This is a genomic window from Streptomyces sp. NPDC057565 (assembly GCF_042801455.1).
Classification (GTDB): Bacteria; Actinomycetota; Actinomycetes; order Streptomycetales; family Streptomycetaceae; genus Streptomyces; species Streptomyces yanii.
In genome coordinates, this window is record NZ_JBHVFU010000004.1 from 42501 (window position 1) to 139521 (window position 97021).

Consider the following 97021-nt stretch of genomic DNA (forward strand, 5'->3'; position numbering starts at 1 on the left):
GCGACAGCGAACTGACCGTCGAGGCGATCCGACGCGCCGCTCGCCACGCCAAGCTCCAGGTCCTCACCGGAGTGCTCGGCAGCCGTCTGGTCGTCATCGCGGGCGGCAGCGACAACCCGCTGCACGTCGCAAAGGCGCTGATCGGCCCGTACGCGGCCGGCCCTGTCGTCGCCGGACCCGTGGTGCCCGACCTGCTGGCGGCCACCCGGTCCGCCCAGGCAGCCGCCGCCGGGCTCAAGGCGTGCGGTGCCTGGCAGGACGCGCCGCGGCCGGTTCTGGCCGACGACCTGCTGCCGGAGCGCGCCATTGCGGGCGACCCCGCCGCGCGGGACCAGTTGGTGGAGGAGATCTACAGACCGCTGGAGGAAGCGGGCTCTGCGCTGCTGGAGACTCTGAGTGTGTACCTGGAGCAGGCAAGCAGTCTGGAGGGCGCGGCCCGGATGCTGTTCGTGCACCCCAACACCGTGCGCTACCGGCTTCGACGTGTGACAGACGTCACCGGGTGGTCGCCATCCGATGTCCGCTCGGCGTTCACGTTGCGAATCGCCCTGATTCTGGGGCGTCTGGCCGACAGGGATACCCAGTCCTAGACTTTTGTCGGACATCAACAATTCCCCCTACGGTTCTTCGTCCCTGTCCCCACGGGCGTTCAGGACCGTTCACAAGAGAGAGTGTGAGGGTGCTCGTACTCGTCGCTCCCGGCCAAGGCGCTCAGACGCCCGGCTTCCTGACTCCCTGGCTCGACCTCCCCGGTGCCTCCGACCGCGTCGCGGCCTGGTCCGACGCCATCGGGCTCGACCTCGCCCACTACGGCACGAAGGCCGACGCGGACGAGATCCGCGACACCGCGGTGGCTCAGCCGCTGCTGGTCGCCGCGGGCCTGCTGTCCGCCTCCGCACTGGCCGCATCGCCGGATGTCGTCGCAGGTCACAGCGTTGGTGAGATCACCGCGGCGGCGCTCGCCGGTGTCCTCGACGAGGAGACCGCGCTCCGTCTCGTACGCACCCGCGGGCTCGCCATGGCGGACGCCGCAGCGGTCACCGAGACCGGCATGGCGGCGCTGCTCGGCGGTGACCCGGAGGTGACGGTCCCGCACCTGGAGAAGCTCGGGCTGACCCCGGCGAACGTCAACGGGGGCGGCCAGATCGTCGCCGCCGGCACCGCCGCTCAGATCGCCGCGCTGACCAGGGACAAACCGGAGGGCGTGCGCCGGGTGGTGCCCCTCACGGTCGCCGGCGCCTTCCACACGCACCACATGGCTCCCGCCGTCGACCGGCTCCGCGAGGCCGCCGCGGCACTGACGGTCTCCGAGCCGACTGTGACGTATGTCTCGAACGCCGACGGAAAGCCGGTCGCCACCGGCGCCGAGGTCATCTCGCGGCTGGTCGGCCAGGTCGCCAACCCGGTCCGCTGGGACCTGTGCATGGAGACGTTCAAGGAGCTGGGCGTCACGACGCTCATCGAGGCCTGCCCGGGTGGGACCCTGACCGGTCTCGCCAAGCGGGCACTGCCCGGGGTGCAGACCCTCGCGCTCAAGACCCCCGACGACCTCGACGCGGCCCGCGCGCTCCTCGCTGAGCACGCAGGCGCCTAAGGAGCCCGAGAGCATGTCGAAGATCAAGCCCAGCCAGGGCGCCCCGTACGCACGGATCATGGGTGTGGGCGGCTACCGCCCGACCCGTGTGGTGCCCAACGAGGTGATCCTCGAAACGATCGACTCGTCGGACGAGTGGATCCGCTCCCGCTCCGGCATCGCGACCCGCCACTGGGCCTCCGAGGAGGAGACCGTGGCAGCGATGTCCATCGAGGCGTCCGGCAAGGCCATCGCCGATGCCGGGATCACGCCGGAGCAGATCGGCGCCGTCATCGTCTCCACCGTCTCGCACTTCAAGCAGACGCCAGCCATCGCGACCGAGATCGCCCACAAGATCGGTGCGGGCAAGCCCGCCGCCTTCGACATCTCCGCCGGCTGCGCCGGGTTCGGCTACGGCCTGACCCTCGCCAAGGGCTTGATCGTCGAGGGTTCGGCCGAGTACGTGCTTGTCATCGGCGTGGAACGGCTCAGCGACCTCACCGACCTGCACGACCGCGCGACGGCGTTCCTGTTCGGCGACGGTGCCGGCGCGGTCGTCGTCGGCCCCTCCACGGCGCCCGCCATAGGCCCGACGATCTGGGGCTCCGAGGGCGACAAGTCCGAGACGATCAAGCAGACCGTGGCGTGGGACGAGTTCCACGCCGACCGTCCGGAGAAGTTCCCGGCCATCACGCAGGAGGGTCAGGCGGTCTTCCGCTGGGCCGTCTTCGAGATGGCGAAGGTCGCCCAGCAGGCGCTGGACGCGGCCGGGATCGCCCCGGAAGACCTGGACGTCTTCATCCCGCACCAGGCCAACATGCGGATCATCGACTCGATGGTGAAGACCCTGAAGCTGCCGGAGCACGTCACGGTCGCCCGTGACGTGGAGACCACCGGCAACACCTCCGCCGCCTCGATTCCGCTCGCTATGGAGCGGCTCCTGGCGACCGGTCAGGCGAAGAGCGGCGACACCGCGCTCGTCATCGGCTTCGGGGCGGGTCTCGTCTACGCCGCGACGGTCGTTACTCTCCCCTAGGCACACCGGACCTTCCGGTCCGGACGTCCGAACCCTGCAGAAATACATCGAAGGAGCGCCAACATGGCCGCCACCCAGGAAGAGATCGTCAACGGTCTCGCCGAGATCGTCAACGAGATCGCCGGTATCCCGGTCGAGGACGTCCAGCTGGACAAGTCCTTCACCGACGACCTGGACGTCGACTCGCTGTCCATGGTCGAGGTCGTCGTCGCCGCCGAAGAGCGCTTCGACGTCAAGATCCCGGACGAGGACGTCAAGAACCTCAAGACGGTCGGCGACGCTGCCGACTACATCCTGAAGCACCAGGCCTGATCCAGCCGGCTCGTGTGTCGCCACCCGGCGGTGGCGCCGCTGATTCACGACCCTCTACACGTGGAGAAGATTTTCCAGTGAACTCGACCAATCGCACCGTGGTCGTCACCGGTATCGGCGCAACCACTCCGCTGGGTGGCGACTCCGCGTCGACCTGGGAAGGTCTGATGGCCGGTCGTTCCGGCGTCAAGCCTCTCGAGGGCGAGCGTTTCGCCGAACTGCCCGTCCGGATCGCCGCCCTTGCGGCCGTCGACCCGGGCGACGTACTGCCCCGCCCGCTCGCCCGCAAGCTGGACCGCTCGGCGCAGTTCGCGCTGATCGCGGCCCGCGAGGCATGGGCGGACGCCGGCTTCACCGGCAAGGCCGGTGAGGACGAGAAGATCCAGCCCGACCGGCTCGGCTCGGTCATCGCCTCCGGTATCGGTGGCGTGATCACGCTCCTCGACCAGTACGACGTGCTGAAGGAGAAGGGCGTACGCCGCGTCTCCCCGCACACCGTGCCCATGCTCATGCCGAACGGCCCGGCGGCCAACGTCGGCCTCGAGGTCAACGCGCAGGCCGGTGTCCACACCCCGGTCTCCGCCTGTGCGTCGGGCGCCGAGGCCATCGGTTACGCCGTCGAGATGATCCGCACCGGCCGCGCCGATGTCGTGCTCGCCGGTGGCACCGAGGCGGCCATCCACCCGCTGCCGATCGCGGCGTTCGCCAACATGATGGCCATGTCCAAGAACAACGACGAGCCCGAGAAGGCGTCTCGTCCGTACGACACGGGCCGTGACGGCTTCGTGCTCGGCGAGGGCGCGGGCGTCGTGGTCCTGGAGTCCGCGGAGCACGCTGCCGCGCGGGGCGCCAAGGTCTACTGCGAGGTGCTGGGACAGGGGCTGTCCGCGGACGCCCACCACATCGCCCAGCCCGAGCCGACCGGACGCGGGATCGCTGCCGCCATGCAGAACCTGCTGGACCAGACGGACCTCAAGCCGTCGGAGGTCGTGCACCTCAACGCGCACGCCACGTCGACGCCGCAGGGCGACGTCGCGGAGCTGAAGGCTCTGCGCAAGGTCCTGGGCGACGACCTCGACCATGTCGCGATCTCCGCGACGAAGTCGATGACCGGTCACCTGCTCGGTGGCGCGGGCGGCATCGAGACCGTTGCCACGGTCCTGGCGCTGCACCACCGGATGGCTCCGCCGACGATCAACGTGGAGAACCTCGACGAGGCCGTGGAGGCGGACATCGTGCGCGATGAGCCCCGTCCGTTGCCCGAGGGGTCGATCGCCGCGATCAACAACTCGTTCGGGTTCGGGGGCCACAACGTGGTGCTGGCGTTCCGCAGCGTCTGACCCCCAGCGCGCCGAAGCCCGCCGTCCCCTCGGGGAGGCGGGCTTCACTGCTGCCCGGGCTGAACGATGCCCTCCATCGCCCGGGCGGAAGATCATGCGCCTCCGGCGATCGAGGAGCGGGGTCCGGGGCGGAGCCTCCGGTGTCGGGAAGGGACGGGCAGGGAAGCAGGCCCGCGCAGGCGCGACCCGCACCCGCGGACGGGTCAGACCACCTGGTGGAGCCACCGCACCGGCGCCCCCTCCCCCGCATGCCGGAACGACTCCAACTCGTCGTCCCACGGCTTGCCGAGAAGTTTGGCGATCTCCGCCTCCAGCTCCGTCTCCCCCCGCACCGACCGCGCCAGTGCGGCCCGCAGCCGGTCCTCCGGCACCAGGATGTCGCCGTGCATGCCGGTGACCGCGTGGAAGATGCCCAGCTCCGGCGTGGAGCTGTACCGCTCGCCCTCCGCCGTCGCACACGGTTCCGCCGTCACCTCGAAGCGCAGCAGATCCCACCCCCGCAGTGCGGAGGCAAGCTTCGACGCGGTCCCCGCGGCGCCCTTCCAGGAGAACTCGGAACGCCAGGTGCCGGGCGAGGCCGGCTGTCTGATCCAGTCGAGCTGAACCCGCACACCGAGGACACCTGCCACCGCCCATTCGACATGTGGGCAGAGCGCGCGCGGTGCGGAGTGAACGTACAGGACTCCACGTGTCGTCACCGGGACCTCCAGTGTGGGACGAGGTTCGCCTTCCCCAGCGGCCTCGCGCCCGTACCGCCTTTTCTCGGCCGGTCCCCGAGGTTGTCGTCAGTAAACAGCATCGGGAGTGAATCTCCAGAAAAAGGACAGTATGTGACGTGATGTGATAATACGAAACCACCCAAGTGGAGTCGGGTGGCGGAACGTGGCACTGGTTCGACGGGGAAAAGCTATCGTGCGGCGGCGCCCGAGGTGTGACGTACCGTCGGTCCTGGGCCCATCATTCGCACACCTTTCACCCGGCAGGGCGCGCGGGCGTGTCGCCCGGGGCCATGGGCGGTTGCCGGGGGCATAAACGGGAGGGCATGAGGGATGCAGAAACGTTCCGTGAGCCATCGCTCGCGCACCGGTGCCGCCGTTCTGGCGGCGCTTCCGGTGATCGCCGCGGCCGCGCTGGCCGGCTGTGACACGGGGTCGGACGGGACGACCAGGAGTTCCGCCGCCGGGCAGCACCGCCCGTCTGCCGCGCCCTCCCCCGCCTGGAACCGCAGTCCCGGGTCGGTCGCCGCAGTCGGGGACTCCATCACCCGTGGTTTCGACGCCTGCTCCGTGCTGGCCGACTGTCCTGAGGTCTCCTGGGCGACCGGCACGGACAGCGAGGTCCGGAGCCTGGCGGTGCGGCTGCTCGGCTCCTCGGGCGCGGCCTCGCACAGCTGGAACCACGCCGAGACCGGGGCCCGGATCGCCCAGTTGCCGGAGCAGATGGCTCTCGCGGCGGAGCGGAAGCCGGACCTGGTGACCGTGATGATCGGCGCCAACGACGCCTGCCGCGACTCGGCGAGACTGATGACGCCGGTGGCGGACTTCCGGGCCTCGTTCGAGGCCTCGATGCGTCAGCTCCGCAGCAAGGCTCCGAAGGCGCAGGTGTACGTGTCGAGCGTGCCGGATCTCAAACGCCTCTGGTCGACGGGGCGCGACAACCCCCTGGGCAAGCAGATCTGGAAGCTGGGCATCTGCAAGTCGATGCTGGGCCATGCGGATGACATGAGCGCCGGGGCCGAGGCGCGCCGCGTCTCGGTGCAGGAGCGTGTCGTGGCGTACAACGAGGTGCTGCGGAACGTGTGCGCGAAGGATCCGCGCTGCCGGTACGACGGCGGTGCGGTCTTCGACTACCGGTTCACCGGGCGGCAGCTCAGCCAGTGGGACTGGTTCCATCCGGGGCTGAGCGGCCAGGCCCGGCTCGCCGAGATCGCGTACCGCAATATCACGGCTCGGAAGCCCCCGGCGTAGCCATCGGCACGTGGTCTAAGGTCCGTGATCATGGACACGGGTTTGAGCAGCACGGCGATACGTACGGACCTCTTCGGCACCCTCGCGGACGGCACCGCCGTCCACCGCTGGACGCTGGAACGGGCCGGTACGCGGGCGCGCGTCCTGACGTACGGCGGCGCCGTGCAGTCGGTGGAGGTGCCCGGACGGGACGGCGTACGGGCCGGGGTGGCGCTCGGGCTGCCGGATCTCGCGGCGTACGAGACGTGCTCGGGCCCCTACTTCGGGGTGCTGGTCGGACGGTACGCGAACCGGATCGCGGGCGCTTCCTTCGTACTCGACGGGCAGACCCACCACGTGACCCGGAACGAGGGGCGCAACCATGTGCACGGCGGAGCCCTCGGCTTCGACAAGCGCGTGTGGGAGGCACGGGAGATCCCGGGCGGTGTGGAGCTGTCGCTGGTCGCGGAGGACGGCGAGGAGGGCTTCCCCGGGCGGCTGGCGGTCTCGGCGGCGTACACCCTGGACGAGGACGGGGCGCTGCGCATCGCGTACCGGGCGACGACGGACGCACCGACCGTGGTGAACCTGACCAATCACACGTACTGGAACCTGGCCGGCGCCGACAGCGGCAGTGCGGCCGGGCACACCCTGCGGATCGCGGCCGGGCGGATCACCCCGGTGGACGGCGAGTCGATTCCCACGGGCGAGCTGCTGCCGGTGGACGGTACCCGGTTCGACTTCCGTGAGGCGCGGACGGTCGGCACGGGATACGACCACAACTTCGTGCTGGACGAGGCGGTGGACGGTCCGGCGGCCGAGCTGTGCGACCCCGGCTCGGGGCGCGTCCTGACCGTCACCACGACCGAGCCCGGAATTCAGCTGTACACCGCCGACCACCTCGACGGCCGGCCGTACCGGCCCTGCGACGGGATCGCGCTGGAGACGCAGCACTTCCCGGACTCTCCGAACCGGCCGGAGTTCCCGAGCACGGTGCTGCGGCCGGGCGAGGAGTACGCGTCGACGACCGTGTACGGGTTCTCGGTGCGCTGACCGGATGAGGAGAGCCCCGGAGCGGGGTCAGGTGCCGCTCCGGGGCTCTCCGGTCCGAGGGGCTGCCGCTACTCCTTGACCTCCGTGGCCGCCGTCAGGCGTACGTCGCCGAGCGAGCGCGCCGCCTGCACCTCGTACGTTCCGGGCACGAGGGTCCAGTCGTACGCCGTCTCGTCCCAGATCTCGTACGCGCGCCGGTCCAGTTCGATCACGGCCTCGGCGCTCTCGCCCGGGGCCGCTTCGACGCGGGCGAAGCCGGCCAGCCGACGGGCCGGGCGCTCGGCGGTGTCGTCCGTCGGCGCCAGGTAGATCTGGACCGTCTCGGCTCCGGGGCGGGTGCCCGTGTTGCGGAGGCGGACGGTGGCGGAGTCGGGGGCGGCCGTCAGGGACTCGTACTCCCAGGTGGTGTAGCCCAGTCCGTGGCCGAAGGGGTAGGCGGGTCGGGTACCCGCCTTCTCCCAGGCCCGGTAGCCGACGAAGACGCCCTCCTCGTAGTGGAGTTCACCGTCGGTGGGGGTCGTGACGGAGACCGGGACGTCGGCGAGTGCGACCGGCCAGGTGGTGGGCAGGCGGCCGCCCGGTTCGGCGGCGCCGAGCAGGACGTCGGCCAGCGCCGCGCCGCCCTCCTGACCGGGGAACCAGCTGAGCAGCACCGCGGCGACCTCGTCGCGCCACGGAAGTTCCACCGGGGAACCGGAGTTGACGACCACCACGGTGTTCGGGTTGGCGGCGGCGACGGCCCGGACGAGATCGTCCTGGCGGCCGGGGAGCATCAGGTCGGTTCGGTCGAAGCCCTCGGACTCGACGCGTTCGGTGGTGCCGACGACGACGATCGCGGTGTCGGCGGCGCGGGCCGCCTCGACGGCCTCAGCGATCAGCTCGTCGGGGTCGCGGCGCGGGCCGAGGTGACAGAAGGAGAACGAGACGCCGGGAATGGGCGAGTCGGCGCCGAGCGTCTCGGGGACCTGCCGCAGCGACACCTCGACGGGGGTCCCCGCCGTGAGGGTCGTCCGGCCCCGCTCCAGTGGGTTGCCGAAGAACGCCTCGCCGGGGTCGGAGGAGCCGGTGACCCGGTGGATGTCGTCGTAGAGGGTCTCGCCGGCGACGGTGAGCGTGAGCGCTCCGGTGCCGCGGGTGCCGAAGAGGTGCTCGCCGGTGTCGCGCGGGACGAACGTGCCGGTGATCTCGACGCTGTGGAGCGTCTCGTGGGTCACGCCGTCGGGGAGGTCGTCGCCGATCCACTGGACGGTGCCGCTGTGCAGCGGCGCCGAGCCGAGGACCGCACCGGACGCGTCGTAGCAGACGGCCCGGAGCTCGAAGCCCTTCTCGGCGGGGGCGAGTTCGTTGTTCGGGTCGGCGCCGACGCGGTAGTCGAGGACGTCCTCGGGCAGGGCGGCGATCAGGCCGTCGAGCGGCGAGACGATGTGGTGCGGGAAGACCTGGGCGGAGCCGCCGCCGAGGACGCGGGCGTCGCGGGCGAGCGCGCCACTGAGGGCGACCTTGCGCACGACGGCCGGGTCGATGGGGAGCGCGGCGCGTTCGTTGCGTACGAGGACGAAGGAGCGGCGGGCGATCTCGCGGGCGAGCGCGTCGCCGTCGATGCCGGTGGGGTGGTCCGCCGGGTCGACGACGGGCGGGGCGCCGTCCAGGATGCCGACGCGGGCGGCGAGGCGCAGCACGTTGCACACGGCCCCGTCGACGACGGACTCCTCGACCTCACCGGCCCGGACGGCCGCGGCCAGCGCCTTTCCGTACACCGTCTTCGGCCCCGGCATGGCGATGTCGAGGCCGCCGTTGATCGCGGCGCCGGTGGAGCGGGCGGCCAGCCAGTCGGAGACGATGGAGCCGTCGAAGCCCCACTCGCCGCGCAGCACCGCGTTCTGCAGGTAGCGGTGCTCGGTCATGGTGGAGCCGTTGACCTGGTTGTAGGCGGCCATGATGCCCCATGGGTGGGCGTTCTTGACGATCCGTTCGAACGGGGCCAGGTAGATCTCGCGGAGCGTGCGCGGGGCGACGATGTTGTCGACGGTGAAGCGGTCGGTCTCGGCGTCGTTGGCGACGAAGTGCTTCACGGTCGTGCCGACGCCGCCGTCCTGGACGCCGAGCACATAGCCGGCGCCGATCTCGCCGGTGAGGTACGGGTCCTCGCTGTACGTCTCGAAGTGGCGCCCGCCGAGCGGCGACCGGTGGAGATTGACGGTCGGGGCGAGAAGGACGTGCACGCCCTTGCGGCGGGCTTCCTGGGCCAGCAGCCGGCCCGCGCGGCGGGCGAGCGCCGGGTCCCAGGTCGCGGCGAGCGCGGTGGGCGAGGGCAGGGCGACGGAGGGGTCCTCGGCGGTCCAGCGGACACCGCGGACACCGATCGGGCCGTCGGACATGACGAGCGAGCCCAGGCCGACGGCGGGGAGCGCAGGCAGCGACCACATGTCCTGGCCGGCCAGCAGCCGGGCCTTGTCGTCGAGTCCGAGTGCGGCCAGCGCCGCTTCGACCGCGGCCTCGCGGGCCTCGTCGGGCTGGGTGGGTGTGGACGCGCCTGCCACGGCCGTACCTCCTCGTGGTGAATCCTCTGCGGAATTGTCTCCATGGTGACTCGGTTACCAGTAGAGCAGTAGGCTTTGTTATCTGTTTGTTATGCGGCATGTCCGGGATGGCGTACGGTCCTGCTTGAGGAACCGACAGCACCGAAAGGGGCCGGACGCGATGGTGCGGGCCAGAACCGCGGAGCGACGGGCGGAGATCCTCCGCGCCACGCTGGAAGTGATCGCCGAACGCGGCTACCGCGGCGCCACGCTGAGCGCGGTAGCCGAGCGGGTCGGGCTGAGCCAGCAGGGACTGCTGCACTACTTCCCGACGAAGGAAGCGCTGCTCGTCGCCGTACTGGAGGAGCGCGACCAGTGGGACACGGGCGGCGGGGCCCGCAGTGACGGCACCTGGCGGGTGGATCTTCTGGACTCGCTCGTCGAGTACAACGCGATGCGCCCCGGCGTCGTCCAGACGTTCTCGGCGCTGCTCGGCGAGAGCGTGACGGAGGGGCATCCGGCCGGGGAGTTCTTCACTCGCCGCTACACACAGGTGCGCGCGAGCATGGCGGCCATGCTGCGCACGGAGTACGGCGGGACACTGCCGGGCGGCCTCACTCCGGAGCGGGCCGCGCCGCTGCTCGTGGCGGTGCTGGACGGGCTCCAGTACCAGTGGTTGCTCGACCCCGGATCGGTGGACATGCCGGCCGCGTTCCGGGACTTCCTGCGGCTGTTGCAGCCGGGGTCCCCGGACGCAGCCGACGAGCACGACGACCCCACCCGCGAGTCGGATGACCAGCGATAACACCGATACGACAAGATCGATGAGCGGCACCTGCGAGTGATTCCGAGCGGTCTACGCGCGTCTGGGCAACGCGCTCCGTTCCGCGCCCCCCAGGGTGTCCGCATGACTGACAAGCCGGCCGAAGAGACCTCTGCCCGGCCCTCGCGGCGGAGCATGATCGCGGGTGCCGCCGTCGGCGCCGCCCAGGGCGGTGTCCTCCTGGCCTCGTACAACTGGGCCGACGACGCACTGAAATGGGACTCCCTGGACGACGACGAGCGCTACCCGCACGCCCTGGGCGGCGTGCAGGGCGTGTACGGGCAGCGCATCGAGGTCTTCTGCACCGGGGTCGGTGCCACCCAGTCGTGGATGCGCGACCCGTACGCGTACGGCGAGGCGTCGGTGCTGCTGCCCGGCCGGCACACCGAGTTGTTCGCCGATGTGCGCTCGGTCGAGGGGCCGCTGCACTTCGCGGGCTGCCACACCTCGGTCAAGCCCGCCTGGATCGAAGGGGCGTTGGAGTCGGCGGTCCGCACGGCGCTGGAAGTGCACACGAGCTGACGTCCGTCGCGGACCTCAGCGGGCGAGGCCCAGCGTGACGCCCAGTCCGACGAGCACCGATCCGATGCCGCGGTTGAGGACCTTCTGCCACCGCAGCATCGCGGTGCGCAGATGGGCGTGCGAGAAGAACAGCGCGACCAGTCCGAACCAGCCGAGATGGGCGAGGGACATGAAGAGCCCGTAGCCGGCCTGCCGCCACAGGCCTGTGTCGGGTCCGACGACCTGGGTGAACGTCGACACGACGAAGAGCGTGGTCTTGGGGTTCAGCGCATTGGTGAGGAAGCCGGTGCGCAGGGCCCCGAGCCGGCTCAGTCCCGGCTTCGACTCCAGGTCGACGGCGAGGTCGTTGCGGGCGAAGAAGGTCCGTACCCCGATGTAGACGAGATACGCCGCACCCGCCAGCTTGATCACGGTGAACAGGACGGTCGAGGACGCGATCAGCAGCCCGACGCCGAGCATGGTGTACGTGACATGGACCAGGACACCCGCGGCGACACCCGCGGCGGCGAGGAGCCCGGTCGTCCGGCCGTAGAGATAGCTGTTGCGCACGACCATCGCGAAGTCGGCGCCCGGGCTGATGACGGCGAGGACGGTGATGACGGCGACGGCGATGATCTCGGTCATGGGCTCAGGTCTCCTCAGTCCGTGTTGACGCTGTACGGGGACGGGGACGGGGACGGGGACGCGTCCTCGTCGTCGGCGGGCGGCGCCACCAGGTCCCGGGCAAGCAGGGTGGCCCCGGCGACGGCGCCCGGCATCAGGAACACGGCGACGAACGGAACCAGGAAGGCGAGCCCCAGCGGTACACCGAAGCCGAGGATCAGCATGCGGCGGCCGCGCAGCAGGACGAGCCGGTCGGCCAGGACCATGCCACGGCGCTGGAGCGCGACGGCGGTGAGTTCCTCGGTGAGGAAGTAGCCGGTGACGCAGAAGCCGACGACCGGGACCACGGTCTGGCCGACGACCGGGATGAATCCGAGGGCGAAGAGCAGGACGGCGTAGAGCGTGACACGCACCAGGATGCGGATGCTGTCACGGGCGGAGATCCACAGCTCGCGCCAGAGCGGCAGCCCGGACTCGGGGACCTCGCCGCCCTCCGTGCGGTCGACCTCCTCGGAGAGCGACTCGTAGAACGGCTGGCCGACCAGCAGGGTCACGGCGGTGAACGTGACCACGGCGAGGAAGAGGCCGAGCGCGAAGACCAGCACGGTGAGCGTGGTGCGGAGAAGACCGAGCCAGGGGCTGGACCAGTCGTCGGCGAACGGGGTCGCCCAGGCGACGAGGTCGTCGGCGCCGTAGCCGAGACCGATGAGCGCTCCCGCGTACACGACGAGTGTGATGAGGCCAGGGATCAGACCGAAGCCGAACCATCGTCCGTGCCGGGCCACCCAGCGCTGCCCCTTGATCAAATAGCTGAAACCCGCCCCTAGATCACGCATGGCGTCAGCGTACTGGCGGCGGCGGACGCCGGTGACCGGAGAGTCGGGGCCGGGCCCGTCCGACGGGACGATTTGTCCTCGAACGCCGGACGGGCTCGGCCTCTGCCGCGCTCAGGTCAGGCGGATCACGTTCCAGGACATCGGTTCCAGCGTCGCCCGCAGCACGCCGCCGTCGAGCGCGGTGCCGTCCGCCGGGTGCGGGGTGACGCGTTCCGGGTCGGTGAGGGTGTTGCGGGCGTCCGGGTCCCGGTCGGCGAGGACCTGGTGTTCGGCAATGGCCGTCAGGTCGAGGCCGTGCAGGGGGACTTCGAGCGGAAGTTCCGCGTCCTGGCCCCGGTTGACCGCGAATACCGTGACCGCGCCGGTCTGCGGGTCACGGACCGCAGTGGCGTGCAGCAGATCCGTCTCGCCGTATTTCGCCGTCTCGTACGTGGGCGAGTCGACCCGCACGTCGAGGACCTGGCCCCGCCCGTGGGCCGCGGCCTGGGCGAAGGGGAAGAACGTGGTCTGCTTCCAGGCGGGTCCGCCGGGCTCCGTCATGATCGGGGCGATCACATTGACCAGTTGGGCGAGGCAGGCGACGGTCACCCGGTCCGCGTGGCGCAGCAGCGCGATGAGCAGCGTGCCGAAGACGACGGCGTCCGTGACCGTGTAGTTGTCCTCCAGCAGGCGCGGCGCCTCGGGCCAGTCGAGCGGGTTCTCCTCGGCCTCCTTCTGGGTGCGGCTCATGTACCAGACGTTCCACTCGTCGAAGGAGAGGTTGATCTTCTTCGACGACTTGAGGCGGGCCCCGACGTGGTCGCAGGTGGCGACAACGCTCTCGATGAAGGACTCCATGTCCACGGCGGATGCGAGGAACGAGTCGCGGTCGCCGTCGAGTTCCTCGTAGTAGGCGTGGAGCGAGACGTAGTCGACAAGGTCGTACGTCTCGGCGAGGACCGTCGCCTCCCACTCGGCGAAGGTCGGCATGGACCGGCCGGACGAGCCGCAGGCGACGAGTTCGACGGACGGGTCGATCTGGCGCATCGCCCGCGCCGTCTCGGCGGCGAGCCGCCCGTACTCCTCGGCGGTCTTGTGGCCGGTCTGCCAGGGACCGTCCATCTCGTTGCCCAGGCACCAGAGTCTGATGCCGAAGGGGTCCTTGTCGCCGTGTGCGATGCGGCGGTCGGAGAGTTCGGTGCCGGCCGGGTGGTTGGCGTACTCCTGGAGTTCGATGGCTTCCTGAACGCCCCGGGTGCCGAGGTTGACGGCCATCATGGGCTCTGCCTGGGGGCCGATCTTCTTCAGGAAGGCGATGTACTCGGAGAGCCCGAAGCGGTTCGTCTCCGTGGAGCGCCAGGCCAGGTCGAGGCGGCGCGGGCGCTCGTCGACGGGGCCGACGCCGTCCTCCCAGCGGTGGCCGGAGACGAAGTTGCCGCCGGGGTAGCGGATGGCGGTGACGCCCAGCTCACGGATGAGTTCGAGGACGTCCGTACGCAGGCCGGCCTCGTCGGCGGCCGGGTGGCCGGGCTCGACGATGCCGTCGTAGACGCAGCGGCCGAGGTGCTCGACGAAGGAGCCGAAGAGGCGGGGGTCGACGTCGCCGACGGTGAACGCCGGGTCGAGGGTGAAGCGCGCGGTGCGGGTCATGACTTCCTCGGTGTGTTCGGTATCTCGGTCATCGGTCGAGAAAATGAGCAGGACTGTACGTGTGCGGGGTCATCCCACGACGGGCCGGCCGTCGCGGCTCCAGCACCGTTCGTTGCACGGGAACTGCCTCCGGGGTCTCGGTACGGGTCACTGCCCGGCCAGGCCGGTGTGGGCGACGCCGCTGACGATCTGACGCTGGAAGAAGACGAAAACGATGATCAGCGGCAGCCCGGCCATCAGGCCGCCGGCCATGAGCTGGGCCCACTGGATGCCGTAGGAATTCATCACGGTCGCGATGCCGTTCGGCATGGTCATCAGGTCGGGGTTGTTGGTCACCATGTACGGCCACAGGAAGTTGTTCCAGGACGCGATGAAGGTGAAGATGCCGACCGCGGAGAGGGAGGGCCGGGACAGCGGCACGATGATGGTGAAGAACACCCGCCAGCGACCGGCGCCGTCGATGAAGGCGGCCTCCTCCAGCTCCCTCGGAATCCCCTGGAAGAATTTGTAGAGGATGTAGACCATCGCGGCGGGCGCGCACTGCGGCAGGATCATGCCCCAGTAGGTGTCGACCATGCCCATCGACTGGACGGTGCTGAACAGCGGTACGCCGAGCACCGCCGGCGAGACCATCAGTCCGGCCATGACGAGGCCCATCAGGGCGCCCTTGCCGCGGAACTCGGTGCGTGCGAAGCCGTATCCGGCGAGCGCGCTGACCAGCAGCACGATGACCGTGACGCAGACCGAGACGACGAGCGAGTTCACGAACCAGTCGGTGATGTTGCCGGTCTCGAAGATGGCCTTCCACGCCTGGGCGGTCCACACCTTCGGCAGCCAGTGCGGCGGCACCTCGACGGCTTCGGTCTCCGACTTCAGTGAGGTGAACAGCGCCCAGGCCAGCGGCGCCACCCACACCGCGGAGACGGCGACGCCGACCACGGTGAGGACGATCTGGCCGGCGGTCCAGGGCTTGCGGACCTTGCCCGCCCCGACCGGGCCGGTCTTGACGCGGATCTGCGTGGCGGTCATCGCACGCCCTCCTCACGCTTGCGCAGCAGCCACATGCGCCCGAGGGCGACGGCCGCGATGATCACGAAGAAGATGATGGAGATCGCGGAGGCATAGCCCACGCGGTAGCTGGTGAAGCCCTCTTCGAGGGTGTACTGGACGAAGGTGCGGGTCGATTCCTCGGGGCCCGGACCGAAGTCATAGATCACAACCGCCTGGTCGAACACCTGGAGGGAGGCGAGGATCTGCAGGGCGATGACGAGTCCGGTGATGTTGCGCAGCATCGGCACGGTGATGTGCACCATGCGGTGCCAGGCGTTGGCGCCGTCCAGCTTGGCCGCCTCGTAGAGGTGGTCCGGGATGGTCTGGAGCGCGGCCAGGTAGAGCAGGAAGCTGAAGCCGACCGTCCACCACAGGGTGGTGATGACGACGGCGAGCATGGCCGTGGACTTGTCGGTGAGCCAGGGTGTGTCGATGCCGAGGACGTAGTTGACCATCCCGGTGCCGGGGTTGAACAGCCACTGCCACAGGTTGCTCGCGACCGTCGACGGCAGCAGGAACGGGGCGAAGAAGCACAGCCGCCACAGCCATTTGGCGCGCTCGATGTGGTGGGCGAGCATCGCCATCAGGAAGGCGAGGACCGTGATGCAGGGTACGACCAGGAGCGTGAAGTAGGCGCTGTGGCCGAGGGAGTCCCACACCAGCGGGTCGTCGAACGCCTCGCGGTAGTTGTCCCAGCCGACGAAGTTCGCACCGACGCCGGAGACGTTGGCGTCGGTGAAGCTCAGATACACGCCGCGCAGGACCGGCCAGATCACGAACAGCGCGAACAGCACGAGGAACGGCGCGACGAACCAGCCGCCGTGCTGGAGCGCCCGCCCCACACGGGCCCGCGCGCTCTCCGTATCCCCCGAGCTGATGGAACGTATCGACTTCGAAGCGGGCGCGAGAGCGGCCTCGGCGTTTGCCGTCGTCATGCGGCACCTCCCTGCGCGGCGGTCCTGCCATCCATCGGGTTCTTCATGGCCAGGAGCGTTTCGAGGACGTTCTTCATGCGGTGGGCGGCCGCGGCGGGCTTGGCAGAGCCGAGGGTGGAGGAGGCCACGACCGGCCCGATACGGGCGGCGAGCGTCCCGGTGGAGCCCGAGAACCAGGCCTTCGGCTCCGTCGCCTGGTGATCCATGGCGGAGACGTACTCGTTCTGTGGCGTGAGCTTCTTGTACGCGGCGGATCCAAGGGTCGGCGTGTACGCGGGGATGTGCCCGCCCGCCGCCCAGGCCAGGGCGTTCTTGACGATGTACGCGGCCAGTCGGTGCGCGCCCTCGTTGGAGGAGCCGCCTCGGTCCGACTGGTGCGGCAGGACGAAGGAGTGCGACTCGGCGTGGGTCGCCTGCTTGCCGAAGACCGGCGGCAGCGGGGCTGCGCCGTACTCGATCTTCGCGCCCGAGTAGACGGGCACCGACCAGTTGCCCTCCCAGGTGAACGGTGAGCCGTTCATGAACTGCTCGGCGTCGGCCGCGCCCGCGGTGGCGTACCCGTCGGTGACGTGCTGCCGAAGGAACTCCAGGACCTGGGTGGCCTTTTCCTCGTCGAAGGTGACCTCGGTCATCGCGTCGTCGAAGTAGGTTCCGCCGAGCTGGGTGTAGAAGGCGACGAAGAACCACCAGGCGAAGTTCTGGTCGTTGGCGTGGATACCGACGGTCTGCAGTCCGTTCTCGGTGGCCTTCTTGGCGGCCTTGAGTGCGTCGAACCACTCCTTGGTGGAGGCGATCGGCACGATGAGGCCGTCGTCGCCGAGCAGGCCGGCCTTCTTGAGGACGTCCTTGCGATAGAAGTTCAACTGGACGTGGATGTCGAGCGGCAGCGCGTACAGCTTGCCGTCGATGAAGGCGCGCTTCCACAGCGCCGGGTTGAAGTCCTGCTCGCGTACGCCGAACTCGGCGAGCAGGTCCGTGTCCCAGGGGTCCAGGAGCCGTCCCGGCGCGAAGCCCGCGACACGTCCCAGGTGGCTCACGGCGAGGTCCGGAGCGCGGCTGCCGGCGGCCGCCATGGCGAGCTTGGTGTAGTACGGATTGCCCCACTGGAGGGTCGCGTCCTTCACCGCAATACCGGAGTTGGCCTTACGGAACGCGTCCAGCATCGCGATCATGTTGGAGCCGTCGCCGCCGCTGAAGAGATTCCAGTATCGGACCCGGGAGTCCGCGCTCGACGCGAGGGCGTCCGCACCGCTTCCCAGCGCCGCGAAGCCGAAGCTGCCGGCGACGGCCAACCCGCCCAGCCCCGTGATCAGTTGCCTGCGATTCAGGCCAGGTCGTCCCATTCCCCGCCCTCACTTATTCGAAATCCCGAATGCTGCCCGTAACTTCGAACGGACCGTAAAATCGAAGCGCTTGCGCGTCAATGGGTCGCGCAAGAATTCCGAACAATGTCCGGGATATCGAACAAAAGCGAGGGCCGCACCCTGGCGGGGGTGCGACCCTCGGTCACGTACGAGCCGTACGGGCGATCAGACGACCGACAGCTCGACCTTGATGTTGCCGCGCGTGGCGTTCGAGTACGGGCACACCTGGTGGGCCTTCTCGACGAGCGACTGCGCAGTGGCGGTGTCGACGTTCGGGATGGTCGCGGAGATCGCGACCTCCAGGCCGAAGCCGCCCTCGGCGGTCTTGCCGATGGAGACGGCGGCGGTCACGGTGGAGCCGGAGATGTCGGCCTTCTCCTGGCGGGCCACGACGCCGAGAGCACCCTGGAAGCAGGCGCTGTAGCCGGCCGCGAAGAGCTGCTCCGGGTTGGTGCCCGCACCGCTGCCACCCATCGCCTTCGGCGGGTTGACGACGACGTCGAGCCGACCGTCGTCGGAGGAGACGCGGCCGTCACGGCCGTTCTCCGCGGTGGCGACAGCGGTGTACGCGACGGTTATGTCCTGAATGCTCATGCTGAGGGTTCCTCTGCTGTAGCGCCGCGACTCGCGCCCACGATCGCGACGGCCTGTGATGAGACTAACGGGTGCCCTGGAGTGGCGTTCAGGCGAGGGAGACGATCATCTTTCCGGTGTTCTCGCCGCGCATCAGACCGAGGAACGCGTCGAAGCCGTTCTCGATGCCCTCGACGAAGGTCTCGCTGTACTTCAGCTCGCCCGAGGCCAGCCAGCCGGCGACCTCCTGGACGAACTGCGGCTGGAGCGCGGCGTGATCGCCGACGAGCACGCCCTGCAGGCGCAGCCGCTTGCCGATGACCAGCGCGAGGTTGCGCGGGCCGGGGACCGGCTCGGTGTCGTTGTACTGGGCGATCATTCCGCAGATGGTGGCGCGGCCGTGAACGTTGAGCGAGGAGAGCGCCGCTTCGAGGTGCTCGCCGCCGACGTTGTCGAAGTAGACGTCGATGCCGTCGGGGGCGGCCTTGCGCAGCTGCTCGGCGACCGGGCCGTTCTTGTAGTTGAACGCCGCGTCGAAGCCGTACTCCTCGACGAGGAGCTTGACCTTCTCGTCGGATCCGGCCGAGCCGATGACCCGCGAGGCGCCCTTGAGCTTGGCCATCTGGCCGACCTGGCTGCCGACCGCACCGGCGGCACCGGAGACGAAGACGGCGTCGCCCTCCTTGAAGGAGGCGACCTCGAAGAGGCCGGCGTAGGCGGTGAGCCCGGTCATGCCGAGCACGCCGAGGTAGGCGGAGAGCGGGGCCAGGTCCGGGTCGACCTTCACGGCGTGCTCGGCGGGGACGTCGGCGTACTCGCGCCAGCCCAGACCGTGCAGGACGTGGTCGCCGACCGCGATCCCCTCGGCGCCGGAGGCGATGACCTCGCCGACCGCGCCGCCCTCCATGGGGTGGTCCAGCTTGAAGGGCGGGACGTACGACTTCACGTCGTTCATCCGGCCCCGCATGTACGGGTCGACGGAGAAGTACAGGTTGCGGACGAGGATGCGACCCTCGCCGGGAGCGGTGACCGGGGCCTCACGCAGCGCGAAATCCTCGGCCTTCGGCCAGCCGTGGGGGCGGGCGACGAGGTGCCATTCACGGCTGGACGTGGGAAGTGCTGCAGACATGGGCTCGAGGTCTCCTCAATGTCTTACGGGTGGGGGAAGCGTTCCCGCGGCGGAGAAAAGCTTCATGACATGAAACAACCATGCTCCTAAATATTTCATGTTGTCAAGTAACGGAGTATCCTGAGTGTCATGGCCACCACGCGAACAGACCCACTGACCCTCGAAGTCGTCGAGCTCATCGGCACTGTCGTGGCGCGCTACTACGAGGAGTACGACCAGGCCGCGGCCGCGCACTCACTGACGGGCGCGCAAGCCAGAGTCCTGGGACTGCTCTCCCTGGAGCCGATGCCGATGCGCAGGATCGCCCAGAAGCTGAAGTGCGAGCCGTCGAACGTGACGGGGATCGTCGACCGGCTGGAGACCCGCGGCCTTGTCGAGCGCCGGCCCGACCCGGCCGACCGGCGGGTGAAACTGGCCGCCCCGACGGAGAAGGGCATCGACACCGCGCGGCAGCTGCGCGAGTCGCTCAGCTTCGCCCGGGAGCCCCTGGCGAAGCTGTCGGACACGGACCGCGCGGTGCTGCGGGATCTGCTGCGGCGGATGCTGGGCGTGGACGCGGAGTCCTAGGGCCCGGGCCGCGGACGCCCCCAGGAGCCCCTGGCCTCGGGCCGCGGACGCCCTAGGAGGAGCAGAAGAACAGGAACCAGCACGTCTCCGTCCTGGTCGGGCTGGGTGTGGGTGGCGCCGGATTCTGGGGCGGCGACGCGGTGCCGGTGGGCTGCCCCGACTCCGCCGGGTCGCGAGGCGTCCCCGAAGGACTCGGTCCGGACGGCGGCTCCGTGGCGGAGCCGGCGCCGTCGGACGGCGTGGTGGTGGCTGCGGGCGGGGCGGAGCCCTCGCCACCTGGGGCCCCGGTGCCGGTCGAAGCGGCCGGACGGCGGGTACCGGAGGCGTGTGCATCGGTGACCGGGACCAGGGAGGGACCGTCCACCGGTCCGGGACCGTCGATGTCGTGGCTCGACGAGGGGTCCGGTGCCGGTTCGGTCGTGACGTCGGTGGCCTCGCGTACGTAATCGGAGGCGTGGTCGTCGCCGTTCGGCTCGATGGCCAGCCGGGCGAAGCTCAGGACACCGGCGGCGAGCACCACTCCGAGGACGGCGAGCAGAGCCGTACGGCCGCGGCGACGGCGCGAACGGCGGCCACGGCCCTCCTTGACGCCTCGCCCTTCCCGGCCTCGTCGATCGCCCCGGCCACCCCGCTCTTCCCGGCCGCCCGGTCCGTCGCTGCCGCCGCTCTCCGCGCGGCCACCGCGGCGCGAGCCGCCCGGGGCGCGCGTGCCCCGGGATCCGTGCGCATGCCCGCCGCGCGCGGGTTCGGCAGCGCCGCGGGACCGGCGGCGGCGTCCGGCCGGCAGGGGCGGTGCGGTCTTCTCGCGCTCCGCGTCCGGTTCGTGGCCGGAGAGGACGGGCGTGGCGTAGTGGCTCAGCGCCTCGACGGGGGTTCCGCACCCGGCACAGGCGAGGGCTCCGTTGAGATGCCGCTGACACGGGTGGCAGTAATCCATGGCGCCCGCAGATTAAGTGGCGATAGGGCAACAGAGAAAGCCGCTCAGGTGAGGATCCTGTGTGGAAGCGTTGATTCCATGACCACCGCTCCCTTCGGTCCGCTCGAATTCCAGCTCGTCCTGCTCCGCCGGATGGCCGACCATCAACCGGGCCTCGTCGAGGATGCCCGGCACGAACTGAGCGCCTCGCTCTCCGAGATGCGGGAGGCGAACCGCCGCTGGCAGGCGATGGTGCGCGCGCCCCGCGGCCGCGGTTCGCTGCGCCGCTACCGCTCGGTGCTGGGCGAACCCGAGTCCTCCGTACGTCGCCGGATCGGCGACCTGGAGTGCGATGCCCTGCTCTGGCCGGTGCCGCTCTGGCCGGATCTGCGGTTCGAGGTGATGGTCGCGCCGGGCGCGGCCGTATGGAACGAATGGCTGGTCAGAGCCCCGGGGGCAACCGGCCCTGAGCTGCGCACCGTCGAGGATCTGCGCCCCTGGTCGTGCACCGTCGACGAGGTGGCGCGTGCCTTCGCGCCGGCCCGCCCGATGGAGGGCAGCGCACCGACCCGCTGGGCACTGGCGATCACCGACCCCGTGACGGGTGCGCCGTACGTGGCCGAATTCACCTGGGGGCTGTTCCAGCGACTGCTGCCCGGCTGAATTCGGCGCGCCGCCCACATCTGTCGACCCATCAGCTCCATACTCCCTCCGGCTCATCCCAACGCGCGCGATTCGTCCGGACGGCGCACGATGCAGAGAGGGCCGGCTGCCGCCGGCATCCCTATCAGCGCTCTCGGGAGAACCTGCCGTGACCGTCAGTCTTGAGCAGTTGCGCCGTTGCCACGTCGCCGTCGACCTCGGGGCCGCCCGTACCCGCGTGTACGTCAAGGGGCTCGGGCTCGTCGTCGACGAGCCGAGCGCCGCCGCAGTGAACACCCGTACCGGCTCGCTCATCGCCGTCGGTGCGCTCGCCGAGCAGATGACGGGCCGCACCCCCGACTACATCCGGGTGGCGCGCCCGGTCTCCGGCGGAACCGTCATCGACATCGAGATGGCCCAGCGCATGCTCCGCCATCTGCTCGGCGAGAAGCTCCGCCGCCAGCTGCGCCGCAAGCCACGGCTGCGGGCGGCCGCCTGCACCCCGCACGACAGCGACCCCCTCGCCCAGCGGGCCGCCGTCGAGACTCTGGTCGGGCTCGGCGCCCGGCGGGTCGAGCTGGTCGACACACTGATCGCGGCGGCCGTCGGCTGCGGGCTCCCGGTCGAGCAGCCGGTCGGGAGCATGATCATGGTGTGCGGGGCGGCGACCACGCAGATCGCGGTGCTCTCGCTCGGTTCGATCGTCACGGCCACCCGGATCCCGATCGGCGGCGACGCCATCGACCACGCGGTGATCCAGCATCTGCGCCAGCACCACGAGTTGATGCTGCCGAGTCAGTCGGTGCGTCCGTTGCAGCTGGCGCTCAGCGGCAACGGACTGACCCCGTACGGCCCCGCGACGACCGAGATCCACGGCCGTGACGTGGTGACCGGTCTGGCCCGTTCGGTGCATGTCGACACCGCCGCCGTGCGGCAGGCCATCCAGACTCCGCTGACCTCGGTCCACGACGGCCTCGGCAAGGTGCTGCGCGACTGCCCGCCCGACCTGGTGGCCGATCTCGCGGACCGCGGAATCATGATGGTCGGCGGCAGCGCGCTGCTGCCGGGACTCGACCAGATGCTGCGCGATGCGACGGGCATGCCGGTGCAGATCGCCGAGCGCCCCGACGTCTGCTCCGTCCTGGGGCTCGGCGCCATGCTGGACGGCAACATCGAGCCGTTGGTCCTCAACCCGCTGGCCGCCTGACGACCACGGGGCGGCGTATGACGCACAAGGACCCGGGCACTGCGGACGGGTCGGCGGCGGACCGCTCCGACGGCAGGCCTCCCGGGCTGCCGATGCTGCTGGACGCGGTGCTCAGCCTCGGCACCGATCTCGAACTGCGGGCCACGCTCCGGCAGATCGTGGACACCGCCACCACGCTCACCGGGGCGCGGTACGGAGCGCTCGGCGTCCTCGATCCCGAGGCCGGCGCCATCACCGAGCTGTTCACCTCCGGTCTGACCGACGCCGGGCGGGAGCGCATCGGCAACTTCCCGGACGGGCACTCGGGGCTGCTCGGCGTGCTCATCGACGATCCGCAGCCGTTGCGCTCCGACGACCTGACCGCCGATGCGCGCTCCTGCGGTGTGCCACCCGGACATCCGCCGATGCGTTCCTTCCTCGGGGCCCCGATCCGGGTGCACAACGAGGTGTTCGGCAACCTCTATCTCACGGAGAAGATCACCGGTCATTTCACCGATACGGACGTGGCGCTGCTCCGGATCCTCGCGTCGCAGGCCGGGATCGCAATCGCCAACGCCCGGCTGTACGAGACGGCCCGGCAGCGGGAGCGCTGGATCGAGGGCGCGGCAGCCGTCACCACGGCCCTGCTGAGCGGCACGAACGCGGACGACGCGCTGATGACCGTCGCCGAGCGGGCCAGGATCCTCGCCGACGCCTCGGCCGGGGTGATCCTCCATCCGACCGCGGACGGCGGCATGGAGATCGTCACCGCGTCCACGCTCGACGACCCGGCCGGCCTCGTCGGCACCACCATCGAGCCCGGCTCCCCCGTACTGGTGCAGCTGCTGGGCGGTGAGCCGGTCTTCGTCGACGACTCGGCGACCGATCCGCGGATGACGACGCATGTACGGTCCCGGTTCGGTCCCAGCATGATGCTGCCGTTGCAGAGCGGCGGGCGGCTCATCGGCACCCTCGCTCTGCCCCGGCGGCACGGTGGCGCGCCGTATACGGCGGTGGACCGGCTGCTGGCCTCCCAGTTCGCCTCGCAGGCGGCGCTCGCCCTGGTGCTGGCGGACGCCCAGCACAACAGGGAACAGCTCGCGGTGTACGAGGACCGTGACCGGATCGCCCGCGATCTGCATGATCTCGTCGTCCAGCGGCTCTTCGCGACGGAAATGATGCTCGAATCGACCCGCCGGCGGGCCGCCGCACCGGAGACGGACGAGTTGCTCGGCCGAGCCGTCGACGAGCTGGACTCCACCATTCAGGAAGTGCGGACCGCGATCTTCGCCCTCCAGCAGCCGCCCACCGAGGCACCCCCCACGTTCCGCGGCCGGGTGCTGCGGGAGATCCGGGGCGCGGCCTCCGTGCTCGGATTCCAGCCGTCGGTGCAGTTCTCCGGGGCGGTGGACGCCCTGGTGCGGCAGCCGGTGGACCAGCAGCTCCTCGTGGCGCTGCGCGGCGCGCTGGCGGCGGCGCACCGGCGGGCCGGGGTGTCGGCCATGGAGGTGGAGGTGGATGCGACGGTGCGGCTTCCGGACGGACGGTCCGCGGTCCAGCTGGTGGTTGCCGACGACGGGCGCGCCGAGGACGGCTCGCGCTCGACGACCGTCACCTGGCAGGCGCCGCTCTGAGCGCGACCCGGGTGCTGGAGTGGGCGACACCCGCCTCACGCTTGAGCCTGCGCAGCAGGCCGTCCAGGGCGGCGGTGTCGGCAACGGTGGCGCGTACGAGATAGTCGTGGCCGCCCGTCACATGCACCACTTCGGTGATGCCGGGCAGCGCGAGCACCGCACGTTCGAACACCTCGTTGGTCGTGTCCATACGCAGTGTCACATCGATGAAGACGACCAGGCCCGTCCGGGTGTCGGCGGCCGGGTCGATGATCACGGTGAAGCCGCGGATGACGCCGTCGCGGCGCAGTCGGCGCACCCGGTCGGCCGCGGCGTTGGCGCTGAGGCCGACCCGTACCCCCAGATCGCGATACGAGATCCGCGCGTCCTCCTGGAGGACGCTGAGGATTTCCCTGTCCAGACGGTCCATACTGCGATTGTCGCAGCTTGTGCGGGATTTCGACTGCGGAGACCTGGGGTCGGGTGCCCGTGCCCCCGCATGGAGTACGTCGGCAGGCCCACCGCTGCAGTACGGCCTTGACTGACAGGGTGGAAACAGCCGTGAAGCAGTCCCCCGCTCCGGTCGCCAAGCAGCCCGTCGCGGCCTACCGCAATCTCGCGATGGCCACGATCGGCTTCGGGCTCACCTTCTGGGCCTGGAACCTGATCTCGCCGTTGTCAGGGGCCTTCAAGGAACGGCTCGGGCTGAGCTCGTTCGAGCAGTCGGTGCTGGTCGCCGTGCCGGTGCTGGTCGGTTCGCTGGGACGGATCCCGGCAGGAGCACTCACCGACAAATACGGCGCCCGGCTGATGTTTCCGCTGGTCTCGGCGCTGACCATCATTCCCGTCCTGCTACTGATCCCGGCGAAGGACTCGTACGGCGCGATGCTCGCCGTGGGCTTTCTGTTGGGGCTGGGCGGCACGACGTTCGCAATCGGCATCCCGCTGGTCAACTCGTGGTTCCCGCCGGCACGGCGCGGGGCCGCGCTCGGTGTGTTCGGCATGGGCATGGGCGGAGTGGCCCTGTCCGGGTACTTCACCCCGCGGATCGCCGAGCACGGCGACAACCTCCCTTTCCTCGTGGTCGCCGGGGCGCTGGTGGTGTACGCGGCCCTGGCCGCGGTGCTGGTCAGCGACCACCCGGACCGAAAGGTGCCGACCGACTCACTCGCCCACCGGCTGGGCGAGGCCGGGCGACTGCGGGTCACCTGGGAACTCTCCGCGCTGTACGCGATCGGCTTCGGCGGCATCGTGGCGTTCGGCGTCTATCTGCCCACGTATCTGAAGACCTGGTACGACCTCTCGCCGACCGACGCCGGCACAAAGGCCGCCGGGTTCGCGCTGGTCACCGTCATCTTCCGGCCGATCGGCGGCTGGCTGTCGGACCGCATCCACCCGGCGCTGGTCACCTCGGCGGCGCTGGGGCTGGCCGCGCTGATGGCGGTCGTCCAGGCCTTCGACCCGAAGCTGGCACCCGGCGGCACGATCGCGCTGCTCTGCATGGCAGCCGGTCTCGGCACGTCGAGCGGCAGCATCTTCGCCCTCGTCTCGCAGGTGACACCGCAGCCGAAGGTGGGCAGCGTCACCGGGATCGTCGGCGCGATGGGCGGACTCGGCGGCTTCGTCCCTCCGCTGGTGATGGGGGCGATCTACAGCGCGAAGGGCTCGTACTCGATCGGCTTCATGCTGCTGTCCAACCTGGCACTGGCCGGGTGTGTGTACGCATACGGGCGGATGCGGAACGTCAAGCGGGACGAGCGGCCGTCCGGCGGATCAGGGCCGGCACGGAGCGGGACCGGCTGAGGACTGCCCGTCGTCCGCGCGCCTCCAGGGAGGAGGTGACAGCTCTGACGGCCTCCCCCGCGGGAGGCCCGTTAGGGTCGGGAGGGTGACTCCTCTTCTGCCTGCGCTGCAGGACGGTTCCGGCCCTGCCGCCGCCCGGGAAGCCGTCCGGTTCGGCGAACACACCCTGACGTACGCACAGCTGGCCGCCGCCTCGGACGCCCTCGCCGCGCGGCTCGCGGGCGCCGGGCGGGTCGCCGTCTGGGCCACACCGACCCCGGAGACCGTGGTCGCGGTGGTGGCGGCGCTGCGGGCCGGGGTGCCCGCCGTGCCCCTCAACCCGAGGACGGGCGAGCGGGAACTGGCCCATATCGTCGCCGACAGCGCCCCGTCGGCGGTGCTGGCCGGGGCGGGCGATGTACTCCCGCCCGCGCTGGACGCCCTGGACCGTACAGATGTCGACACGTCGGCAACGGTGGTGAACGGCGTCGGCTTCCCCGAGCCCTCCCCCGAGTCCCCCGCTCTGATCGTCTACACCTCCGGCACCACGGGCCCTCCGAAGGGCGCGATCCTGCCGCGCCGGGCGATCGCCGCCTCCCTGGACGCGCTCGAGGACGCCTGGCAGTGGACCGGCGACGACGTCCTCGTCCATGCCCTGCCGCTGTTCCATGTGCACGGTCTGATCCTCGGCGTCCTGGGCCCGCTGCGCCGGGGCGGTTCGGTGCGTCATCTGGGACGGTTCTCCGCCGAGGGTGTGGCCCGGGAGCTGGGGTCCGGCGGCACGATGCTGTTCGGCGTACCGACGATGTACCACCGGCTGGCCGAGACCCTCGGCGACGGTTCGGCGCCGGACGCCGCCGGGCTGACGAAGGCACTCGCGGGGGCGCGGCTGCTGGTCTCGGGGTCGGCCGCGCTGCCCGTCCATGACCACGAGCGGATCGCGGCGGCGACCGGACGCGGCGTCGTCGAGCGGTACGGCATGACGGAGACCCTGATGAACACCGGTGTCCGCGCGGACGGCGAACCGCGGCCCGGGACGGTCGGCGCGCCCCTGCCCGGCGTCGAACTCCGATTGGTCGAGGAGGACGGCACCCCGCTCGCCGACCCGACGGCCGAGGACGCGGTGGGCGAGATCCAGGTGCGCGGCCCGAACGTCTTCACCGGCTATCTGAACCGCCCCGACGCGACGGCGGCCGCGTTCACCGAGGACGGCTGGTTCCGGACGGGCGACATGGCGACCCTCGACACGGACGGCTGTGTACGGATCGTCGGCCGCAGGGCGACCGACCTGATCAAGAGCGGGGGCTACAAGATCGGCGCGGGCGAGATCGAGAACGCGCTGCTGGACCACCCGGGCGTGCGCGAGGCCGCCGTCACCGGGGAGCCGGACCCGGATCTGGGCGAGCGGATCGTCGCCTGGGTGGTCCCGTCCGATCCGGGCGCGCCGCCCACGGAGGCCGAGCTGGCGGACCATGTGGCGGCTCAGCTCGCCCCGCACAAGCGGCCGCGCACGGTCCGCTATCTGGAGGCGCTGCCCCGCAACGACATGGGCAAGATCATGAAGCGGTCCCTCGGTGCGTAGGCGGCTGACGGCGCGGCAGGCGATCGCGGCGGTCACCGAGGACTTCGTCGAGGCCGTAGCCCCGCCCGGCGCGGAGATACCGGAGGACGGTCCGCTCTCCTGGTCCGGTTACGCGGACTCCCGGGCCCGTGCGACGGACCGCACCGGTGAGGAGGAGTCCGTCGTCCACGGTCTCGCCACCGTCGGCGGCCACCCGTGCGTCCTGATCTCGTTCGAGTTCGGCTTCCTCGGCGGCTCGCTGGGGCAGCGCACCGGGGACCGGCTGGAAGCCGCGTACGAGACCGCCCGCAGCCGTCGGCTGCCGCTCGTCTCGCTGATCGCGACGGGCGGCAGCCGGATGCAGGAGGGCATGGTGGCACTCACCCAGCTCCAACGGGTGGCGCGCGCCTCGTCCCGGCTGCGGGCGGCCGGTCTGCCCCAGCTCGCGGTCCTGCGCGACCCGACGACGGGCGGCGGCTGGGCCACGCTGGGGGCCGGTGCCGATGTGATCCTGGCGCTGCCGGGGGCACAGATCGGGTTCGCCGGATCGCGGGTGCGGCCGGCGGACGCGGACCCGTCGGCCTACACGGCGGAAGGGCAGCTGATCACGGGCCACATCGATGCGGTCGTCGGCGCGGCCGAGCTGCCGGGGACGCTGGGGCGGTGGCTGGGCGCGCTGGGGGCGGCAGGCGGCGGCACGCCCCTCCTGCCCGCACCGGTCCCGGACGCCCTCTCGGACGCCGGGTTGCCCGCGACCGGCTGGGACGCCGTGCGGCAGGCCCGTTCCTCGGCCCGGCCGCGTGCCGAGGCATATCTCGACGCGTACTTCGACCACCTGCTGCCGCTCAGCGGTGACCGGTGCGGCGGTACGGATCCGGGGCTGCTCTGCGGGTTCGGGCTGCGCGGCGAGCGGCCGATCGCGTATGTCGCCCAGTGCGGTACCGCGACCCGCCCGGCGGGCTATCGCACCGCGGCCCGGGTGATCCGGCTGGCGGACCGGCTCGGCGTACCCGTCCTGACCCTGGTCGACACCCCGGGCGCGGCGAACGACGCCGAGGCGGAACGGGCGGGCGCCGGAGCCGCCATCGCCGACGCGTTCGCGGCGATCGCCGAGGCCCGGGTCCCCGTGACGACCCTGGTGATCGGCGAGGGCGGCTCGGGCGGCGCACTGGCCCTGGCGGCGCCGGACAACACGTACGTCACCCGGGACAGCTACTTTTCCGTCATCGCCCCGGAGCTCGCGGCGGCCATCCTGAAGCGCTCCCCCGACGCCGTACGCGTCACGGCCGACCAGCTACGCCTTCGCCCCCAGGACCTGGTGGAACTGGGCATCGCCCGCGGGATCGCGGCCCCTGGCGCACCGCCCCTCTGACGGCGAGTCCACCGCGCAGGGCGACGGATGGCTGGTTAGCGTGACAAACGGGACCAATCATCAAGTCAGGAGCGCAGAGTGATGGCCGCAGAACCGGAGGGCACGCCGTGCTGGGCGGACGCCATGTTCACCGATCTCGAGGGGGCGAAGAGCTTCTACGGTGACGTACTGGGCTGGACCTTCAGCGAGGCGTCGTCGGAGTTCGGCAACTACACGCAGGCGTACGCGGAGGGCAAGGCGGTGGCCGCCGTCGTACCGCCCATGCCCGGCCAGGAGGGCCAGTCGGCATGGTGCCTGTACCTCGCTTCGCCCGACGCCGCCGCCACCGCCACGAAGATCCGTGACAACGGCGGCGAGGTACTGATGGACCCGATGCAGGTCGGCGACTTCGGCTCGATGCTGCTGGCCCGCGATCCGGCCGGGGTGACGTTCGGCGTGTGGCAGGCGGGGCAGCACGAGGGGTTCGAGGCCAAGGGCACACCCGGCGCCTACTGCTGGTCGGAGGTGTTCACCCGGGAGCCCGCGAAGGCGGACGCCTTCTTCCCCGCCGTCTTCCCGTACCGCGTGAAGCGGATGAGGGACGACGCGATCGACTTCTCCCTCTACGACTTGGGCGCCGACCCGGTCATGGGGCGGATGAAGATGACGGACGACTTCCCGCCCGAGGTCCCGCCTTACATCAACGTGTACTTCACCGTCGAGGACTGCGACGCGGCGGTGGCGAAGGCGACGGAGCGCGGGGCAATCCTCCGGTTCGGGCCTATGACCAGCCCCTTCGGCCGGTTCGCCGCGCTGAGCGACCCGCAGGGGGCGGCATTCTCGGTGATCGACGTCAAGACGACCGGGGGCGACATGCCGGAGTTCTCCGACGCGACCGCCTGAACGACGGCAGAGTCCGGCCCTCCGGCTCACGGGCAGCCGGTCGCCGCCCGACGGCGACCGGCTGCTGCCCCTTCACGCGCCTCCGGGCAGCTCCCCGCACAACTCCACAGAGGCGAGAGCACCGCTCTCGACTGCGAGCGGCACTCTGGGAGAGCATGGCCTGCGAAGAGCGGTGCCTGCGGTTCGGATCACCAGTCGCGGAGCTGGGGCTGAAGCTGCCCCCGGCCCCTTGCCCTCCCCCTGCCTCCGCCACCGGCTCCGTCCGGCCGGTCACGGCTGCGGATCACGCGCGTCGTACCGGGTGAACCCGCGCCACCTCAGCGCGAGCAGTGACACCGCGACCACGCATGCGATGCCGCCCCCGGTGACCGCCACCGCCGGGGACGCCAGGTCGGCGACCGAGCCCGCCAGGAAGTCGCCGAGCCGCGGCCCACCGGCCACCACCACGATGAACACGCCCTGCAGCCGTCCTCGCATCTCGTCCGGCACCGCCGCCTGAAGCATGGTGTTGCGGAAGACCATCGAGATGGTGTCCGAGCACCCGGCGAGCGCCAGCAGGACCAGCCCGAGCCAGAGCTGACGGGTCAGCCCGAAAACGGCGATGGCGCTTCCCCAGCACGCCACGGCGACGATCACCGCGAGCCCGTGCCGCCTGATCCGGCCCAGCCAGCCGGAGAACACGCCGCCCAGCAGCGCCCCCAGCGCCGGAGCCGCGACCAGCAGCCCGGTGGTCTTCGCGTCACCGCCGTACCAGACCACGGCGACGACCGGGAAGAGGGCCCGCGGGTGGGCGAGGACCATGGCGCACAGGTCGCTGAAGAAGGTCATCCGCAGATTGGGCCGCGCCCCCAGGAAACGCAGCCCGTCGGTGACGGACGCCCGCTTCTCTCCGCTCCCCTTCCCTGCGCCGTCCCTCCGTTCGGGGAGCATCGGGGGCAGCCGCCACATCGCGTACAGCGAGGCGGTGAAGGTGACGGCGTCGACGGTGTATGCGGCCCGGTACCCCCACCAGCCGACGATGAGCCCGCCGAGCATCGGCCCGACCAGCGCGCCGGTGGTGCTGGTCATGGAGTTGAGCGCGTTGGCGGCGGGCAGCTGCTCGGCGGGCAGCAACCGGGCGATCATCGAGCTGCGGGCCGGTGAGTTGAGCGCGAAGCAGACCGCCTGAAGGGCGACGACCGCGTACAGCAGCCCCACCTGCTCCACCCCGGCGACGGTGGCGGCGACCAGGGCGACGGAGAGCACGAACGAACCGGACGAGCTGGCCAGCCCCAGCTTGCGACGGTCGACGGTGTCCGCGATCGCACCGCCGTACAGACCGAAGACGACCAGCGGCAGGAATGAACAGATTCCGATCAGCCCGACCGAGAAGGCGGACCCGGTGATGTCGTACACCTGGAGGGACACGGCGAGCGCCGTCATACCCTGCCCGATCCAGGAGACCGTGTTCCCGAACCAGAGCCTGCGGTAGTCGAGCGAGGTACGGAGCGGGGTCAGGTCGGCGAGTATGCGGAGGCGCTGGGCGGGTTCTTCGGTCGTTTCGGTCACAGCGGATGGTAACGACCGGCCCGCGCCCGCCCGCGCCCGGAGACGCCCTTGCCGCGGAAGCCTGGGCCTGCCGTCCGGCGCGGACCGGGGCGCCGGGGCTCACTCGCTCATTGCCAGGGAACTTCCGACGGTGTGGCAGGAGGGCGGGCGACGCCGTTCCGCGCCGGGGGATGGGCGGTGAACAGCGTGGCGTACAGACCGCTCCGATCGAGGAGCTGTGTATGCGTACCCGACTCCACCAGCCGGCCCTCGTCCATCACCAGAATGCGGTCGGCGTCCGCGGCCAGGGCCAGGTCGTGCGTGATCACGATGGTGGTCCGCCCTTCGGCGAGGCGCCGCAGCGGTCCGAGGATGCGCTGAGCGGCCACGGTGTCGAGCCCCGTGGTGGGCTCGTCGAGCAGCAGAACGGGCGCGTCACGCAGCATGGCGCGGGCGATGGCGACGCGCTGCAACTGGCCTCCCGAGAGCCGGGCGGTTCCGGGGGAAATGACGGTGCTGTAGCCGTCCGGAAGGGCCCGGATGAACTCGTCGGCGTCGGCTGCCCGTGCGGCATCCACGACGTCGCGGTGGGTGGTGTCGTCACGTCCGCAGCCGATGTTCTCCTCGATGGTGTCGTGCAGGACGAGCGTGTCCTGGGGCAGGAGCGTGATGTTCCGCCGGAGGTGGGTGAGCGGCAGCTGGTCCACGGACACGCCGTCCAGTCGGATGCTGCCGGAGTCGGGGTCGTAGAACCTCAGCAGCAGGGACGCGAGGGTCGACTTGCCCGCGCCGCTGGGGCCGGTGATGACCAGCAGTTCCCCGGGGCTCGCGGTGAAGGAGAGGTCGCGGAGAACCGGCTCGCTGTTGCCGGGGTAGCGGAAGGAAACCTGGCGTGCTTCCACCGTGCCGAGTGCGCGGCTGCGGACGGGCACGGGCACCGAATCGGCCGGGTCGGTGACGGCGGGCCGGGAGTCGAGGATCTCCAGCAGCCGCTCGGCAGCGGCGGTCGCAGCGGTGGCCGTCAGGCCGATCTGGCCCAGCGAGCGCACCGGCGGGTAGAGGTAGCCGATGAAGGCGGCGAAGGCCAGGAGCTGTCCGAGCGTCATCCGTCCCGCGGCGATCTCCCACGCGCCCAGACCGATGATCGTCAGGATGCAGAGCGTTTCGAGGATCTCCACGACCTGGGCGTACAGCGAGGTGAGGCGGACGCCGGACACTGCCGCCTTCAGCCGCTTGCGCGCCTTGTCCTGGAGCCTTTCCTCCTCGTCCCGCTGCCTGTTGTACGCCTGGGTCAGAACGACGTTGACCAGCGTCTCCTCGACCACCGCGGTGATGGCACCGTCCGCCGCGCGTCCGCGACGGGACACGGCACGCAGACGCCCTGTGAACATGCGGGTCACGGCGAAGAAGAGCGGGACCAGGACGAAGGTGGCAAGGGCCAGATCCCAGCGCAGCCACAGGGCGGCGGCGGCGAAGAAGAGGGTGTTGAAGAGAGCCGAGGTCACCCCGACGATGCCGGAGACGACGAGCTGTTCGATGGCTTCCACGTCGCCCGTCAGCCGTTCCACCAGGTCACCGCGGCGGTTGCGCTGGAAGAAGTGCGGCGGTTGCGTCTGGAGATGCGAGAAGACACGGGCCCGGAGCCGCAGCACAAAGCGTTCGGCGGTCCAGGCCGCGAGCGAGCTGCCCAGATACCCCACCACCGCACCGAGAACGGCCACAACAAGCCATTTGCTAGCAGGCCCCCAGAAGGCGCTGACGGAGCCTGTCTGCAGGGCCTTGTCGGTGAGTTGGGCGAAGAGCAGAATCGTCACGGTCTCGGCGATCGCAGCCACGACGGCGAGCAGACAGATCAGGACGATCCAGCGCCGGTCGCCTCGCGTCAGTGGCCAGAAGCGCCGGAACGAGACGGCAATACTGATGGGATCGGTGCGGATCGGCACATCCGTCGCCGAGTTCTGGGTCGGCCCGTCAGGGCGGGCTGCATGCCGGGGTGAGCTGCGAAGGCTCATGGGCGTCACGTCACAGGGGTGCTCGGGCTATGGGTCCGTCGCCATAGACGCAGGCCCCCACACTTCGAGGCGGACCCGCGCGGGAGCGCGAGCCAGCCTCGAAGCAGTGGGGATGGGGGGATGTGCGGTTACCAGCCGCACCACCCGCCGCCGCGGCCGTATCCGCGGCCGAATCCGCGGCCGAATCCGCGGCCGTATCCGCGACCGAATCCGCGGCCGAATCCGCGGCCGAATCCGCGGCCGTATCCGCCGCCGTATCCGCCGCCGTATCCGCCGCCGTATCCGCCGTCTCCACCAAAGCCCCCGCGGAAGATGCTACGTGCGTTCATCTCCAGCTCCTTACGAAGGTTGATGTGCCGCTCCTTGCTCCTGACTGCGGCACCTTCGACATTACGACGACCCCCAACTGCCAACAAGTCGGGCAAGAGCGGATACGGGCGGAACTTGCGGAATGCCCAGAATTCCCAAGGGATTGCGGGGCGTGGCACTCCGGCACTCCTCCTGTACGACCCACCGGCGGGCCGTACAGGGCCCACGCCCAACCGCCCTGACGGGGCCTCGCCGCGGCGACCGACACCCGACGGAGCACCTGCACACCTGATTCAAGGGTGAATATGCCAATCGCATATTCATTTGGCATATTCACTCGACCTCTTGGGATACACACCGCTATCCACGCCAACCAGGCCTGCACACAGGGTTCCTGACGACTCAAAAGGTCACGGGGCTCCGACCGCATCCCCGTCGGCGCAGATCCTGGGCTCCCGGACCGTATCGCCGCATCGGCATCACGATCCGGTTCGCGCGGGAAATACGTCACCGATCGACCGGACTTCACCGCAGCGCAGCCGGCACGGGAGCGCATCGAGCGCCGGAAACCCGCATCGAGGAGTAGGGACGACTTCAAGGCCCCCACCACCCGGGGCGCGACGCCGGCGGCGAACCGACCGAGCGCACGGACGACACCACCCCGGCGACCAGTCACCCGGCCGCCGGGGCAGTCGCTCGCCCAGGGTTACCGGGATTGAACGCGTGACGTCGCGCGTCCGGTGTCAATGGAGGCCGTGGGCGACCGGATGACGGGGCCCGTAGAGCATGAGTTCCGCTCCGCCGGGCAGTCGGATTCGGGCGAGGAGCCCCCATCTCCGACCGCCTGGCGGCCGACCGATCTCCACGGCCTCGGCAGCGAGCCCACCGAGCCGGGACTTGATGTCGTCACACATCAGCCAGAGCTCGCCCTTCGGCTCACCGTCGGCCGGATGAACGAGGCCGGATGAACGAGGCCGGGACCGGGCGACCCCGGTCACGGAAAGGTCACGGATTCAAATATCCCCGGAAAGAGTTACCGTGGGCACACGAGTATGCACCCAAGGTCACGATCCAGTGTCTTGAGAGGGCAACTGTGGCAGAGGTTTTGCTGGCCGGAATCCTGGGGGCCGTCGTCCTGGCGGCATTCCTCCTCCACAGGGCGCACCGGAGAAATCGAGAGATCACCACCCTGCTGCGCGCAGAGGTGGCCGCGCAGAGGATTGCAGCAATCACGCTTGGACGAACGGCCGTCCTACCTGCCGATGACGCCGCGGAGCAGCCGGAGCCCGCCCGCCGCAAGCGGCACCTTGCGCTCCGTATCGGCGGCGGCCCGCCCGCCACTGCCCCCTCCTTCGGTGACCTGGCCCGGCCTGCCTGGAGAGGACATCGCGCGGCCACGATGACGGTGACCGCCGCCTCCGTCGCCGTCGCCGGCGCGCTCGTCCTGACGTCAGGCGGGGGCACACCCCAAACGGCCAACGCCGCGCCGCCCGCCACAACCCCGGACCCCGTCCCGGGCGCCGGCCAGGACGAGAAAGGGGACAGTCGAGACGCGGAGCGCAGCCCCGCCGAAGAAGGGGACGGCACAGCCGTCACCCATGACGACAGCGAGGCGCGCCCCTTCTCCGGCCCCCAGGCAGTGGCTTCCAGCGAGGGCCAGTCGGTGGCCTCCACCGAGGGGGAGCCCTCCCCTGGGACCAGCAGTGCACCCGACTCCGGCGACGAGGACCGGGCCGAGCCCGCCGAAGGCACCCTCACCCCGAGCGAGACGGCTGCACCCGGCCCGGCCGGGACCACTACGCCCAGCCCGAGCGCGTCCCCCACGACGACGCCGCCATCTCCCACGCCGAAGCCGACGGAGGAGCCGACGGAGGAGCCGACAGCGCCTCAGTAGCCGGACGAGTGTGACGGTCTCATCGACCTCCACCTCCCACTGCTTCCGGACGTCTGCCTTCTGTAGAACAGGGGCAAAGCGCGCAGTGCGACCCGCTGTTCGAGGGAAGCCACCGGCGCGCCTCACTCACTCCGTCAACACTTCGGGCAAGCATGGGGCGAGCGAGCGATCACGAGGGACACGAAAAGGCCCCCGTTGACACGGGGGCCTACGCGTTGTTCCAGGTCAAACGTTTCCGCCAGGAACAGTGGGCGTGGGGCGGGTGGGACTCGAACCCACGGCCGACGGATTATGAGTCCGCTGCTCTAACCGGCTGAGCTACCGCCCCTTTTCGGCGTGGCGCGTACATGTGTGCGCGCCGTCTGCCGCAGCATAGCCGGTCATACGATCTCTCGCTCCGGATGGTCGGCTTCGCATGACCATGAAGACAGAGTCGGCCGCTGCCCGGTTCCGAACAGCGGAAATCAGACGCGAAAGAGTCCGTGCCGGACCGGCGCCGGCTCCGATCCGGCACGCGAAAAAGGACCCCGAAGGGCCCTCTTCCGTTCCGCTCCCCCGACTGGACTCGAACCAGTAACCCTCCGGTTAACAGCCGAATGCTCTGCCAATTGAGCTACAGGGGATCGCGCTCCCCCGACTGGACTCGAACCAGTAACCTGCCGGTTAACAGCCGGCTGCTCTGCCAATTGAGCTACAGGGGATTGCTGCGTTTGCACCGAACCATACCTGCCTGGCGGCTGCCGGGCGGCGCGCGTTCGCTGCGACACATACATTAGCGCAAGCAGGGGGGTGCTCCGCCAATCGGTATCGCCCGGGGTGATCTCGGGTGCCGACGGGTAGGCGGGCAGCACACGTCGCACGGAGCAGGCACGGAGCAGGAGAAGGGTGGCAACCATGCGGTACCGGCTCACGTTCATCGCCGGACTGGCCCTCGGTTACGTACTCGGCACACGGGCCGGACGCGAGCGCTACGAGCAGCTGAAGAAGTCCGCACGCCAGTTCGCCCAGAATCCGGCCGTGCGCAACAGTGCCGAGTCCGCGGCGCAGAGCGGCCGCGAGTTCGCCGGCAAGGCGTACCACGCGGTGAGCGACAAAGTAGGGGAGAAGGTGCCCGCCTCGGTGGCCGAGCGGGTGCGGTCACTGCGGGAGCGGGGCCAGGGGCAGGGCACCGAGGACGACTGGGGTACCAGCAACACGTAAGCGGGCCGGTGGGTCCTCCTCCCGTACGGGAACGGTCCGGCGGTGCGGCAGAATCTCCCCATGGGCATAGTCGCCGGCTTGGACAGTTCTTCGGCCTTCACACACATCGTCGTCTGCGACGCGGACACGGGTGCCGTACTCCGGCAGGGATACGCCGCACATCCCGTCGAGGCGAAGGCCACCGAGGTGGACCCGCAGGCGTGGCTGCTCTCACTCGGTGAGGCGGCCAGCGGCGGGCTGCTCGAAGGTGTGCAGGCCATCGGGGTCTCCGCGCAGCAGCACGGTCTGGTGCCGCTGGACCAGCAGGGCAATCTCGTCCGTCCGGCGCTGCTCGGCAATGACAAGCGGGCGCAGGTCGCCGCGGCCGATCTGATCGACGGGCTCGGCGGGCGGCAGGCCTGGGCCGAGGCGGTCGGGGCTGTCCCGCAGGCCGCCCAGCCGGTGTCGAAGCTGCGGTGGCTGGTGCGGAGCGAGCCGGATGCGGCACAGCGGGTCGCCGCGGTGCTCCAGCCGCACGACTGGCTGGTGTGGCAGCTGCTGGGCCGGCCGAGCCGACGGACCACCGATCGCGGTGCCGCGTCCGGGACGGGGTACTGGTCGGCCGGGACCGGTTCGTACCGGCCCGATCTGGTGGAGCTCGCACTCGGACAGCAGGCGGCGCTGCCGGAGGTGCTCGGTCCCTCCGACACGGCCGGGACGACGCCCGAGGGGCTGCTGATCTCGGCCGGTACCGGCGAGACGATGGCGGCGGCGTTCGGGCTCGGGGTGGGGGTCGGCGACGCGGTCGTGTCGCTCGGAGCCTCCGGCTCGGTGATGGCGGTGCACCACGAGGCGCTGTCCGATCCGACCGGGATCATCACGTCCTTCGCGGATGCCACCGGGATGCATCTGCCGGTCGTGCACACACTCAATGCGGTGCGTGCTCTGCGGGGCTCCGCCGAGATGCTGGGGCTGGAGAGCCTGGAGGAGCTGTCCGCGCTGGCCCTGAAGTCGACGCCGGGCGCCTCCGGGCTCGTGCTCCTGCCCTACCTGGAGGGCGAGCGCACCCCGCATCTGCCGCACACGGCGGGCACGCTGAGCGGGCTGCGGCGTGAGTCGATGAAGCCGGAGCATCTGGCGCGGGCGGCGTTCGAAGGGATGCTGTGCTCGCTGGCCGACGCGCTCGATGTGCTGCGCGGCCGCGGGGTCGAGGTGCGTCGGGTGTTCCTGCTGGGGGCGGCGGCCGAACTGCCGGCCGTACAGGGTCTTGCCCCCGCGCTGTTCGGTACACAGGTCGTCGTACCGCAGCCGGCCGAGTACGCGGCGCTGGGCGCCGCCCGGCAGGCGGCCTGGGCGCTCGGGGTCTCTCGGGGGACGCTCGATCCGCGGACTCCCCCGGCCTGGCAGGGTGCGGCGGCGCAGGTGCTGGAGCCGGGCGAGGAACTGCCGGTCGGCCAGGCGGTGCGGCAGCAGTACATGGCCACGCGGGACCAGCTTCACCCCGGGGCGTTCGACTCCGCGCTCTGAGCCGGGCGCTCTCGGTCACCAGCCCGGTCCGCGGTCGGAGGTTCGGTCTCCGGCGGGTGGACCGGGTCTCGTTCTTGACCTGGGCTTGAGGAAAAACGTTCGCGGTCGCACCGAGCCTTGCCGGAAAATGAGTCGACTCCCGACCTCTGCCGACTCCGAGAGACACGCGTGCTCATAAAACTCCTGCGGGGCTACCTCGGCCCGTACAAGAAACCGATCGTGCTGCTGGTGGCGCTTCAGCTGCTGCAGACCTGCGCCACCCTCTATCTCCCCTCACTCAACGCCGACATCATTGACAACGGTGTCGTCGAGGGGGACACGGGCTACATCCTGGAGTACGGCGGCATCATGATCGCCGTCTCCATCGCCCAGGTCGTCTGCAACATGGGGGCGGTCTTCTACGGTGCGCGCACCGCGGCCGCACTCGGCCGGGACGTCCGGGCGTCGGTCTTCGGCCGGGTTCAGTCGTTCTCGGCACGTGAGGTCGGCCGCTTCGGGGCGCCCTCGCTGATCACCCGTACGACCAATGACGTCCAGCAGGTCCAGATGCTGGTCCTGATGACATTCACCATGATGGTCTCGGCGCCGATCATGTGTGTCGGCGGCATCATCCTCGCCCTCGGCCAGGACGTTCCGCTGTCGGCGGTGCTGCTCGCGGTGGTGCCGGTCCTCGGCATCGCGGTGGGTCTCATCGTGCGACGGATGCGGCCGCTGTTCCGCACGATGCAGGAGCGGCTCGACACGGTGAACCGGGTGCTGCGTGAGCAGATCACCGGCAACCGGGTCATCCGCGCCTTCGTGCGGGACCCGTACGAGGAGAAGCGGTTCCGCGGCGCCAACACCGAGCTGACCGATGTGGCCCTCTCCACCGGGCGTCTGATGGCGCTGATGTTCCCGACCGTGATGACGGTCGTGAATGTGTCGTCGATCGCCGTGGTCTGGTTCGGTGCGCACCGGATCGACAGCGGCGGGATGCAGATCGGCGCGCTGACCGCGTTCCTCTCCTACCTGATGCAGATCGTCATGTCGGTGATGATGGCCACCTTCATGTTCATGATGGTGCCGCGCGCCGAGGTGTGTGCCGAGCGCATCCAGGAGGTCCTGGAGACCGATTCGAGCGTCGTGCCGCCGGTCAAGCCGGTGCGGGAGCTGCGCGCCCACGGTCATCTGGAGGTGCGGGGTGTGGACTTCCGCTACCCGGGCGCCGAGGAGCCGGTGCTGCGGTCGGTGGATCTGGTGGCACGGCCCGGCGAGACGACCGCGATCATCGGGTCGACGGGCAGCGGGAAGTCGACGCTGCTCGGTCTCGTACCGCGGCTGCTCGACGTGACGGACGGCCAGGTACTGGTCGACGGCACGGACGTACGGACGCTGGAGCCGAAGCTGCTGGCGAAGACGGTGAGTCTGGTTCCGCAGAAGCCGTATCTGTTCTCCGGGACGGTCGCGACGAATCTGCGGTACGGAAACCCGGACGCGACCGACGAGGAGCTGTGGCACGCGCTGGAGGTCGCGCAGGCCAAGGAGTTCGTCGAGAAGCTGGAGCACAAGCTGCACGCGCCGATCGCGCAGGGCGGCACCAATGTCTCCGGCGGGCAGCGGCAGCGGCTCGCGATCGCGAGAACGCTGGTGCAGCGGCCGGAGATCTATCTCTTCGACGACTCGTTCTCCGCCCTCGACTACGCGACGGATGCCGCGCTGCGCGGGGCGCTGTCACGGGAGACGGCCGAGGCGACCGTGGTGATAGTGGCGCAGCGGGTGTCCACCATCCGTGACGCGGACCGGATCCTGGTGCTCGACGAGGGCCGGGTCGTCGGGTCCGGTACCCATCACGAGTTGATGGACGGCAATGAGACCTACCGGGAGATCGTGCTCTCCCAGCTGACGGAAGCGGAGGCCGCGTAATGGCCGGTCCTGGCGGACGCATGATGGCGGGCGGGGCGCCGACCGACCGGTCCATGGACTTCAAGGGGTCCTCGAAGCGGCTGCTGAAGCGCTTCGCGACGGAGAAGGCCACGCTGTACGTGATGCTGGCGGCCGGTGCGCTGAGCGTCGGGCTCTCGGTCGTCGGGCCGAAGATCCTCGGCAAGGCGACCGACCTGGTGTTCGCCGGCGTCATCGGCCGGCGGATGGCCGAGGGAACGACCAAGGAGCAGGCTGTCGAGGGCCTGCGCAAGAGCAACAGCGGCCTCGCCGACATGCTCTCCGGGGTCGACTTCACCCCCGGGCAGGGCATCGACTTCAGTGCGGTGGGGAACGTACTGCTGACCGCACTGGCGATCTACGTCGGTGCCGGTCTGCTGATGCTGGTGTCGACGCGGCTGTCGATCCGGGTGATCAACCGGGTCGTGTTCCAGATCCGCGAGGACATCCAGACGAAGCTGTCCCGGCTGCCGCTGTCCTACTTCGACCGGGCCAAGCGCGGCGAGGTGCTCAGCCGGGCGACCAACGACATCGACAACATCTCGCAGACGATGCAGCAGACGATGGGCCAGCTCATCAACTCCCTGCTGACCATCATCGGCGTGCTGGTCATGATGTTCTGGATCTCGCCGCTGCTGGCGCTGGTCGCGCTGGTGACGGTCCCGCTGTCGGTGGTCGTGGCGACCCGCGTCGGCAAGCGGTCGCAGCCGCAGTTCGTGCAGCAGTGGAAGGTGACGGGCAAGCTCAACGCCCATATCGAGGAGATGTACACCGGGCACACCCTGGTGAAGGTCTTCGGACGGCAGGAGGAGTCCGCGAGGGACTTCGCCGAGCAGAACGACGCGCTGTACGAGGCGAGCTTCAAGGCGCAGTTCAACAGCGGGATCATGCAACCGCTGATGATGTTCGTGTCGAACCTGAACTATGTGCTGATCGCCGTCGTCGGTGGTCTGCGGGTGGCGTCGGGTTCGCTGTCGATCGGTGACGTCCAGGCGTTCATCCAGTACTCGCGACAGTTCTCGATGCCGCTGACGCAGGTCGCGTCGATGGCGAACCTGGTGCAGTCGGGTGTCGCGTCGGCCGAGCGGATCTTCGAGCTGCTGGACGCCGAGGAGCAGGACGCCGACCCCAGGACGGGTGAGCGTCCGGCGGAACTGCTCGGCAGAGTCTCGCTGGAGAAGGTGTCCTTCCGCTACGACCCCGACAAGCCGCTCATCGAGGACCTGTCGCTGAATGTCGAGCCGGGCCACACGGTCGCGATCGTCGGCCCGACCGGTGCCGGCAAGACGACGCTGGTCAACCTGCTCATGCGCTTCTACGAGGTGACGGGCGGCCGGATCGCTCTCGACGGGGTCGACGTGGCGAAGATGTCGCGCGACGAGCTGCGGTCGGGGATCGGCATGGTCCTGCAGGACACCTGGCTGTTCGGCGGTTCGATCGCGGACAACATCGCGTACGGCGCTTCGCGCGAGGTCACCCGCGAGGAGATCGAGGAGGCGGCGAGGGCGGCCCACGCCGACCGCTTCATCCGTACCCTGCCGGACGGTTACGACACGGTGATCGACGACGAGGGCTCCGGGGTCAGCGCGGGTGAGAAGCAGCTGATCACCATCGCGCGGGCGTTCCTGTCCGACCCGGTGATCCTGGTGCTCGACGAGGCGACGAGCTCCGTCGACACCCGTACCGAGGTGCTGATCCAGAAGGCGATGGCCCGGCTGGCGCACGGCCGTACGAGCTTCGTGATCGCGCACCGGCTCTCCACCATCCGGGACGCGGACGTCATCCTGGTGATGGAGAACGGGTCGATCGTCGAACAGGGCACGCACGAGGAGCTGTTGGAGGCGCAGGGGGCCTACGCCCGGCTGTACGCGGCGCAGTTCGCGCAGGCGGTCGCCGAGGTCGACTGATCCCTCACCGAAGTCCTGTCGTCACACTGCCGTCGTCGCCCGAAGGGCGGCCTCGCGGCGTCCGGTGCGTGCGTGTCGGGCGTCGTGCGGCGGTGTGACGACAGAACCTGGGGTCCTCCGCGTGTATCAGGCCGGATCGGGGAGCGGCCGGTGTCGCCGTGGTGCGTGCGACACACGCCCTAGTCGAGGTAGCCGCGGAGCTGGTCGGCGAAGGCGTGGTCCCGCAGCTTGTTGAGGGTCTTGGATTCGATCTGGCGGATGCGCTCGCGCGTCACGCCGAAGATCCGCCCGATCTCCTCAAGCGTGCGGGGCCGGCCGTCGTCCAGCCCGTAGCGCAGCTGGACGACCTTGCGCTCCCGCTCGTTCAGGGTGGAGAGCACCGCCTCGAGGTGCTCGCGCAGCAGGAGGAACGCGGCGGACTCCACGGGGGACGCCGCGTCGCCGTCCTCGATCAGGTCGCCGAGTGCGACGTCGTCCTCCTCGCCGACCGGTGCGTGCAGCGAGACGGGTTCCTGGGCGAGCCGCAGCACTTCACCGACCCGTTCCGGCGTCAGGTCGAGCTGGGTGGCGACCTCTTCGGGCGTCGGCTCGTAGCCGCGCTCCTGGAGCATCCGGCGCTGGACCCGGACGACGCGGTTGATCAGCTCCACGACATGGACCGGAACCCTTATGGTCCGCGCCTGGTCGGCGAGGGCGCGGGACATGGCCTGCCGGATCCACCAGGTCGCATACGTCGAGAACTTGTAGCCCCGGGCGTAGTCGAACTTCTCGACCGCCCTGATCAGTCCGAGATTCCCCTCCTGGACCAGATCGAGCATCGTCAGCCCGCGGCCGACGTAGCGTTTGGCGACGGAGACGACGAGCCGCAGGTTCGCCTCGATCAGACGGCGCTTCGCCATCCGCCCCATGACCACCAACCGGTCCAGATCGACGGCGAGTCGGGAGTCCGGGTCCGGGGTGCTCGCCAGCCGTTCCTCGGCGAACAGACCGGCTTCGACGCGGCGGGCGAGTTCCACCTCGTCGGCGGCGGTGAGCAGCGGGATGCGTCCGATCTCCCGCAGATACTGGCGGAAGAGGTCGGAGGACGGGCCTCCGGTGTCGGGACGCCCGCGCGGCTCCGGCGGTTCGGGCAGCTCCGCCTGCTCCTCCATGACATCGGCTGCTTCGGGTATGTCTGACGGCTCGGGCGGTTCCGGTGTCGGCGGATCCACCGCGGCCTCCGGATGATGCATGGCCCGGTTCTGCGCGGGGACGGCCGAGACACGCTCGGTTGTGGTCACGGTCCGGGTCTGCACGGGGGCGACCTCCAGGTGATCGCTGCCGGATCGCGGGGGATGGGGGACCCACCGTGCAGTGGGCAGACCGCGCTCCGATGACTCAGGCACCGCCATCCAGTGTGGGGGAAGACACATCACCGCCACGAGGGGCGTGCGCGGACTTTCTGAGTCCGGTCCGTGACCGGCCGGTTACCGGAGGGAGCCCTCGGGTCGGTCAGAGTGCGTCGGCGCCGTGATTGCGCAGGGACTGGGCGTACTGCTGCAGCACCCAGACCTCGTTCTGCGCGGCCGCCAGGTGATCCGGGGCGACATTGCTGCCCAGGCGGGTGAGGCTGCCCTGGACGTCGTTGATCCGGCGGTCCACGGCGCGCAGCCGGACCTTGACCAGATGCTCGCCCGCGTAGGCCTCGTCGATGGACTTGCCGTGGAAGACCTCGACGGCGAGCTCGGTGACCAGCTTGCGCACGGTGTCGTTGGGGGCGGCGTCGAGGACGCCGACCAGATACTCACGGTTGTCGTCGAGGCCCTGTTCGGCGCCGCCCGCCTCCGCGATGCACTGGCGCACCGCGGCGTACGGCGGGGCGGTGAACTCGTCGATCCCATAGGCGTCGAAGGCCGGGGAGACCAGGGCGGGCTTCTGCAGGGCGAGCTTGAGGAGCTCCCGCTCGGTGCGGTGGGCGGGGCTGCGGAGGTTGAGCGCGGGGCCCGAGGGGCCGGTGGGGGCCTGGACCTGCTGGTGCGGGGGGCCGCCGCGGGAGGGTGCGGGTGCGGGACCCCGGTCGCCGCGCTCGCGAGCCCAGCGGGCGAGCTGGGCGACGCGCTTGACGACGAACTGGGTGTCGAGAATGCCGAGCATCCCGGCCAGCTGGACGGCTACCTCGTGCTGGGAGGAGCTGTTCTTGATCCGGGCGACGACGGGCGCGGCCTCGTCGAGCGCGGCGCCGCGGCCCGCCGGGGTCTCCAGGTCGTACCGCCCGACGATCTGGCGGAGCGCGAACTCGAAGAGCGGAGTGCGGGGTTCGACCAGGTCGCGGACGGCCTCGTCGCCTTTGACGAGGCGCAGATCGCACGGGTCCATGTTGTCCGGGGCGATCGCGATGTACGTCTCCGCGGCGAACTTCTGGTCGTCCTCGAAGGCGCGCAGGGCGGCCTTCTGACCGGCCGCGTCACCGTCGAACGTGAAGATCACGCGGGCGCTGCCGTTGTCCATCAGGAGCCTGCGGAGGATCTTGATGTGGTCGCCGCCGAACGCCGTGCCGCAGGTGGCGATGGCGGTGGTGATCCCTGCGAGGTGGCAGGCCATGACGTCGGTGTAGCCCTCGACGACGACGGCCCGGCTGGACTTCGCGATGTCCTTCTTCGCGAGGTCGATCCCGTACAGCACCTGCGACTTCTTGTAGATCGCGGTCTCGGGGGTGTTGAGGTACTTGGGGCCGTTGTCGTCGTCGCGGAGCTTGCGCGCGCCGAAGCCGACGACCTCGCCCGACGTGTCGCTGATCGGCCACATCAGCCGACCGCGGAAGCGGTCGATGGGACCGCGGCGGCCGTCCTGGGAGAGGCCGGAGGTGATCAGCTCCCGGTCGCTGAACCCCTTGCCGCGGAGGTAGCGGGTGAGGTGGTCCCAGCCGGCCGGGCTGTAGCCGACGCCGAAGTGGGCGGCGGCCGCCTGGTCGAAGCCGCGCTCGGCGAGGAACTTCCGGCCGATCTCCGCCTCGGGGCCGGCCAGCTGCTCGACGTAGAACTGGGCGGCGATCTTGTGCGCCTCGACCAGCCGGATACGCTCGCCACGCTGGTGGGAGGGGTTGTAACCGCCCTCCTCGTACCGCAGGGTGATGCCCGCCTTGGCGGCGAGGCGCTCGACCGTCTCGGAGAAGGAGAGATGGTCGATCTTCATCACGAAGGCGATCGTGTCGCCGCCCTCCTGGCAGCCGAAGCAGTGGAAGAGACCCTTGCTCGGGCTGACCTGGAAGGAGGGGGACTTCTCGTCGTGGAACGGGCAGAGCCCCTTGAGGTTGCCTCCGCCCGCGTTCCTCAGCTGCAGGTACTCGGAAACGACGGCGTCGATCGGGACCGCGTCCCGGACCGCCTTCACATCGTCGTCATTGATCCTGCCTGCCACGGGTGAAGTCTACGGGTGAGCTCGGACATGACGGGTCCGTGGTCGGTGTCGCGGGCGCCGGGCGGGATCACGATCACACCCGCCCGGCGCGGAACAGAAGCTTCCGCAGAGGGCTCAGACCAGGGACTCCAGCGGTACCGACGGGTCGGCGAGCGCGTCCGGGTCGACCGGCCGGCCGGCCTTGATCAACTCCTGCACGGTCTCGGTGACGTCCCACACATTGACGTTCATCCCGGCCAGCACCCTGCGGTCCTTCAGCCAGAACGCGATGAACTCCCGCTTGCCCGCGTCCCCGCGGATCACGACCTGGTCGTACGAGCCCGGCGGCGCCCAGCCCGAGTATTCGAGCCCCAGGTCGTACTGGTCGGAGAAGAAATACGGCACCCGGTCGTAGCTGACGTCCTGGCCGAGCATGGCGCGGGCCGCGGCCGGGCCGCTGTTCAGCGCGTTCGCCCAGTGCTCCACGCGCAGCCGGGTGCCGAGCATCGGGTGCTGCGCATTGGCGACGTCCCCGGCCGCGTAGATGTGCGGGTCGGAGGTGCGCAGCGAGGCGTCGACGGCGATGCCGCCGCCGTCGCTGCGGGCCGCGATGTCGAGACCGGCGGCCTCGGCGAGGGCGGCGCGCGGGGCGGCGCCGATCGCGGCGAGCACATCGTGGGCGGGGTGTTCCTCGCCGTCGTCGGTACGGGCGGCGAGGACCATCCCGTCCTGGCCGATGATCTCGGTGAGCTTGCGGCCGAAATGGAAGCGGACGCCGTGGTCGCTGTGGAGCTCGGTGAAGATCTGGCCGAGTTCCGGGCCGATGACCCGGAGCAGCGGGGTCGCCTCGGGTTCGACGATGGTGACCTCCGCGCCGTAGCCGCGGGCCGCCGCCGCGACCTCCAGGCCGATCCAACCTGCTCCGGCGATCACCAGATGGCCGTTGTCGCGGCCGAGCGCGGACAGCACATTCTTCAGCCGGTCGGCGTGCGCGAGGCGGCGCAGATGGTGGACGCCCGCCAGGTCCGTACCGGGAATGTCGAGGCGGCGCGGTTCGGCGCCGGTGGCGAGCAGCAGCTTGTCGTAGTGGATGACCGTGCCGTCTCCGAGCTCCACGGAGCGGGCGTCGCGGTCGAGGGCGGTGACGGGCGTGCCGAGGTGCAGCTCCACATCGGCGCCCGCGTACCAGGCCGTCTCGTGGACGAATACGCTCTCGCGTGCCTCCTTGCCGGCCAGATAGCCCTTGGAGAGGGGAGGCCGTTCGTACGGATGGTCACGCTCATCGCCGACCAGGATCACCCGGCCGCTGAACCCCTCCGCCCGGAGTGTCTCTGCCGCCTTCGCTCCTGCCAGTCCTCCGCCGACGATGACGAACGTGCGATGTGCGTCGACCACTTGTTGCCTCCTCGGTGCTTGCTGCGCGGCGCCAACTGCGAGCGTCCCGCACGCAGCGTGATGGCGAAAGAGGGTGTACCCCGATCAGGTCACACCCAGTGGCCACAGGCCAGTCTGCCGACCGGGGCCGGCACCACGCAGAGCGGGGTCCCCCGGACGGAGCCGGCGACACCTGGATACGGCGCCGGAGCGGGCCGGTGGCACGGGGTGTGCTGTGAGACGGCTGGTTTCACGGCGGCCCGGCTCCCCTGCGCAGTGCGGAATGTGCTCCCAGCACATCACCTGCGGCATTGCTGTGCGTCATCGCCGCGCCCCACTCCCGCAGGACATGCCCGAGGCACGGCAGCGGGGCGGGCGTGCTCCGGCGCAGGGAAAGCAGGGCCGGCTCTCACGCCTCCCGCGACCACCGTCCCCGCGAGGTGAGCGAGGTGTTCAGGGAGCGGGCCGACGCATCGGTGAGGGCGGCGATCTGGTCGACCAGGACCCGCTTGCGCGCGCGGTCGTCGGGCGCGTGCTCGTACAGCGCGCGGAACTGCGGTTCCAGGCCCTCCGGGGCGCGCGCGGTCAGCGCCGCCGCCAGTTCGGCGATGATGATCCGCTGGTCGGCGCGGATCGCCTCCTGTTCGGCGCGCTGCATCACATAGCGGTCGGCCACCGCCTTCAGGACCGCGCATTCGCTGCGCGCCTCGCGGGGGACGACGAGTTCGGCGGCGTACCGTCCGAGGCGGCCGTGGCCGTACGCCTGTCGGGTGGCGGTCTCGGCCGCGAGGCAGAACCTGCCGATCAGCTGGCTCGTCGCATCCTTCAGGCGGGCCTGGGCGACGGCCGATCCGTCGTAGCTGTGCGGCCACCACTCCTGGGCCATGAGCCGGTCGAGGGCGTCGGCCAGCTCCTGCGGGTCGGTGTCGGCCGGGACGTACCGTCCGATCGCGACGTCCCAGATCTCGCGGCGCTCCGGCTCGGCGAAGAGGCAGTTGGGGTCGATGTGACCGGCGTGCAGCCCGTCCTCGAAGTCGTGCACCGAGTACGCGACGTCGTCGGACCAGTCCATCACCTGGGCCTCGAAGCACTTGCGGTGCCCCGGGGCGCCCTGGCGGGCCCAGCGGAAGACCGGCTGGTCGTCCTCGTAGACCCCGAATTTCGGCGAGCCGGGGTCGGTGGGGTGGGCGCCGCGCGGCCACGGGTACTTGGTGGCGGCGTCGAGCGCGGCCCGGGTCAGGTTGAGCCCGACACTGACCAGCCCACCGGTCCGCACATCGCGCACGAACCGCTTCGGTTCGAGTCGGGTCAGCAGCCGCAGCGACTGGGCGTTGCCCTCGAAGCCTCCGCAGTCCGAGGCGAAGTCGTTGAGCGCCTGCTCGCCGTTGTGCCCGAACGGCGGGTGCCCCATGTCGTGCGCCAGGCACGCCGTCTCGACCAGGTCGGGGTCACAGCCGAGTGCGGCTCCGAGCTCCCGGCCGACCTGGGCACACTCCAGGGAGTGGGTGAGTCTGGTCCGGGGGCTGGCGTCCCAGGCGAGGCTGCGGGTGCCGGGCGTGACGACCTGGGTCTTCCCGGCGAGTCTGCGCAGCGCGGCGGAGTGCAGCACGCGGGCGCGGTCCCGCTGGAAGGCGGTGCGACCGGGCCGTTTGTCGGGCTCGGTGTCCCAGCGCTCGGCGTCGGCAGCACCGTAGGGCGCGGTGCCGTGGTCCTGTGTGCCCTGCGTACCGTCCATGGTTCCGACAGTAATCGGCCGGACCGGCAAGACGGCTCAGGCGGACGCCAGGAGAGCGCCGTTCACCGCGGATTCATGCGCCTCATGTGCGCCGGAACGTGCCTGGCCGGCCAACGCCCGGTCGTACCGGTGCAGGATCAGCCGCGCCATCGCGGGGTGCGCGCCGAGCGGAGCCGCAGCGATCCCGGGGGCGGCAGCGGCGGCGGCTGTCGCGAAACGTCCGGGCGCGGTGAAGTACGAGGCGACGGCGATCCGGTGCCTGCCGCGGGCGGCGAGGGCGCGCGTCGCGGCGGAGATCGTGGGGTCGGCGGCGGAGGCGTACGCGGGGACGACGGGCACGCCGCCGAGCCGCTCGCTGAGCATCCTGGCGGTGCGGCGGGTGTCGGCGGCCGAGTCGGGGTCGCGCGAACCGGCGGCGGCGAGAACCACGGCGGAGCTGCCGCTCACGGTCTCCTCGGTCGGCCAGCCCGCTTCCAGGAGCCTTCCGTAGAGGGCCTCGACGAGCAGGGGGTGCGGGCCGAGCGGCGCGGCGATCGTGGTCCGAAGGGCGGGTGCGGCGGCGACCGCTGCCGGTATGTCGTGCTTGACGTGGTGGCCGCGGCCGAGCAACAGCGGTACGAGTACGGCGTCGCCGGACCCCAGACCGGTGAGCGTCGACGGCAGGAGCGGTTCGTTCAGCTCGATGTGCCCGAGCCTGACGTCCAGACCGGGACGCAGTTCCCGTACCCGGTCCAGCAGCTTCACGACCGTGCGCAGCGCCTGCGGGTCCCGGCTGCCGTGGGCGACGGCGACAAGGGCGGGGGCGATGGTGGCGCCCGGTGCGGGCCGAATGGTGCGGTGCATGGGTGGCCTGCGCGTTCCGTTCAGGGAGACATGGCTGAGCTGGGTGCCGAGCTGGGCGGTGATGCGGGTCAACAGTTGCGCTGTGCTGTCGAGAGGCAGGAACTCACGGGGTTGTGCCGATGCCGACTCCGTCATGGACCGATGGTGCAGGACGGAGGTTGCCGGGTCGTTGCGCAGGGGTGACGGGTCTTTACCGCGGGCTCACGGAGCGGCCGACGGCCCGAAGAGGCCCTCCAGGACGTGCGCGACCCCGTCCTCCTCGTTGGACACCGTGTGCGCGGGGACGGCGGCGAGCACGGCCGGGTGGGCGTTGCCCATGGCGTAGCCGATGCCCGCCCAGTCGAGGACGGTCAGGTCGTTGGGCATGTCACCGAAGGCGATGACCTCCGCGGCGTCGATCCCGCGCCCGGCGCAGAGCTCGGCGAGGGTGCCCGCCTTGGTGACTCCGGACGCGCTGATCTCCAGGAGTCCGCGTCCGCCTGAGTGGGTGAACTGCACCTCACGGCCCGCCGCGCCCGCTCCTTCACGGGCGGCGGCCAGCAGGGTGTCCGCGTCGAGCCGGGCGGACCAGGCGAGGAGTTTGGTGACGGGCACGTCGGTGAGCCACAGGTCGGCGAGGGACGGTACGGGCAGTTCGGCGTCGATGTCCTCGGAGAGCCGCAGCCGGTACGCCGGTTCGTACAGCACCTGGTTGCCGGTCTCCAGGGCGAATCCCACCTCGGGCACGGCGGCGGCGACCGCCGTGGCCACGCGCCGGGCGACGGCGACGGACAGGGCGCGGGAGGAGACGACCGTACGCGTCCCGATGTCGTAGACGAGCGCGCCGTTGCTGCATACCGCCGTCCCCGCCAGCCCGGTCGCGGCGGCGAGCCGGTCGACGAACCTGGGTGGTCTGGCGGTGACGAGGACGACCTCCGCACCGGCGTTCTCGGCCGTGCGCAGGGCGCGGAGGGTGCGGGGTGAGAGGGTCCCGTCGCCCCGCAGGAGAGTGCCGTCGAGGTCGGAGGCGATCATCCGGGGAAGCAGCATCGGACGATGCTACTGGGCTGGATCCGGGCGTGGCGGGCGTGCGGCACGCTCCGCCACCGCATGCCACCAGCGCGGCGGCGAGGGCGAGTTGGGCTGTGACCAGGGCTGATCCGGGTGAAGGCCGAGCGGGACGAGAGCTGTTGCGCGGATGCGGACGGTGATCCAGCCGTGCCAGTGCCCGTCGGGTCCGGGGCCGCAGGCCAGGCTCCACCGGATGTCGTCGAGCGGGAACGGCATCCAGTCGATGCCCCGGTCACGCAGTCAGGCGCGGACGGCGGCCGCCGGGTGCGGGCGGCCCTTCACGTTCTCGTACGCGGCGATGGTCACCCAGTCGTCGGAGGGTATGCGGGCGCTCGGGAGGTTCATGGCTGCCATGATGCCCGACGCGTCGACGGGTCGTCAGTGGTTCACCAGGAGCGTGTCGACGGCTCGTCAGTGGTTCACCAGGAGCGTGTCGACGGCTCGTCGGCGAAGAAGTCCGCAGGGTGGAGAACCCCTGTGCCCTGATACTCGTCCGACCAGGTAGCGCACCGACACCGACAGGGGGCTCCGATGCCAGGGAAGCGGCCGCAACGGCTGGGGCGGCTGTGGCCGCGCACGCGGCGTGGGCAGCGCCGGGCCCTGCAGGGGGTCATGATCGCCTGTGTGCTGGGGCTGGCACCCGTCACGTGGATGCACTCCGTGGCCGACGCCCGTGTCCGGACGACCGCGGACGCCCCCGCGCAGCAGGTTGCCGTGGTGTTCGGGGCGGGGCTGTGGGACGGGAAGCCGTCGCCGTATCTCGCGAACCGGCTGCGGGCCGCCGCCGAACTGTACCGGGACGGCAAGGTGAAGGTCGTGCTCGTCACCGGGGACAACAGCCGGAAGGAGTACGACGAGCCGGACGCCATGCGGACGTTTCTCGTCGCGCTCGGGGTGCCGGACGAGCGGATCGTCAGCGACTTCGCCGGGTTCGACACCTGGGACTCCTGCGTGCGGGCCAAGAAGATCTTCGGTGTCGACCGGGCCGTGCTGGTGAGCCAGGGTTTCCATATCCGGCGGGCGATCGCGCTGTGCCGGGCCGCGGGGATCGATGCGTACGGCGTCGGGGTCGACGCCAAGCACGATGTGACCTGGTACTACGGCGGGTCGCGGGAGGTGTTCGCGGCGGGGAAGGCGGCGCTGGACGCGATGTTCAAGCCGGACCCGCACTTCCTGGGGCCGGAGGAGCCCGGGATCGAGGAGGCGCTGACGGCCCGGACACCCCCTGAGAGGTGAGACACCGGCCGACCTCACGGTCCCGGTGGAGGCGGGCTGAGGTGCACGTTCCGCCGACGTAACCGGTGGCGGTCGCCTCCGTAACACCCGGCTCGCACGCTGGGCCCATGGCCCGCACCGAGACTGCTCCCACCGCCACCCACTGCCCGTACTGCTCGCTGCAGTGCGGGATGAATCTGCGGCCGGCCGCCGGCGGTGCGGTGGCCGAGGTCCTGGAGCGTCCCGACTTCCCCGTCAACCGCGGTGCGCTGTGCGGCAAGGGCCGCACAGCGCCCGCCGTGCTCTCCTCACGAGTCCGGCTGACCGGACCGCTCGTACGCAATCCGGCCAGTGGCGAACTGGAACCCGCCGGGTGGGACGAGGCGTTGGCCCGGATCGCCGACCAGCTCGTCCGCGCCCGCGCGGCGCACGGGCCCGATGCCGTGGGGGTCTTCGGCGGCGGCGGTCTCACCAACGAGAAGGCGTACGCGCTCGGGAAGTTCGCCCGGGTCGTCCTGTCGACCTCTCAGATCGACTACAACGGGCGGTTCTGCATGTCGTCGGCGGCCGCCGCGCACCAGCGGGCCTTCGGCCTCGACCGTGGACTGCCGTTCCCCCTCGAGGACATCGCGCGCACGGGATGCGTGATCCTCGTCGGGTCGAACCTCGCCGAAACGATGCCGCCCGCGCTGCGCTATCTGACCGAACTACGGGAGAACGGCGGCCGATTGATCGTCATCGATCCGCGCCGGACCAGGACCGCCGAGCAGGCCGACCTGCACCTGGCGCCCCGGCCCGGCACGGATCTGGCGCTCGCACTCGGGATGCTGCATCTGATCGTGGCGCAGGGGCGGGTGGACGAGGAGTTCGTGCGGGAGCGCACCAGCGGCTGGGACGAGGCCAGGGCCGGTTCGATGGCCCACTGGCCGGAGCTGGTGGAGCGGCTGACCGGGGTGCCGGTTCCGCAGCTGCGGGAGGCGGTGGAGATGTTCTGCGCCGCGGAGAACGCGATGGTGCTGACCGCCCGCGGTCCCGAGCAACAGTCCAAGGGCACGGACACGGTCGGAGCCTGGATCAATCTCTGCCTGGCCACCGGCCGGGCGGGCCGGCCGCTGTCCGGATACGGCTGCCTGACCGGGCAGGGCAACGGTCAGGGCGGGCGCGAACACGGCCAGAAGGCCGACCAGTTGCCCGGTTACCGCAAGCTCACCGACCCGGCGGCGCGCCGCCATGTCGCGCAGGTGTGGGGGGTGGATCCGGACTCGCTGCCGGGGCCGGGACGCAGCGCGTACGAGCTCCTCGACGCGCTGGGGACGGACGTGCGGGCGCTGCTGGTGATGGGGTCCAACCCTGTGGTGTCCGCGCCCCACGCCGCACATGTGGAGGGGCGGCTGCGCTCGTTGGACTTCCTCGCGGTCGCGGATGTGGTGCTGTCGGAGACGGCGGCCATGGCCGATGTGGTGCTGCCGGTGACGCAGTGGGCCGAGGAGACGGGGACGACGACCAATCTGGAGGGACGGGTACTGCTGCGGCAGCGGGCGGTCACCGCACCGGAGGGCGTACGCACCGATCTGGAGGTGCTGAACGGGCTGGCCGCGCTCCTCGGGCACGGCCAGGGGTTCTCCGCCGATCCCGAGGAGGTCTTCGACGAGCTGCGGCGCGCCTCTGCGGGCGGGCCCGCCGACTACGCGGGGATCACGTACGCCAGGATCGCGGCGGAGGACGGGGTGTTCTGGCCGTGCCCGGACGAGGAGCACGCCGGTACGCCGCGGCTCTTCCTGGACCGGTTCGCCACGGACGACGGGCGGGCCCGGTTCGTTCCCGTGACGCACCGTCCGGCCGCCGAGGAGACGGACCGGGAGTATCCGGTGGTGCTGACGACCGGGCGGGTGGTGGCCCAGTACCAGTCGGGCGCGCAGACCCGGCGGGTCGATGAGCTCAACGCCGCCGCACCCGGTCCGTTCGTGGAGCTGCATCCGCGGCTCGCCGAGCGGATCGGGGTGGCCGAGGGCGATCCGGTGGCGGTCACCTCCCGGCGCGGGCGGGCGGTGGCGCCCGCGCGGATCACCGGGGCCATCCGGCAGGACACCGTCTTCATGCCGTTCCACTGGGCGGGTGAGGGCCGGGCCAACACACTGACGAACCCGGCGCTGGACCCGGTGTCGCGGATGCCGGAGTTCAAGGTGTGCGCGGTGCGGGTGGAGGCTGCCGGCGGGTGAGCCAGCTGCCTCCGGGGATGAGGGTGCCGTTGGAACGGAGGGAGCGGGCGACGGGAGCGGCGGCGAAGTAGACCCAGGCGCGGGCGGTTCCGGCGCCGGGCGGCTTCCCGGCCGGGAGGCGGACGTCTCGGGCGACCCTCTCGTACAGATTGCCCGGGTGACCGGGACCGACGTACTCCTCCAGCCGGTCGAGCTGTATGAGCAGCTCGGCGTAGCTCGCGGGCGCGGCGGTCACCATCGTGCCGCGCACGGTGCCGTGGCCCTCGATCGCGTACGGGTAGCCGGGGCCGTCGTAGAGAAGGGCGCCCGGCAGCAGCGCGGGCTGTTCCGCGATCGCCCGGCCGCGGAGGAACAGATCGTGGTTGGGTTCGCCGGGGAGCAGCGTTCCATAGACGAAGAAAGGCAGTTCGGGGGCGGTCCGCGGCATGGTCACAGGGCCGTGATCGGAGCTGTCTCCGACGACAGCCAGGCGAGGTAGCCGGCGCTTCCGCGTACCACCGGCATGGCGATGATCTCCGGGGTCTCGTAGTCGTGCGCCGCGCGGAGGTGCTCCTCCAGTTCGTCGTAGCGCTCGGCCGTCGTCTTGAACAGCACCTGCCACTCCTCGGTGGTCTCGATGGCGTCCTGCCACCGGTAGACGGAGGTGACAGGCGCGGAGATCTGCGCGCACGCGGCGAGCCGCGCCTCCACCGCGCCCTGGGCGAGGGCGTGGGCCTTCTCCTCACTGTCCGTGGTGGTCAGTACGGTCAGCCATGCCGGCGATGTCACCGTCGGTCTCCTCAACTCTTCTGCTCTTGCTCTTCGGCTCTTGTGTCCGCGACGTGTCCTTCTCGTCGATTGTCGGGGCGGTTCGATGCCGTGTCCTCCTCCCTCGTCTTTGGCTATGGACATGACATGTCATGAACCCTTAAATCTGATGGGAACTCAGAACCATCGCTCAGATCGCCCTCCGTCCCCACGCACTCCGAGGAGTCCGATGAGATCGATTCGGCATGCATCGCGCCTCACCCCGCTCGGCATGGCCGCGGCCGCCGCCACCCTGCTGGCCTCCGCCCTCACCGCGACCACCGGCGCCGCCGCGGCCGGTCACCCGTCCCCCAGCCGCGCCACCGCCGTCCGTCACGCCGAGGCCGCGATCACCGGGCACGCCACCGCCCTGGACCTCACAGGAGCCCAGGACACCGCGGTGCGCGATGTGGTCATCGACAACGACGGCAGTCAGCACGTGCGCTACGACCGCACCTATCGGCAACTCCCCGTACTGGGAGGCGACTTCATCGTCCATCTGGCGCCCGACGGTGCGTACCGGAGCACCGACCGGGCCGTGCGCGGGAATCTCTCGGTGCCGACCGTGACTCCGTCCCTCTCCGCACCGATGGCCGCGGACCTGGGTGCGGCCGCCCTGCGCTCCGCCCACCGCGGCCAGAAGCTCCGCAAGGTCGCCGCCAAGCCGCAGCTCGTCGTGGACGCCCTGCACGGCGCGCCCAAGCTGGCCTGGCGCACCGAGGCCGCGGGCAGGGACTCGCTGGGCAACCCCGTCGCCCGCGTCGTGCTCACCGATGCGCGCACGGGCCGGCAGATCGACGCCTGGGACAGCCTGGAGACGGTCGGCGGCGACGGCCAGTCCCTCTACGGCGGTACGGTCCCGCTGGAGACGACCCAGTCCGGGTCGACATACCAGCTCAAGGACGCGACGCGCGGCAACACGTACACCGGGGACGCGCAGAACAAGACCGACGGCTGCATCTTCTCCATCTGCTGGAGCCGGGCCCCTGCGGTTCTGTTCACCGATGCCGACAACCACTGGGGCAACGGCGCCGCCTCCGACCGCGCGTCCGCGGCGGTCGATGCCCAGTACGGCACGGACACGACCTGGGACTACTACAAGAACGTGCACGGCCGGAACGGCATCGCCGGTGACGGCAAGGGCTCGTACAACCGCGTCCACTACGGGAACAACTACAACAACGCCTTCTGGGACAACAGTTGCTTCTGCATGACGTACGGCGACGGCGACGGCTCCACCTTCGGGCCGCTGGTCGCGCTGGACGTGGCCGGGCACGAGATGTCGCACGGCGTGACGTCCAAGACCGCGAACCTCACCTACTCCGGTGAGCCGGGCGGTCTCAACGAGGCGACCTCCGACATCTTCGGCACGCTGGTCGAGTTCCACGCGAACAACGCGCAGGACCCGGGCGACTACCTGATCGGCGAGAAGATCGTGAAGTCCGGCTTCGGGAAGGCCGCCCTGCGGTTCATGGACCAGCCCTCCAAGGACGGCAAATCGGCGGACTGCTGGAGCTCCTCGGTCGGCAATCTGGATGTGCACTACTCGTCCGGTGTGGCCAACCACTTCGCGTATCTGCTGGCCGAGGGCAGCGGCCCGAAGACGATCGGCGGCGTCCAGCACAACGGCACCACGTGCAGCGGGGCGACGCTGAGCGGCATCGGCAAGGACAAGCTCGGCAAGATCTGGTACCGGGCGCTGACGGTCTACATGACGTCCTCCGCCAACTACGCCGCCGCCCGGACGGCGACGCTCAACGCGGCGAAGGACGTGTACGGGGCGGGCAGCGCGGAACAGAACGCGGTGGCCGCGGCCTGGTCCGCGGTCTCGGTCGGCTGACAGGGAGCAGGTCCCGGACGCACCAGTGCCGGGACCTGCGTCCAGCCGAGAAGCGATCAGCCTCCGTACGGGCGGACCGCCTTGGCGTCCCGCAGCGCACTCCCCCACCAGGTCAGCTGGTCGAGCAGCGTCTTCGCCGCCGCGTCGACGGCCACGGGGTCCTTGTGCCGGCCCTCGTCGTCAAAGAGAGCGCCCGCGTTGTGGAACGACACGGTGTCGCGGAGGGAGACGGCGTGCAGCTCGGCGAAGACCTGGCGAAGATGTTCGACGGCCCGCAGACCGCCCGACACTCCCCCGTACGAGACGAAGGCGACGGGCTTGGCCTGCCATTCGGCGTGATGCCAGTCGATGAGGTTCTTCAGCGGGGCGGGGTACGAGTGGTTGTACTCCGGCGTGACGACGACGAAGGCATCGGCGGCGGCCAACCGGAGGGAGACTCTCGCCAGTCGGGTCTGTACGTCCGGTCCCGGGCGGTAGGTGAGCGCGAACGGGAGATCGAGTTCGGCGACGTCGATCAGGTCGGTCTCGATGCCCGGGTGGCCTGCGGTACGGGAGAGGAACCAGTCGGCGACAATCGGGGCGAAGCGGCCCTCGCGATTGCTGGCGAGGATGACCGCGACCTTCAGGGGTGGTGTGGTGAGTTCCATGCGGCGAGACTCGTACGTCAACCAAGGATGAGGTCAAGCGCCGCCCCTCACCTCTCCGGCATACGGTGGAACACATGACGACCGCCGCGCCCCTGTACGTCGAGTTCAACGGACACCCCGCAACGGAGGCGGATCTCCGGATCCCCGCCTTCTCCAACTACGGCCACTTCACCGCCATGCAGGTCAGGGGCGGGAGGGTACGCGGCCTCGCCCTCCACCTGGCCCGGCTGGGCGCCGCCAACCGGGAACTCTTCGGCCACGGGCTCGACGGCGGCCGGGTGCGCGAGCTGATCCGGCACGCGCTGGACAGTGCCGGGGCACGGGACGCCTCGACCCGGGTGCACGCCTTCCTGCCGCCGGGCGACACAGTGACGACCGTCATGGTCACCGTGCGCGGACCGGCGCAGAAGTCCACCGAACCGCACAGCCTGATGTCCGTTCCGTATGTCCGTACCGTCCCGCACATCAAGCGCCCCGGCGAATTCGGCCAGACCTACTACGGGCAACTCGCCGCACGCTCCGGCTTCGACGAGGCACTGCTGATCGCACCGGACGGGACGGTGACGGAAGGGGCGATCACCAACATTGCTTTCTGGGACGGCACTTCTGTCGTCTGGCCCGACGCACCCGCACTGCTCGGCATCACCATGGCCCTGCTGGAACAGCAACTTCCGGGTGCCGGGCTGGAGTCCGTACGGCGTCCGGTGACGCTGGACGGGATCGGCGGCTACCGGTCGGCATTCCTCACCAACTCGCAGGGCATCGCGCCGATCCGGCGGATCGACGACACGGAGTTCGTGGTCGACGAGGAACTGATGAAGCGGGTGGGGCTGGCGTACGAGGCCGCGCCCTGGGACACCGTCTGAGACGGGAACACGGAGGCCGTGCGGATCCATATCGAGGGCTCGGACCTCCCCGGCCTCACCTGCGGGGCCGACAGCGACTTGCCCGGCGCCCGGAACGATCACGGCGTCTTCTCCATGTTCCGGCGGGCCACGTCGAGGTTCGACGACGTCGATCCGGCCGTACTCGAGGCCGCCGTGCGCTCCGGACACCTCACCGCACGCCTGCGCCTCTCCGACGCCAAGGGGCAGCCGATCTGCGCCCTCGTCCGGCCGCCGGTCGTCACCTGGTCCGCCGTCGCTCCCGAGTGACGGCACGGGACCGCCCCCATCGGAGCCAGGGGGGGGTGGGTCCGATGAGGGCGGCGGCCTGGGCCGGCGGGGGAAAGCCGTCCCGTGGGGGGTGTCATGCGTGTGCCCGGGACCGACGAGGCCATGCATGTGACGTGCGGCACTCATTCCTCGCGGCTCGTCACCCGATCAGCACGGTGTGTCGCGAGACCGGCCAGGCACCCTCTCATCTCCGCCGTGACCTGCACACTTATCGCTCGCCAAGGGGTCCGGCCCGGACCGGTCGAGTGAAAGCTGACCGAGCGTCAGCATGCATGGGTGGCGCGCCGCCCGTTAGCTCTCCATCAGGAGATACCCCACCAGCGCCCCTGCTCGGAGGAACCCCCATGCGCCGTCCTGCCTGCCTCGTGACCGGCACCGCCGCCACGGCGCTCACCGCTGCCGCGCTCGGCCTGTCCACCGCCACGACGCCCGCGTATGCAGGGGACCTCGGCCAGCTGGAGATATCCCCGGCGGACGTGGCACCGGGCACCACAGTCACGGTGAACACCACCGCTTGCGGGAAGGGCGCGAAGGCCACCGGGGATGCGAACTCCCTGGAAGGAGGGGACTTCAAGCTGGGGTCCACCACCCGCAAGGAGGTGGTGGTCGGCACGTTCACGGTGCCGACGATGACCAAGGCGGGTCAGTACAGCATCGACGTGTCCTGCGAGAACGGCAAGGGGGCCACCGGAACGCTGCAGGTGAAGGCTGCGGACACCGCGAAGAACGCCACAGCGGGCAGCACCGCCCACGCCGTGGAGGGCAACGGCTCCGGCGACGACACGGACAGCGGCTTGGGGGTGCCTTCCCTCGACGACCTGACCGCCAGGGGCGAGAGCCTCCTCGGGAACCAGAACCCCTTCGGCCTCGGCTCCTCCGCCGGGCAGGACAGCTCCTCCGGGTTCGGGAACTCCCGGAGCGACGAGACGCCTCCCGGTCAAAAGCCCTCCACCGGCACCGAGAGCGGGCGCGACACCGGCGATCAGAGCGGGCGCGACACCGGGAACGGGACCGGGGGCGACACCGGTCCTGACACCGGAAACGGACGCGGTCAGGACAGCCCCAGCGTGCCCACCTCTCCCTCCGGGCACGTCAAAACTGGTGTGGGCGGCAGCGTTCGCCCGGACACCTCCCAGATCGCGGCGGGTGCCGGCGTTCTCGCCGCATCCGCCGTCGGCGGAGCCTGGCTCCTGCGTCGTCGGGCGAGCGGCACGCAGGCGGACAGCTGACGGGGACGCATCCATGTCCCCGTACCGCCACGATTCCGTCCCGGTGGCCGCGCGCCACCGGGACGGGACCTCACTTCCTTCCTCACGTCCTTCCCGTCCCGGAGGACGACACCCCGGAGAACGACCGTGTCCCAGAAGGCCAAGGGCTGGCTGGTCGCCGTCGCAGCGCTGGTCGGCGTCTGGCTGATCCAGAACGGCGCCGGCACCGTGATGGTGCCACCGCAGCCGACCACCGCCCAGGCCTTCGCCGCCGGTCCCGGAATACAGCCCGGCTCGCCCGTCGCCGCCCCGTTGCGGCCCTCGACGCCCGTCCGTCTCCGCATCCCCAGCATCAAGGTGGACGCCCCGATGATCCGGCTCGGGCTCAGGTCCGACGGCAGCCTCGACGTGCCGCCGGCCGAAAACCGCAATGTCGTCGGCTGGTACAAGGACGGCACTCCGCCCGGCGCCGAGGGCACCGCGCTCGTCGCCGGTCACGTCGACAACGCACAGGGACGGTCCGTCTTCTACGGCTTGGGGTCCCTGGCCAAGGGCAGCACCGTCGAGGTGGTCCGGCAGGACGGGAGCACCGCCGTCTTCTCGATCGACGGCATCGAGGTGTACGAGAACAAGAACTTCCCCGATCGGCGGGTGTACGGCGCCTCGTCGTTCCCCGCGCTGCGACTGATCACCTGCGGCGGCGGCTTCTCACCGGACACCGGCTACCAGGGCAACGTGGTCGCGTACGCGCACCTCACCGGAGTGCGCTGACGCCGGTCGCGCACCCTTGGAGCTCCTCTGACGGCCTCCCCCACGACAGGGAGTGGGGAGGCCGTCAGGCCCACTGGTCGAACGCCAGCTTCGCGACGAGTGAGAACACGACGACCAGCAGCACACCACGGACGAACTCGCTGCCCTTGCGCAGCGCCATCCGCGCCCCGAGCAGCCCACCCGCCAGGTTGAACACCGCCATCAGCGCGGCCAGCTGCCACAGCACGCTGCCCTGGTAGGCGAACATCGCGAGGGCACCGGCGTTGGTACAGACGTTGACGATCTTGGCGGTGGCGGACGCCGTCACCAGGTCGAGGTGGAGCACGGCCGTCAGCGCGAGCACCAGGAACGTGCCGGTACCCGGCCCGAACAGCCCGTCGTAGAAGCCGATGCCGCCGCCGACCAGCACGATCGCGGTGACGGTACGGGCCCGGGTGACCTTCCGGTCCCTGCCCCCCTCCGCCTCCTTGCCGAACTGCGGCCGCAGCATCACGAACGCCGCCACCGCCAAAAGCACCACCATGATCACCGGACGGAGCACGTCACTGCTGATCCCGGCGGCGAAGAAGGCCCCGGTCATCGATCCGGCCAGCGCCATCAGCCCGATCCGCACCGCCGTCCAGACCTTCACCGGCGCCTTGCGCACGTACGTCACGGCGGCGCCCGAGGTACCGACGATGGCCACCGCCTTGTTGGTGCCGAGGACATGCGCGGCCGGGACGTGCGGCAGACCGAGCAGCAGCGCGGGCAGCAGGAGCAGCCCGCCGCCGCCCACCACCGCGTCGATCCAGCCCGCGGCGGCAGCGGCGAGGCACAGGACAACGAGGGTGGTCAGGGTTATGTCGGGCATGCTCGTGACCCTATGGAGGCGATACGTGTCCCGTCCAACTGCTTCTGCGGGATCGCCGGAAAGTTGAGCCAACTCTGAGCTTCCGCGGCTCCGCGGCCCTCACAGACCCTCTTCGGACGCGCTGAGCGCAAGGTTCCTCCCGGGAAACAGCGGGGATCCGATCGGGTAACACCCACCGCGCACGCTTCTCACCATGAGGACACAGACGGAGAACGCGGCGCGTGTGGTGGTGATCGGCGCCGGGATGGCGGGCGCACGGCTCGCCGCCCGGGTGCCCGGCGTCACCGTCATCGGCGAGGAGACGCACGCCCCCTACAACCGGGTGCTGCTGGCCGAGGTGCTGGCCGGGCGGTACGCGGCCGAGGTCATCGCCCTGCCCCCGGCCGAGGTACGGCGCGGGGTGCGGGCGGTGCGGATCGACCGGGCCGACCGGCTGGTGCACTGCGACGACGGAAGCGTCGTGGGGTACGAGCGGCTGGTGCTGGCGACCGGTTCGAACCCGGTGCTGCCGCCGCTGCGCGGACTCGGCACCACGATGCCGGACGGAGTGCATGCGTTCCGCACGCTCGACGACTGCCTGGCGCTGCGGGAAGCCGTGGGGCGGCACACCGGTACGGGCGTGCGCGCCGTCGTCATCGGCGGCGGCCTGCTCGGCGTCTCCGCCGCCCGCGCGCTCGCCGAATGCGGCGCCCAGGTGGTGCTGGCCCAGCAGGGCGAGCACCTCATGGAGCGGCAGCTGGATGCCGGATCGGCCGGGCTGCTCCGGCGTCATCTGGAGACTCTCGGGGTGGAGGTGCACACCGAGTGCCGGGTCCGCGGGCTGCGCTGCGCCGACGGCGCGGTGCGGGCCGTGGAGCTCGCCGACGGCTATGAGCTGGCGGCCGAGATCACGGTGCTGGCCTGCGGGGTAAGGCCCAGGACCGGGCTGGCCCAGGCGGCAGGTCTGGACGTCCGCAAGGGTGTCGTCGTCGACGACGAACTGCGCACGTCCGACCCGTACATCCACGCGGTCGGCGACTGCGCCGAGCATCGTGGCACGCTCTACGGGCTCGCGGGCCCGGCGCTGGAGCAGGCCGATGTGCTCGCCGAGGTGCTGGCGGGGCGGCCCGCCCGCTACGACGGCACCCGGGCCCTGACCCGTCTCACGCTGCACGGCCCGCCCGCCGACCCCGCCGGTGCGCTCGATCTGGCCGCGTTCGGGGTTTCCCGGCCGCTGCCCGGCGATGACGTCGTCCGGCTGACCGACGCGACCCGGGGTGCGTACCGCGCGGTCGTCGTCCGCGGCGACCGACTGGCGGGCGGTGTGCTGCTCGGCGATCTCGCCGCGGTCGGCACCCTCGCCCGCACCTGGGAGGACGACGAACCGCTCCCCGCCGAAACGTCCCTGCTCCACCTGCTCACCAACGACGGAGGCTTCTGAGATGCCGGTGTCCACTCCCCCGACCGACCGTACCTCCGCCCTCCCGACCATCGTGGTCGTCGGACACGGCATGGTCGGCCAGCGGTTCCTGGAGGCGCTCGCCGAGCGCGGGCTGACCGCGGCCGCGGGCACGGCCAGGGTCGTCGTGCTCTGCGAGGAGCCACGCCCCGCCTACGACCGGGTCCAGCTGACCTCGTACTTCGCCGGGAGGACCCCGGCCGATCTGTCGCTCGTGGAGCCCGGCTTCATGGAGCGGCACGGCTTCGAGCTGCACCTCGGCAACCCTGCCGAGACCCTCGACCGCGAGGCCCGCACGGTCACCGCGCGCTCCGGCGAGACGTTCGCGTACGACACGCTGGTGCTGGCCACCGGCTCGTACCCGTTCGTCCCGCCGGTCCCCGGCAAGGACGCCGAGGGCTGCTTCGTCTACCGCACCGTCGAGGACCTCCTGGCGATCGAGGAGTACGCGAGGACGGCGACGACCGGTGCGGTCGTCGGCGGCGGGCTGCTCGGGCTGGAGGCGGCGGGCGCGCTGAAGGGGCTCGGGCTCGACACGCACGTCGTGGAGTTCGCGCCCCGGCTGATGCCGGTGCAGGTCGACGAGGGCGGGGGCGCGGCGCTGCTGCGCACGATCGAGTCCATGGGTCTCACCGTGCACACGGGCGTCGGCACGCAGGAGGTCACCGCGGGCGAGGACGGCACGGTGAACGGCATGTCGCTCTCCGACGGTTCGTCGCTCGCCACCGACCTGGTGGTCTTCTCGGCGGGGGTACGCCCGAGGGACCAGCTGGCCCGCGACTGCGGTCTGGCGGTCGGGCAGCGCGGCGGCATCGTCGTCGACGAGGAGTGCCGCACCTCGGACCCTGCGGTCTTCGCGATCGGCGAGTGCGCGCTGGCCTCGGACGGCCGGGTGTACGGGCTCGTCGCGCCCGGGTACGAGATGGCGCAGACGGTCGCCGAGGTGATCGCGGGCAAGGAGGCGGCGTTCACCGGCGCCGATCTGTCGACGAAACTGAAGCTCCTCGGGGTGGACGTGGCGTCGTTCGGCGATGCGCACGGCACGGCCGAGGGCTGCCTCGACGTGGTGTACGCCGACTCCCGCTCCGGCGTCTACAAGAAGCTGGTGATCGGCCGGGACGGCACGCTGCTCGGCGGGGTACTGGTCGGGGACGCCGATCAGTACGGGACGCTGCGGCCGATGACCGGTACGGTCCTGCCCGTCGCCCCCGAGCAACTGGTGCTGCCGGCCGGTGCGGGCGGCCCGGTCACCCTCGGCCCGTCCGCACTGCCGGACGAGGCGGTGATCTGCTCCTGCCACAACGTCACCAAGGGGGCGATCTGCGAGCACACCACGCTGCCCGAGGTGAAGAAGTGCACCAAGGCCGGTACCGGCTGCGGCAGTTGCGTGAAGGTGATCGGTCAGCTGCTGCCGCAGAGCCAGGACAAGGGTCTGTGCGGCTGCTTCTCGTACACCCGGAGCGAGCTGTACGAGATCGTCCGCACCCTCCGCATCACCTCGTACGCCGAACTGCTCGACTCGCACGGGCGGGAGGCGGCGCGCGGCGGGGACGGCTGCGAGATCTGCAAGCCGACGGTCGGTTCGATCATCGCCTCGCTCGCGCCGACGCTCGGCGCGAGCGGATATGTGCTGGACGGCGAGCAGGCGGCCCTGCAGGACACCAACGACCACTTCCTGGCCAACCTCCAGCGCAACGGCTCGTACTCGATCGTGCCGCGCATCCCCGGAGGCGAGATCACCCCGGAGAAGCTGATCGTGATCGGTGAGGTCGCCCGCGACTTCGGCCTCTACACGAAGATCACCGGGGGCCAGCGGATCGACATGTTCGGCGCCCGAGTCGACCAGTTGCCGCTGATCTGGACGCGCCTGGTGGACGCCGGCTTCGAGTCCGGGCACGCGTACGGAAAATCGCTGCGGACGGTCAAGTCCTGCGTGGGACGGACCTGGTGCCGGTACGGCGTGCAGGACTCGGTGAAAATGGCCATCGACCTGGAACTGCGCTACCGCGGGCTGCGCTCGCCGCACAAGCTGAAGTCGGCGGTCTCCGGCTGCGCCCGGGAGTGCGCGGAGGCCCGCGGCAAGGACTTCGGGATCATCGCCACTGCCAACGGCTGGAACCTGTACGTCGGCGGCAACGGCGGTGCCGAACCGCGCCACGCGGACCTGCTCGCCCAGGACCTCTCCGACGCCGAACTGGTGCGCCTCATCGACCGGTTCCTGATGTTCTACATCCGAACCGCCGACCGTCTGGAACGCACTTCGACCTGGCTGGACCGCATCGAGGGCGGCCTGGACCACGTACGCGACGTCGTCGTCCACGACTCGCTGGGGCTGTGCGAGGAGCTGGAGCGGCTGATGGCCGACCATGTCGCCGGCTACCGCGACGAATGGGCCGAGACCATCAACGACCCGGACCGGCTGCGCCGGTTCGTCACCTTCGTCAACGCGCCCGACGCACCCGACCCGTCGGTGCGGTTCGTTCCCGAACGCGACCAGGTCAAGCCCGACCTGGACATCCTCGCCGGACCGGTGCTCGCCGTCCGTACTCTCGAAGGGACCTCTTCCCGATGACCGCACCGACGATGGAGACGACGCAGCAGACCCCCGTGGTCCAGCTCGCCGACGGGAACGACTGGTTCACGGTCTGCGCGCTGTCGCGGCTGACCCCCGGGCGCGGCGTCGCCGCGCTCCTCCCGGACGGCCGCCAGGTCGCACTCTTCGTGGACCGGGCAGGGCGTGCGTACGCGATCGACAACCGCGACCCGTTCACGGGGGCGTACGTCCTCTCACGCGGCCTGGTCGGATCCGTCGAGGGGCGGCCCTTCGTCGCCTCGCCACTGCTGAAGCAGCGCTTCGACCTGGCGACGGGTGCCTGCCTGGACGACGACGAGGTGTCGGTCCCGGTCCACGCGGTACGCGCCGCCTGACGGCGAACGATAGGACCCCTGCCGCAGACCATTCACCGGCTGTTGCCGCTCCGTCAAACACCGCCCCCTAGGTTCCTGACGCGCGACCCGCCGGGCCAACCGGACCGGCGGGCCCTCACGTCACCAGTGGAGTGATCGTGGAACGTCGGACCTTCTTGCGCACAGCGGTGGTCGGCAGCTCGGCGGCGGCCTTCGGCGGCACGCTCTGGCGCGGCGCCGCGTATGCCGCACCCGCCCAGCCCGGCACCGGACCCTACGGGGCACTGCAGGCGGCGAACGCCAACGGCATTGCGCTGCCTGCCGGTTTCACCAGCCGCATCGTCGCGCGCTCCGGGCAGACCGTCCCGGGCACCTCGTACGCCTGGCACAGCGCCCCCGACGGCGGTGCGGTCTTCGCCGACGGCAGCGGCTGGATCTACGTCTCCAACTCCGAGGTGTCATCGGGCAGCGGCGGCGGCGCGAGTGCCGTGCGTTTCGACTCGGCCGGGAACGTCACCTCGGCGTCCCGCATCCTGTCCGGCACCAACAACAACTGCGCAGGCGGCCGGACCCCGTGGAACACCTGGCTGTCGTGTGAGGAGGTCACCCGCGGCTTCGTGTACGAGACCGACCCGTGGGGGGTGAATGCCGCCGTGCAACGCCCCGCGCTGGGCCGGTTCAAGCACGAGGCTGCGGCCGCGGACCCCGACCACGGATACATCTACCTCACCGAGGACGAGACCGACGGCCGGTTCTACCGCTTCCGCCCCACCACCTGGGGCAACCTCGCGAGCGGCACCCTCGAGGTACTCGTGGCGGGTAGCGCCACCAGCGGCCCGGTGACCTGGGCGGCCGTCCCCGACCCGGACGGCTCCCCCACCCAGACCCGCTACCAGGTCTCCGGGGCCAAGGTCTTCAACGGCGGTGAGGGCTGCTTCTACGCGGCGGGCACCTGCTGGTTCACCACCAAGGGCGACAACCGGGTGTGGGCGTACGACGCCAATGCCTCGTCGATCTCGCTCGTCTACGACGACTCCCTGGTCACCGGCGGCGCCGCCCCGTTGACCGGCGTCGACAACGTCACCCGTTCGGGCTCGGGGGACCTCTATGTCGCCGAGGACGGCGGGAACATGGAGATCTGCCTGATCACCCCGGACGGCACCGTCGCCCCGTTCCTCCGGATCAGCGGCCAGTCCGGCTCCGAGATCACCGGACCGGCGTTCTCGCCGGACGGCACCCGGCTCTACTTCTCCTCGCAGCGCGGCACCAGCGGCAGTTCGTCCGGCGGCATCACGTACGAGGTGAAGGGGCCGTTCCGCAGCTGATTCCGGCCGTGGGGCTCCGGTCGTACGCTTGATCCATGACCCAGGGCTGGCACGCGAGCGACATCCCCGACCAGAGCGGCCGTACGGCCGTGGTCACCGGAGCCAACAGCGGTATCGGACTCGTCACGGCACGCGAACTGGCGCGCAGCGGTGCGCGGGTGCTGCTCGCGTGCCGTGACGAGACCCGCGGCAAGGAGGCCGAGTCACGCATCCGGGCGGCCGTGCCGGGCGCGGAGGTGGAGTTCGCACGGTTGGATCTGGCCGATCTCTCCTCCGTACGGGAGTTCGCCGCTTCGTACCGGTCCGACCGGCTGGATCTGCTGATCAACAACGCCGGTGTGATGGCCCTGCCGTACCGGAAGACGGCCGACGGTTTCGAGACCCAGTTCGGCGTCAACCACCTCGGGCACTTCGCTCTCACCGGTCTGCTGCTGCCGAAACTCCTCAACACCCCGGGCGCCCGGGTGGTGAGCGTGTCGAGCGGGATGCACGCCCTGTCCAACATCGACATGGGCGATCTCAACAGCGAGCGGAACTACCGGCGTTGGATCGCCTACGGCCGCTCGAAGACCGCCAATCTGCTCTTCGTCCATGAGCTGGCGCGCCGGCTCTCCGCGGCCGGCTCCGACGTCGTCGCCGCGGCCGCGCATCCCGGATACGCGGCGACCAATCTGCAGACGGCAGGCGTCAGGATGGAGAACCGCAGGACCGCGGAACGGGTGGTCGGACTCGGCAACCGGATCCTCGCCCAGCCCGCGTCCTCCGGTGCGCTGCCGACGCTGTACGCGGCCACCGCGCCCGGGGTGCGCCCCGACTCGTTCACCGGCCCGAAGCTGCTGGGCTGGCGGGGTGCGCCCGCCCCGTCCTGGCGGACGGGCTGGACGCGGAACGATGTGGCGGGCGAACGCCTGTGGATGGCGTCCGAGCAGCTCACCGGCGTGACCTGGCCGGGCCTCGCCCCCTGAGGCCCGAGGTGTTCCGACGCGTCAGCCCTGCCCCTGGACGGCGGCCGGGTCCATCCACATGACCTCCCAGATGTGGTGGTCCGGGTCCTGGAAGGACCGGCCGTACATGAACCCGTGGTCGATGGGCTCGTTGGCGGGCGAACCGCCGGAGGAAAGCGCCGTGTCGACCAGCTCGTCGACCTTCTCGCGGCTCTCGGCGCTCAGCGCGATGATCACCTCGGTGGACTTCGACGCGTCCACGACCTCCTTCTTGGTGAACTCCTTGAAGCGGGGCTCGGTGAGGAGCATGGCGAAGATCGTGTCACTGATGACGAGACACGCGGTGTTCTCGTCACTGAACTGCGGGTTGCAGGAGAAGCCGAGCTTGGCGAAGAAGCCCTTCGTCGTCTCAAGGTCCTTGACCGGCAGGTTCACGAAGATCATCTGGTTCATGTCCACTCTTCTCTGCTCATCGGTGGCGCCCCCTTCGAGCGCTTCCGAGGGGTAGACGGCGGGCCGCCGCCGAAATCGTCGCGACCGGCGAAGAAATCTTCCGAAGCTCCTATCGTCGGAGCCATGAACGTATCGAAGGACGGAGCAGGCAGCGGATCGACCGGCCGACGGATCACCGAGAAGCTGTCGGCCGACGCGCTCCGGGAACGGACCGGCCGGGACTGGGACGACTGGTTCTCCGTACTCGACGCCTGGGACGCGACCCGGCACACCCACACCGAGATCGCCACCCATCTGCGTACGGAGCACGGTATGGACGGCTGGTACGCCCAGTCGGTCACCGTCGGATACGAGCAGGAGCGCGGGCTGCGCCAGGTCGGGCAATCCTCCACCGGCGACTGGCGGACCTCGGCCAGTCGTACGGTCGCGGCTCCGGCGGAACGGGTACTGGCGGCGTTCACCGATCCGGCGCTGCGCGGCGACTGGCTCCCCGACGCCGGACTGATCCTGCGCACACACCGCCCGGCCAGGTCCCTGACCGCGGACTTCGCGGACTCCGGGGCGGCGACGGGACGGCTCGCGGTGCGGGTGACTGCGCTGCCGGACGGACGGACCCAGCTGGGTCTCGCCCACGAGAAGCTCGCGGGCGCCGAGGCGGTCGCCACGTACCGGGCGTTCTGGAAGGACCGGCTGAACGTCCTCAAGGCACTGCTGGAGCAACCCGGCCCGTCATGACAGCGCGAGCGGCGCGCCGCCCCGCAGCAGCGAGCCGCCCAACGGTGTCAGCGTGTGCAGGACCGAACTGCCGTGCCGCAGGGTGAGCACGAGCCCCGCCTCGCGCAGTACGCAGGCATGCTGGCTCGCCGAGGCCAGGGACACCCCGGCCCGGCGGGCGAGCTCGCTGGTGGTGCAGCCGTTGCCGATGGCTTGGAGGACGGTGGACCGGGTGTTGCCGAGGAGCCGTCCCAGCCAGGGGCCCGGACCGGGGTCGGCGAAGACCGGGGCGGCGGAGTGGGTGACCGGGTAGACGAGCACCGGCGGCAGCTTCGGATCGCGGTAGACGACCGGGGTGGAGCGGCAGAAGAACGACGGCTGGAGCAGCAGTCCCCGCCCGTCCAGGTGCAGGTCCCGGTCGACGGGATAGTCCGCCTCCAGCACCGGGGCCCGCCAGCGGATCATGGACGGCAGGGAGGCGAGGAGTTCGTCCGCGCCGCCGTCGAGGAGGGCTCGGCCGCGGATGGCACGGTCGGCCTCGATGCTGGCCCGGATGTGCGGCCAGTACGGTTCGACGGCGGCGCGGTGGTAACTGCGCAGGTCGGCGATGAGCCGCCCGAGAGGTTCGGCGCGCCCCTCGGAGAGCGCGTCCAGCCGCAGCGGCGGCACGGGCCGCACCTCGCCGGGGCGCCCGCCCACGGGCCGCACCCCACCGGCACGTAACCCGCCGCGGCCGCCGGGCCGCCCGCCCAGTGGCGCCGGCCGCCCCGGCTCGTGGCGGCCGGTGCGCAGCAGCGCCAGCTCGGCGTGGAGCCGCTCGGGCGGGGTTCCGCGCAGCGCCTCTATTCCGGCGTCGAGGCCGTACGGCTCGCCGGTCGCTCGGGAGGGCGTCAGGAAGTCCGGGAAATAGCCGCGGGGCGGCACCAGGGCGGCGAGCAGGCGTGTCTCACCATTCAACCGGGGCCGGGTTTCCGTCCGCCATTTCCCGAAGACGGCGGATGCGCGCCGGTCCCTCAGCCGGTGAAAACTCAGAATGGTTTCCCACAATGCGTCCGGCCGTGTGGCCATACGCACCTTGGAAAGGTCCATTCCGGACACATGAATACGCAGCACCGAACCCCCACTAGTTGCATCCGCAATTCCCCGCACTCAAGAGTATGCGAACCGTCACAGGACGTCACCACGGGGTTTCGGCCAGAGGTGAAACGTCTCGCCCCGACCCACCGTCACCCGAAAGGCTGTACGGCGTCGGGTGCGAAACCTGAGCCGATCGGAAGAGCGAGTGAAGGCCGTGGGGGGTTTTGCTCGTTCGGCGGCGGTCGGTGAACGGTGCGGCACCGTGCCCGACGGGGGTAAGCCGGGTGTGGCCCATGGATGGGGATCCATGGGCCGCACCCCGGTCCGTTCACCGTCTATATCTTTGCGTATTGAACGAAGCAATGTGCGGGGCAATCGACGAAAGCGCTTGCGCGCTCCTTTTGTCTCCGCCGGGGATACGGACATGACGAAGCGGCGGCACCCCGCACAGGGTGCCGCCGCTTCAGGGTGGTCCGGAGCCGTTGTCGACTCGTTGAGGGTTTACGTGAGCCGACAGCCCCGGAGTCCGGGGATCAGGTCAGCGGCTGTCGCTGCCCTTCGCCTCTGCCGCTGCGCGGCCCGCCTCCAGGCGGGCGACCGGGATCCGGAACGGCGAGCAGGAGACGTAGTCGAGGCCCACCTCGTGGAAGAAGTGCACGGACTCCGGGTCACCGCCGTGCTCGCCGCAGACACCGAGCTTCAGGTCCGGGCGGGTGGCCCGGCCGGCCGCGACGGCGCTGCGGACCAGCGAACCGACGCCGTCCTTGTCGATCGTCTCGAACGGCGACACCCCGAAGATGCCCTTCTCCAGGTACGCGGTGAAGAACGAGGCCTCCACGTCGTCGCGGGAGAAGCCCCACACCGTCTGGGTCAGGTCGTTCGTGCCGAAGGAGAAGAACTGCGCGGCCTCGGCGATCTGACCGGCGGTCAGCGCGGCGCGCGGCAGCTCGATCATCGTGCCGATGGTCAGCTTCAGCTTGGTGCCGGTGGCCGCCTCGACCTCGGCGATGACCTGGTCGGCCTCCTCGCGGACGATCTCCAGCTCCTGGACCGTGCCGACGAGCGGAATCATGATCTCGGCGCGCGGGTCGCCCTTGGCGTTCTTGCGGTGGGCGGCCGCCTCGGCGATCGCCCGCACCTGCATCGCGAACAGGCCGGGGATGACCAGCCCGAGCCGTACGCCGCGCAGACCGAGCATCGGGTTCTGCTCGTGCAGCTTGTGCACGGCCTGGAGGAGCCGCAGATCGTTCTCGTTCGCGTCCTTGCGGGACTCGGCGAGCGCGACCCGTACCGACAGCTCGGTGATGTCGGGCAGGAACTCGTGCAGCGGCGGGTCGAGCAGTCGCACGGTGACGGGCAGCCCGTCCATCGACTCGAACAGCTCGATGAAGTCGGCCTTCTGAAGCGGCAGCAGCGCGGCGAGCGCGGCCTCGCGCTCGTCGTCGGTGTCCGCGAGGATCAGCTTCTCGACCATCTCACGGCGCTCGCCGAGGAACATGTGCTCGGTGCGGCACAGGCCGATGCCCTGGGCACCGAAGCGCCGCGCCCGCAGCGCGTCCTCGGCGTTGTCCGCGTTGGCCCGCACCCGCAGCCGGCGCACCCGGTCCGCGTACGCCATGATCCGGTGCACGGCTGCGACCAGCTCGTCGGCGTCGTCGGCGCCCGCGTGCATCCGGCCCTCGAAGTACTCGACGACCGGGGACGGGACGACGGGGACCTCACCGAGGTACACCTTGCCGGTGGAGCCGTCGACCGAGACGATGTCGCCCTCCTCGACGACGGTCCCGCCGACGGTCAGCCGGCGCCGCTTGGTGTCGACCTCGATCTCCTCGGCGCCGCAGACGCAGGTCTTGCCCATGCCACGGGCGACGACGGCGGCGTGCGAGGTCTTGCCGCCGCGCGAGGTCAGGATGCCCTCGGCGGCGATCATGCCGTCGAGGTCGTCGGGGTTGGTCTCGCGGCGGATCAGGATGACCTTCTCGCCCGACCGGGACCACTTGACCGCGGTGTACGAGTCGAAGACCGCCTTGCCGACCGCGGCGCCCGGCGACGCGGCGATGCCACGGCCGAGCAGCACCGTCTTCGCGTCCTCGTCGAAGCGCGGGAACATCAGCTGCGCCAGCTGTGCCCCGTTGACGCGCTGGAGCGCCTCCGCCTCGTCGATGAGCCCCTGGTCGACGAGCTGCGTCGCGATCCGGAACGCTGCACCGGCGGTGCGCTTGCCGACCCGGGTCTGGAGCATCCACAGCTGGCCGCGCTCGATGGTGAACTCGATGTCGCACAGGTCCTTGTAGTGCGTTTCGAGGGTCTGCATGATCTGCATCAGCTGGTCGTACGACTTCTTGTCGATCGACTCCAGATCGGCGAGCGGCACGGTGTTGCGGATACCCGCGACGACGTCCTCGCCCTGCGCGTTCTGCAGGTAGTCGCCGTACACGCCCGCGTGGCCGCTGGCCGGGTCGCGGGTGAAGGCGACGCCCGTACCGGAGTCGGGGCCGAGGTTGCCGAAGACCATCGAGCAGACGTTGACAGCCGTGCCGAGGTCGCCGGGGATGCGCTCCTGGCGACGGTAGAGCTTGGCGCGGTCGGTGTTCCACGAGTCGAAGACGGCCTTTATGGCCAGGTCCATCTGCTCGCGCGGGTCCTGCGGGAAGTCGCGCCCGGCGTCGCGCGTGACGATCTTCTTGAACTGCTTGACCAGCTTCTTCAGGTCGGCCGCGTCGAGATCCACGTCGACGGTGACGCCCTTGGCCTCCTTCGCGGCCTCCAGCGCCTCCTCGAAGAGGTCGCCGTCGACTCCGAGGACGGTCTTGCCGAACATCTGGATCAGGCGGCGGTACGAGTCCCACGCGAACCGCTCGTCGCCGGCCTGGGCGGTGAGACCGGCGACGGACTCGTCGGAGAGACCGATGTTGAGAACCGTGTCCATCATGCCGGGCATCGAGAACTTCGCGCCGGAGCGGACGGAGACCAGCAGCGGGTCGTCGGCCTGGCCGAGCTTCTTGCCCATCCGCTTCTCCAGGGCGGCGAGGTGCGCACTCACCTCGTCGCGGAGCGCCGTCGGCTCCTCGCCACTGTCGAGGTAGACCTTGCACGCCTCGGTGGTGATCGTGAAGCCCGGAGGGACGGGCAACCCGAGGTTCGTCATCTCGGCGAGGTTGGCACCCTTGCCGCCGAGCAGGTCCTTCAGATCCTTGTTGCCCTCGGTGAAGTCATAAACGAACTTCTGACCCAGGAGCTCCGGCGTGGGTACGTGAGGATCTTTGTTTTCCGACACGGGTCTCGACTCCTAGAGGACTCGGGTGGCTGCCCTGACGGCGAGGAACATACCCAGATCGAAGGTGTCTGGGTACGTCCACTTGCGCGTCATGCGGCCTTAACCACTCGTCCGCCAGTAGATCGAAAGTTTCGTTCCGGACTCATGCGGAGAGAGCATTCATTCATTTCTTGAACACATCACTACTCACTGTTCGCGTGATCACGCGAAGTGCGCACGGTACGTAGTGGATGCGTCGATCGATCAAAGTAAAGCGGGGTGGCACCGAGTGCCACCATTTGAGAAATGCAGTTCCCAAAAACCCGCTCATCTGAGCGAAACACCCCTCAGGGGTGGCGAGAATCACGCCCCGACGGGCGCTCAGATGTCACTATCCGGACACTCTCAAGGGCACGTACGGTCACGCACCGACCGCAAGGAGCGAAAGAAAAGCGGACGGGGCACCTCCATCGCGCGCCATGGCGCCCCGCACCATCCCGTCCACCCTCGATTCACCCCGGATTGACGCTCAGATGAGCGGGGGTGAATCAAGGGCACCGGGTGCCTCAGCCGCCCGAGGTGTCGAGCTCGGCTTCCGCGCTCACGCCCGAGCAGTCGTAGGGGTCCTTCAGCCAGCCGTCCGGCAGCACCACACGGTTGTTGCCGGACGTGCGCCCGCGCGGCCCGTCCGCCCCGTCCGGCCAGGCCTGGTCCAGGTCGAGCTCGTGCAGCTGCGCACCCAGCTCGTCCAGCGACGAGGTGATCGCCAGCTTCTTGCGCATCTCCGAGCCGACCGAGAAGCCCTTGAGATACCAGGCCACATGCTTACGGAAGTCGATCACGCCACGGGTCTCGTCGCCGATCCACTCCCCCAGGAGCGTCGCGTGCCGCAGCATCACCGTCGCGACCTCCCGGAGCGTCGGCGCCTGCCTCGCCTCCGTCCCCTCGAAGGCACTCACCAGGTCACCGAAGAGCCACGGACGCCCGAGGCAGCCGCGGCCCACGACCACGCCGTCACAGCCGGTCTCGCGCATCATCCGGCGGGCGTCGTCCGCACACCAGATGTCGCCGTTGCCGAGGACCGGGATCTCCGGGACGTGCTCCTTGAGGCGGGCGATCGCGTCCCAGTCGGCGGTGCCGCCGTAGTGCTGGGCGGCGGTCCTGCCGTGCAGGGCGACGGCCGTGACACCCTCCTCCACCGCTATCCGGCCCGCGTCGAGGTAGGTGAGGTGGTCGTCGTTGATGCCCTTGCGCATCTTGATGGTGACCGGCAGGTCGCCCGCGTTGGATACGGCCTCGCTGAGGATCGCGCGCAGCAGGGGCCGCTTGAACGGGAGCGCGGAGCCGCCGCCCTTGCGGGTCACCTTGGGGACCGGGCAGCCGAAGTTCAGGTCGATGTGGTCGGCGAGGTTCTCGTCGACGATCATGCGGACGGCCTTGCCGACCGTGACCGGGTCCACTCCGTACAGCTGGATCGAGCGCGGGGTCTCGCTCGCGTCGAAGTGGATGAGCTGCATGGTCTTCTCGTTGCGCTCGACCAGCGCGCGCGTCGTGATCATCTCGCTGACGAACAGCCCCTTGCCACCGGAGAACTCACGGCACAGGGTGCGGAACGGGGCGTTGGTGATACCGGCCATGGGGGCGAGCACCACCGGCGGCTGCACCGTGTGCGGGCCGATCCGGAGCTGCGGGAGCGAGGGGGCGAGCGTGGTCATTGCTCCATTGTCGCGTACGGCGGGAGCTGCTTCGGTGGGCGCCGGAGCGAGAGGCGGGCAGCCCCACGGCGCGAAAGTAGTTAGTTAACCGTACTATTGATGTATGCCCGAGCTCAGCCACCGCCGACGGCAACTCGTGCTGGCGATCTGCTGCATGAGTCTGCTGATCGTCAGCCTCGACAACACCGTCCTCAACGTCGCCCTGCCCTCCATGCAGCACGAACTGCACGCCACCGTCGCCGGCATGCAGTGGACGATCGACGCGTACACCCTCGTCCTCGCCTCGCTGCTGATGCTGGCGGGCTCCACCGCCGACCGGATCGGACGGGCGAAGGTCTTCAAGATCGGTCTCGTCCTCTTCACCCTCGGCTCGGTGCTCTGCTCCCTCGCGCCGAACCTGGAGTCGCTGGTCGCGTTCCGCATGGTGCAGGCGGTCGGTGGCTCGATGCTCAACCCCGTCGCAATGTCGATCATCACCAACACGTTCACCGACCCGCGCGAGCGCGCCCGCGCCATCGGTGTGTGGGGCGGAGTCGTCGGCATCTCCATGGCGGCGGGACCGCTGGTCGGCGGCCTGCTGGTGGACTCGGTCGGCTGGCGGTCGATCTTCTGGATCAATCTGCCGGTCGGGCTCGCCGCGCTGCTGCTCACCTGGCGCTACGTCCCCGAGTCCCGCGCCCCGAAGCCGCGCCGCCCCGACCCCGTCGGTCAGCTGCTGGTGATCGCGCTGCTCGGTTCACTGACGTACGCGATCATCGAGGCGCCCTCCGCGGGCTGGACCTCGCCGCGGATCCTGGCCTTCGCCGCGCTCACCGTGTGCGCCCTGGCGGGGCTGCTCGTGTACGAGCCCAGGCGGGCCGAGCCCCTCATCGATCTGCGGTTCTTCCACAGCGCCCCCTTCAGTGGCGCCACCGCCATCGCGGTCAGCGCGTTCGCCGCGCTGAGCGGCTTCCTCTTCCTGAACACGCTCTATCTGCAGAACGTGCGCGGCCTGAGCGCCCTGCACGCCGGCCTGTACATGCTGCCGATGGCAGCCCTGACCTTTGTCTGCGCCCCGCTGTCCGGGCGGCTCGTCGGCAACCGGGGGCCGCGGTTTTCCCTGCTCGTGGCGGGTGTGGCCATGTCGGCGTGCGGGCTGCTGTTCGCGGCGTTCGACGCGGAGACGCAGACCGTGCTGCTGTTCACCGGCTATGTGCTCTTCGGCCTCGGCTTCGGCATGGTGAACGCCCCGATCACCAACACCGCCGTCTCCGGCATGCCGCGCTCGCAGGCCGGGGTCGCGGCGGCGGTCGCCTCGACCAGTCGGCAGATCGGCGGGACGCTGGGCGTCGCCGTGATCGGTGCGGTGCTGGCGGCGGGCGTGGCGGGCACCGGTTCCCCGCATGACGCCGCGTATGCCACCGCCTTCGTGGACGCGAGCAAACCCGCCTGGTGGATCATCACCGGCTGCGGGGTGTGCGTCCTCCTCGTCGGCGCGCTGACCAGCGGGCGCTGGGCACGGCAGACCGCCCGACGGACCGCGGAGAGGCTGGAGGCACCGGCGCCCATCGGTGCCAGAGGTCACATCTCGGCGAGTTCCAGGGCGTGAAGCCGCCGCAGCCGCTCGCGGGACTCCTCGTCGGCGGGGGCGTACGTCACCATGCGTGGACCGGTCGACGGGCCGAGCCAGAGGTCGGTGTGGTCCAGGCGCAGCAGTCCGACGTGGGTGTTGCGGAAGAGTTTGGTCCGGCCACCGGGGCCGACCACCTCGTGGCGCGCCCAGATCTCCCGGAACTCGGGCGAGACCGCCTCCAGCCGCCCGAGAAGGGCCTTCCAGGCGGGCTCCGCCAGATGCTCCGCCATCGCTCCACGGAACTTGGCGGCCATCACCCGGTTCATCTCCGGGAGGTCGACGACGGCGGAGCGCCAGTCCGGATTGGTGTAGGAGAGGATCATGCAGTTGCGGTCCTCGGGGGTGACGGCGTCCAGGTCGCAGAGCAGCCGCCCGTAGGTCCGGTTGTACGCGAGGATGTCGTACCGGCTGTTCTGGATGCAGGCCGGGATCGGGTCCAGCTGCCGCAGCATGTCCCGCAGTGCCGGGGTGATGCTCGGACAGTCCGCGTCGGGCGTCGGGTCGACGGCGCCGGCCAGGGAGAAGAGATGGGTGCGCTCGCTGCGATCGAGCAGCAGGGCGCGGGCGAGGGCATCGAGAACCTGGGGCGAGACCTGGATGTCACGGGCCTGTTCGAGCCAGGTGTACCAGGTGACGCCGACGGCGGAGAGCTGGGCGACCTCCTCGCGCCGCAGGCCGGGGGTGCGACGGCGTCTGCCCCGGGGCAGACCGACCTGCTCGGGGGTGATCCGCTCGCGGCGGCTGCGCAGGAAGTCCGCGAGCTCGTGCCGCCGGACCTCGTGCTCCGAGACCTCGGCCTCCTCGCGCACCTGGGACAGCTCACTCGCCATCGTCGTCATGCCTCCAGCCTGCCGAACCCTGCCACGCTCTGCCAGGTGCTGCTTATACCAGGATAAAGACACTCTGGTACCAGGCTGAGAGGAGGACGATCGTCGATGTCGTGAGTGAATCCCCCGTACGGACGCAGACATCCGCCATCTCCACCCCCGTGGTGCGGCACGACCACCCCACCCCGGTACTCGGCTCGCTCGGGCTGTTCACGGTGCTCCTGGGAGCGGCCCTGCCGCTCATCGATTTCTTCATCGTGAATGTCGCCCTGCCGACGATCGACAAGGACCTGGCCGCCGGCCCGGCGCTGCTGGAACTCGTCGTCGCGGGGTACGGACTCGCGTACGCCGTCCTGCTCGTCCTCGGCGGCCGGCTCGGCGACATGGCCGGCCGGCGCCGGCTCTTCCTGGCCGGCATGGCGGCCTTCGGGCTCACCTCGCTGGCCTGCGGGCTCGCCCCGGACGCCTGGACGCTCGTCGGGGCGCGGGTCGCGCAGGGCGCATCGGCCGCACTGATGTTGCCGCAGGTGCTCGCCACCATCCAGGCGGCCACTGCCGGACACCGGCGGGCGCGGGCGATGAGCCTGTACGGGGCGACGGCCGGGCTCTCGATGGTTGCGGGCCAGATCGTCGGCGGCGTGCTGGTCGCCGCCGCGCCGCTGTCGTCGGTGTTCGGCGAGAGCGCGGGCTGGCGGTCGGTCTTCCTGGTGAACGTGCCGGTGGTGGCGGTGGGGCTGATGCTGGCCGCCCGCGCCGTACCGGAGACCCGCTCGGACCGGCCCGCACCCGTCGACGTGCCGGGCACGCTGCTGCTCGCCGCGTCACTGATGACGCTGCTGGCACCGCTGACGGAGGGGCGGGCCGCGGGCTGGCCTGCGTGGACGTGGATCTCGCTGGCGCTGTTCCCGTTCGCCGCATTCGCCTTCTACCGGGTCGAACAGCGGGCCGACCGGCGCGGACAGATCCCGCTGATCCCGCCGAGCCTGCTGCGACTGGACTCGCTGCGGCGTGGTCTGGCTCTGGTGCTGCCGTTCTCGCTCGGCTTCGGCGGCTTCATGTTCGTGATCGCGGTCTCGCTGCAGCAGGGGCTGCAGATGGGCCCGGCGGCCGCGGGGCTCTCACTGGCGCCGATGGCCGCGGCCTTCTTCGTGGCGTCGCTGGCCGGTCCGCGGCTGGTCCGACGGTTCGGTACCCGGGTCGTGACGGCGGGCGGGCTGATCCAGGGCGTGGGCGTTGCGGTGCTCGCCCTCACCGTGTGGCGCGGTTGGCCGGACCTGGGACTGCTTCAGCTGCTGCCGGGCGTCGCGCTCGCCGGTTTCGGTCAGGGGCTGCAGCTGCCGGTCCTCTTCCGCATCGTGCTCTCCGACGTGCCGACCGAGCGGGCCGGGGTGGGCGGCGGAGTGATGACGACGACGCAGCAGGCGGCGCTGGCACTGGGCGTGGCGACACTCGGAACGCTCTTCCTCGCGCTGGTCCCCGGCTCCGGGATGCGGGACGCGCTGGCCGTGACGTTGCTGGTGCAGCTGGCGGCAGTGGCACTGACGGTGCTGCTGAGCCTGCGGCTGCCGCGCACGGTGGCGTGAGCCCGCGCACGGACGGGGCACGGGAACGGGCGTGGGCCCGGATCGCCAGAGGTGATCCGGGCCCACGCGGCCCTGTCCGGCCGACCTTCGTGGGCCGGACAGGGCTTACCGGTGCCCCCTCCCGGCAAAGCCTGCCGGGAGGGGGCACCAGTCGTACGGGTATTGAGAAGGCGTCAGCTCTGCGCCGCCGAGTCGCCCTCGCGGTTCGACGTCGCGGCATCGGTGGACGCCGGGGCCTGCCCGGCCCCGGTGCGCTCGCGCATCTTGCGCAGCAGCTCCTGCTTCTGGTCGTCCGCGGTCCTGCGGTCGGCGTTGCGCGCGCTGCCCGCGCCGTGCTGATCGGCACGGGACAGCTTCTTGCGCTGTCCGCCGACACCGAGAAGGTTGTTGCGGCTCTTGGCCACGGGGTTCTCCCATTCGTGGTGAGACGTCATGAGACGTGAGGTCGTGAGCGACCTGGAATCGATCCGGTGGGCGACGGGCGATCGAGCCCGCCGCGCTCTCACTCGTAGATCTGGAAGAACGAAGACATACGGGAACCGTACCCCGGCCGCACCGGCCGCAGCACCCGGTTTTCGGCCTCCCCGTGCGAAGCACCACAGAACTGGACTGACAGATATTGAAATCTGTCATCCCCTATGCCATGGTTGTGCCACAGCCCATCCCTCTCTTGTCTTCCACGCGCACTTTCTTCTTCTCCACCACCACGGGAGTCCCTCATGACCGCCACCCGCACGCTCGGCTCCACCGGCCCACAGGTCTCCGCTCTGGGCCTCGGCTGCATGGGCATGTCCGCGCTGTACGGCGAGAGCGACCGCGCCGAGTCGATCGCCACCGTCCACGCCGCGCTCGACGCGGGCATCACCCTGCTGGACACCGGCGATTTCTACGGCATGGGCCATAACGAACTACTGATCAACGAGGCGCTGCGCACCGCCCCCGGCGCCGCCCGCGAACAGGCGCTGACCAGCGTGAAGTTCGGCGCACTGCGCACGGTCGAAGGTGCTTTCACGGGGTACGACGGCCGGCCTGCCGCCGTGAAGAACTTCGCCGCCTACTCGCTCCAGCGGCTCGGCACCGACCACATCGACATCTACCGGATCGCCCGCGTCGATCCCGATGTCCCGATCGAGGAGACCGTCGGCGCCATCGCCGAGCTGGTGGAGGCCGGCCATGTCCGCCACATCGGCCTGTCCGAGGTCGGCGCGGACACGATCCGACGGGCGGCGGCAGCGGCCCCGATCTCCGATCTGCAGATCGAGTACTCGCTGATCTCCCGTTCCGTCGAGGACGCGATCCTGCCGGTCTGCCGTGAACTGGGTATCGGCGTCACGGCGTACGGGGTGCTGTCGCGCGGACTGATCAGCGGGCACTTCAGCCGTGACCGCGAGCTGGCCCCGGGCGACTTCCGGGCCATGAGCCCGCGCTTCCAGGGCGGGAACCTCCAGCACAATCTCGACCTGGTCGACGCCCTGCGCAAGATCGCCGAGCAGAAGGGCGTCTCGGTCGCCCAGATCGCCATCGCCTGGGTGCTCGGCCGGGGGACGGACATCGTGCCGCTGGTCGGCGCCCGCCGCCGCGACCGGCTCACCGAGGCCCTCGGCGCCCTGGATGTCACGCTGGAGGCCGCCGACCTCTCCGCGATCGAGGAGGCCGTCCCGGCAGGCGCGGCCGCCGGTGCGCGCTACCCGGAGAACCAGATGGCCCACCTCGACAGCGAGCGCTGAGCTCCGGGTACGGTCGTCGGGGTGCGGCCCCCGCAGGGCAGCTCCCCGAACGGTGCCCTCCGAAAGGCAGCACAGACACCATGACGCCAGCCGACCCGCTGACCCCCGAGCGCATCCTCGAAGCCACCGAGGACGTGCTGCGCCGCTACGGCCCCGCCAAGGCGACGGTGGTCGACGTGGCCCGCGCGCTCGGCGTCAGCCACGGCAGCGTCTACCGCCACTTCCGTACGAAGGCGGCGCTGCGCGAGGCGGTGACGGCCCGCTGGCTGACCCGGACCGAGGTGACCCTCACCGAGATCATCAGCGCTTCGACGGAACCCGCCCCGTCGAAGCTGCGGCACTGGCTGGCGACACTGTTCGAGTCCAAGCGCCACAAGGCAGGTGACGACCCCGAGCTGTTCGCGACCTACATCGTGCTGACCGGGGAGAGCACGGTCGTCGAGGAGCACGTCCGCGAACTGGTCGGCCAGCTGCGGGAGATCATCGAGGAGGGCGTGCGCAGCGGGCAGTTCGCGGTGGACGATGCGGCGGTCGCCGCGCAGGCGGTCTTCGACGCGACGGCGCGCTTCCACGACCCGGCGTACGCCGCCGAGTGGCAGAACCCCGCCATCGGCGCCGAGTTCACAGCCGTGTCGGACCTGCTGCTGCGCGGCCTGCGCGCCTGACAGCCCCGCACATAGGGGCGGGTCGCGCCGGGCGGCCGTCAGGCCGTCGGATCGATCGTCGCCTGGTGGATCCGGGCCAGGTGTTCCTCGGCCTTGAGCCAGGGCAGGAACTGCACGCCCTTGCGCCAGTCGCACGTGCCGCAGCTCAGTTGCCGCTGTATCCCCGACTTCCGTACATGGACGACATGTTCACGGCCGTGCTGATCCCATCGGCTGACCTTGCTCGTGGTCATGGACGGCATCCGGGCCTCCTGTTGACGCATGGTCGCGTGGTGCCCAGTGTGCAACGAAGCCCCCGGTTCCGTACGAGGAACCGGGGGCTTCGCGGTGGAACCGTGACGCGTCAGCAGCCGAGCAGACGGGCGCCGAGGTACGCCTGGATCTGGTCCAGCGAGACGCGCTCCTGCTTCATGGTGTCGCGCTCGCGCACCGTCACCGCGTTGTCGTCGAGGGTGTCGAAGTCGACGGTGACGCAGAACGGCGTACCGATCTCGTCCTGGCGGCGGTAGCGGCGGCCGATGGCGCCCGCGTCATCGAACTCGATGTTCCAGTTCTTCCGCAGGTCGGTGGCGAGGCCCTTGGCCTTCGGCGACAGCTGCGGGTTGCGGGACAGCGGCAGCACCGCGACCTTGACCGGCGCGAGGCGCGGGTCGAGGCGCATCACGGTGCGCTTCTCCATGACGCCCTTGGCGTTGGGCGCCTCGTCCTCGATGTAGGCGTCGAGGAGGAAGGCGAGCATCGAACGGCCGACACCGGCCGCGGGCTCGATGACGTACGGAGTCCAGCGCTCGCCGGCCTCCTGGTCGAAGAACGACAGGTCCGTGCCGGAAGCGGCGGAGTGGGCCTTGAGGTCGTAATCCGTGCGGTTGGCGACGCCCTCCAGCTCGCCCCACTCGCTGCCGCCGAAGCGGAAGCGGTACTCGATGTCAGCGGTGCGCTTGGAGTAGTGGGAGAGCTTCTCCTTCGGGTGCTCGAACCACCGCATGTTCTCCTCGCGCAGACCCAGGTCCGTGTACCAGTTCCAGCGCTGCTCCATCCAGTACTCGTGCCACTGCTCGTCCTCGCCCGGCTTGACGAAGAACTCCATCTCCATCTGCTCGAACTCGCGGGTGCGGAAGATGAAGTTGCCCGGAGTGATCTCGTTCCGGAAGGACTTGCCCATCTGCGCGATACCGAACGGCGGCTTCTTGCGCGAGGTCTGCTGCACCTGACCGAAGTTGGTGAAGATGCCCTGCGCGGTCTCGGGCCGCAGGTAGGCGACCGAGCCGGAGTCCTGGGTCGGGCCGAGGTGCGTGGAGAGCAGACCCGAGAACTGCTTGGGCTCGGTGAAGGTGCCCTTGTTGCCGCAGTTGGGGCAGTTGAGGTCGGCGAGGCCGTTGACGGGCGGCTTGCCGTGCTTCTCCTCGTACGCCTCTTCCAGGTGGTCCGCGCGGAAGCGCTTGTGACAGGAGGTGCACTCGGTCAGCGGGTCGGTGAACGTGGCGACGTGGCCGGAGGCGACCCACACCTCGGGGGCCAGGACGACCGACGAGTCGAGACCGACCACGTCCTCGCGCGAAGTGACCATGTAGCGCCACCACTGGCGCTTGAGGTTCTCCTTCATCTCCACGCCCAGCGGCCCGTAGTCCCAGGCGGCCTTCTGGCCACCGTAGATCTCACTGCAGGGGTAAACGAAGCCACGGCGCTTGCTCAGGCTGACGATGGAGTCGATCTTGTCGGCGGCCACGGTGCTCTCTTCATTACGACGACGACGAACGGCGAATGCTTCAGATTACCGGCGGGCACGCCCTCCGGATCAAATCGGTGTGCGGACGGCTCATCCAGTGGCCATCCCATCGACCTTGTTGACAATCGTTTCCAGTTTTGTTGAAAATGACTGTCATGAACGTACGCCGCCTCATACCCACCGCTGCCGTCGCCGGAGCAGTCGTCCTCGGGCTCACGGCCCTCTCCGCCTGCTCCACGTCGGACGCCGCCGACCGCAGGCCCGGCGACAAGCTGAATGTGGTGGCGTCGTTCTATCCCATGCAGTTCCTTGCCGAGGAGATCGGCGGGGCCCACGTCTCGGTCAGCACGCTGACCAAGCCGGGTGTCGAGCCGCATGACCTGGAGCTCAGTCCTCGGCAGATCGGCGGACTCGGCGACGCCGACTACATCCTCTACCTCAAGGGTATCCAGCCCGCTGTCGACGACGCGATCAAACTGTCCGAGTCGACCCACAGCGTCGACGCGGCGAAGCTGACCACGCTGGAGGACCACGGCACCGAGACCGGCGGCGACGAACACGGCCACGAGCACGAGGGCGAGGGTGCCGGGGCCGACCCGCACATCTGGCTGGACCCGGTGAAGTACGCCGAGGTCGCCAAGGGCGTCGGCGCGTCTCTGGAGAAGACCGACCCCGGCCACGCCGCGGACTACCGCAAGAACACGGACGCCCTGGTCAAGAAGCTCGACACGCTGAACACGGCGTACGAGACGGGCCTGCGGAACACCGCCACCAGGACGTTCATCACCACCCACTCCGCCTTCGGCTACCTCGCCGAGCGCTATGGCCTGGTCCAGGAGGGCATCGCCGGCATCGACCCCGAGGCCGAGCCCAGCCCCGCCCGGATCCAGGAGATCCACACCATCGCCGAGAAGAGCAAGGCCACCACCGTCTTCTTCGAGACCCTCGCCAGCGACAAGACCGCGAAGACCGTCGCGACGGACACCGGCCTGAGGACCGACGTCCTCGACCCGCTCGAGGGAATCACCGACAAGTCCAAGGGCGATAACTACTTCGAGGTCATGCAGTCCAACCTCGCCGCCCTCCAGAAGGCGCTCGGCGCGAAGTGACCCTCGTAACACCCGCCACAGCAGCATCGGAGGCGCTCATGCCCGAGCCCGAGAGCACCCAGCCCGACCCCGTGATAGCCCTGCGCGGAGCCACCGCGACCCTCGGCGCGCGCCCCGTGCTGCGTGGCATCGACCTCACCGTGCACCGAGGCGAGGTCGCCGCCCTGCTCGGCGCCAACGGCTCCGGCAAGTCCACCGCCGTCCGGTCCGTCATCGGCCAGGTCCCGCTCACCGGCGGCTCGGTCGAACTGTTCGGCACCCCCCTGCGCCGCTTCCGCAGTTGGGCACGGATCGGCTACGTACCGCAGCGCACCACGGCGGCCAGCGGGGTCCCCGCCACCATCCGCGAGGTCGTCTCCGCCGGGCGGCTGTCCCGTACGAAGCTGGGGCTGCTCCGCAAGGCGGACCGGGCCGCCGTCGACCGCGCCATCGCGCTCGTCGGCCTCGCCGACCGGGCCGGGGACTCGGTGAGCGCGCTCTCCGGCGGTCAGCACCAGCGGGTACTGATCGCGCGGGCGCTCGCCGCCGAGCCCGAGTTGCTGATCATGGACGAGCCCATGGCCGGCGTCGACCTGGCCAGCCAGGAGATCCTCGCCGAGACGCTGCGCGAACAGGTGGCGGCCGGTACCACCGTGCTGCTCGTCCTGCACGAGCTGGGCCCGCTGGAACCCCTCATCGACCGCGCGATCGTCCTCCGCGACGGCTGTGTGATGCATGACGGGCCGCCCCCGAAGGCAGTCGGCCAGCACGCGCTGCCCGGCCACGACCACGTACACCCCCATGCGGCTTCCGAGCCCGTCCGGACGGGACTGCTGACCTGATCATGGAATTTCTCCAGCCCCCCTTCATGCAGCGGGCCCTGCTCGCCGCCGTACTGGTCGGCGTCATCGCCCCCGCCGTCGGCATCTACCTCGTGCAGCGCCGCCAGGCCCTGATGGGCGACGGCATCGGCCACATCGCGATGACCGGTGTCGGTCTCGGCTTCCTGCTCTCCACCAGCCCGGTCTGGATGGCCACGGCCGTCGCCGTCGTCGGCTCGATCGTCATGGAACTGGTCCGCTGGTACGGACGCACGCGCGGCGACATCGCGCTGGCCATGCTCTTCTACGGCGGCATGGCGGGCGGTGTGCTGCTGATCAATCTCTCCGACACCGGCTCCAACGCCAACCTCACCTCGTACCTCTTCGGCTCCCTCTCCACGGTCTCGTCCGAGGACATCACCGCGATCTGCCTGCTCGCCGCCTTCGTGCTGCTGGTGACGCTGGGGCTGCGGCGGCAGCTGTTCGCGGTCAGTCAGGACGAGGAGTTCGCGCGGGTCACCGGGCTGCCGGTGCGCGCACTCAATCTGCTGATCGCCGTCACGGCGGCGGTGACCGTCACCGTGGCGATGCGGGTCGTCGGTCTGCTGCTGGTCAGCGCGCTGATGGTGGTCCCGGTCGCCGCGGCGCAACAGATCTCGAAGTCCTTCAAGGTGACGTTCGTGCTGTCCGTCGTCATCGGTACGGCGGTGACCCTGGCCGGCACCGTGACCTCCTACTACCAGGACGTACCGCCCGGTGCGACCATCGTGCTGCTGGCCATCGGCGTCTTCGTCGTGCTGACCCTGCTCGCCACGCCGCTGGCCAGAAGGCGCGCCCGCAGCAGCGACGCGGTCTCGGCGGAGTGCACCCTGGAAGGGGAGACTCCGGAAGTACCGGCTGCCCGCCCGGCCACGAACGGCGTCCGGGTCTGACCCCGACGCCGGGGCGGGCTGGCACAATGGCCCGACACATGTACGGGCGACACGAGGAGGCACCTGTGGCGACGGCGCCGATCAGTGGAACGAACGCAGCCCCGGTACGCGGCCGGTCGACCCGGCAGCGGGCCGCGGTGGCGGCGGCGCTCGACGAGGTGGACGAGTTCCGCAGCGCCCAGGAGCTGCACGACGTACTCAAGCACCGCGGTGACTCGGTCGGGCTGACCACCGTCTACCGCACCCTGCAGTCCCTCGCCGACGCGGGCGAGGTGGACGTCCTGCGTACGACGGACGGTGAGTCCGTCTACCGGCGCTGCTCGACCGGCGAGCACCACCACCATCTGGTGTGCCGGGTCTGCGGCAAGGCCGTCGAGGTCGAGGGTCCCGCGGTGGAGCAGTGGGCGGAGACGATCGCTTCGCAGCACGGGTTCGTGAATGTGGCGCACACGGTGGAGGTCTTCGGTACGTGTGCGGAGTGCGCGACAGCGACGGGGTGACCCTCCGTGGCCGCGCCCCCGGCCCCCACTCCTCAATCGCCGGACAGGCTTGATTTTTTTCCGCCCCGGCCGGCGGTCGAAGATCTCGGCAGCAGCGGCAGCGGTACGTCGGTGCCGCTCACCGGGGACAGCGCGGTGGCCACGACGGCACACCCCGTCGCAGCCACCCCCGGAATCCTGCCGCCGGCCCACCGCACCGATCCGGTTGCGTGCGCGGAGCGCCTCAGACCGTCGGTCCGGTCTTTCCCGCCGCCTCCTCCGCGCCGCCGAAACGCCGGTCGCGTTGGGCGTACTCCAGGCAGGCCCGCCACAGGTCACGGCGGTCGAAGTCCGGCCACAACACATCCTGGAAGACCATCTCGGCGTACGCGCTCTGCCAGATCAGGTAGTTGGAGGTGCGCTGCTCGCCGCTGGGGCGGACGAAGAGGTCCACGTCCGGCATGTCCGGGTAGTAGATGTACTTCGCGAAGGTCTTCTCGTTGACCTTCGCGGGGTCCAGCTTTCCGGCGGCGACGTCCTCCGCGATGCGCTGCGCGGCGTCGGCGATCTCGGCCCGGCCGCCGTAGTTGACGCAGAAGTACAGCGTCATCCTGTCGTTGTCCTTGGTCTGCTCCTGGGCGACCTGGAGCTCCTGGACGACGGACTTCCACAGCTTCGGCATCCGGCCCACCCAGCGGATACGGATGCCCAGTTCGTCCATCTCGTCGCGGCGGCGGCGGATGACGTCCCGGTTGAAGTTCATCAGGAACTTCACTTCCTCCGGGGAGCGCTTCCAGTTCTCGGTGGAGAACGCGTACAGCGAGAGGTTCTTGACGCCCATCTCGATGCAGCCCTTGAGGACGTCCATGACGACGCCCTCGCCGACCTTGTGGCCCTCGGTGCGCGGCAGACCCCGCTCCTTGGCCCAGCGGCCGTTCCCGTCCATGACGACGGCGACGTGCTTGGGCACCAGCTCGCCGGGGATCTTCGGGGGCGTGGCGCCCGAAGGGTGCGGCTCGGGGGTCTTGTACGTGCGCCGGTTACGGCCACCGAGGATCCCGCGTACTGCCATGAGCTGTCTCGTCTCCCTGTGCCTGCTGTGCCTGTGTTACTTCTCTACGTATCGCAGCGAACGCAGTCCGCGCTCCAGATGCCAGTGCAGATAGGCGGACACCAGCCCGCTCCCCTCCCTGACATGCCGCGCCTCGCACGCGTCCGCCGTCTCCCAGTCACCGGTGAGCAGCGCGCTCAGCAGGGCGACGGCCTCAGCCGAGGGTACGACGCTGCCGGGCACCCGGCAGTCGCCGCATATGACGCCGCCCGCCGCGACGGAGAAGAACCGGTTCGGACCGGGCATTCCGCACCTCGCGCAGTCCTCGAAGCTGGGTGCGTAGCCGTTGACTGCGAGGGAGCGCAGCAGGAAGGCGTCAAGGATCAGGCTCGGGGCGTGCTCCCCGCGGGCGAGGGTACGGAGCCCTCCGACGAGCAGCAGGTACTGCTGGACCGCGGGCTCGCCCTCGTGGTCGGTGAAGCGCTCGGCGGTCTCCAGCATCGCGGTGCCCGCGGTGTACCGGGCGTAGTCGGTGACGATGCCGCCCCCGTACGGCGCGATGGTCTCGCTCTGGGTGCAGAGGGGCAGTCCGCGGCCGATCAGCTCGCTGCCGCGGGCGAAGAACTGCACGTCCACATGGGAGAACGGTTCGAGGCGGGCGCCGAACTTCGACTTCGTACGCCGCACCCCGCGCGCGACGGCCCGCACCCGGCCGTGGCCGCGGGTCAGGATCGTGATGATCCGGTCGGCCTCGCCCAGTTTCTGCGTGCGCAGCACCACGCCGTCGTCCCGGAACAAGCTCATGCGCCCATTGTCCTGTACCCGGCCACCGGAGCGGGCCCGCCCCCGAAATCCGTCCGCGACGGGCGCCCCGGTTCAGCTTCCGTCGGCCGCGCCGCCGGCCGGTACCGCGAGCCCCGACTCGTACGCCGCGATGACCAGCTGCGCCCGGTCCCGGGCGCCCAGCTTGCCCATGATCCGGCTGACGTGGGTCTTGGCGGTGAGCGGGCTGAGCCCCAAGGTCTCGGCGATTTCGGTGTTGTTGAGTCCGCGCGCGACCAGGCCGAGCACCTGCCGTTCACGGTCCGAGAGGCAGTCCGGACCGCCCGGGGCGCCCCGGAACGGCAGCTCGGGCCCGCGCAGCACACGGGAGATCAGCCGGGCGGTCGGGCCGGGTGAGAGCAGGGCATCGCCCGCGGACACCGTTCTGATCGCGGCGAGGAGTTCGGCGGGCCGAGTGTCCTTGACCAGGAAGCCCGAGGCGCCCGCGCGCAGCGCCTCGGCGACATGCTCGTCGGTGTCGTACGTGGTCAGGACCAGTACCTTCACCCCGGCGAGCTCCCCGTCGGCGGCGATCAGCCGGGTCGCCTCGATGCCGTCGAGCTCCGGCATGCGGATGTCCATGACGACGATGTCGGGCCGGTGCGTGCGGGCCAGGCCGACCGCTTCGAGGCCGGTGCCCGCCTGTGCCACGACCTCCATGTCGGACGCCGACTCGACGAGCATCGCGAACGCCGCCCGGACAAGGGTCTGGTCGTCGGCGAGCAGTACGCGGATCATGGCGCGGTCTCCCCCTCGTGGCAGGGCAGCACCGCCGCGACCTCGAAGCCCCCGGCCGGGCCCGGCCCGGCCGTCAGCGTGCCGCCGGTGCTGCGTGCGCGTTCGCGCATCCCGACTATGCCGAACCCGGGTGCCGAGCCGTTCGCCCGGGGTCCTGCGCCGTCGTCGGTGACCTTGACGCTCAGTGCGCCGCGGCCGTCGGGTTCGACGGCCACCGTGATCCGTACCTCGGGTCCGGCATGGCGCAGGGCGTTGGTCAGCGACTCCTGCACGATCCGGTACGCGGCCGCGCCGGTTGCCGGCGCCACCCTGCTGCCCGGCGTGCGGACGGCCAGGTCGACCCGGGCCCCGGCGGCCTCCGCTGCCCGCACGAGACCGGGCAGCGCCGCCAGGTCCGGCAACGGTCCGTCGGACTCGTGTCCGTCGCCGCGCAGCACCTGCAGGGTGGTGCGCAGTTCGGCGCGTGCCTCGCGGCAGGTGTCGGCGATGTCCTCCAGCGACCGGGCGACCGCCTGCCGGTCGAGCCGGTCCGGGTCGACGGTCAGGATGTGCGAGGCCACCGAGGTCTGGACACCGATCAGCGTGATGCTGTGGGCCAGCAGGTCGTGCAGGTCGCGGGCGATCCGCAGCCGCTCCTCGGCGACCCTGCGCCGGGCCTCCTCCTCGCGGGTCCGTTCGGCGCGTTCGGCGCGCTCCAGCACGGAGGCGACGTACTGGCGGTAGATGCGCACATCGACACCGCAGAACAGCACGGCGATGATCCACCCGGAGATCCGCAGCAGCTGCAGGCCTTCATGGGTGTTGATGGTGAGCACCACCGTCACCATGACGGAGAGCACGCCGATCCCGGTCAGCACCGTGCGCAACGGCCGTCCGGTCACCGCCACCGTGTAGAGGGCGATCCAGGTCTGCGGCATCGGTGCCGAGTGCGCGTTGTCGAGCGCGTGGTACGGCACCAGGATCGGGATCATGGCGAGCAGGGCGAGCAGTGGGCTGCGCCGCCGCCACACGATCGGTACGGCGCTCGCCATCAGCAGCACCCAGCCGAGCGTGTCCGGCGTCCGCGCCTGGTCGGTGGTGAGGGCGAGGACGGCGGAGAGCGCACCGGCGCCCCCCGCGACGAGGGCGTCGGTGCGCGTCCTGTGCGGTGCATGCAGGGGGTCGCGGTTGACGACCGCCAGGATGCGTTCGCGCCGGCGCATGGATCGGGACACGCCGCCATCCTCCGGTACGCGCACGGGCACCGTCACCGGTTCCGTACGAGTTCGGGCTCGCGCGGCCCGGGGGCGGCGGGCGTCCGGCTGAGCTTCCCCGGCCACCAGATGGTGCGCTGGAGTGCCACGCTCGCCGAGGTCACGAGGTAGGTGCGGACGAGGAAGGTGTCGAGGAGGACACCGACCGCGATGACGAAGCCCATCTCGACCAGGCTGACCATCGGCATGTTCGTCAGGACGGCGAAGGTGGCCGCGAGCACCAGTCCGGCCGAGGCGATCACGCCGCCGGTGGTGCGCAGGGCGGTGAGTGCGGCGGCGGTCGGTTCGGCGCCGGAGAGCGCCTCCTCGCGGACCCGGTGCATCAGGAAGATGCCGTAGTCGACGCCGAGCGCCACCAGGAAGACGAAGGAGAGCAGCGGCAGTCCGGGATCGGCGCCCTTCAGTCCGAGGACCGGTTCGAAGACCAGCCCGCCGATGCCGAGGGCGGCGCCCCAGACGGCGACGACTGCGGCGACGAGCAACAGCGGGGCGACGAGGCTGCGCAGCAGCGCGATCAGGATCAGCAGGACGGAGAGGAGGACGAGCGGGACGACGATCTTCAGGTCCCGGGAATCAGCCGTCTCCAGGTCCATCTGCTGGGCACTGGGACCACCGACATGGCTGCCGTCCAGTCCGTCGCGCAGGGCCTTGATGGTGGCCTGTTCGCCCGCCGACTCGGGGGCGTCCGTCGCGGCGACGGAGAGTTCGGTCCAGCCGCCGCCGCTGCGGCCTCGTTCGACGGCGGCGACACCGTCGGTGGCGCCGGCCTTCGCCATGGTCTCGGCCACCCGGTCGGTGGGGGCGATCACGGTGATCGGCTGGGTGGACCGCTCGGGATAGGCGGCGGCGAGTGTCTCCATCGCGGAGATCGAGTCCGGTTTGCTGGTGAACGAGTCCTCCTGCTTCAGGTCTCCGGGCAGGTTGAACGCGCCGAGCGCCAACGCCCCCAGCAGCACACCGCCGCAGGCGAGTACGGCGACGGGCCGGCGTCCGGCCGAGCTGCCCATCGCGGCGAACAGTGAACGCCGTTGCCCGGGCGTGCTGCCGTACGCGGGGACGAGTGGCCAGAACACCCGGCGGCCGAGCAGGACCAGGAGCGCGGGCAGCAGCGTCAGCATGGCGAGCAGCGCACAGAGTACGCCGACAGCGGCGATGGGGCCCATGCCCCGGCTGCTGGTGAGGTCGGCGGCGAGCAGGCACAGGAGGCCCACGGCGACGGTGCCGGAGGAGGCGAGGACAGCGGGTCCGCAGCCGCGCAGGGCGGCGGCCATGGCGTCGTACGGCCGTGCGGCGCGGCTCAGTTCCTCGCGGTAACGGGAGACGAGCAGCAGCGCGTAGTCGGTGCCCGCGCCGAAGACGAGGATGGTCATCACGGCGGAGCTCTGGCCGGTGACGGTGACGTCGAAGCCCCGGTTGAGCCCGTAGACGACGGCCATGGACAGCGCGTCTGCGACGCCCGCGACGACGAGCGGCACCAGCCACAGCAGCGGGCTGCGGTAGATGACGATCAGCAGGATCGCCACGACGGCGACGGTCGTGTAGAGCAGCGGTCCGCCCAACGACGTGTAGACCTCCTGGGAGTCGACGATCAGCGCCCCGGGGCCGCCCACCTCGACGCTCAGCCCGCCGCCGCCCTTCGCGACGTCGCGCACCTCGTCGACGAACGCCTTCCTGGCCTCGTCGTCCTGGCCGGGCTCCGTCGAGGAGACCGGGTACATCAGCGTCGTACCGTCCTTGGCGGGCACGCCCCTGGGGGTTCCGGTCAGGGTGTGGTCGCCCGCGAGCGCGGCGGCCTGCCGGTCCGCCGTGGCCCGGTCGGCGGCGGTCAGACCGCCGTCGCGGTGGTAGACGAGGACGAGATCGGTGGACTCCCCGCCGGGCAGCGCGTCCTGGATCTTCGCCACCTGCGTGGAGTCGGCACTCGCCGGCAGGTAGTCGACGGCCCGGTTCGTCTGTACGTCGGCGAGCTTGCCCGCCAGGGGCCCGGCGAGCGCGATCACGGCGACCCAGAGCGCGAGGACCGCCCAGGGCAGCATGCGTCTGCGGCTGCCCGCCCGGGGCGGTGTGCTGCTGTCTTTTACGGCCCTCATCACGGGCCCCCCTTCGGCCGGTTGTCCGGTACGTGTCCAGACTCCCGGCCGCCGGGGGCCGATTCGTCGCGCCGGGGGCCGACTTCGCGGCTACTGCCGGGGTGGGCGAAGAGGCGCCCGTACTCCCGCGGGAGTACGGGCGCGGTGCGGAGCGGCGTATGTCACGAGGGGGTGCGCGCCGCCGCGGCGAGCAGCCGGGCCGTGTCGTCCGGGCAGAGCTGCAGCGCGGCGCCGACCGTGGTGAGCACCTCGCGCTCCGCCTGGCTGTACGGGCCGTCGGCGAGCGCGATCCTGGCGCCCTGCAGGAGGATCGATTCGCGTCCGCCGGGCGCGAGGTGCGGGGCGAGGGGTTCCAGCGCCTCGTGCAGTTCGATGGCGAGGGCGGCGCCGCACGCCTCGGCGGCGGCGTCGAACGCGGAGCCGTGTCCGATGTCGGCGGCGAGGACCTCGACGACAGTGGAGAGCTGGTCCTCGGTGCAGTCGTCGAACCCGGCACCGCGCACGGTGGCCGCCGCCGTCTCCAACGCGGTGCGGGAGGCGGTGCCACCGGCGGCGAGGATGCCGAGCGCGACGATGTGGACGGCGTCCCGGAGCATCGCGGAGAACCGGGTGGTGGTGGGGTGGTCGAGCGCGTCGGTGCCGAAGTGGGTGCGGCAGGCGGCGCATTCGACGACGGGGCCCACGGTGCCGCGGCGCAGCACTGGCACGCCGAGCACCGTGAAGCGGCGACGGCCGGTGAGACGGCGGTAGTTGCGGTCACCACCGCAGCCGGGGCAGAAGAACTCGCCGTCACCGACGGCGTCCCAGATGGTGCGGATGCCGCAGATACGCAGCTTTATGGCGCGTTGTCCCAGGGCTGACCGCACGTCGCACACCTCCGTAACGCTCCGGCAACATTGCCGTGTTGACGTGATGTTAACCACAGTCGCGAGGTGACGTCAGCACCTCGCTCGTCACAACCGTCGGGAGATGGCCGAACCCCGCCTCCCTGGAGCGGGTGGGCGGGGTCCGTCGGCCGTGCGGTTCTACGCCCTTTCGGGCGCGGGGTCAGCGGGTCGCGCGGTTGACCGCGGAGACGACCGCCTTCAGCGAGGCCCGCGTGGTGTTGGCGTCGATGCCGATGCCCCACAGGACCTTTCCGTCGATCGCGCACTCGATGTACGAGGCGGCCTGGGCGCTCGCGCCCTCGCTCATCGTGTGCTCGGTGTAGTCCAGCAGACGGGCGTCGATGCCGATGGCCTGCAGCGCTTCGAAGAACGCGGAGATCGGACCGTTGCCGGTACCGGTCAGCACGGTGTCCGTGCCGTCCACGGTCGCGTCGACGGTGATCGTGTCCCGGCCGTCGGAACCGGTCGTGGTCTGGCCGGAGCGGATCTGTACGCGCCCCCAGGCGTTCTCGGGGTTGGGCAGGTACTCGTCCTGGAACGTGGACCAGATCTGTGTCGGCGTGACCTCGCCGCCCTCGGCATCGGTCTTGGCCTGAATGATCCGGGAGAACTCGATCTGCATCCGGCGCGGCAGGTCCAGCTTGTGGTCGTTCTTCAGGACGTAGGCGATTCCGCCCTTGCCCGACTGGGAGTTGACCCGGATGACCGCCTCGTACGAGCGGCCGACGTCCTTCGGGTCGATCGGCAGGTACGGCACCGCCCACTCGATGTCGTCGACGGTCTTGCCCTGGGCGGCCGCGTCGGCCTCCATGGCGTCGAAGCCCTTCTTGATGGCGTCCTGGTGGGAGCCGGAGAAGGCGGTGTAGACCAGGTCGCCCGCGTAGGGGTGGCGCGGGTGGACCTCCATCTGGTTGCAGTACTCGCTGGTGCGACGGATCTCGTCGATCTGCGAGAAGTCGATCTGCGGGTCGACACCCTGCGAGAACAGGTTCATGCCCAGCGTCACCAGGTCGACGTTTCCGGTGCGCTCGCCCTGGCCGAACAGGCAGCCTTCGATCCGGTCCGCACCGGCCATGATCGCCAGCTCGGCTGCGGCGACGGCGGTGCCGCGGTCGTTGTGCGGGTGGACCGACAGGCAGACGTGCTCGCGGCGCGACAGGTTGCGCGACATCCACTCGAACCGGTCCGCGTGCGTGGACGGCGTCGATCGCTCCACGGTGGCGGGCAGGTTCAGGATGATCTCGCGGCCCTCCTCGGGCTGCCAGACGTCACAGACGGCCTCGCAGACCTCCAGGGCGAAGTCCAGCTCGGTGTCGGTGAAGATCTCCGGGCTGTACTGGTAGCCGAAGATCGTCTCGTCGCCGAGGATCTTCTCCGCGTACTCCATGACCAGTCGGGTGCCGTCCACCGCGATCTGCTTGACCTGCTCCTTCGAGCCGCGGAAGACCACGCGGCGGAAGGTGGGAGCAGTGGCGTTGTACAGGTGCACCGTGGCGCGCCGCGCACCGACCAGCGATTCGACAGTTCGCTCGATCAGCTCCTCGCGGGCCTGGGTCAGGACGGAGATCGTCACGTCCTCGGGGATCGCACCCTCTTCGATGATGGAGCGCACGAACGCGAAGTCGGTCTCGCCGGAGGACGGGAAGCCGACCTCGATCTCCTTGTACCCCATGCGTACGAGCAGGTCGAACATCTCGCGCTTGCGGGCCGGCGACATCGGGTCGATCAGTGCCTGGTTGCCGTCACGCAGATCGGTGGACAGCCAGCGGGGCGCCACGGTGATCCGGTTGTCCGGCCAGGTGCGGTCGGGGATCTCGACGGCCTCGTACCGGCCGTACTTGTGGACCGGCATCCCGGACGGCTTCTGCAGCTGGGTGGCATTGGTGATCGGCGTGGGCCGACCGACGGCGTTCTCGACGGGGGTCTGAGCGGGATTCGCGGCGGTCATGACGTACGGCTCCTCGGGGGCCAGCGGTGGGACGGCCGACTGTGTCGCTGCAACACCAGACTCCGCGGGGAGGGGGTCGGCCTACGACTACAGGCCCTCGCCGCGGCAGCTAAGAAGAAGCAGCCCGAAACGCATGATGCGACGAGACTAACCGAGAGGCGCCTGAGACGTCGGTCGTGTATCAGTATGCGGGACCGGACCTCGGTAACGGGTAAACAGTGATCAATCACTCCATATGTCCAATCCTGATGGCAAACAGTGACACGGCGATGACACAGTGCCACAGTCGAACTCATGCAGCCTCGACCTCAGCACGGGTTCCAGCCCGTCTTCTGCACGATCGTGCCGCCCCACGTACTCGACAAGCTGTCACAAGCCGACGACCCCGATCTGGCCGGTCCGGCCCGCCGCACCCTGGAGGGCGACGCCGCCCGGCGCACCCGCCGCCAGATGGCCACCCTCGTCACCCCCACACCCGGCCCCGCGACGACGGACCAGCTGTCCGACAAGCCTGAGCGCACGCTCTACGACTGCCGCCACGGCACGCAGCTGCCGGGCTTCAAGGTCCGCGGCGAGGGTGAGGAGCCGACGAGGGACGCGAGCGTCAACCGCGCGTTCGCGGGACTCGGCGCCACCTTCGAACTGCTGCTCACGGCGTACGGCCGCCATTCGATCGACGGCAACGGGCTGCCGCTGATCGGCTCCGTCCACTACGACGAGAAGTACAACAACGCCTTCTTCGACGGCGAGCAGATGGTCTTCGGCGACGGGGACGGGGAGATCTTCCTCGACTTCACCGTCGCCATCGATGTGATCGCCCACGAACTGACGCACGGGCTGACCCAGCACACGGCCAACCTGAGCTATTTCGGCCAGTCCGGCGCGCTCAACGAGTCCATGTCGGACGTCTTCGGTTCCCTGGTGAAGCAGTACTCACTGGGCCAGACCGCCGACCAGGCGGACTGGCTGATCGGCGCAGGTCTGCTGGCCCCACGGGTGCAGGGCGAGGCGCTGCGCTCGATGAAGGCGCCCGGCACGGCGTACGACGACGATGTGCTCGGCAAGGACCCGCAGCCCGCGTCGATGGAGGACTACATCCACACCACCGAGGACAATGGCGGTGTACACCTCAACTCGGGCATCCCGAACCGCGCCTTCTGTCTGTTGGCCACGGCGCTCGGCGGCAACGCGTGGGAGCGGGCGGGACAGCTCTGGTTCGACGTCCTCACGGGCCGCCGCCTGGCCGCGGACGCGGAGTTCACGGACTTCGCCCGCCTGACGGTCGAAGCGGCGAGGGACCGCTTCGGCGAGGGCGACGAGTTGGAAGCGGTGCGGAAGGCATGGTCGGAGGTGGGCGTGCCGTCCGCGTAGGCCCGGTCACGGTTCCTGTCCTCGATCGCCGGAGTTCGGCCGGAAAACAGGTCTCTCCGGCGATTGAGGAGCGGGATCCGGGGCAGAGCCCCGGAAGCAACGCGAGAGGAGTCGAACCATGCGGATCCAGGTCACCCGCACCGGCGGCTTCACCGGCATCGCCCGCCACCGCGAGATCGACACCTCGGGCCTCACCGACGCAGCGGAGTGGGAAGCCCTGGCCGAATCCGCACTCGCGGCGGGCCGCGGCACCCCACCGCCCGGGGTGCCGGACGGCTTCCGGTACCGGATCACGGTCGACGACCGCACCACGCACTGCGCGGATCCGCACCTGACCGACGCCCAGCGCGCACTGATCTCACGCGTCCTCAAGGAGGGCGCGTGAGGTCGAGGCGCGGCTGACCCTCGGCCCTGGGGGCCTCAGCGGCATCGGGCGACTGCGCCG

General features: G+C 70.3%; 85 protein-coding genes, 3 tRNA genes and 1 pseudogene (1 of these 89 running past the window's edge). 46 read left to right on the forward strand and 43 right to left on the reverse strand.

The genetic code is table 11. From position 1 onward, the window contains the following. From ACFU8W_RS10275 to fabF, 5 genes are all read left to right on the forward strand, one after another. Nucleotides 1–590 carry the 3' portion of a helix-turn-helix domain-containing protein gene (locus tag ACFU8W_RS10275; RefSeq protein ID WP_208857587.1) on the forward strand. The gene continues 610 nt to the left of window position 1, outside the view, so only the last 590 of its 1200 coding nucleotides appear in the window; the start codon falls outside the window, past its left edge; its stop codon occupies nt 588–590. A gap of 89 nt (nt 591–679) precedes the next feature. Then, nucleotides 680–1594 (forward strand): ACP S-malonyltransferase, encoded by a 915-nt coding sequence (locus ACFU8W_RS10280; RefSeq protein WP_345519535.1) that lies wholly within the window; start codon nt 680–682, stop codon nt 1592–1594. Nucleotides 1595–1607: 13 nt separating this feature from the next. Next, entirely contained in the window at nt 1608–2609 is a 1002-nt protein-coding gene (locus tag ACFU8W_RS10285; protein ID WP_384034420.1) for a ketoacyl-ACP synthase III, read from the forward strand. Nucleotides 2610–2672: 63 nt separating this feature from the next. Next, nucleotides 2673–2921 carry an acyl carrier protein gene (locus ACFU8W_RS10290; protein ID WP_030925892.1) on the forward strand — a complete coding sequence of 83 codons (249 nt, stop codon included), beginning with the start codon at nt 2673–2675 and terminating at the stop codon, nt 2919–2921. A 77-nt stretch (nt 2922–2998) separates the two neighbouring features. Next, nucleotides 2999–4261 carry a beta-ketoacyl-ACP synthase II gene (fabF, locus tag ACFU8W_RS10295; protein WP_266986001.1) on the forward strand — a complete coding sequence of 421 codons (1263 nt, stop codon included), beginning with the start codon at nt 2999–3001 and terminating at the stop codon, nt 4259–4261. Between the two features lie 203 nt (nt 4262–4464). On the opposite strand, the gene ACFU8W_RS10300 is transcribed toward fabF, so the two are convergent. Continuing rightward, on the reverse strand, nt 4465–4959 hold the full coding sequence (locus ACFU8W_RS10300) for a DUF3145 domain-containing protein (RefSeq protein ID WP_327246500.1): 495 nt from the start codon (nt 4957–4959) through the stop codon (nt 4465–4467). A 351-nt stretch (nt 4960–5310) separates the two neighbouring features. Here ACFU8W_RS10300 and ACFU8W_RS10305 point away from each other — a divergent pair, with 351 nt between their 5' ends. Next, nucleotides 5311–6228 carry an SGNH/GDSL hydrolase family protein gene (locus ACFU8W_RS10305; protein WP_345519513.1) on the forward strand — a complete coding sequence of 306 codons (918 nt, stop codon included), beginning with the start codon at nt 5311–5313 and terminating at the stop codon, nt 6226–6228. Nucleotides 6229–6258: 30 nt separating this feature from the next. Further along, on the forward strand, nt 6259–7260 hold the full coding sequence (locus ACFU8W_RS10310; protein WP_384034425.1) for an aldose epimerase family protein: 1002 nt from the start codon (nt 6259–6261) through the stop codon (nt 7258–7260). Nucleotides 7261–7328: 68 nt separating this feature from the next. Here ACFU8W_RS10310 and ACFU8W_RS10315 read toward each other — a convergent pair whose 3' ends face one another. After that, a complete protein-coding gene (locus tag ACFU8W_RS10315) occupies nt 7329–9800 on the reverse strand; it encodes a beta-glucosidase (protein WP_384034428.1) in 2472 nt (823 codons plus the stop codon). Between the two features lie 160 nt (nt 9801–9960). On the opposite strand from ACFU8W_RS10315, the gene ACFU8W_RS10320 reads away from it, so the two are divergent. Further along, nucleotides 9961–10584, forward strand: a complete 624-nt coding sequence (locus ACFU8W_RS10320) for a TetR/AcrR family transcriptional regulator (RefSeq protein ID WP_384034431.1) — start codon at nt 9961–9963, stop codon at nt 10582–10584. 180 nt (nt 10585–10764) lie between these two features. Further along, nucleotides 10765–11124: pseudogene (locus tag ACFU8W_RS10325) on the forward strand (flavin monoamine oxidase family protein); the annotation flags it as partial. Nucleotides 11125–11139: 15 nt separating this feature from the next. Here ACFU8W_RS10325 and ACFU8W_RS10330 read toward each other — a convergent pair. The 8 genes from ACFU8W_RS10330 to ACFU8W_RS10365 form a co-directional block, all read right to left on the reverse strand. Next, nucleotides 11140–11748, reverse strand: a complete 609-nt coding sequence (locus ACFU8W_RS10330; RefSeq protein ID WP_345519505.1) for a LysE family transporter — start codon at nt 11746–11748, stop codon at nt 11140–11142. A gap of 14 nt (nt 11749–11762) precedes the next feature. Further along, entirely contained in the window at nt 11763–12563 is an 801-nt protein-coding gene (locus tag ACFU8W_RS10335) for an EI24 domain-containing protein (protein ID WP_384034435.1), read from the reverse strand. A 111-nt stretch (nt 12564–12674) separates the two neighbouring features. Continuing rightward, a complete protein-coding gene (locus tag ACFU8W_RS10340; RefSeq protein ID WP_384034438.1) occupies nt 12675–14192 on the reverse strand; it encodes an alpha-N-arabinofuranosidase in 1518 nt (505 codons plus the stop codon). Nucleotides 14193–14339: 147 nt separating this feature from the next. After that, nucleotides 14340–15221 (reverse strand): carbohydrate ABC transporter permease, encoded by an 882-nt coding sequence (locus tag ACFU8W_RS10345; RefSeq protein WP_384034440.1) that lies wholly within the window; start codon nt 15219–15221, stop codon nt 14340–14342. Beyond that, nucleotides 15218–16177 carry a carbohydrate ABC transporter permease gene (locus ACFU8W_RS10350; protein ID WP_384034443.1) on the reverse strand — a complete coding sequence of 320 codons (960 nt, stop codon included), beginning with the start codon at nt 16175–16177 and terminating at the stop codon, nt 15218–15220. Before ACFU8W_RS10350 ends, ACFU8W_RS10345 begins: the two co-directional genes overlap by 4 nt. After that, nucleotides 16174–17520: an extracellular solute-binding protein gene (locus ACFU8W_RS10355; RefSeq protein ID WP_384034446.1), complete on the reverse strand. Its 1347-nt coding sequence runs from the start codon at nt 17518–17520 to the stop codon at nt 16174–16176. Before ACFU8W_RS10355 ends, ACFU8W_RS10350 begins: the two co-directional genes overlap by 4 nt. Before the next feature lie 186 nt (nt 17521–17706). Continuing rightward, complete coding sequence (locus ACFU8W_RS10360) at nt 17707–18135, reverse strand: organic hydroperoxide resistance protein (protein ID WP_345519501.1); 429 nt, start codon at nt 18133–18135, stop codon at nt 17707–17709. 88 nt (nt 18136–18223) lie between these two features. Beyond that, nucleotides 18224–19243, reverse strand: coding sequence for an NADP-dependent oxidoreductase (locus ACFU8W_RS10365; RefSeq protein WP_384034449.1), 1020 nt, complete (start codon nt 19241–19243; stop codon nt 18224–18226). A gap of 129 nt (nt 19244–19372) precedes the next feature. On the opposite strand from ACFU8W_RS10365, the gene ACFU8W_RS10370 reads away from it, so the two are divergent. Then, nucleotides 19373–19810, forward strand: a complete 438-nt coding sequence (locus ACFU8W_RS10370; RefSeq protein WP_266985973.1) for a MarR family winged helix-turn-helix transcriptional regulator — start codon at nt 19373–19375, stop codon at nt 19808–19810. A 52-nt stretch (nt 19811–19862) separates the two neighbouring features. On the opposite strand, the gene ACFU8W_RS10375 is transcribed toward ACFU8W_RS10370, so the two are convergent. Next, nucleotides 19863–20747, reverse strand: a complete 885-nt coding sequence (locus tag ACFU8W_RS10375) for a hypothetical protein (RefSeq protein ID WP_384034453.1) — start codon at nt 20745–20747, stop codon at nt 19863–19865. Nucleotides 20748–20825: 78 nt separating this feature from the next. Between ACFU8W_RS10375 and ACFU8W_RS10380 the strand changes: the two genes are divergently transcribed. The 3 genes from ACFU8W_RS10380 to ACFU8W_RS10390 all read left to right on the forward strand — a co-directional run bounded on the left by ACFU8W_RS10380 (nt 20826) and on the right by ACFU8W_RS10390 (nt 24188). Continuing rightward, on the forward strand, nt 20826–21389 hold the full coding sequence (locus ACFU8W_RS10380; RefSeq protein WP_345519494.1) for a hypothetical protein: 564 nt from the start codon (nt 20826–20828) through the stop codon (nt 21387–21389). A gap of 148 nt (nt 21390–21537) precedes the next feature. Then, nucleotides 21538–22575, forward strand: a complete 1038-nt coding sequence (locus ACFU8W_RS10385) for a rod shape-determining protein (RefSeq protein ID WP_345519492.1) — start codon at nt 21538–21540, stop codon at nt 22573–22575. A 17-nt stretch (nt 22576–22592) separates the two neighbouring features. Next, nucleotides 22593–24188, forward strand: a complete 1596-nt coding sequence (locus ACFU8W_RS10390) for a GAF domain-containing protein (protein WP_384034458.1) — start codon at nt 22593–22595, stop codon at nt 24186–24188. Here the strand turns inward: ACFU8W_RS10390 and ACFU8W_RS10395 are convergent. After that, nucleotides 24166–24597 carry an Lrp/AsnC family transcriptional regulator gene (locus ACFU8W_RS10395; protein WP_345519490.1) on the reverse strand — a complete coding sequence of 144 codons (432 nt, stop codon included), beginning with the start codon at nt 24595–24597 and terminating at the stop codon, nt 24166–24168. The genes ACFU8W_RS10390 and ACFU8W_RS10395 overlap by 23 nt on opposite strands. A 119-nt stretch (nt 24598–24716) precedes the next feature. Between ACFU8W_RS10395 and ACFU8W_RS10400 the strand changes: the two genes are divergently transcribed. From ACFU8W_RS10400 to ACFU8W_RS10415, 4 genes are all read left to right on the forward strand, one after another. Beyond that, nucleotides 24717–25970 carry a nitrate/nitrite transporter gene (locus ACFU8W_RS10400; RefSeq protein ID WP_384035319.1) on the forward strand — a complete coding sequence of 418 codons (1254 nt, stop codon included), beginning with the start codon at nt 24717–24719 and terminating at the stop codon, nt 25968–25970. 85 nt (nt 25971–26055) lie between these two features. Beyond that, a complete protein-coding gene (locus ACFU8W_RS10405) occupies nt 26056–27531 on the forward strand; it encodes an acyl-CoA synthetase (RefSeq protein ID WP_384034461.1) in 1476 nt (491 codons plus the stop codon). Next, on the forward strand, nt 27524–28882 hold the full coding sequence (locus ACFU8W_RS10410) for a carboxyl transferase domain-containing protein (RefSeq protein WP_384034464.1): 1359 nt from the start codon (nt 27524–27526) through the stop codon (nt 28880–28882). Before ACFU8W_RS10405 ends, ACFU8W_RS10410 begins: the two co-directional genes overlap by 8 nt. 81 nt (nt 28883–28963) lie before the next feature. Then, the gene (locus ACFU8W_RS10415) at nt 28964–29764 is read left to right on the forward strand and encodes a VOC family protein (RefSeq protein ID WP_384034467.1); all 801 of its coding nucleotides are present in this window, start codon (nt 28964–28966) and stop codon (nt 29762–29764) included. A 270-nt stretch (nt 29765–30034) separates the two neighbouring features. Here ACFU8W_RS10415 and ACFU8W_RS10420 read toward each other — a convergent pair whose 3' ends face one another. From ACFU8W_RS10420 to ACFU8W_RS10430, 3 genes are all read right to left on the reverse strand, one after another. Next, a complete protein-coding gene (locus ACFU8W_RS10420; protein WP_384034470.1) occupies nt 30035–31312 on the reverse strand; it encodes an MFS transporter in 1278 nt (425 codons plus the stop codon). A 107-nt stretch (nt 31313–31419) separates the two neighbouring features. Further along, a complete protein-coding gene (locus ACFU8W_RS10425) occupies nt 31420–33303 on the reverse strand; it encodes an ABC transporter ATP-binding protein (protein WP_384034472.1) in 1884 nt (627 codons plus the stop codon). Between the two features lie 128 nt (nt 33304–33431). Continuing rightward, nucleotides 33432–33632 (reverse strand): hypothetical protein, encoded by a 201-nt coding sequence (locus ACFU8W_RS10430; RefSeq protein WP_384034475.1) that lies wholly within the window; start codon nt 33630–33632, stop codon nt 33432–33434. Between the two features lie 747 nt (nt 33633–34379). On the opposite strand from ACFU8W_RS10430, the gene ACFU8W_RS10435 reads away from it, so the two are divergent. Together ACFU8W_RS10435 and ACFU8W_RS10440 are read left to right on the forward strand one after the other, a co-directional pair. Further along, nucleotides 34380–34580 (forward strand): hypothetical protein, encoded by a 201-nt coding sequence (locus ACFU8W_RS10435; RefSeq protein WP_384034478.1) that lies wholly within the window; start codon nt 34380–34382, stop codon nt 34578–34580. A gap of 125 nt (nt 34581–34705) precedes the next feature. After that, nucleotides 34706–35506: a hypothetical protein gene (locus tag ACFU8W_RS10440; RefSeq protein ID WP_384034481.1), complete on the forward strand. Its 801-nt coding sequence runs from the start codon at nt 34706–34708 to the stop codon at nt 35504–35506. Between the two features lie 254 nt (nt 35507–35760). On the opposite strand, the gene ACFU8W_RS10445 is transcribed toward ACFU8W_RS10440, so the two are convergent. The 3 genes from ACFU8W_RS10445 to ACFU8W_RS10455 all read right to left on the reverse strand — a co-directional run bounded on the left by ACFU8W_RS10445 (nt 35761) and on the right by ACFU8W_RS10455 (nt 36207). Next, a tRNA-Ile gene (locus ACFU8W_RS10445) sits at nt 35761–35834 on the reverse strand. Nucleotides 35835–36056: 222 nt separating this feature from the next. Continuing rightward, nucleotides 36057–36129 (reverse strand) — tRNA-Asn (locus tag ACFU8W_RS10450). A gap of 5 nt (nt 36130–36134) precedes the next feature. Further along, a tRNA-Asn gene (locus tag ACFU8W_RS10455) sits at nt 36135–36207 on the reverse strand. 193 nt (nt 36208–36400) lie between these two features. Between ACFU8W_RS10455 and ACFU8W_RS10460 the strand changes: the two genes are divergently transcribed. The 4 genes from ACFU8W_RS10460 (at nt 36401) to ACFU8W_RS10475 (ending at nt 42039) form a co-directional block, all read left to right on the forward strand. Continuing rightward, nucleotides 36401–36706, forward strand: coding sequence for a YtxH domain-containing protein (locus ACFU8W_RS10460; protein ID WP_345519476.1), 306 nt, complete (start codon nt 36401–36403; stop codon nt 36704–36706). 60 nt (nt 36707–36766) lie between these two features. After that, nucleotides 36767–38212, forward strand: a complete 1446-nt coding sequence (locus ACFU8W_RS10465) for an FGGY family carbohydrate kinase (RefSeq protein ID WP_384034484.1) — start codon at nt 36767–36769, stop codon at nt 38210–38212. Nucleotides 38213–38380: 168 nt separating this feature from the next. Then, on the forward strand, nt 38381–40114 hold the full coding sequence (locus tag ACFU8W_RS10470) for an ABC transporter ATP-binding protein (protein WP_384034487.1): 1734 nt from the start codon (nt 38381–38383) through the stop codon (nt 40112–40114). Continuing rightward, nucleotides 40114–42039 carry an ABC transporter ATP-binding protein gene (locus ACFU8W_RS10475; RefSeq protein ID WP_384034490.1) on the forward strand — a complete coding sequence of 642 codons (1926 nt, stop codon included), beginning with the start codon at nt 40114–40116 and terminating at the stop codon, nt 42037–42039. Before ACFU8W_RS10470 ends, ACFU8W_RS10475 begins: the two co-directional genes overlap by 1 nt. 179 nt (nt 42040–42218) lie before the next feature. Here the strand turns inward: ACFU8W_RS10475 and ACFU8W_RS10480 are convergent, their stop codons facing one another. The 6 genes from ACFU8W_RS10480 to ACFU8W_RS10505 all read right to left on the reverse strand — a co-directional run bounded on the left by ACFU8W_RS10480 (nt 42219) and on the right by ACFU8W_RS10505 (nt 50380). Next, the gene (locus ACFU8W_RS10480; RefSeq protein ID WP_384034493.1) at nt 42219–43451 is read right to left on the reverse strand and encodes an RNA polymerase sigma factor; all 1233 of its coding nucleotides are present in this window, start codon (nt 43449–43451) and stop codon (nt 42219–42221) included. A 79-nt stretch (nt 43452–43530) separates the two neighbouring features. Continuing rightward, nucleotides 43531–45435 (reverse strand): DNA primase, encoded by a 1905-nt coding sequence (dnaG, locus tag ACFU8W_RS10485; protein WP_384034495.1) that lies wholly within the window; start codon nt 45433–45435, stop codon nt 43531–43533. Between the two features lie 114 nt (nt 45436–45549). After that, nucleotides 45550–46809 carry an NAD(P)/FAD-dependent oxidoreductase gene (locus ACFU8W_RS10490; protein ID WP_384034498.1) on the reverse strand — a complete coding sequence of 420 codons (1260 nt, stop codon included), beginning with the start codon at nt 46807–46809 and terminating at the stop codon, nt 45550–45552. Nucleotides 46810–47197: 388 nt separating this feature from the next. Continuing rightward, on the reverse strand, nt 47198–48523 hold the full coding sequence (locus ACFU8W_RS10495) for a deoxyguanosinetriphosphate triphosphohydrolase (protein WP_345519464.1): 1326 nt from the start codon (nt 48521–48523) through the stop codon (nt 47198–47200). 36 nt (nt 48524–48559) lie between these two features. Continuing rightward, nucleotides 48560–49501: a sirohydrochlorin chelatase gene (locus tag ACFU8W_RS10500; RefSeq protein ID WP_384034501.1), complete on the reverse strand. Its 942-nt coding sequence runs from the start codon at nt 49499–49501 to the stop codon at nt 48560–48562. A gap of 66 nt (nt 49502–49567) precedes the next feature. Further along, nucleotides 49568–50380: an HAD family hydrolase gene (locus ACFU8W_RS10505; RefSeq protein WP_384035321.1), complete on the reverse strand. Its 813-nt coding sequence runs from the start codon at nt 50378–50380 to the stop codon at nt 49568–49570. A 567-nt stretch (nt 50381–50947) separates the two neighbouring features. Between ACFU8W_RS10505 and ACFU8W_RS10510 the strand changes: the two genes are divergently transcribed. After that, nucleotides 50948–51652, forward strand: a complete 705-nt coding sequence (locus tag ACFU8W_RS10510) for a vancomycin high temperature exclusion protein (protein ID WP_384034504.1) — start codon at nt 50948–50950, stop codon at nt 51650–51652. A 107-nt stretch (nt 51653–51759) separates the two neighbouring features. Further along, entirely contained in the window at nt 51760–53850 is a 2091-nt protein-coding gene (locus tag ACFU8W_RS10515; RefSeq protein WP_384034507.1) for a molybdopterin oxidoreductase family protein, read from the forward strand. Here ACFU8W_RS10515 and ACFU8W_RS10520 read toward each other — a convergent pair. Beyond that, complete coding sequence (locus ACFU8W_RS10520) at nt 53810–54277, reverse strand: gamma-glutamylcyclotransferase family protein (protein WP_345519635.1); 468 nt, start codon at nt 54275–54277, stop codon at nt 53810–53812. The genes ACFU8W_RS10515 and ACFU8W_RS10520 overlap by 41 nt on opposite strands. 2 nt (nt 54278–54279) lie before the next feature. After that, entirely contained in the window at nt 54280–54618 is a 339-nt protein-coding gene (gene cutA, locus ACFU8W_RS10525; protein WP_345519456.1) for a divalent-cation tolerance protein CutA, read from the reverse strand. 208 nt (nt 54619–54826) lie between these two features. Between cutA and ACFU8W_RS10530 the strand changes: the two genes are divergently transcribed. Next, complete coding sequence (locus tag ACFU8W_RS10530; protein ID WP_384034511.1) at nt 54827–56476, forward strand: M4 family metallopeptidase; 1650 nt, start codon at nt 54827–54829, stop codon at nt 56474–56476. Nucleotides 56477–56532: 56 nt separating this feature from the next. Here the strand turns inward: ACFU8W_RS10530 and ACFU8W_RS10535 are convergent, their stop codons facing one another. After that, the gene (locus ACFU8W_RS10535) at nt 56533–57123 is read right to left on the reverse strand and encodes an NADPH-dependent FMN reductase (RefSeq protein ID WP_384034514.1); all 591 of its coding nucleotides are present in this window, start codon (nt 57121–57123) and stop codon (nt 56533–56535) included. 74 nt (nt 57124–57197) lie between these two features. On the opposite strand from ACFU8W_RS10535, the gene ACFU8W_RS10540 reads away from it, so the two are divergent. The 4 genes from ACFU8W_RS10540 (at nt 57198) to ACFU8W_RS10555 (ending at nt 60277) form a co-directional block, all read left to right on the forward strand. Then, complete coding sequence (locus ACFU8W_RS10540) at nt 57198–57989, forward strand: aminotransferase class IV family protein (RefSeq protein WP_384034517.1); 792 nt, start codon at nt 57198–57200, stop codon at nt 57987–57989. An 18-nt stretch (nt 57990–58007) separates the two neighbouring features. Next, the gene (locus ACFU8W_RS10545) at nt 58008–58277 is read left to right on the forward strand and encodes a DUF5990 family protein (RefSeq protein WP_384034520.1); all 270 of its coding nucleotides are present in this window, start codon (nt 58008–58010) and stop codon (nt 58275–58277) included. Nucleotides 58278–58642: 365 nt separating this feature from the next. Continuing rightward, nucleotides 58643–59527, forward strand: coding sequence for a hypothetical protein (locus ACFU8W_RS10550; protein ID WP_384034523.1), 885 nt, complete (start codon nt 58643–58645; stop codon nt 59525–59527). Nucleotides 59528–59653: 126 nt separating this feature from the next. Then, on the forward strand, nt 59654–60277 hold the full coding sequence (locus ACFU8W_RS10555; protein ID WP_384034526.1) for a class F sortase: 624 nt from the start codon (nt 59654–59656) through the stop codon (nt 60275–60277). 64 nt (nt 60278–60341) lie between these two features. Here ACFU8W_RS10555 and ACFU8W_RS10560 read toward each other — a convergent pair whose 3' ends face one another. Next, nucleotides 60342–61127 (reverse strand): TSUP family transporter, encoded by a 786-nt coding sequence (locus ACFU8W_RS10560; RefSeq protein WP_345519446.1) that lies wholly within the window; start codon nt 61125–61127, stop codon nt 60342–60344. Nucleotides 61128–61320: 193 nt separating this feature from the next. Here ACFU8W_RS10560 and ACFU8W_RS10565 point away from each other — a divergent pair, with 193 nt between their 5' ends. The 5 genes from ACFU8W_RS10565 (at nt 61321) to ACFU8W_RS10585 (ending at nt 67762) form a co-directional block, all read left to right on the forward strand. Then, on the forward strand, nt 61321–62547 hold the full coding sequence (locus tag ACFU8W_RS10565) for an NAD(P)/FAD-dependent oxidoreductase (RefSeq protein WP_384034530.1): 1227 nt from the start codon (nt 61321–61323) through the stop codon (nt 62545–62547). 1 nt (nt 62548) lies between these two features. Continuing rightward, nucleotides 62549–65137: a nitrite reductase large subunit NirB gene (gene nirB / locus ACFU8W_RS10570; protein WP_384034532.1), complete on the forward strand. Its 2589-nt coding sequence runs from the start codon at nt 62549–62551 to the stop codon at nt 65135–65137. Further along, on the forward strand, nt 65134–65493 hold the full coding sequence (gene nirD / locus ACFU8W_RS10575) for a nitrite reductase small subunit NirD (protein ID WP_266985906.1): 360 nt from the start codon (nt 65134–65136) through the stop codon (nt 65491–65493). Before nirB ends, nirD begins: the two co-directional genes overlap by 4 nt. 137 nt (nt 65494–65630) lie before the next feature. Further along, a complete protein-coding gene (locus ACFU8W_RS10580; RefSeq protein ID WP_384034536.1) occupies nt 65631–66797 on the forward strand; it encodes an alkaline phosphatase PhoX in 1167 nt (388 codons plus the stop codon). 35 nt (nt 66798–66832) lie between these two features. After that, complete coding sequence (locus ACFU8W_RS10585; protein WP_384034539.1) at nt 66833–67762, forward strand: oxidoreductase; 930 nt, start codon at nt 66833–66835, stop codon at nt 67760–67762. A 21-nt stretch (nt 67763–67783) separates the two neighbouring features. Here the strand turns inward: ACFU8W_RS10585 and ACFU8W_RS10590 are convergent, their stop codons facing one another. Further along, the gene (locus ACFU8W_RS10590; protein ID WP_345519434.1) at nt 67784–68194 is read right to left on the reverse strand and encodes a VOC family protein; all 411 of its coding nucleotides are present in this window, start codon (nt 68192–68194) and stop codon (nt 67784–67786) included. A gap of 123 nt (nt 68195–68317) precedes the next feature. Between ACFU8W_RS10590 and ACFU8W_RS10595 the strand changes: the two genes are divergently transcribed. Next, nucleotides 68318–68929, forward strand: coding sequence for a DUF4287 domain-containing protein (locus tag ACFU8W_RS10595; protein WP_384034543.1), 612 nt, complete (start codon nt 68318–68320; stop codon nt 68927–68929). On the opposite strand, the gene ACFU8W_RS10600 is transcribed toward ACFU8W_RS10595, so the two are convergent. The 3 genes from ACFU8W_RS10600 to dusB form a co-directional block, all read right to left on the reverse strand. Then, on the reverse strand, nt 68924–70021 hold the full coding sequence (locus tag ACFU8W_RS10600; RefSeq protein ID WP_384034546.1) for an ArsR/SmtB family transcription factor: 1098 nt from the start codon (nt 70019–70021) through the stop codon (nt 68924–68926). The two genes, ACFU8W_RS10595 and ACFU8W_RS10600, sit on opposite strands and share 6 nt — an antisense overlap. A 502-nt stretch (nt 70022–70523) precedes the next feature. Then, nucleotides 70524–73262 (reverse strand): pyruvate, phosphate dikinase, encoded by a 2739-nt coding sequence (gene ppdK / locus ACFU8W_RS10605; RefSeq protein WP_384034549.1) that lies wholly within the window; start codon nt 73260–73262, stop codon nt 70524–70526. 545 nt (nt 73263–73807) lie between these two features. Next, complete coding sequence (gene dusB / locus ACFU8W_RS10610; RefSeq protein WP_384034552.1) at nt 73808–74956, reverse strand: tRNA dihydrouridine synthase DusB; 1149 nt, start codon at nt 74954–74956, stop codon at nt 73808–73810. A 103-nt stretch (nt 74957–75059) separates the two neighbouring features. Between dusB and ACFU8W_RS10615 the strand changes: the two genes are divergently transcribed. Beyond that, nucleotides 75060–76544, forward strand: coding sequence for an MFS transporter (locus ACFU8W_RS10615; protein WP_384034554.1), 1485 nt, complete (start codon nt 75060–75062; stop codon nt 76542–76544). Here the strand turns inward: ACFU8W_RS10615 and ACFU8W_RS10620 are convergent. Further along, nucleotides 76517–77407 (reverse strand): helix-turn-helix domain-containing protein, encoded by an 891-nt coding sequence (locus tag ACFU8W_RS10620; protein ID WP_384034557.1) that lies wholly within the window; start codon nt 77405–77407, stop codon nt 76517–76519. The genes ACFU8W_RS10615 and ACFU8W_RS10620 overlap by 28 nt on opposite strands. A 149-nt stretch (nt 77408–77556) precedes the next feature. Here ACFU8W_RS10620 and ACFU8W_RS10625 point away from each other — a divergent pair, with 149 nt between their 5' ends. Continuing rightward, entirely contained in the window at nt 77557–78978 is a 1422-nt protein-coding gene (locus tag ACFU8W_RS10625; RefSeq protein ID WP_384035325.1) for an MFS transporter, read from the forward strand. 173 nt (nt 78979–79151) lie between these two features. On the opposite strand, the gene ACFU8W_RS10630 is transcribed toward ACFU8W_RS10625, so the two are convergent. Then, nucleotides 79152–79382: a DUF6243 family protein gene (locus ACFU8W_RS10630; RefSeq protein WP_384035328.1), complete on the reverse strand. Its 231-nt coding sequence runs from the start codon at nt 79380–79382 to the stop codon at nt 79152–79154. Nucleotides 79383–79697: 315 nt separating this feature from the next. On the opposite strand from ACFU8W_RS10630, the gene ACFU8W_RS10635 reads away from it, so the two are divergent. Both ACFU8W_RS10635 and ACFU8W_RS10640 read left to right on the forward strand, forming a co-directional pair. Beyond that, on the forward strand, nt 79698–80705 hold the full coding sequence (locus ACFU8W_RS10635) for an aldo/keto reductase (RefSeq protein WP_384034560.1): 1008 nt from the start codon (nt 79698–79700) through the stop codon (nt 80703–80705). Nucleotides 80706–80785: 80 nt separating this feature from the next. Continuing rightward, nucleotides 80786–81370 carry a TetR family transcriptional regulator gene (locus tag ACFU8W_RS10640; protein WP_345519416.1) on the forward strand — a complete coding sequence of 195 codons (585 nt, stop codon included), beginning with the start codon at nt 80786–80788 and terminating at the stop codon, nt 81368–81370. A 38-nt stretch (nt 81371–81408) separates the two neighbouring features. On the opposite strand, the gene ACFU8W_RS10645 is transcribed toward ACFU8W_RS10640, so the two are convergent. Both ACFU8W_RS10645 and ACFU8W_RS10650 read right to left on the reverse strand, forming a co-directional pair. Further along, the gene (locus tag ACFU8W_RS10645; protein WP_384034563.1) at nt 81409–81612 is read right to left on the reverse strand and encodes a hypothetical protein; all 204 of its coding nucleotides are present in this window, start codon (nt 81610–81612) and stop codon (nt 81409–81411) included. A 101-nt stretch (nt 81613–81713) separates the two neighbouring features. Further along, a complete protein-coding gene (locus ACFU8W_RS10650; RefSeq protein ID WP_266985878.1) occupies nt 81714–83096 on the reverse strand; it encodes a glycine--tRNA ligase in 1383 nt (460 codons plus the stop codon). Nucleotides 83097–83251: 155 nt separating this feature from the next. On the opposite strand from ACFU8W_RS10650, the gene ACFU8W_RS10655 reads away from it, so the two are divergent. From ACFU8W_RS10655 to ACFU8W_RS10670, 4 genes are all read left to right on the forward strand, one after another. Beyond that, nucleotides 83252–84205, forward strand: a complete 954-nt coding sequence (locus tag ACFU8W_RS10655) for a metal ABC transporter substrate-binding protein (protein ID WP_384034566.1) — start codon at nt 83252–83254, stop codon at nt 84203–84205. Between the two features lie 38 nt (nt 84206–84243). Next, nucleotides 84244–85026 carry a metal ABC transporter ATP-binding protein gene (locus ACFU8W_RS10660; RefSeq protein ID WP_384034569.1) on the forward strand — a complete coding sequence of 261 codons (783 nt, stop codon included), beginning with the start codon at nt 84244–84246 and terminating at the stop codon, nt 85024–85026. A gap of 2 nt (nt 85027–85028) precedes the next feature. Continuing rightward, nucleotides 85029–85937, forward strand: a complete 909-nt coding sequence (locus ACFU8W_RS10665) for a metal ABC transporter permease (RefSeq protein ID WP_376667181.1) — start codon at nt 85029–85031, stop codon at nt 85935–85937. A gap of 65 nt (nt 85938–86002) precedes the next feature. Beyond that, nucleotides 86003–86437 carry a transcriptional repressor gene (locus ACFU8W_RS10670; RefSeq protein WP_037698100.1) on the forward strand — a complete coding sequence of 145 codons (435 nt, stop codon included), beginning with the start codon at nt 86003–86005 and terminating at the stop codon, nt 86435–86437. Nucleotides 86438–86660: 223 nt separating this feature from the next. On the opposite strand, the gene ACFU8W_RS10675 is transcribed toward ACFU8W_RS10670, so the two are convergent. The 7 genes from ACFU8W_RS10675 to leuA form a co-directional block, all read right to left on the reverse strand. Continuing rightward, the gene (locus tag ACFU8W_RS10675; RefSeq protein WP_384034573.1) at nt 86661–87488 is read right to left on the reverse strand and encodes an isoprenyl transferase; all 828 of its coding nucleotides are present in this window, start codon (nt 87486–87488) and stop codon (nt 86661–86663) included. Between the two features lie 36 nt (nt 87489–87524). Continuing rightward, the gene (gene recO, locus ACFU8W_RS10680) at nt 87525–88271 is read right to left on the reverse strand and encodes a DNA repair protein RecO (RefSeq protein WP_345519400.1); all 747 of its coding nucleotides are present in this window, start codon (nt 88269–88271) and stop codon (nt 87525–87527) included. 72 nt (nt 88272–88343) lie between these two features. Then, nucleotides 88344–89027: a response regulator transcription factor gene (locus ACFU8W_RS10685; protein ID WP_345519398.1), complete on the reverse strand. Its 684-nt coding sequence runs from the start codon at nt 89025–89027 to the stop codon at nt 88344–88346. Continuing rightward, complete coding sequence (locus ACFU8W_RS10690) at nt 89024–90229, reverse strand: sensor histidine kinase (RefSeq protein ID WP_384035331.1); 1206 nt, start codon at nt 90227–90229, stop codon at nt 89024–89026. Before ACFU8W_RS10690 ends, ACFU8W_RS10685 begins: the two co-directional genes overlap by 4 nt. A gap of 44 nt (nt 90230–90273) precedes the next feature. After that, nucleotides 90274–92370, reverse strand: coding sequence for an MMPL family transporter (locus tag ACFU8W_RS10695; RefSeq protein ID WP_384034576.1), 2097 nt, complete (start codon nt 92368–92370; stop codon nt 90274–90276). A 161-nt stretch (nt 92371–92531) separates the two neighbouring features. Then, nucleotides 92532–93236, reverse strand: a complete 705-nt coding sequence (locus tag ACFU8W_RS10700) for a TerB family tellurite resistance protein (protein ID WP_384034579.1) — start codon at nt 93234–93236, stop codon at nt 92532–92534. Nucleotides 93237–93417: 181 nt separating this feature from the next. Then, entirely contained in the window at nt 93418–95205 is a 1788-nt protein-coding gene (leuA, locus tag ACFU8W_RS10705; RefSeq protein WP_345519391.1) for a 2-isopropylmalate synthase, read from the reverse strand. A gap of 294 nt (nt 95206–95499) precedes the next feature. On the opposite strand from leuA, the gene ACFU8W_RS10710 reads away from it, so the two are divergent. Beyond that, nucleotides 95500–96576: a M4 family metallopeptidase gene (locus ACFU8W_RS10710; protein WP_345519389.1), complete on the forward strand. Its 1077-nt coding sequence runs from the start codon at nt 95500–95502 to the stop codon at nt 96574–96576. A gap of 118 nt (nt 96577–96694) precedes the next feature. Further along, the gene (locus ACFU8W_RS10715; protein ID WP_345519387.1) at nt 96695–96961 is read left to right on the forward strand and encodes a protealysin inhibitor emfourin; all 267 of its coding nucleotides are present in this window, start codon (nt 96695–96697) and stop codon (nt 96959–96961) included. Nucleotides 96962–97021: the final 60 nt, after the last annotated feature.

Coding starts and splice junctions, on each gene's coding strand:
- ACFU8W_RS10685 (WP_345519398.1), bottom strand. CDS start 89,027: ATGATCCGCGTACTGCTCGCCGACGACCAGACCCTTGTCCGGGCGGCG.
- ACFU8W_RS10495 (WP_345519464.1), bottom strand. CDS start 48,523: ATGGACGGTACGCAGGGCACACAGGACCACGGCACCGCGCCCTACGGT.
- ACFU8W_RS10675 (WP_384034573.1), bottom strand. CDS start 87,488: ATGGCAGTACGCGGGATCCTCGGTGGCCGTAACCGGCGCACGTACAAG.
- ACFU8W_RS10390 (WP_384034458.1), top strand. CDS start 22,593: ATGACGCACAAGGACCCGGGCACTGCGGACGGGTCGGCGGCGGACCGC.
- ACFU8W_RS10505 (WP_384035321.1), bottom strand. CDS start 50,380: ATGATCGCCTCCGACCTCGACGGCACTCTCCTGCGGGGCGACGGGACC.
- ACFU8W_RS10360 (WP_345519501.1), bottom strand. CDS start 18,135: ATGAGCATTCAGGACATAACCGTCGCGTACACCGCTGTCGCCACCGCG.
- ACFU8W_RS10370 (WP_266985973.1), top strand. CDS start 19,373: ATGGCCACCACGCGAACAGACCCACTGACCCTCGAAGTCGTCGAGCTC.
- ACFU8W_RS10475 (WP_384034490.1), top strand. CDS start 40,114: ATGGCCGGTCCTGGCGGACGCATGATGGCGGGCGGGGCGCCGACCGAC.
- ACFU8W_RS10320 (WP_384034431.1), top strand. CDS start 9,961: ATGGTGCGGGCCAGAACCGCGGAGCGACGGGCGGAGATCCTCCGCGCC.
- ACFU8W_RS10710 (WP_345519389.1), top strand. CDS start 95,500: ATGCAGCCTCGACCTCAGCACGGGTTCCAGCCCGTCTTCTGCACGATC.
- ACFU8W_RS10350 (WP_384034443.1), bottom strand. CDS start 16,177: ATGACGACGGCAAACGCCGAGGCCGCTCTCGCGCCCGCTTCGAAGTCG.
- ACFU8W_RS10435 (WP_384034478.1), top strand. CDS start 34,380: ATGACGGGGCCCGTAGAGCATGAGTTCCGCTCCGCCGGGCAGTCGGAT.
- ACFU8W_RS10375 (WP_384034453.1), bottom strand. CDS start 20,747: ATGGATTACTGCCACCCGTGTCAGCGGCATCTCAACGGAGCCCTCGCC.
- ACFU8W_RS10640 (WP_345519416.1), top strand. CDS start 80,786: ATGACGCCAGCCGACCCGCTGACCCCCGAGCGCATCCTCGAAGCCACC.
- ACFU8W_RS10535 (WP_384034514.1), bottom strand. CDS start 57,123: ATGGAACTCACCACACCACCCCTGAAGGTCGCGGTCATCCTCGCCAGC.
- ACFU8W_RS10330 (WP_345519505.1), bottom strand. CDS start 11,748: ATGACCGAGATCATCGCCGTCGCCGTCATCACCGTCCTCGCCGTCATC.
- ACFU8W_RS10285 (WP_384034420.1), top strand. CDS start 1,608: ATGTCGAAGATCAAGCCCAGCCAGGGCGCCCCGTACGCACGGATCATG.
- ACFU8W_RS10565 (WP_384034530.1), top strand. CDS start 61,321: ATGAGGACACAGACGGAGAACGCGGCGCGTGTGGTGGTGATCGGCGCC.
- ACFU8W_RS10465 (WP_384034484.1), top strand. CDS start 36,767: ATGGGCATAGTCGCCGGCTTGGACAGTTCTTCGGCCTTCACACACATC.
- ACFU8W_RS10550 (WP_384034523.1), top strand. CDS start 58,643: ATGCGCCGTCCTGCCTGCCTCGTGACCGGCACCGCCGCCACGGCGCTC.
- ACFU8W_RS10395 (WP_345519490.1), bottom strand. CDS start 24,597: ATGGACCGTCTGGACAGGGAAATCCTCAGCGTCCTCCAGGAGGACGCG.
- ACFU8W_RS10430 (WP_384034475.1), bottom strand. CDS start 33,632: ATGAACGCACGTAGCATCTTCCGCGGGGGCTTTGGTGGAGACGGCGGA.
- ACFU8W_RS10635 (WP_384034560.1), top strand. CDS start 79,698: ATGACCGCCACCCGCACGCTCGGCTCCACCGGCCCACAGGTCTCCGCT.
- ACFU8W_RS10690 (WP_384035331.1), bottom strand. CDS start 90,229: ATGCGCCGGCGCGAACGCATCCTGGCGGTCGTCAACCGCGACCCCCTG.
- recO (WP_345519400.1), bottom strand. CDS start 88,271: ATGAGCTTGTTCCGGGACGACGGCGTGGTGCTGCGCACGCAGAAACTG.
- ACFU8W_RS10715 (WP_345519387.1), top strand. CDS start 96,695: ATGCGGATCCAGGTCACCCGCACCGGCGGCTTCACCGGCATCGCCCGC.
- ACFU8W_RS10380 (WP_345519494.1), top strand. CDS start 20,826: ATGACCACCGCTCCCTTCGGTCCGCTCGAATTCCAGCTCGTCCTGCTC.
- ACFU8W_RS10500 (WP_384034501.1), bottom strand. CDS start 49,501: ATGACGGAGTCGGCATCGGCACAACCCCGTGAGTTCCTGCCTCTCGAC.
- ACFU8W_RS10655 (WP_384034566.1), top strand. CDS start 83,252: ATGAACGTACGCCGCCTCATACCCACCGCTGCCGTCGCCGGAGCAGTC.
- ACFU8W_RS10645 (WP_384034563.1), bottom strand. CDS start 81,612: ATGCCGTCCATGACCACGAGCAAGGTCAGCCGATGGGATCAGCACGGC.
- ACFU8W_RS10480 (WP_384034493.1), bottom strand. CDS start 43,451: ATGTGTCTTCCCCCACACTGGATGGCGGTGCCTGAGTCATCGGAGCGC.
- ACFU8W_RS10515 (WP_384034507.1), top strand. CDS start 51,760: ATGGCCCGCACCGAGACTGCTCCCACCGCCACCCACTGCCCGTACTGC.
- ACFU8W_RS10595 (WP_384034543.1), top strand. CDS start 68,318: ATGAACGTATCGAAGGACGGAGCAGGCAGCGGATCGACCGGCCGACGG.
- ACFU8W_RS10345 (WP_384034440.1), bottom strand. CDS start 15,221: ATGACCGCCACGCAGATCCGCGTCAAGACCGGCCCGGTCGGGGCGGGC.
- ACFU8W_RS10660 (WP_384034569.1), top strand. CDS start 84,244: ATGCCCGAGCCCGAGAGCACCCAGCCCGACCCCGTGATAGCCCTGCGC.
- ACFU8W_RS10520 (WP_345519635.1), bottom strand. CDS start 54,277: ATGCCGCGGACCGCCCCCGAACTGCCTTTCTTCGTCTATGGAACGCTG.
- ACFU8W_RS10560 (WP_345519446.1), bottom strand. CDS start 61,127: ATGCCCGACATAACCCTGACCACCCTCGTTGTCCTGTGCCTCGCCGCT.
- leuA (WP_345519391.1), bottom strand. CDS start 95,205: ATGACCGCCGCGAATCCCGCTCAGACCCCCGTCGAGAACGCCGTCGGT.
- ACFU8W_RS10425 (WP_384034472.1), bottom strand. CDS start 33,303: ATGAGCCTTCGCAGCTCACCCCGGCATGCAGCCCGCCCTGACGGGCCG.
- ACFU8W_RS10460 (WP_345519476.1), top strand. CDS start 36,401: ATGCGGTACCGGCTCACGTTCATCGCCGGACTGGCCCTCGGTTACGTA.
- ACFU8W_RS10415 (WP_384034467.1), top strand. CDS start 28,964: ATGGCCGCAGAACCGGAGGGCACGCCGTGCTGGGCGGACGCCATGTTC.
- ACFU8W_RS10695 (WP_384034576.1), bottom strand. CDS start 92,370: ATGAGGGCCGTAAAAGACAGCAGCACACCGCCCCGGGCGGGCAGCCGC.
- ACFU8W_RS10510 (WP_384034504.1), top strand. CDS start 50,948: ATGCCAGGGAAGCGGCCGCAACGGCTGGGGCGGCTGTGGCCGCGCACG.
- ACFU8W_RS10340 (WP_384034438.1), bottom strand. CDS start 14,192: ATGACCCGCACCGCGCGCTTCACCCTCGACCCGGCGTTCACCGTCGGC.
- ACFU8W_RS10540 (WP_384034517.1), top strand. CDS start 57,198: ATGACGACCGCCGCGCCCCTGTACGTCGAGTTCAACGGACACCCCGCA.
- ACFU8W_RS10290 (WP_030925892.1), top strand. CDS start 2,673: ATGGCCGCCACCCAGGAAGAGATCGTCAACGGTCTCGCCGAGATCGTC.
- nirB (WP_384034532.1), top strand. CDS start 62,549: ATGCCGGTGTCCACTCCCCCGACCGACCGTACCTCCGCCCTCCCGACC.
- ACFU8W_RS10530 (WP_384034511.1), top strand. CDS start 54,827: ATGAGATCGATTCGGCATGCATCGCGCCTCACCCCGCTCGGCATGGCC.
- ACFU8W_RS10590 (WP_345519434.1), bottom strand. CDS start 68,194: ATGAACCAGATGATCTTCGTGAACCTGCCGGTCAAGGACCTTGAGACG.
- ACFU8W_RS10355 (WP_384034446.1), bottom strand. CDS start 17,520: ATGGGACGACCTGGCCTGAATCGCAGGCAACTGATCACGGGGCTGGGC.
- ACFU8W_RS10335 (WP_384034435.1), bottom strand. CDS start 12,563: ATGCGTGATCTAGGGGCGGGTTTCAGCTATTTGATCAAGGGGCAGCGC.
- ACFU8W_RS10305 (WP_345519513.1), top strand. CDS start 5,311: ATGCAGAAACGTTCCGTGAGCCATCGCTCGCGCACCGGTGCCGCCGTT.
- ACFU8W_RS10310 (WP_384034425.1), top strand. CDS start 6,259: ATGGACACGGGTTTGAGCAGCACGGCGATACGTACGGACCTCTTCGGC.
- dusB (WP_384034552.1), bottom strand. CDS start 74,956: ATGACCACGCTCGCCCCCTCGCTCCCGCAGCTCCGGATCGGCCCGCAC.
- ACFU8W_RS10615 (WP_384034554.1), top strand. CDS start 75,060: ATGCCCGAGCTCAGCCACCGCCGACGGCAACTCGTGCTGGCGATCTGC.
- nirD (WP_266985906.1), top strand. CDS start 65,134: ATGACCGCACCGACGATGGAGACGACGCAGCAGACCCCCGTGGTCCAG.
- ACFU8W_RS10585 (WP_384034539.1), top strand. CDS start 66,833: ATGACCCAGGGCTGGCACGCGAGCGACATCCCCGACCAGAGCGGCCGT.
- ACFU8W_RS10620 (WP_384034557.1), bottom strand. CDS start 77,407: ATGACGACGATGGCGAGTGAGCTGTCCCAGGTGCGCGAGGAGGCCGAG.
- ACFU8W_RS10365 (WP_384034449.1), bottom strand. CDS start 19,243: ATGTCTGCAGCACTTCCCACGTCCAGCCGTGAATGGCACCTCGTCGCC.
- ACFU8W_RS10665 (WP_376667181.1), top strand. CDS start 85,029: ATGGAATTTCTCCAGCCCCCCTTCATGCAGCGGGCCCTGCTCGCCGCC.